Source organism: Mycolicibacterium madagascariense, from assembly GCF_010729665.1.
Taxonomy (GTDB): Bacteria; Actinomycetota; Actinomycetes; order Mycobacteriales; family Mycobacteriaceae; genus Mycobacterium; species Mycobacterium madagascariense.
This window is the reverse complement of record NZ_AP022610.1, coordinates 2,680,488-2,795,830: the sequence shown is the minus strand read 5'-3', so window position 1 is coordinate 2,795,830 and position 115,343 is coordinate 2,680,488. Positions and strand designations below refer to the sequence as shown.

Sequence of the window (115,343 nt, the reverse complement as noted above, 5' to 3'; positions counted from 1 at the left end):
CGCGGGCGCAACCACTACCCCGATGACATCGAGGCCACCGTCGGCGCGGTCTCGGGCGGTCGCGTCGCGGCCATCTCCGTCGAGGAGGACGCCGTCGAACAACTGGTGGCCATCATCGAGATGAAGGAGCGGGCGACCCCGGAGGAGACGCAGGAGAAGCTGTCGTCGGTCCGCCGCGACGTCATCGCCGCCATCTCGCAGGCCCACGGGATCAGCGCCGCGGATCTGGTGATGGTCTCGCGGGGTTCGATCCCGATCACCACGAGCGGCAAGATCCGCCGCCAAGCCTGCGTCGAGCAGTACCAGCGGGGCGGGTTCGTCCGGATGGACGCCTGACGGAACCACGTCGAGGTCCGCGACGAGCGGTCCCTCACGGTCACGTGGTCACCGGGGCGCTGATCTCCTCCCGTCGGGTTTAGCAAAGGGCACGGCGCGACGTCGGCCACGGCACCGCTCCGCCGTGCCACCCGCTGTGGTGCGCCGTCGGCAGCGCACTCTTCGACGAATCCCGGGAGTTTCGATCCTCGACGACCGCGACGGACGTCGCCGACGGGGCGGCTGACCCGCCCGGTCCGAGACCCAGACGAGCGCACGAACACCGTTCACGTGCGGACTGCGATCGCCGTCCTCCACGAGTTTGCGACACCGCGCTCCACGCCTTTGCCTTGACGCCAATATCGTTTCAAGATCAGCCGTCGGGAATGGCGTCTAGGTCGATATTCGTCGCGCGATCGTGCGTTCAGTGAATGGGATTTGTTTCTCCGGCAGCAACACGTCGTTGTTGCGAAGAATCGCGAATTCGGACGGGTTCAAATGCGTCCCGGCATTTGAGTTGCACCGCCGTTGAATCGTGCTATATCTCACACCTAGACGGAGCGTCGTCGGGTGCCTCGAATCGACCTGTAGCGCGCATCTGAGGGGTTTCACCTTCACCCGGGAGGAAGCACAATGACGCTCGCATTCATCACGCCGTTGCGACATCCCCACAACTCCGCGGACTACGGCCAGGTCGAGTCGCTGCTGAAGGACACCTTGGCATCGATCAGCCGGCAAACATCTGAGGACTTCGTCGCGATCGTCGTCGGCAATCGCGCACCGGCTTTTCCGCTACCGCGGCGAACCCATTTCGTCAACGTCGACTTCCCGCCTCCGTCGGCTCTTCATGGGCCGTGCACCGGCCGTTTGCCCTCCGTATGGGACAAGTGCACCAAATTGGGTATCGGTCTCATCGCCGCGCGGGACTTCGCCCCCGACTACGTGATGTTCGCCGACGCCGACGACTTCGTGCACCGCGATCTGGCGGCATTCACCCGCGCCCATCCGGGCCAGCCGGGATGGGTCATGAAACGCGGCCTGATCTATTCACGGCGGCGCAACGCCTACGGCGTCCGCAGGCACCTGCACCGCATCTGCGGCAGCTCGCACGTCGTTCCGTTCGACGCGTACGGCGTGCCGTCGGCGTTGACGGTCTCGGCGACGCAGCAGGAGGTCGCGCTCGCATTCCGCGACTACGCCGAGAGGGTGCTGGGCGGGCACCGGTATGCCTACGAGTGGTGGGCCGACCGGGGGCGTCGTCTGCAGCCCCTGCCGTTCGCCGGCGCGGTCTACCACGTCGACCACGGGGAGAACCACTCCGGAAGCCAGCTCCTCGGTCCGGGCCTGCCCTACCGCAGCCACCTCGAACGAGATTTCGGCATCCGTCCGTCGCGCGGCACGGCATCGACCCTCTGGTGCTCGGTGGGCCCGGCCGCGATGAAGCCGGACCTGCGCCCGCGCCGGCCGTTCTTCATGCGGGCGAAGGCCGACACGCTGGAGTCCTATTCGGCTGGGCTGCAATCGGTCTGACGCCGCTAGCGGTCGGTCAGGTACCGCTTGAAACCGTGCTTGCGCATCATGTACACCGCGGCTTCGAACTGCTTGCCCGCCCGGAACCGGCCGCGCACGTCGACGTGATGGTGAATGGTCTCGATGCTGGGGTCGAACTGGCGCTCGACGCCCTCGCCCTGCAGGCGGATGGCGAAGTCCTGCGCCTCGTGCTCCCGGATGTGCGGGTCGTAACCGCCAAGGGTGCGGAAGACGCGCGCCGACACGATCATGTTGCCCTCGTGCACCCAGTAGGTACGCACGGCGGCCGGCTCCTCCAGGATGTGCGGCCACGCCGTCATGGCCGACCGGCCCAGGCGGGCCACCCCGCGGGCCAGCCTGGGCTTGCGACGCAGCCGGTCGATCGCGGGTGGGAACCCTCCGGTGAGGTGGGTGGGTAGCGAGAACACCGGACCGTAGTTGTACGGCTCCTGGGTTCCGTCGGCGCGACGCACCAGGCCACCGATGACCCCGACGCCGCCCGGTGCGTACCGCGCGTAGAGGTCGGCGGCGACCGACGCCGTATTCGTCGTCAGCAGATCCATGTCGGCGTCGATGAAGTGGATCAGCGTCTCGTCGTCCACGTGGTCGAGGATCTGGTTGCGGTTGCGCCCGGCCCCCTGATTGCGCGGGCTGCGCACCAGGGTCACGGCGTCGCCGAATTCCCGGACCGCGTCGACCGTGTGATCGGTGGACGCGTCGTCGAGGACGAACACCCGCCGATACCCCTGCGCCAGGACTTGCGGCAGCAGGCGCGAAAGATAATCGGCCATGTTGTAATTCGGAATGGCGGCGACTACAGGCAAAACTTCTGGCATATTCCTCGGGTTCATCCCACGGGTGGCTCGTCAGGTCTTTAGCGCCGTAGCTTAGCCCACACTCGTTGAGGTCGCCGACGTCGCGAATACTCCCGGTAGCAAAGCGTTAAACGACGGCGAAGGAGGCCAATGAATACCTTTCGGCCGAACCGAACGGTGGCCGACCAGTTGTCTTCTCGGCAGGTAGAGTATCGATCCGTGATCGAGCTACGCGACGTCGGCAAGTCCTTCGGCGGGTCTGCACCGGCGCTGCGCGACGTGAGCTTCGACGTCCCCGCGGGCTCGATCTGCGCGCTCCTCGGCCACAACGGAGCGGGCAAGACGACCACCGTCGGCATCCTGTGCACGCTCCTGACCCCCACGACCGGCTACGCGAAGGTGGCCGGCTACGACGTGGTTCGACAGGCCGCGAAGGTGCGTTCCAGCATCGGCGTCACCGGGCAGGACGTGGCCGTCGACATCCTCCTCACGGGCCGGGAGAACCTGACGCTGTTCGGGCGCCTGCGCGGGTTGCGTCGCAAACAGGCACGCGAACGCGCCGACGAGCTGCTGCACGAGTTCGACGTCGTGGCCGCCGCCGACCGGCCGGTGTCGACGTACTCCGGTGGCATGCGCCGCCGCATCGACATCGCCGCCGCACTCGTCGTGCCGCCCAAGGTGCTGTTCCTCGACGAGCCCACGACGGGACTCGATCCGCGCAGTCGCCGCGCCGTGTGGGGGCTGGTGTCCGGGCTCTCCGAGCAGGGCGTCACGGTCCTGCTCACCACCCAGTACCTCGAGGAAGCCGACGTCCTGAGCGACTCGATCGTCATCCTCGACTCGGGGCAGGTGATCGCCCGCGGCACGGCGAGTGAGCTCAAGAAGCTCGTCGGACAGGGGTACTGCGAGGTCACCCTCGTCGATCCGGCCGACGTCGCGCGCGTCGCCGCACTGCTCGCCGACTTCGACGAGGTCGAGTGCGACCAGGAGGCGTGCACGGTCGCCGTCCCCGCCATCGACGGGGTGAGCACCCTGCGCGAATTGCTGCGCCGGTTGTCCGACAACGACATCGAGTTGATCGACATCTCGTTGCGCAAGCCGTCGCTGGACGAGGTGTTCCTGCACCTGACGCAGCCCGCCGTCACCGCATGACGGCGCTCTCGGCACTCACCGAACGGGTGCTCGTCAACACCTACCGCGATCTGGACCTCGTCTTCGCGATCGTCACGCCGTTGGCGACGTTCATCGGGTTCATGCTGGCTCTGGGGAAGGTGATCGACACCGGATCGCTGAGCTATCCGCAATACCTGTTGCCCATCACGGTCATTCAGGCGACGGTGTTCAGCTCCATGACGACCGCCGACCGTGCCGCCCGCGACCAGTCGCAGGGGTTCGGCGTGCGCATGCAGTCGCTCCCCATCGCCGCCGCGGTCCCCCTGGCCGCCCGGATGCTGTACTGCCTGCTGCGTGGAATCCTCGCTCTCATTACGGCTTTCGTCGTCGCGTACGTCTTCGGCTTCCGGCTCACCGGCGGAGTGGGGTACGCCGTCGCCTTCGTCGCGCTCTTCATGGCGTTCACCCTCGCCCTCTCGCTGGCCGCCGACGCCGTCGGCACCCGACTGAACCGGGTCGAGGCCGCCAGCCAGATCCTCTTCGTGCCCCAGATGCTCCTCGTGCTGTTGTCGACGGGGCTGGCCCCGGTGAGCGCGTTCCCAGAGTGGTTGCGCCCCTTCGTCGCTCAGCAGCCGGTATCCCAGATCACCGAGACGCTGCGCGGATTCACCGACGGCGTGGTTCATCCCAACAACCTCGCGACGAGCCTGGCGTGGTGTCTGGGCATGCTGGTGGTCTTCGGAGCGGTGGCCGTGCGGATGCAGAGGCGACCGGGATGACGTCTGCTCCTCGGCCTCCGTCACTGCTCAGGGAGAGCATCGTCTTCGCGGGCCGCCGCGTGGCGAGATGGCGGCGCTCGCCGATCGTCCCCGTGCAGGCGCTGCTGCTGCCGACTCTGCTGCTGATCACCTACCGTCTGCTCGTCGGCGACTCGATGAGACGGTTGACCGGTAGCGACAGCCTCTACCGACTGGTGCCGATGTGCGCGCTCGCCGGAGCGCTGTTCGGGGCGCTGGCGCTCGGCCTGGCCATCCCCAGTGAGCGGTACACCGGCATCCTCAGCCGGTTCTGGACCCTGCCGGTACACCGTGCGAGCGCGCTGCTCGGGACGCTGCTGGCGGAGGCGATCCGCTCGGTGGGCGGCGGGCTGCTCATCACGGCGGTCGGCGTCGTCATGGGGTTCCGCTTCGCCAGCGGGTGGACCATCGTCCCCTTCGTGCTGATCCCCATGGCCGTGGCCCTGGTCTTCGCCAGCCTCGTGATCGCCGTCGGCGCCCGCGCGGAGAACAACGTCGTCCTCACGTGGCTGGGGACGGGGTCGGTGGGCTTGGTCTTCTGCAGTTCCGGGATGGCCCCCACCGAGCTGTTTCCGTCGTGGGTCGCCCCCGTCATCCGCTACCAGCCGATGTCGGCGGCCATCGAGACCATGCGCGCCCTGGCGGTGGGCGACCCGGCCACCGGTTGGCTCCTGGTGACGGCGGGGTGGGTGCTCGGCATCGGCGCGATCGCGGTCCCGTTGGCGGTGCGCGGGTACCGCATCGCCGCCCAGCACGGCTGATCGGGTCAGCCGGCGAGCTGGAGCTGCGTGCGGACCTGTTCGTAGTCCGTCTGCAATCGCGAGCGCAGCGACTGCACCGCGGCCAGCTTGCGATCCCTGATCGCGGCCGCCTCGCCGAGCATGCCGGTGACGAGGTCGAGCACGGCGCCGGAGGTGACGGCGTCGGTGCGCAGCAGCCACTGTTCGTCGTCGATGGACGCGGCGAAGTCGCGGCACTTGGGTTGGTACTCGAGTGTCAGCACGGGCGATCCGCTCAGCGCGGCGAGGATGCCCGCGTGCAGCCGCGTGACGATGGCCAGCGAGCAGCGGCCCAACTCCACGGCGGCTTCCTCGGGAGTGGCCGGGGCGATGACGACCCCGTCGTCACCCAGCGCGGTTCTGGTCCACTTCCGATCGGCCTCGTTCATCAGGATGCCGACGACCTCGTGGCCGCGGCTGCGCAGGTCGTCGACCGCCACGGCCAACTGCGCAGCCAGCGCGCCGGGGTCGTGACCCCACAGGTCGTCGCCGAACCCGACGTTCACGCCGATGCGCCCCTCCTCGGGACGGACGTCGGGACGCGGCAGTAGCAGCGCCGGATCGCCCGACACGTCGGCGTCGAATCCCATGTCCGCCAACAGGGTAGCGCTGCGCGGACCGCGCACCGACACCTTGCGCAGCCTCGATAGCAGCGGACCCCACCGCGAGAGCTCGTCGCGTCCCGACCCGCTTCGGCGGCCCTGGAAGACCGCGTCCTCCACGCCCACGCCGATCGCGTAGCCACCGGCGTGCCGGGACTGCGACAGGCCGTAGCCGATCATGTAGCGCCAGTGCCGCCGGCCGAGGATCGTCCCGCCCCCGACGAGCAGCGGGGCGTCGCGCAGCGCCCGGCGCTTCCCGGACAGGGTGGCCGCCACCCAGTCCTGCGGCTGGCGCGGCAGGTCGAGCATCGTCACACCGGGCAGCTGCCCCGTGACGGCGTCGTAGATCGCGTCGTCGCCGAGATTGCGGTAACCGTGCCAGCCGAGATAAGAGACGACGGGAGTGGTCACGTGGCGATGCCGCCGGATCACCGCCCGGAACCCGGGAAGCCGCGGTCGACGTCCCACGCCGACCTGGTGCGGCTCGCCCCCTGAATCGCCGTCAGATAGGGGTCGTCCAGCTGATCCTCGGAGTCCTCCATGTCGTCGGACCCTACTACGGGGTAGGCGTCGGTGTTCTGTTCGAACTGCCGGGCGCGGGCCTGCGCGCGGCGCTCGGCGATGAGCTGACGCGGGGTCTTCGACGGCCACCAGTTCGCGTCGCCGACGAGCACGGCGACGGCGGGCACGGTCACCGTCCGCACGATGAACGTGTCCAGCAGCAGTCCCACGCCGATGATGAAGCCCAGCTGGATGACGGTGGCCAGGCTGCTGACGGTCAGGGCCAGCATCGACGCCGCGAAGATGAGCCCGGCGGAGGTGATGACGCCGCCGGTGGCGCCCACGGTCTTGATGACCGCCGAGCGCACGCCGTACTTCGCCTCGTCGCGTATTCGCGAGATCAACAGCAGGTTGTAGTCCGCGCCCACCGCGACCAGCACCAGGAACGCCATTCCCGAGACGCTCCAGTAGATGTCCTGGCCGAGGATGAACTGGAAGAAGATCACGCCGATGCCCGTCGCCGAGACATAGGACAGCACCACCGACAGGACGAGGTACAGCGGCGCGATCAGCGCGCGTAGCAGCGCGGCCAGGATGAGGAACACCACCACCAGCGTCATGATGATGATGTAGTTCAGGTCGGCGTTGTAGTGCGTGCGGATGTCGTTGTTGAAGGCCGAGAAGCCCACCATGCTGATGCTCGCGTTGGCGAGGCTGGTGTTGGGCCGCGCGCTCTCGGCGGCCCGGGTGATCGCCTTGACCTGATCCATGGCCTCGACCCCGAACGGGTTGTAGGCCGTCTGCACCAGGTAGCGGACCGTGTGACCGTCGTCGGAGACGAACAGCTGGGCCGCCTTCTTGAACTCCTTCTGCGTGAGGATCTGCGGAGGGATGTAGAAGCCCGACATCGCGGGGTCGGACGCTTCGCGCTTCATCGCCAGCAGGAAGCTCGACGCCTGGTCCAGTCCGCCGCCGATCTTGCGCGTCTGGTCGACGAGCAGCTGCACGCCGTCGGCGAGCTGCTTGGCCGAGTCGGCCAGCTTGTCCGCACCGCTCTTGACCTCGGCCAGCTTGCCGTCGAGCTGATCGGGGGTGTTGATGCCCAGGTTCTGGGCCGCGGTGATCGCGTTGTCGAGATCCGAACCGACCGTGCGGATCACGTCGTCGACGCGCTCGGTGCCCGTGATGCCCTTGAGTCCCCGGCTCAGCGCCTCCAGGTAGGCCACGTCACCCGGGTCGTAGGCGTTCACCCGGCGCTGCAGCTCGGCCCGCGACGACACGCACGACGGGTCGATGTTGCACGCGACGCTGCCGTTCAACACCGTCAGCATCGACTGTGACGAGTGGTAGGCGTCGGTGATCTGGTCGAGGCTGTTGCCGAGTGCGTCACCGGTCGAGGTCATGTTCGCGGCGAGCTTGGCGGTCTTGTCGATCTGGTCGAGCGTGGCGGCGTCGCCGAGGGTCGCCTTCATCTCGCCGAGGTTGCCGACCATCGACCGCACGTCGGCCAGGGAGCTGATCACCTGGTCGCGAACCTGGTTGAGCACGTCGGACATCTTGCGGGCGCCACCGCTGAGCAGCGACAGGTTCGAGTCGTTGGACGAGATCAGGCCCGAGGCGTCGCCGAGCTTCGAGCCGACCTCACCGGCCTGATAGGTGGACTTGGCCTCGTTGAGCATCTCGCCGTTCGGCCTGGTGATACCGCGCACGACGTCGATGCCGGGCACCTGCGCGATGCGCGATGCCATTTGCTCCAAGTCCGCCAGCGACTTCGGTGCGCGCAGGTCGACGTCCGGCGCGTGCACCATGATGAACTGCTGCATCGTGGTGCTGACCGGGAAGTGCTTCGTCAGCGCCTCGTAGCCGAGGTTGCTCTCGGCGTTGGCGGGGATGTTCTTCCTGTCGTCGTAGTTGTACTTGACCAACGTGGAGCACGCGGCCAGCGCCAGCAGCACCACGAGGCTGCCCACCAGGTGAATCCTGGGTCGCTTCACGATGCGCACCGCCGACCGCCGCCAGAACCGCCCGGTGATGTCCTTGCGCGGGTTGACCCAGCCCCTGCGCCCAGCGAGCACCATCAGCGCCGGCAGGAAGGTCAGCGCACCGAGCAGCGCGATGACGATCGTGACGGCCAGCGAAGGACCGACGGTCAGGAATACCGCCAGGGTGGCGAACGACAACCCGAGGAACGTCAGCGCGACGGTCGCCGCCGACCCGGTGATGACCTCGCCGACCGTGGCGAGCGCGTACACCACGGCATCGTCGGAGCCCATCCCCTTGCGTAGACACTCCTGATATCGACTGAACAGGAAGACCGCATAGTCGGTGCCCGCGCCCATCATCATGCCGGTCATCAGCACCAGGGTCTGTGGACCGATCGGCAAACCCAGCTCCGCCATGGCGGCGACGACCTGCTGGGCCACGCCCATCGTGACGCCGATGGTGAACAGCGGCATCAGCATCGCCACCAGATTGCGGTAGACGATCACCAGGATGGTGAAGATCGTGATGACCGTCGACAGCTCGATGATCGTCTGGTCGTGCTCGCCGATGCTGTTGAGGTCCTCGAACGTGGCCGCCGCGCCGACGACGTTGACGTTGAGCGACGACCCCGCGGTGGCCTTCTTGACGGTCTCCAGCGCGTGCTTGTAGGAGCGCTGCCCGGGCCCGGTGCCCATGTTCCCGGCGAGGCTGACCGGCAGCGTCCAGGCCTTCCCGTCCTTGCTCGTCATGGTCGGGCGGAGCTCGGGGATCGCGACGAAGTCCTGGGTGGACTTCACGTTCGCGGTGTCGGCACGCAGTGCGTCCACCAGTTTCCGGTAGACGTCCTCGTCGGCCTTGGAGAGCCCCTTGTCGTCGGAGAGCACGACGACCGCGATGTTGCCGCCGTCGGCTTCCTTGAAGGATTCCTTCATCAATGCGCTCGCCGCGAGGACCGGTGAGTCCTTGGGCAGCAAATCGGGCGGGTTCCGCTGGGCGACGACGATGAGCGGGCTAACGAGAACGAACCCGGTGACGAGGACCACCAGCCACACCCCGATGACGGCGAAGGGACGTCGAACGACGAACCGCCCCAAGCTCTCGAAGGCCCCATGCACAGACACGCCACGGAAGCGGGGGCGGCTGAACATGGTGAGAGGTTACACCGGCCAGCAACCTCTCGGTTCGAGATGAATCGCGATGTGGCCGACTGCAAACGACGGTCGACACGTCCGCGTGCTCTAATCGGGTGTGCTCAGATCTCGTCCTGACCAACGCACGCAAACACCCACGGTACCGATCCCCTGGCGGCCCGGCCGCCGATGAAGTTCGTCATCGCCGTCCATGGCACCAGGGGCGACGTCGAGCCCTGCGCCGCAGTCGCCCTGGAACTCTCGCGGCGCGGGCACGAGGTGCGCGTCGCGGTCCCGCCCAACCTCGTCGGGTTCGTCGCCTCGGCCGGTTTGCCCAACGCGGTCGCGTACGGCGTGGACTCGCAAAAACAGTTGGAAGCAGACATCTTTCGCGACTGGTGGAAGCTGCAGAACCCGGCGACGGTGCTCCGCAAGGCGCGGGACTACGTCACCGAGGGCTGGGCCGAGATGAGTGCGACGCTGACGTCGCTCGCGCAGGACGCCGACCTGATCCTCACCGGCACGACCTATCAGGAGGTCGCGGCCAACGTCGCCGAAGCGCGCGACATACCGCTGGCGGCCCTGCACTACTTCCCCTGCCGGATGAACGGCAAGGTGTTGCCGGTGCGCATTCCTGGGCCGGTGCTGCGCACCGGTTGGTCGGCCGTCGAGTGGGGCCACTGGCGGGTGATGAAGGCCGCCGAGGACGCTCAGCGACGCGCCTTGAATTTGCCCCAGGCAAAGGTCCGGGCCATCCGCCGCATCGTCGAGGGCGGGGCGCTGGAGATCCAGGCCTACGATGACGTGTTCTTTCCCGGCCTGGCCGAGGAATGGCAGGGCCTGCGCCCACTGGTCGGCTCCATCTCCCTGGAACTGCCCACCGCCGCCGACGACGAGCTCGCCCGGTGGATGGCCGACGGCACCCCACCCATCTACTTCGGCTTCGGCAGCATGCCCGTCGAATCGCCGCGCAGCGCCATCGAGATGATCTCGGCGGTGTGTGCCGACCTCGGCGAGCGCGCCGTCATCAGCACGGGGGTGTGGGACGTCGCCGACCTCCCCCACCAGGACCACGTCACGCTGGTCGGCGCGGTGAACCACTCGACGGTCTTCCCCGCCTGTCGGGCCGTGGTCCACCACGGCGGCGCGGGCACCGTCGCCGCGAGCGTCCGCGCCGGGGTGCCGACCGTCGTCCTGTGGGTCTCGGCCGACCAGCCCGTCTGGGCGGCTCAGATCAACCGCATGGGAGTTGGCGTGGCGCAACGCTTCTCACGCACGTCGGCGCGCTCGCTGAAGAAGGCGCTGAGCACCGCCCTCAGCCCGGAGTGCCGCGAGCGCGCCCGTCTCGCGGCCGCGCGGATGACTCCGCCGGCCACGAGCGCGTCGACGGTCGCCGATCTGCTGCAGGAGACGGCCAGGAAGGGCCGGGTGCCGGTCGCCGGCTAGACGATGGCGCCCTTGAGGCCGAAGTCGGCCAGAGTGCGAACAACCTTGTCCGCCAACCATTCTCGACTATTGCGGGCCCCGACCTCGTAACCGATCACGCCGATTGAGATGGTGCCCCCGACCCGTCCGGCGGCCACCACCAGCTGTCCCCCGGCGCGTTCGAGTGCCTTGCGGGTGACGCCCTGGTCGACGGGTCGGAAGAGCATGAAGTCGGCCTCGGTGCCGTCGGCCCGCGTCATGTCGACGGGAACGTCGCCCAGGTTGGAGCACGACACCGGGAGGTCACCGAAGATGAGGTCGGCCGCCCGGCGGACGGCCGCCTTCGGGACGAACGGCGTGATCGGCAGGAGTGCGTGCTTGTCGTCGGGCCCCGAACGCAGGGTGACCAGCACCTCCCGGACCGCCGTCCGGGCCGCGGTGAGGTCGATCGTGACCGGACCCGGATCCACGGTGGCCGAGGCGATCTTCATGGCGTTGGCGCGACGGTCGTCGTCGCCGCCGCGGTCGCTCATCGCGATCAGCAGGGTCACCGACCCGTCGCTGGGACGCGCCCGGCCGAGGCGCTCCCCCAGCAGCGCCGCGAATCCGGCCAGCAGCGAGTAGCCCGTGCCGCCCAACTCGGCGGCCCTGGTATCCCATTCGCCCACGTCGACGATCGCCGAGACGGCGGGAAGGATCACCGGGGCGTCGGTCGGCTGCACCGCCGCGGGCGGTCGCGACGCACCCGCCGAGGAGATCTGCTTCCTGCCCTGATAGGCGAACTTGGTGGCGGTCAGCAAGGTGCGGCCCAGTTCCGGCAGGTCCCGGACGACCTGCCGGACGTCGGAGGCCAACGCCGCGGACCGGTCCCGCGCACCGGGCGGCTCGTAGCCGAAGTCGCGGCGCTCGCCGTTGACCGCGTCGGTCACCGTCCGCACCGACGCCCCGTGATCCAGCAGGCAGTGCGACGCGACGAGCGTGACGGCCGTCGAGCCGTCGGTCATCGGCAGCACCCCGAGGTGCCAGCCCGGCCCGTGAACCGGATCGATGCGGCGCTGGGAGCGCTCCTCGATCCAGGCGCCGAGCGCGCTCGGCGCCCGTTCGTCGCCGACGTCGAGCTCGCCGGCCGGTCCGGTCGAGGCCACCCAGCGGTGCCGGCCGAACGGCAGCGCGGCCGGTTCGATCAACCGCCCCGCGAATCCGTAGCCGAGGTTCTCGTGGAACCGCCGCAGCCCGGCCATGTCGACCGGGCGGGGGTAGATCCACGCGTACTGGACGAGCTGCGCGCGGCCGGTCGCCCGCAGCGAGAGGAACGTCGCCTGGTCGATGAAGGCCAGCTGGTCCCCGGCTGCGCTCATACGACGACCGCGGTCAGACCGAGCTCGGCGAGTGAGGTGGCCACCCGCTCCCGCAGGCACTCCTTGGTGTTGATGGCCCCCGGCTGATACCCGACGATGGTCATGCTGACCTTGCCGTCCAGCCGTCCGCACACCAGCGTCAGCACGCCCTGGCGCTCCTCGAGCACCCGACGGGTGACGTGCTGGTCCGCTCCGCGCATGATCACCAGCTCGGCCGCGGTGCCGTCGAGCTTGGCCACGTCGACGGGAAGGTCCCCGACGTTCGAGCAGGACGTCGGCTGAGCGGCGAAGCCGAAGGCGAGGTCGGCGGTGCGACGGACGGCGACCTTCGGGATGAACGGCGTCAGGGGAAGCAATTCCATTGCCGGATCGGGCTTTTCGCGCATCACCCGCAGCGCCTCACGAATGGCGGCGCGGGTCTCGGTCTGGTCGGTGGTGACCGTGGTGGGGTCGACCCGGACGTAGGCCAGCTTCACGGCGTTGGCCCTGGCGTCCTCCAGGGTGCGGTCGTTGATGGGCACGATGAGGCTGACGGTGCCGTCCTCGGCCAGCTCGCGGCCCTGGTGCACGGCCAGCCGGGCCGACAGCGCGGCGAGCAGCGAGTGCATGTTGCCGCCGAGCTCGGCGGCGCGACGGTCCCACTCCTCGATCGGGATGATCACCGCGACCGACGGCGGCACCACGGCCTCGTCGAGGTCGGCCCCGGCCGGAAGCGCAGGCGGGGTGGCCTTGGGCGCGCCGGCCGCCGCCTTGCGCTGATCGCGCAGGAACCGACCCGCGGCGACCAGGGTGCGGCCCAGTTCGGGCAGGTCGCGCAATGTCTGACGGGTATCGGCGAGCAAGGCCTGGCGCCGGGTCCGGGACCGGGGCGGTGGGTAGCCGAGGTCGCGGCGCAGCCCCAGGACGCCCTCGTACACGGTCAGCAGCGCGCCACCGCCATCGGCCACGCAGTGCGAGCCCACCAGGCTCACCGCGGTCGATCCGTCGGTCATGTGCAGGACGCTCATGTGCCAGGATGGGCCGAACTCGGGATCGATCGGCTGCTGCGCGCTCTCGTCGATCCAGTCGCTGAGCTCCGAGCGGGGCCGCGGCTCCGGCGCGATGCGCAGAGCCGTCGCCGGCCCCGTGGACGTGACCCAGCGATGCCGTCCGAACGGGAGGATCGACGGCTCGATGAGCCGGCCCGCCATGCCGTAGCCCATGTCCTGGTGGAAGCGCCGTACGCCGTCCATGTCGATCGGATGGTCGTAGACCCACACGATCATCGTCACCGCCGCCTGCCCGGTGGCGCGCAGACCCAGGTAGAGCGCCTGGTCGACGTAGTCCAGTCGGTTGTCCGGTCGACGATCGGTCCGTGGTTCGGTGTCGGTCGACGTCACTGCAGTACAGCCACTCTCATCCCTTGGCCATCGGCAACATGGGCTCACGTTCGCGAATTGCGTTGCGGCGCACGGCCTCTCCGTGCCGCAGGTGACGTGCCGAGGCGCCGGTGCCGTCGGCGACGCTGGCGTAGACCGCCGTCATCGCCGTCAGGTAGCGGTCGATCGACTCGCGCGCGATCGGGTTGTTCGGGAACGCCACGGTGACGGTCGTCTCCCGCTCGCCGCGGTTCACCCAGATGCCGATCTGGTAGGCCGCGCGGGCATCGCTGTAGACCTTGCCGTTCATCCGTTCCCACTCGGCGATGATGCTGGCCGACAGGGGCGGCAGTCCGGCGTCGAGGAAGGACACCATCGGCACGCCGGGCTGCGGCGCACGCAGTCCCATGGACTCGTCGGCCAGTTCGAGAACCCGATCGAAGGGGATGGGCCCCAAGGACATCCGGCCGTCGAACGAGTCCTGGGCTGCCTTGGTGGTCGCGGCGAAGGACTCGGGGTCGACCGTGACCGAGACGGGCACGACGCCGGTGAACCAGCCCGTCGTCTGGAACTCCGCGGGGGTTTGGCGCGTCGTCGTCGGGGTGATGACGTGATAGTCCGTCGACCCCGTCAGAGCGTGCTGTGCCATTGCCGCACAGGCGAATACACCGCCGATGAACCGCGCGCCGGCCGCGTTGCACGCCGCCTCGAACCGGTCGGACTGCGCCTTGTCCATCAGGCGCACCGTGACGAGGTCGCCGGTGACCGACCAGGGCGGGTCGCCCAGCGGCAGGGGGAAGTGCGGCATCGTGCCGTCGTTGCACCGGGCGAAGCGGACCCACTCCTCGACCTCGGGGGTCTGCAGGGTCAGCGAGGACAGGAACTCGTGCTGGCGCAGGCAGTAGTCGTCGTAGCTGCCGGCCGGCGGCAGCGGAATGGGCGACCCACCGCTGGCGAGCGCCGCGTACATCATGTGGATCTCGACGAGGACCAGGCCCATGAACATCGCGTCGGTGTGGACGTGGTCGACGCTGATGTAGAACGTGAAGTGGTCCGAGCGCTGAATGATGCCGAACGAGAAGCAATCCCACTGCAGGGGGTCCGGGGTCGCCAGGATGTGCTCGCGCCACTGCGACGCCGTCATCTCGCCGTGCTTGGTGGGGACGAAGTTGATGTCGCGCGGGTTGGTGACGGTGTGCCGGACGACGGTGCCGTCGTCGGCCATCTCGAACCAGCTGTGGTACGTGTCGTGCCTGCGGAGGTAGGCGTTGATCACATGGCTCATCGCGCGCAGGTCGCACTGGCCGGGCATGTCCCACGCGGGGATGTTCAGCCGCGCCATCTCGGTGCCGCCTGCGACGTGACTGAGGTAGCCGCGCACGTGCTGGGCCTGCTGGTAGCTCGGCGGGACGTCGCTCACGGGAGCGGCGAGGACCTTCTTGGCGCTGGCGGGCGAGGGGTGCCACGACACCACGTCGCCCGACGTGCCGATCCAGTCGTTGATCGCCTTGATCGCAACCATTATTTCTCCCCGGCTCCAGGTACTTCGGTGAGCGACGTCATCGGCGCTGGTCGGACGGTCATGACGAGGCCGCCGGCGTCGTCGAGTCGAGGTCGAGATCGGCAGCGATCAGCTCACTGAGCCGCTCGGCGAGACCGCGCACCGTGGTGACGTCGGTCGAGCCGATCCGCACGCCCGTCTCCGCTTCGAGGCGGGTGCGCAGTTCCAGGGTCCCGAGCGAATCCAGGCCGTACTCCGACAACGGCCGGTCGGCGTCGACCGAACGTCGCAGGATCAGGGCCATCTCCTCGGAGATGAGCCTACGGACCCGGGCCGACCACTCCTCCCGCGGGAGCAGACGCAGCTCGTCGAGGAACTCGCTCGATCCCGGGCGGTCCTGACCCATCGAGGCGAATGCCTCGGCGAACGGGCTGGTCTGCGCGAACGCGGTCAGCCACGCGGCGCCCGCCACGGGCGCGTACCCGCTGTAGGTCCTGGTGTGGCGGACCAGCGTGTCGAAGGCGTAGGCGCCGTCCTCGGGGTCGATGGCCATGCCGTCGTTGTCGGCCATGGCCTGGCCCGCGCCGATCTGCGCCCAGGCACCCCACGCCACCGCCTGGGCGGGCAGGCCCTGGGCCCGCCGCCACCGGCTGAACGAATCCACCCAGCTGTTCGCGGCCGCGTACGCGCCCTGACCCGGTGAGCCGACCATCGCGGCCGCCGAGGAGAACGAGCAGAACCAGTCCAGCGGCGCGGCCGTCGTGGCCTCGTGCAAACGCCACGCGCCCATGGCCTTGGGAGCCCAGTCGCGCTCGACGAGATCGTCGGTGATGTTGCCGAGCGTGGCATCCTCCACCACGGCCGCGGCGTGCAGCACGCCACGCAGCGGCATCCCGGTGGCCGTGGCCGCGCTGACGAGCCGACCCGCCGTGGCCGCCTCGGCGACGTCGCCGAGTTCGACCTCGACCTCGGTGCCGGAGCGACGCAGCCGCTCCACCACGCGCAGCGCGTCCTGGCTCGGCGCGGACCGACCGTTGAGGATGATGCGTCCGCAGCCGGCGGCGGCCATCTTCTCGGCGAGGAAGAGCCCGAGCCCGCCCAGGCCGCCGGTGACGACGTACGCACCGTCGGACCGGAACGCGGGCGCCCGGTCGGCGGGGACGACCGCGGCGAACTGCCCGGTGCGCGGCACGTCGAGCACCAGCTTGCCGGTGTGCTCGGCCGCGCCCATCGCACGAATGGCGTTGGCGCCGTTGGCCAGTGGGTAGTGCGTGGTCTGCGGCTGCGGGAGCACCCCGTCGGCGATCGCCTGGAAGACGTCGTCGAGCACCGACCGCAGCGTGTCCGGCTGGACCAGTGCGAGCAGGGCGAGGTCGACGGCATGGAACGACAGGTTGCGCCGGAAGGTGAACAGCCCGAGCTTGGTGTCGCCGTAGATGTCGCGCTTGCCGATCTCGACGAACCGGCCGCCGAAGGTGAGCAGTTCCAGACCGGCCCGCTGCGCCGCGCCGGGCAGCGAGTTGAGCACGACGTCGACGCCGTAGCCGTCGGTGTCCGCGCGAATCTGGTCGGCGAACTCGACGCTGCGCGAGTCGTAGACGTGCGCGATGCCCATCTCGGTGAGCATCGCGCGCTTGGCGGGCGTGCCCGCGGTCGCGAAGATCTCGGCTCCGGCGGCCTTGGCGATGGCCACCGCGGCCAGACCCACACCGCCGGTGGCCGAGTGGATCAGGACCTTCTCCCCCGCCGCGATCCTGGCCAGGTTGTGCAGCGAGTACCACGCCGTGGCGTGCGCGCTGGGCACGGCCGCCGCGGTGGCGTCGGGCAGTTCCTCGGGGATGCGCACGGCCAGGTTGGCATCGCAGGTGACGAAGGTGCACCAGGCACCCGTCGCCGAGATGCCGGCGACCCGGTCCCCGATCGCGTGGTCGGTGACGCCGGGCCCGACCGCAGTGACGACGCCCGCGAAGTCGGCGCCCAGCTGGGGCAGTCGGCCCTCGAAGGAGGGGTAGCGACCGTAGGCGACGAGCACGTCGGCGAAGTTGAGGTTGGACGCGGACACGGCCACCTCGATCTGGCCCGGGCCGGGCGGGATGCGGTCGTAGGCGACGAGCTCGGCGGACTGCAGGTCACCGGGGGTGCGGATCTGCAGGCGCATGCCCTCGCGCTCGGGGTGCACCACGGTGGTGTGCCGCTCGTCGGCCTGCAGCGGGGTGACGTTGAGGCGCGCGGCGTAGTACTGGCCGTCACGCCATGCCGTCTCGTCCTCCTCGGAGGCCGACAGCAGCTCGGCGCCGACGAGCCTGACGTCGGTCGCGTCGTCCACGTCGATCTGCGTCGGATGCATGCGCGGATGCTCCATGCCGATCACCCGGACCAGGCCGCGCAGCCCACCCTGAGCGAGGTTGGGAACCTCACCGGGCAGTACCGCCTGTGCACCGCGGGTCAGCACGTACAGCCGCGGCGGTTCGCCGGGCACGTCCGGCAGGACCCGCGCGATGCGGACCAGGTGGCGCACGTGGTCGGCACCGTCGCCCACGACGTCGCGGCCGGAGCCGGCCGGATCCTGAATCACGACGACGCCGACGCTCTGCCGGGCCTCGAGCGCCTTGCGGAGTGCCTCGGCGTTCGCGTGGTGGTCGTCCCCGGCGCGCCACGCCAGCGTCGTGACGTCGGCCTCGCCGGCCTTCAGCACGTCGGCGAGTTCGTAGGCGAACATGTCCGACTCGTCGGAGGTGTTGATCAGCAGCCAGTTGCCCGAGCCCACCACGTCGGCGGCAGGCGTCTCGAGGTGGCGCCAGTCGATGGTCAGCAGCCGCTCGTTGAGACGCTTGTCGCGCTGGCCCTGCTCGGAGACGCCGGTGCCCAGGCGCAGGCCGCCGACGGTCAGCAGCGCGGCACCGTGTTCGTCGAGCACGTCGACGTTCACCTCGACCGCGTCCGGGCTGGCGCTCACCAGTTGCACGTAGCAGTAGTGCGCGTTGCGCGTCGACGCGTGCGCGCGCAGCGTCCGCACGCCGAGCGGCAGCATCAGCGTGCCGGTGTGGTCACCGTGGAGGTCGGGATGGGCGCCGACGGCCTGGAAGCAGACGTCCAGCAGCGCGGGGTGGATCCCGTAGGCGCCCTGCTGCGACCGGATCGAACCGGGCAGCGCAACGGTGGCGAACACCGAGCCGCCAGGCCCCTCGGTGGTGTGGGCGCTGGTGAGGCCCGCGAAAGCGGGCCCGTACTGGATGCCCCTGACGTCGTACCAGTCGCGCAGTTCGGCGCCCGGCAGCTCCACCGGATGTGCGGCGAGTAGCGCGTCGACGTCGTAGGACGGGGGTTCTACGACCTCGTCGACGGCGTGCAGCACGGCACCCGCGCGGCGGGTCTCCTGCCCTTCGTCCCTGGTCGTCACCTGGAAGTCGAGGAACCCGTCGGAGGTCAGCGACGCGACCGCGGAGATGGGCGTGTGCTCCTGCAGCAGCAGCAGGTCGTGGAACACGATGTCGCGGGCCTCGGACGCCTCGCCGAGGACGGTCCTGGCGGCGGCCAGCGCCATCTCGCAGTACGCCGTGCCGGGGAGCGCGGCGACGCCGTGCACCTGGTGGTCGGCGAGCCACGGCTGGGCATCGGTGCCGACGTCGGACTGCCAGACGTGGCGTTCGGGATCCTCCGGCAGCCGCACGTGCGCCCCGAGGAGCGGATGCACGGCCACGGTGGCGGCGCCCTGCTCCTGGGATTCGCGATCCAGGATCAGGTGGCGCCGGGTCCAGGTGGGCAGGGGGGCGTCGACCAGGGCCCCGCCGGGCCAGGTGGCGGCGTAGTCGATGGCCGCGCCCGCGCTGTGCAGCGCGGCGAGGAACCCGAGGAGTCCGTGGGGTAGCTCCTGGTCGCGCCGCATGCTGGCCAGCGCCACCATCGTGACGTCCATGCTGCGGGCGTTCTGGTCCACGGCGTAGGTGAGCAGCGGATGCGGCGAGAGCTCGCCGAACACGCGGAAGCCGTCCTCGAGCGCGGCCTGGACGGCGGCCGCGAAGCGCACGGCGTGCCGCAGGTTGTCCGCCCAGTAGTAGGCGTCGAAGTCGGCGGGGTCGCGCGGGTCGTACAGCGTCGCCGAGTAGTACGGCAGCGTCGGCTCCATCGGCGACAGGTCCTCGAGCGCCTCGGTCAGGTCGTCGAGAATGGGGTCGACCTGCGGGGAGTGCGACGCGACGTCGACCGCGACCTCGCGCGCCATCACGCCGCGCGCCTCCCATTCGGCGGCCAGCTGGCGGATGGACTCCTTGGCGCCGCCGACGACGGCGGACTGCGGCGAGGCGACCACCGACAGGACGACGTCGTTGACGCCGCGCGCGGCCAGCTCCGAGAGCACTTGCTGCGCAGGCAGTTCCACCGACGCCATCGCGCCGGAACCGGCGACGGTCGCCATCAGCGTCGAGCGGCGGCAGATGACCTTCACGCCGTCTTCGAGCGAGAGGGCCTCGGCGACCACGGCGGCCGCGACCTCACCCATCGAGTGGCCGATGACCGCACCGGGCACCACGCCGTGCGCCCGCATGGCCGCGGCGAGTGCCACCTGGACGGCGAACACCGTCGGCTGGACGCGGTCGATCCCGGTCACCACCTCCGGGGACGACAGCGCCTCGGTGACCGAGAAGCCGGACTCCGCGGCGATCAGCGGTTCCAGCGTGGCGATCGTCTCGGCGAACACCGGCTCGGAGGCGAGCAGGCCGGCGCCCATGCCCGCCCACTGCGAACCCTGGCCGGAGAACACCCACACCGGGCCGCGCTCACCCTTGTCGACGGCGGCGTCATACGGCAGGTCGCCGTCGGCGACCTCGCGCAGTGCGGTGACGAGCTCGTCGTGGTCGTGGGCCAGCACGACGGTGCGCACCGGGCGGTGGGCACGGCGGCGAGCCAGCGTGTAGGCCAGATCGGCGACGTCGGTCGCGGGGTCGGCGACCTCACCGCGGGCCTCGAGCCAGTCGGCGAGCCGACCCGCGGTGCGCCGCAGTTCGTCGGCCGAGGTGGCCGACAGCGGGAACAGGTGCGGACCGGACGCGGTGTGCCGGGGGGCGTCGGCCGGTTCGACCACTCGGGTGGCCGCACCTGCGGGCGCCTGCTCGAGGACGGCGTGCACGTTGGTGCCCGACAGCCCGTACGACGAGACGGCGGCGCGGCGCGGGTGGTCGCCCTGCACCGGCCACGGCGTCTCCTCCTGCGGCACGAAGAGGTTCGTGTCGATCCGGGTCATTTCCTCCGGCATGGCGCTGAAGTGCAGGTTCTTGGGCACCGAGCCGTGCTGCAACGCCAGGATGGCCTTCATCAGCCCGACCGCGCCGGACGCCGACTGGCCGTGGCCGAAGTTGGTCTTCGCCGAACCCAGTGCGACGGGCCCCGCGGTGCCGTAGACAGCTGCCAGGCTCGCGAACTCGATGGGATCGCCGACCGGCGTCCCGGTGCCGTGGGCCTCCACGAAGCCGACGGTCGCGGGATCGACGCCGCCCGCCGCGAGAGCGGACTGGTAGACGGTCACCTGCGCGTCGCGCGAGGGGGTGGCGATGTTGACGGTGTGGCCGTCCTGGTTGGCGGCCGTGCCGCGGATCACCGCGAGCACGCGGTCTCCGTCGGCGAGCGCGTCGTCGAGACGCTTGAGCAGCAGCACGGCCGACGCCTCACCCGACACGAAGCCGTCGGCGTCGACGTCGAAGGCGTGGCACCTGCCGGTCGGCGACAGCATGCCCTGTGCCGAGCCGGAGGACATCTTCCTGGGCTCGAGCATGATCGAGACGCCACCGGCCAGCGCGAGATCGCTCTCGCCGTCGTGCAGGCTGCGGCAGGCCATGTGGACGGCGAGCAGGCTCGAGGAGCAGGCGGAGTCGACGGTGTAGGCGGGTCCGTGCACGCCGAGGTGGTAGGCGATGCGTCCGGACGCCAGGCTGAAGTTGTTTCCGGTGAAGCCGTAGGGCCCTTCGACCGCGTTGGCGTCCACGGCCACCAGCTGGTAGTCGGCGTGGGTCATGCCCACGAAGACGCCCGTGACCGACGAGGCGATCGTCGCGGGGTCGATGCCCGCGTGTTCGACGGCCTCCCAGGCCGTCTCCAGGAGCAGCCGGTGCTGCGGGTCGATCGACGTCGCCTCGCGCTCGCTGATGTTGAAGAAGTCGGCGTCGAACCCGGCGACGTCGTCGAGGAAGGCGCCCCACTTCGACACCGAACGGCCAGGCACACCCGGCTCGGGGTCGTAGTACTCCTCGGCGTCCCAGCGGTCCAGGGGAACCGTGGTCACGGTGTCGTCACCGCGCAGCAGTGCGGCCCACAGGCCTTCCGGGGAATCGATTCCTCCGGGAAGTCGGCAACCCATGCCGATGACAGCTACTGCCGAGACCCGTGCCTCTGCCACTTGGCTTCATCCTCTCCCATGAACTGTCCAGGATCCGAGCACCTGGTGATGGCAAGATCGTGGACTGCGACGCTGCAGAAATTCCGGATTGCCTTCGTTGCTGCTAATCGGCAGGGGGTCTAGTTGTCCCGAACCCAGCTACCGCTACGAACTTTTAGTACGAAAATATTCGGCAAATCCCCTACCGCCCTTTCCACTTCAAGTTTCGTCGGTCGGGACACTACACCGACAGCTACCTATTCGTCCCATCAACGAGGTTTGCGTGCATACGCTGCAGAAACAGCGAATTCCCCCGCCCCCAGCAAACTGAAAAAGTCGACGTTGACCACCGAGAACCGTTCGCCACAGCTATTTTTAGCAATCGAATGAACATTCTCGCAACTAGCTGTTAGCCGGTCATTCACCAGAGTCTGACGAGCTCCCAGTCCAGCATCGCGGATCAAATCATAGCCATTTAGCCTGTCCGGCGATGATTCCCGCGATGTCAGACGCGTCACGTGGAGGTGGGTCGTCGAAGACGTCCGAACCAGACGGCGAGTTTCCTTACGAGACTGGCAATTGTCTGGCCGGTAACGCCAGAAGCATTTTGCGGTTCATCTGCAACGACCTCGGCACCCGCGGCCCCAGGCCGACGCCGAGCTGGCCGCTCGGACCGGCGCCGCGGCCAAACCCGCTGTGTCACAACGTCTTCGAACTGACAACACCCGTTGCCGGTGTGGATCGAACGTGCTGTTCAGGCGAAAGTCGCGCCCGACCCGTGCGGGTAACGGCGTCACACCGCCGTGGACAGTCCGGAGAACGGTGCGCCGAGGTTCGGGATCGCCGTGACACCCTCGCGACGGGCGTGCGCGGCCGCGCGCCGGATCAGTGCCGCCATCGCGACGAACCCGGCCTGATCGCTCAGCACGAACGGCGTCAGCAGCCGGTTGTGGACGAAGCTGAAGGCCAATCCGCTGGCTGGATCGGCCCAGCCCAGGGAACCGCCGAGCCCCACGTGGCCGAACCCCGGCAGCACACCGGGCAGGGGCAGGCCGTGATACCCGAGATGGAACGACAGCGGCATGATGAGACCGCCGTCGAGGTGCAGGCTCGGGCGCCCGGTCAGACCGTCCACCAGCTCCGAGGACAGGAACTGCCGACCGTCCATCCGGCCGCGGTTGGCGATCGCGCCGTAGACACGGGCCAGCGCACGTGCCGTCGCCACGCCGTTGGCGGCGGGCAGTTCGGTGTCCAGCAGCGAGATGTCGCCCTGGACGGTGGCCTTCATGCCGGGGAAGTACATCGACCCGAAGCCCCCGCTGAACGGCAGGGCGGCGATGCGAGGAGCGACGTGGTTGAACACCGGATTCTGCAGTCGGCTCTGCGGCCCGATGATGCGCGCCGGCTGGGTGGGGGCGTCGCGGGGCGGCCGGCCGAGATGCAGGCCGTCGGTGTCGAGCGGTCCGGCGAGTTCGGTGCGGAACAGCTCCCGCATTCCGCGGCCGGTGACGGCCCTGGCCAGCCCCGACATCAGCCAGCCGTAGGTCAGCGCGTGGTAGGACGGCCGGCCCTTCAGCCAGCCCATGGGCGCGGCGGCCAGACGCTCCTCCATGAGCAGGTGGTCCATCAGGTCCGTACCGGTGGCGCCGTTGAGCTGGGACAGCCCGGCGCGGTGGCGCATCAGCTCGCGCACCGTCACGGCCGCCTTGCCGTTGGCGCCGAACGCCGGCCAGTACTCCGCGACGGGGGCGTCGTAGTCGATCAGACCGCGGTCGGCGAGGCGGTGAATGACCGTGGACGCCATGCCCTTCGTCGCCGAGAACACCATCGCGCCGGTGTCGGCGGTCCACGGCCGCCGGCCCCGCCGGTCGGCCCACCCGGTCCAGACGTCGACGACCGGCTGACCGTCGAGGTACACCGCGAGCGCGCCACCACCGAGGCGACGGTGCGGGAACAGCCGGGAGAAGGCGTTGACGACGAGCGCGAAGTGGGGATCGGCCGCCCCGCGGACGTTGCGCGGTAGAGCCGAGTCCTCGGCATCCCCGGGAAGCGCCGCGCTGCGCTCCCGACGTATGGCCTGCGTCACGTCTGCCATTGTTCACCTGAGCTCTGGCAAACAGTGCGGGGTTACGGATTCGTTAGCAAAACGCGTAGCTGTGCGTCATTCAGGGCGCCCGGTCGACGGCGTCGAGGATCTCCTGGGCGGCCAGCGCGGCCGTCAGATCCCCGTCGCGGACCCGCTGTTCGACGTCGGCGCGCATGGCCCGCACCGCGGCGTTGGACGTCACCCGGTCGAGCATGGCGTCGCGCACCATCGACCACATCCACTCGACCTGCTGCGTGCGCCGCCGCGTGTCGAACTCCCCCGCCTCGGTGAGCACCTGCCGATGCCGCAGCACCGTCTCCCACAGCTCGGACAAGCCGGTGCCCGTCAGAGCGCTCATCGTCAATACCGGTGGGCGCCATAGTGTTTCACGCGGATAGAGCAGACGAATGGCGCCACCGAGCTCGCGCGCCGCCGCCTTCGCCTCGGTCGCGTGCTCGCCGTCGGCCTTGTTCACCACCACGACGTCGGCGAGTTCGAGCACGCCCTTCTTGATGCCCTGCAGTTGGTCGCCGGTGCGGGCGAGCGTCAGGAACACGAAGGTGTCGACCATGTTGGCGACCGTCACCTCGGATTGCCCGACGCCCACCGTCTCGACGAGCACGACGTCGTAGCCGGCCGCCTCCAGGAGCACGATCGTCTCCCTGGTGGCCTTCGCCACCCCGCCGAGCGTGCCCGACGTGGGAGACGGCCGGATGTAGGCCTCGGGGCTGACCGCGAGCCGGGCCATCCGGGTCTTGTCCCCGAGGATGGAACCGCCCGTCCGCGTCGAGGACGGGTCGACGGCGAGTACGGCCACCCGGTGGCCCTGCTCGATGAGGTACATGCCGAGCGCCTCGATGGTCGTCGACTTGCCCACCCCCGGCACGCCGGTGATGCCGACGTGCACCGCGCTGCCCGCCTCGGGCATCAGCTCCATCAGCAGCCGTTGCGCCCGCGCCCGGTGGTCGGTCCTCGTCGACTCGACGAGCGTGATCGCTCTGGCCAGCGCCGAACGGTCGCCGCCGCGAACGGCCTCTGCGAGCTGGGAGGGATCCATCTAGCTCAGGTCATGATCAAGCCGCTCGGCCAGCGTCTGCAGCAGACCGACCGCCGCGTCGGCGATGACCGTGCCCGGCGGGAAGATGGCGGTGGCGCCCGCGGCGTACAGCTCGTCGAAGTCACCGGGCGGGATCACGCCGCCGACGACGACCATGATGTCGGGTCGGCCCACCTCGGCCAGGGCGTCGCGCAGTGCGGGCACCAGCGTGAGATGTCCTGCGGCCAAGGAGGATACGCCGACGACGTGCACGTCGTTGTCCGCGGCCTGGCGGGCCACCTCGTCCGGCGTGGAGAACAGCGAACCGACGTCCACGTCGAACCCGATGTCGGCGAACGCCGTCGCGATGACCTTCTGGCCGCGGTCGTGCCCGTCCTGACCCATCTTCGCGACCAGGATACGCGGCCTGCGGCCGTCGGCTTCGGCGAACTTCTCGACGAGGTCGGTGGCCCTGCGGATGTGATCGACGTCGTGCCCCTTCCCCACTTCGTCCCGGTAGACGCCTGCGATGGTGCGGATCTCGGCCTGGTGGCGTCCGTAGACCTTCTCCATGGCGCCGGAGATCTCCCCGACGGTCGCCTTGGCCCGCGCCGCCGCGATCGCCAGCGCCATCAGGTTGTTCCCCAGGCCATCCTCCCCCGCGAGGCCGGAAGCGCCTGCGGCCCTTGTCAATTCGGCCAGGGCGGCTGCGGTGGCCGCCTCGTCGCGGTCGGCACGCAGCTGCTCGAGCTTGGCGATCTGCTCGGCCCGCACCCTGCTGTTCTCGACCTTGAGGACCTCGACCTCCTGGTCGGAGTCCACCTGGTACTTGTTGATGCCGATGACGGTCTGCGCGCCGGAGTCGATGCGGGCCTGCGTCCGCGCGGCGGCCTCCTCGATGCGCAGCTTCGGAATGCCCTCGTCGATGGCCTGGGCCATGCCACCGTGTTCGGCCACCTCGGCGATGTGGGCGCGGGCCTTCTCGGCCAGCTGGTGGGTCAGCCACTCCACGTAATACGAACCGCCCCAAGGGTCTATCGGCCGCGTCGTGCCGGACTCCTGCTGCAGCAGCAGCTGGGTGTTGCGGGCGATGCGGGCCGAGAAGTCGGTCGGCAGTGCCAGCGCCTCGTCGAGGGCGTTGGTGTGCAGCGACTGCGTGTGGCCCTGCGTGGCCGCCATGGCCTCGACGCACGTGCGCGCGACGTTGTTGAACGGATCCTGCGCGGTGAGCGACCACCCCGAGGTCTGCGAGTGGGTGCGCAGGGACTTCGACTTGTCGTTCTTCGGGTCGAACTGCGCGACGAGTTCGCTCCACAGCAGCCGGCCCGCGCGCAGCTTGGCGACCTCCATGAAGAAGTTCATCCCGATGCCCCAGAAGAACGACAGCCGCGGCGCGAACGTGTCGATCGACAGGCCGGCGTCCAGCCCGGCCTTGATGTACTCCACGCCGTCGGCGAGCGTGTAGGCCAGCTCGAGATCGGCTGTGGCACCGGCTTCTTGGATGTGGTAGCCGGAGATCGAGATGGAGTTGTACTTCGGCATCTTCGCGCTGGTGTAACCGAAGATGTCGGAGATGATGCGCATCGACGGCTTGGGCGGATAGATGTAGGTGTTGCGGACCATGAACTCCTTGAGGATGTCGTTCTGGATGGTCCCCGCCAGCTTCTCCGGCGGCACGCCCTGCTCCTCGGCGGCGGCGACGTAGAGCGCCAGGATCGGCAGCACGGCGCCGTTCATCGTCATGGACACCGACACCGTCGACAGGTCGATGCCGTCGAAGAGCTGGCGCATGTCGAGGATGGAATCGATGGCGACACCGGCCATTCCGACGTCGCCGGCCACCCGTGGGTGGTCGGAGTCGTAGCCGCGGTGGGTCGCCAGGTCGAAGGCGACCGACAGGCCCTTCTGTCCGGCCGCGAGGTTGCGTCGGTAGAACGCGTTGGACTCCGCGGCCGTGGAGAACCCGGCGTACTGGCGGATGGTCCACGGCTGGTTGACGTACATCGTGGGGTACGGCCCGCGGACGAACGGCGGCAGGCCGGGAAGGGTGTCCAGTGGGTAGCCGTCCGCGACGGCGGCGTCGCGGTCCGCGGCGATGAAGACGGGTTTGACGTCGATGCCCTCGGGGGTGGTCCAGACGAGCTGCTCGGCGGTGTGACCATGCGCGTCGGCGGTGGCGGTCATGGCCGCGGCGACCGCGGCCTCGGTCGCGGGCGCGCCCTGCTCGTCGCCGTGCAGGGGCACGTCGGCGAAGCTGGGGATGCCGGGATTCGTGGCTGGTGCCGCGTCGGCGGCCACGTCGGATGTGGTCATGTCAGGCCCCCAACCGGGTGAGCAGGGTCGAAAGTGCGGCGACCGCATCGATCTTGGCGGTCAGGTAGTCATCGGGGCGGTGCTCGGCGTCGGCGACCGCCTTCTCCGGCCCGGCGAGGTACACGTGGGCGATGCCCACCGCGTGGGCGGCCGCCACGATGTCGGACACCTCCTCGGCGTAGCGCGCGTCGGTGCCGCAGACGACGGCGACGGCGGGGTGGCCCGCCTCCGCGGCGGCCTGCGCGACGCCGGCCGGGCTCAGCGTGCCGGGGTTGACGCTCTGCACCCCGCCCGACGCCAGCAGGTTGGCGGCGAACGTCGTGCGGACGTTGTGCTCGGCCAGCGGACCCAGCGGCAGCAGCAGGGCCGTCGGGCGCGCTCCGTTGGCGGCGAGGTAGGCGTCGGAGCGGTCGCGCAGCGCGTCGAATGCCGCGGCGTAGGCGTGCACCGAGGGCGTCGGATGCGGCGGGGCGAGCGGCGCCTCGGCGAGGTTGGGATATTCGTTGACGCCCGTCAGCGCCCTGCGCCGGTGCGCGACGTCCTCGGCGCGCCGGTTCCGCACGGCGGCGATCTCCTCGGCGAGGTGCCCGCCCGCCGCCTCGAACCCTCCCCTGGATTCGAGATCCTGGAAGTGGTGCCACGCCTGCTCGGCGAGGCAGCGCGTCAGGTCCTCGACGAACCACGACCCGCCGCCGGGATCGAGGACGCGGCCCACGTGCGATTCCTCGAGCAGTAGCAGCTGGGTGTTGCGCGCCATCCGACGGGCGAAACTGCGTGCGACACCGGCCAATCCGCCCTCGATGGCGCTGTCGAACTCGAATACCTGGACGGTGTCCGCACCGCCGACGCCGGCACCGAACGCGGCGAGTGTGGTGCGCAGCATGTTCACCCACGGGTCGCGCCGGGTCATCATCGGCCGCGACGTGACGGCGTGAATCGTGGCAGCGCCGGCGTCGGGCTGCCCGAGGACCTCGGCCACCCTGGCCCAGAGCTGACGGGCCGCCCGCAGCTTGGCGATGGTCATGAACTGGTCGTCGTCGGCCGCGAAGCGAAAGGCAATCTGCCGCAAGGCATCCGGTACCGCCAGGCCCCCGTCGCAGAGCGCGCGCAGGTAGGCGACCCCCGCCGCGATCGCCCCGGCGAGCTCCCAGGAGGCACTGGCCCCGAGGTCGTGCAGGCCCGCCCCGTCCACCGTCACGGCGCGGATGCCGCCGCCGAACCCGAGAACCCTCGACGCGGTCGCGACGACGCCGCTCATCGGTGGGGCGTCACGGCCGGTCAGTGCCGCCGCCAGTGGGTCGGCGCCGAGGTCGATCGACAGGGTGGGCTTGGCGTCGTCGGCCATGCCGGACACCAGGGCCAGCAGGGCGTCGGCCGCGCCCACGTAGTCGGCGCCCGCCTCGACGATCACCGGCACCAGCTCGAGGAACACGCCTTCGAGTAGACGGTCCAGATGCGCGACGTCGACACCGTCGGCGCCCACGCGCAGGACCATGGCGCTGACGCCGTCGGACAGTGCGGCCAGCACGTCCCCGTTCCCGTCGGCGACCACGTTCTGCCCGACGGCGGGGAAGCCCTCGGCCACCCCCCATCCCGCGCGCACGTCCCGCAGCGCGTCGGCGCCGCGCACGTAGGGCCACTGTCCCGGCAACGGCGGTTCGGGCAATCCGTCGCGCCCGGTGTAGAGGGGGCTGATCGGAAAACCCTCGTAGGTCGGCGAGTCGAGCAACCGCTCGGGTGCCGCGCCGAGGTCGGCGGGATCCTTGCGGGAACTCTTGGCCAACACCCCGGCGACGGCGGCCCGCCAGGCCTGCAGGTCGGATTCCACGGCGCCGACGCTGGCACTGGACCCCTGTACGGACACCGGCATCTCCCTGTCGTCGCACCTGTGACGGACCACCCTTCCCATCAGGCTAAATGATCGCCATCACGTCACTGCGCCGCGGTCGGGCGTCCCATCGGCCTCGTCGGCGACGGATACGGGTGCACACCACGTACCCTTGAGCAACGTGAAGCCCGTCGTCAGCACGTTGCGCCGGGTCAGTGCGGCCATCGCCATCACGGCACGCCAGGTCCCCCGCCGCCGGCTGGTGACCATCGCGATCGCCGGTGTGATCCTCGTCGCACTGGTCCTGCTGGTGCCGTTGCCCAACGCGCTGCAGCTACGCGACTGGGCCCGCTCGGCGGGTCCGTGGTTTCCGCTGGCGTTCCTGGCCGCCCACGTGGTGGTGACCGTCCTGCCCTTCCCGCGCACCGCGTTCACCCTCGCCGCGGGCCTGCTGTTCGGACCGCTGCTGGGCGTCGGGATCGCGCTGGTCGCCAGCACGCTGAGCGCGGTGATCGCGCTCGCCCTGGTGCGCGCCGCCGGCTGGCAGCTCGACCAGATGGTGCGCCATCCGCGGATCGACGCGATGAACGAGAGCCTCCAGCACCGCGGCTGGCTCACGGTGTTGTCGATGCGGATGATTCCGGTGGTGCCGTTCTCGGTGCTGAACTACGCCGCAGGCGCGTCGGCGATTCGCGTGCTGCCCTACACGTTGGCCACCCTCGTCGGCTTGCTGCCGGGCACCGCCGCCATCGTGCTCTTCGGCGATGCGCTGACGGGGCACGTCAGCCCGCTGCTGCTCGTGATCTCCTCGAGCACCGCCGGGCTGGGCGTGGTGGGGCTGCTCTACGAGTCGCGCAGTCACCGCCGGCGTCAGGCCGCATCGGAGACCGTCGAGGAGACCGAGGCGCCCGCCGTCACGCCCTGACGGCGGCTTCGTGGAGCACGGGCTACTGGGAGCCGTGCCGGGGCGCCGACTGATCGGCCGACCGGCCGTAGTCCACCGCGGGCGGCTGAGCCTGCTGGGACAGCGGGGCGTACTGCGTCGGCCCGTCGATCGCGCCGGCCACGGGGGTGCGCGCCTCGGCAACGGCTTGGGCGACGGCCTGCGCGATCTCGGGATCGGTCTTCGTGTTGAACCACTCGGCGACCTCGGCGGAGTCGTCCTCGGGCTTGGGCAGGTCCCCGTCGACCGGTGAGGGCGTGTACCGGAACACGCCGTCCTCACCCGGGGCGCCGAGCATCTTGGTGAAGCCCTGCAGCGCCGATCCGAAGTCGCTCGGCACGACCCAGACCTTGTTGGCCTCGCCCTTGGCCATCAGCGGCAGCGTCTGCAGGTACTGGTAGGCCAGCAGTTCGGGGGTCGGGCGCCCCGCCTTGATGGCCGCGAAGGTCTTCTCGATGGCCTTCGCCTGACCCTGGGCCTGCAGGTAGGACGCGGCACGTTCGCCCTGCGCGCGCAGCATGCGCGACTGGCGGTCGGCCTCGGCGGCGAGGATCGCGGCCTGCTTGGCGCCCTCGGCGGAGAGGATCTGCGCCTGCTTCTGGCCTTCGGCCTGCTTGATCGACGCCTCCCGGTTGCCCTCGGCCGTCAGGATCATGGCGCGCTTCTCGCGGTCGGCGCGCATCTGCTTCTCCATCGAGTCCTGGATCGACGGTGGCGGATCGATCGAGCGCAGCTCGACCCGCGCGACGCGCAGCCCCCAGCGTCCGGTCGCCTCGTCGAGCACCCCGCGCAGCTGACCGTTGATCTGGTCGCGCGACGTCAGCGCCTGCTCGAGGGTCATGCCGCCGACGACGTTGCGCAGTGTCGTGGTGGTGAGCTGCTCGACGCCGACGATGTAGTTGCTGATCGCGTAGACGGCGGCCTTGGGCTCGGTGACCTGGAAATAGACGACGGTGTCGATGTTGACCGTCAGGTTGTCCTCGGTGATCACGGGTTGCGGGGGGAAGCTCACCACCCGCTCGCGCAGGTCCACCCTGGCCCGCACCTTGTCGACGAAGGGCAGCAGCAGCGTCAGCTGACCGGAGACGGTCTTGCTGTAGCGCCCCAGCCGTTCGATGACGGCAGCCTCGGCCTGGGGAATGACCTTGACGGACTTGACGACCACGATGATGGCGAAGATCACCAGCACGGCAGCCACGACGAGTCCGAAGACGGCACCTTCCATTGCGAATCCCTTCTAGCGTCAGTCGGTCTTGAAGACCACGGCGGTGGCTCCGTCGATGCGCACGACCGTGACGTGATCGCCGGGTTCGTACACGTCGTCCTCATTCATGGGGCGGGCGGTCCACACCTCGCCGTCGAGCTTCACCCGGCCCTCGTGCCGGGCGACCTGATCGAGCACGAGCGCACTCTTGCCCTCCAGTGCCCGCATCGGTTCCGGTAGTCCGGGACCCGCCGCGAATCGCCGGCGAAGCGTGGGGCGCACCACCAACAGCAGCAGGATCGAGACGACGGCGAACACCGCCCCGTCCACCCAGACCGGGCCCCCGAACACCGCCTCCGCGCCGGCGGCCGAAAGGGCGCCACCACTGAGCATGAGGAGGAACAGATCACCGGTCAGGGCCTCCGCACCGGCAAGGGCGAGCGCCGCGACCAGCCAGATCAGCGCTCCCATGGCTCCAGCCTACGCGGGTGATCCGCCCTCGCCGCCGTCTCCAACTACACTCCGTAAGTCATGTGGTGCCCCAGTGTCTCCCTGTCGGTGTGGGCCAACGCCTGGTTGGCGGGGGTCGCCGCTCCCGACGACGTGCTCGATGCGTTGTCCCTATGGGCGCCAAGGCATTCGGTGACGGCGTATGACTCCGTGGCGGCCGATCGGACCGGTCTGCCGTGGCCGGATCTGACCGACGCGGGTGCGGTGTCGATGCTGCAAACCCTGCGCACGGCCGCCGGCCCCCCGTCCGGTGAACCGGTCATCGCCCTGGCGCTGCCGATCCCCGGTGACGTACGGGGTCTGGTGGCCGGGACGCAGTTCACCGCCGACGCGCTCTCGGCGGGTGAGGCCATCACGGTGTCCTACCGCGGGACGAGTGCGGTGGGTCTGGTCCCCGAGTTCGCCTACGACGAGAGCGATGTCGACGACGCGTCCGGTGACGACGACTCCGGCGATCACTACCCCGAACCGGTGGCCCTGTCGTGGACGGTCTACTCGCTGCCGACGGTGCCCGTGGCCGAGCACCTCGACCTCGGCCACGCCGAGTACGAACTGCGGGCGGCCGTGCGCTCGGCGGCCGACGCGCTCGGCACGCTGCGGGCCGGCATGACGTCGCTGGACGTCGCCGATCCGCGCGGCCTCGTCGAACAGATCCTCGAGTCCGCCCGGCTGCACCACGCGCCCGACCACGCCCCCGAGCGGGCCCTGCGGGTGCTGGAGAACGCCGCGCACGTCGACGCCATCATCACGGTCAGCGCCGGGTTGATGCCCATCGGGCTGCAATCGTCGTCGGAGATGCGACTGGCCAACGACGCGCTGCGCCCGCTGTCCGGCGTGGTGCGTTCGGCGCGGATGGCTGCCGTCAGCGCGATCCTGTACTCGGCGTGGAGAAGATAGCGGTGCACCGCGGCGACGACGGACACGGCGTCCCGTTGACGTTGAAGCCGCAGCCCGCCACGGGGTCGGGGCCCGGGACGCGCGCCGCGGGGCCGCCGGTGCGCATCTCGTCGATGAGGTCGACGATCAGTCGCGCGTAGCGCGGGTCGGCATTGGGCGTGGTCGTGCGGGCCATCACGATGCCCGCCGCGTCGGCCTGCTCGCGGAGCTCGTTGTCGAGGTCCCACACCACCTCGATGTGGTCGGCGACGAACCCGATGGGACACACGATCACGGCCTTGGTGCCCGCCGCGGCCAGTGTCGAAAGATGTTCGCCCACATCGGGTTCCAGCCACGGCACCTGCGGTGGTCCCGAACGCGACTGCCATACCTGGTCGTAGTCGGGGCAACCCGCCGCCGCGGCGACGAGCCGGGTCGCATACGCCACCTGGCGGCTGTAGATGCGTGGTCCCTGGCGCTCGTCGGCGGCGACCGGAACCGAGTGCGCGGTGAAGATCACCCTGGCGTCATCGCACAACTCGTCCGGCAGCGACGCCCGCGCGGCCTCGAGGCCCTCGGCGAACATCTCCACGAACAGCGGGTGGTCGAAGTAGTGCCGCAGCTTGATCAGCTCCGGCGCGCCCTCCCCCACGGCGGCGCGGGCGCGGGCGACGTCTTCGTTGTACTGCGTGCACCCCGAATAGCCGCCCCAGGCCGACGTCACGAACACCGCGGCGCGACGGACGCCGTCGTCGCGCATCCTGGCCACGGTGTCCTCGACGTACGGCTCCCAGTTGCGGTTGCCGAAGTAGACGGGCAGCGTCTCGCCGCGGCCCTCGAGCTCGATCCTCAGCGTCTCGATCAGGGCGCGGTTGATGCCGTTGATCGGTGACACCCCGCCGAAGTGCAGGTAGTGCTCGGCCACGCCGTCGAGCCGTTCCGGCGGGATGTTCCTCCCCCGCGTCACGTTCTCCAGGAAAGGCCGCACCTGCTCCGGTCCTTCGGGCCCCCCGAAGGACAGCAGCAGGATGGCGTCGAAGTTCATGTCGGTCAAGGGGTCACAGCAGCTGAGTGTGGGCGCCGCCGTCGGCGTAGACGACCGTGCCGGTGGTGGCGGGCAGCCAGTCCGACAGCAGCGCACAGACCGTCTTGGCGACCGGGGTGGGGTCCTTCATGTTCCATCCGATGGGGGCACGCTGATCCCAGCCCTCCTCGAGCAGCTTCATCTGGTCACCGGCCTCCGCGCCGAGCGCGCCACCGACGATGGCGCTCATGGCGAGCGTCCGAATCGGGCCTGCCGCAACGAGATTGGACCGCACGCCGTAGGCGCCCGCCTCGCGCGCCACGAAGCGGTTCACCGACTCCAGCGCGCTCTTGGCGACCGTCATCCAGTTGTAGGCGGGCATCGCGCGGGTCGGGTCGAAGTCCATGCCCACGATGCCGCCGCCGGGGTTCATGATCGGCAGCACGGCCTTGGCCAGCGAGGCGTAGGAGTACGCCGAGATGTGGATGCCCTTCGCGACGTCCTCGTACGGGGCGTCGAAGAACGGGTTGACGCCCATGCCCGTCTGCGGCATGAAGCCGATCGAGTGCACGACGCCGTCGAGCCGGTTGCCCTCGCCGATGACCTCGCTGACCCGGGCGGCCAGCGTGTCGAGGTGCTCGGAGTTCTGCACGTCGAGTTCGAGCAGCGGCGCCGGGTTCGGCAGCCGGTCGGTGATCCGCTTGATCAGTCGCAGCCGGTCGAAGCCGGTGAGCACCAGTTCGGCACCCGCCTCCTGGGCGACCTTGGCGATGTGGAAGGCGATCGACGAGTCGGTGATGATCCCCGTGACGAGGATGCGCTTGCCCTCGAGAAACCCTGCCATGTAAAAGTCCTTACTGTCGAAGCGATGTCGAGAAGTGTCAGTGCCCCATGCCCATGCCGCCATCGACCGGGATGACCGCTCCCGCGATGTAGGAGGCGTCCTCGGACGCCAGGAAGCTGACCGCCCCCGCGACCTCCTCGGCGGTGCCGACCCGCTTGGCGGGGATGAAGTCCAGCGCCCCGGCCTGGATGCGCTCGTCGAGCGAGCGGGTCATCTCGGTGTCGATGTAGCCGGGTGCGACCACGTTGGCGGTGACGCCCGCCTTGGACAGCTCCCGGGAGATCGACCGGGCCATGCCGATCAGGCCCGCCTTGGCCGCCGCATAGTTGGCCTGGTTGCCGATACCCCACATGCCCGACACCGAGCCGATGAAGATGATGCGCCCGAACCGCTTGCGCTGCATGCTTCGCGAGGCCCGCTGTGCGACGCGGAACGCCCCGGTGAGGTTGGCGTCGATGACGTTGGTGAACCGCTCCTCGGTCATCCGCATGAGGAACGCGTCCTGCGAGATGCCCGCATTGGAGACCAGCACCTCCACCGGACCCTGGTGCTCCTCGACCTCGGTGAAGGCACGGTCGACGGCCTCGCCGTCGGTCACGTCGCAGACGACGCCGTAGAGGCCCTCGGGTGCGCCGGAGCCGCGATGGGTGACGGCGACGCGGTGCCCGTCGGCGGCCAACCGCTCGGCGATCGCCAGGCCTATTCCACGGTTGCCACCGGTGACCAGCACGGAGCGCGACACGAATTCTGGCATGCCCGCCAACCTATCGTGCGGCCGTCGCGACCCTGAAATCAGCCGGGCAGACGGCGATTGACGAGCAGGGCGACCAACGCCGCGAGCGCCAGCACCAACGAGCCGAGCCGCAGCCAGCCCACGCTGGCGTCGCCCTTGACCGTCTCGTAGCCGATCTGGTCCTGCAGCGTCGTGAACACCTGCTTCAGCTGCTCGAGACTCGATGCGCTGTAAGCACTTCCGCCGGACAGCTCGGCGATCTTGCGCAGGGTCTCGTCGTCGATCGGCACCGGTTGGCGCTGGTCGTTGATCTCGACGTAGCCGTACTTCGTGCCGAACGACACCGTGGAGATGGGCACGCCCTGATCGTTGGCCGTCCTGGCGGCCGTGTAGGCGCCCTTCGGGTTGTCCGGGTTGGACGGCACGGTCTCCTTGCCGTCCGACATCAGCACGATGCGCGCGGGGGGCGGTGCGTCACCGCCGCCGATGACCGCGCCGACGGTCGCGATGGCCTGCAGCGCGGTGAAGATGCCCTCGCCGGTCGCGGTGCGGTCGGCCAGCTGCAGCTTGTCGATCGCAGCTTTGCTGGCGTCGCGGTTGGTGGTCGGTGAGACGAGTACCGTCGCGGTGCCCGCGTAGGCGATGAGGCCGAGGTTGATGCCGGGGGTGAGCTGGTCGGCGAACTGCTTGGCCGCCTCCTGGGCCGCGGCCAGCCGGCTCGGCGCGACGTCGGTGGCGCGCATCGACTGCGACACGTCGATCACCAGCATCACCACGGCGCGGTTGCGGGGCGTCCGCACGTCGTTCGTCGGTCCCGCCATGGCGATCGTGAACGACACCAGCGACAGGACCAGCAGGATCGCCGACACGTGGCGCCAGCGCGACGGCCGTTTCGGCGCCACGCTCTCCAGCAGCTCCATGTTGGCGAACCGCAGCATGCGCTTCTGCCTGGCCACCTGGACGATGACGTACAGCGCGACCAAGGCGGCGACCACGAGCAGGAAGAGGAAGAACCACGGGCTCTTGAAGCCGGACAGGCTGATGGGTCCGAGGATTGGTAACGTCATGTCCCACTTGTCATTTCGTTGATCGGTGCGCGAACGCTCATCGGGACGCGAGCGCTCCCCGGCGGCGATTCGCCACGAACCTCACGACGTCGTTGATCCAGTCGCGGTCCGTGCGCAACGTCAGCAGCGGCGCGTTGCAGCGCCGCAGGGTGCGGGCGACGTCGGCGCGGTGGGACTCGGCCGCCCTGGCGAAGTCGTCCCGCAGCTGCGCGTCGATAGTGAACTCCCGGGTGACGCCGCTCTCGGTGTCCTGCAGGATCACGTCGCCCACGTCGGGCAGCTCGACGTCGCGCGGATCGATGACCTCGATGCCGAGCACCTCGTGGCGTCCGGCGATCGCGCGCAGGGGCCGCATCCAGTCGATGGGCCCGAGGAAGTCGCTGATGATGACGGCCATGCCGCGCCGGCGTTCGGGCCGCCGCAACGCGTCGATGGCGGCCGAGAGGTCACCCCGCACGCCGAGCGGCGCCCGCGGCATGGTGGCGATGGCCCGCAGCAGTTCGTGTTCGTGGATGCGGCCGCTGAGCGCGGGCACCCGCCGCGTCGAGTCCCCGTTGGTGATCACCGCACCGAGGCGGTTGCCGCCGCCACTGTTGAGGAACGCGATGGCCGCGGCGGCCGCGACCGCCAGGTCACGCTTCTCGCAACCCGCGGTGCCGAAGTCCAGGCTCGCGGAGACGTCGACCACGAGCCAGGTCTCCAGCTCGCGGTCGGCGATCATCTGCCGCACGTGCGGCGTCGTGGTGCGGGCGGTCACCGACCAGTCCATCCGGCGGACGTCGTCGCCCGGCTGGTAGACGCGGGAGTCCCCCGGTTCGGAGCCCGGCCCCGGCACCAGACCCTGGTGGTCGCCGTGCAGCACGCCGTCGAGCTTGCGGCGAACGGTCAGCTCGAGTTTGCGCAGCGCCGCCGACAGTTCCGGGTCCCTGATCTGACCGCGCTGCAGCGACGGCAGATCGACGCGGGACGACGGGCCGCCCGATGGGCGGGTCACCGACCGCCGGCCGCCGCCGGGGTGGGCATCGCGGGCGCCACCGAATGCCCTTGTTGCGGAATGGCATTCACCTGCGGAAGGGCGACGGTCTGCATGATCCGGTTGATCACGGTTTCCGCGGACACCTCGTCGGCCAGCGCGTCGTAGGTGAGCACCAGGCGGTGGCGCAGCACGTCGGGGATGACCTCGACGACGTCCTGCGGGATGACGTAGTCGCGCCCACGGACCAGGGCCAGCGCCCGCGATGCGGCGATGATGCCCAGCGAGGCGCGCGGCGAGGCGCCATAGGCGATCCACGCCTTGGCGTCGGGCATGCCGAACTTCTCCGGCTCGCGGGTGGCCGTGACGATGCGGACCACGTAGTCGACGAGCGCGTGGTGGACGAAGATGCCCGCCGCGATGTCCTGCAGTCGCAACAGGTCACCGGTGTTGAGGATCTGCTTCGGCTGCGGCGGCGTCACGCCCATCCGGTAGATGATCTCGCGCTCTTCCTCCGGCGACGGGTAGTCGACGTTGAGCTTGAACAGGAACCGGTCGCGCTGCGCCTCGGGCAGTGAGTACACGCCCTCCTGCTCGATCGGGTTCTGCGTGGCCATCACCAGGAACGGGCTCGGCAGCGGGAAGGTCTTGCCGCCCAGGGACACCTTGCGCTCGGCCATGACCTCCAGCAGCGCCGACTGCACCTTCGCCGGGGCCCGGTTGATCTCGTCGGCCAGCAGGAAGTTGACCATCACCGGACCGAGCTCGATGTCGAACTCCTCCTTGCCCGCCCGGTAGATCCGGGTGCCGACGATGTCGGTGGGGACCAGGTCGGGGGTGAACTGGATGCGCGCGAACGTGCCACCGACGACCTTTGCGAAGGTCTCGACCGCCAGGGTCTTGGCCACGCCGGGAACGCCTTCGAGCAGGACGTGCCCCTTGGCGAGCAACCCGACCAGCATGCGCTCGACCAGCTGGTCCTGTCCGACGATGATGCGCTTGACCTCGAAGATCGCCCGCTCCAGCGTGTGCACCTCCTGCTGCAGGCCGCCGTTGGCGGAAGGTCCCTGCTGAGGTCCACCGGGAGGAAAGCCTTGCGCCGGGGGTTGCCCTGGGAAACCTCCTGCGCCCTGCTGCGGCCCACTCGGTGACGTCATTCAGTTTCCTCCCACGTGTTTCTGGTCCGGGGTTGAGATCAGACCGCTGGTCGTACGTGCTGCCATGGCGCCAGGGCCACTCGGCGGACGCTCGCCGTCAACTATTCCAGGCGGTTCGAGATCCGTCGACGTGCCCTGCCGCGAGCGGTCCCGATCAGGACTCGATGAACCGGACCAGATGGGGTGACATGCCCGCGGTGCGCACGGGACTGACGGTGACGCGGCCCGCGCTGCCCGACGCCTCGAGCATCTTGCCGCCGCCGAGGAAGATCGTCACGTGCTGGCTGCCGCCGGGACCGTAGAAGATGAGGTCCCCGCGTTTGGCCTGCGACGGCGCGATCGGGCGTCCCGAGTCGTACTGGTCGCCCGAGTACTTCGGGATCGCGACGCCGACGCCGGCGAACGCGTAGCGGGTCAGCCCGGAGCAGTCGAAGCCGATCTTGCCCGCGTCGGAGTCGACGCCCGCGCTGGGACCGGTGAGCGAGCCCCCGCCCCAGGAGTACGGCACTCCCATCTGCGAGCCGGCACGCCTGATGACGTACTCGATCGCCTGGGGCCCGCGCACCCGGCCGCCGGTCGTCGCGGTCGGGTCCTTGGCGAGTCCGAGGTTGACCAGGAACTGATGGCCGAGGCTCTGGGTGGTCTCCAGCGCGATCTTGCTGGCCTGGAACGACGCGTTCGCCATGGCGACGGGGTCACCGGGCGCACCGGAACTGGGCACCTTGGGCAGCGTCGGGTCCCATTCCCCGTCGGTGGGATCGGCGCTGGCGGTCGGCGCCCCGACGAACGCAATCATGAAGGCGCACAACGTCATTGCCATGACGAGCAGGCGGCGGGTGAGGCTGCTGGGCACGACGGTCGCCATCAGTATTCGATGTATCGGACGACGTAGGGCGTCATGCCACTGGTGCGGACGTCGGAGATGTGGACGTCGGAACCCGTGTAGGGCGCCTCGAGCATCTTGCCTGCGCCGAGGTACAGGGTGACGTGCTGGGCGCCGCCCGGGCCGTAGAAGATCACGTCGCCGCGACGCATCTGCGACGCCGGGATCTTGCGGCCCATGTCGTACTGCGCGCCCGAGTAGTGCGGCAGCCTGATGCCGACGCCGGCGAAGGCGTACAGGATGAGGCCGGAGCAGTCGAAGCCGGTCGTCCCCGCCCCGGAGTCGATGCCCCGGCTGGGTCCGGCCGCGGTGCCGCCGCCCCACGAGTAGGGCACGCCGATCTGGGAGCCGGCCCGGCGGATGACGTACTCGGAGGCCTGGCGGCCGTAGACGCGCGGGATGGCGCCGTTGGTGAACCCGCTGTCGGTGGGCACGAGGCCCAGCTTCTGCAGGAAGCTGTGCCCCATCTGGCTGGTCAACTGCGAGGACGTCGAGGCGATCCCGAGCACGCCGTTGAGGATGGCGACGGGGTCACCGCTGACGAAGGCGCTCGGGATGGCGGGCAGCGTGGGGTCCCAGCCGGTGTCCCACCGCGAGTTGCCGGGCGCGGCCGCCGACGGGTCGCGGTCCCAGTTGGCCGCGGGGTTGCCCGGTGCCGCGGCGGCGGCCTGGGGGGCGGCCTGCGGTGCGACTCCCGTGGCGGGCGTCGACCAGTCGCGCGCGGCGGCCAGCTCGGCCTGGGCTGCCGAGCGTTCGGCGGTCAGTTGGTCGAGTTGGGCCTGCTGATCCTTGAACGTCTGCTGCGCCTGGGTGAGCGATGCGACCGCGGCATCCTGGCTGGACTGCGCGTCGAGGAGGGCCTGGTCGGCCTTCTGCTTGGCCGCCCGCGCCGCGGACTCCTCGTTGACGCGCTCGGTGCGGGCCCGCTGCAGATCGGTGATGGCCTGCTGGGTGCTGACGTTCAGTGTCTGGCCGACCGCCGCGGTGTCGAGGATGTCGGCTGGATCCTTCGCGGTGACGTAGGACGCCGAAGGACCGTTCACGTAGTTCGAGGCGGCGAACGCGTCGAAGTGCGTCTGCGCCGCGGCGATGGCGGCGTCGGCGTCGGCGAGCTTGGCCTGGCTCGTCTGGACCTGGGCTTGCGCGGCGGCGGCGTCGTCCCGCGCGGTCTGTACCGCGACGATCGCCTTGTTGACCCCCTCCTGCTCCGACTGGATGCGCGCCCCGAGGTCCTGCAACTTCTGATCGGCGTTGGCCACGGCGGCGACGAGCCCCGCGATTCCTTGCGGGCCCACCGGATCGGCGGTCGCGACGCCGACCCCGTACGTGAACACGGTCGTGACGAGGACACCACATGCGAGCGAACTCGCCACCGAGGCGCGAAGGGTGCGTCTCATTGGACTCCGGTCTCTCAGGCCAACGGGTAACGCAGCAGCACGTTCCCCGGGCGTCGAGCCACAGAAGTCACATCAATCACATCTGCAACACACGACGCCTTCTGCACCGTACGTCACGAGTTGCGCCAAGGAAACGCCGCGAAGGAATTACATCTTTGTAATTGGGGGGAAGTTATCGAAAGGTGACTATTACGATGCGAATCGAATGGGTATTCGAATGCATTTGCGATCTCGCAGCGTCAGATGCCCGCCGCCGCAGGCGTTTCCGCGTCGAAAGTCCGCTTCGCGCGAAACTGGAGAATCCGGGTTGCGACGGCCGCGATGGCGACGCCGAGGACGAGGACGATCGTGAATGGCGTCCATTGGAAATGGGGCGTCGTAATTTCGGTGAGGAAATTCTGGGACGCCGCCACCGGGGTCCCGCTGACCTTCGCGATGTCCTGCCCGGCCTCGAGCGTGACCCGGTCGAAGGACGCGCTGTAGGTGCCCGCGAACGAGGGGCTGAGCACCAGCACCGTCGACCCGGGGTAGGTCTCGCCCACTTCGGTGGCGATGTCGCGCAACGGGGTGTCGATGGGCGGATTCTGATCCAGGACGACCAGCTTGAGGTCGATGCCCTTCTGCTTGGCGGCGGTGACCACCTGCGCCAGTCCGGCGTTGGCCGCGACCTTGGGTGCGCTGACGCCGTCGTCGCGCAGGTCCGCCTTGACGAGATCCATGCAGACGTCGGGCGGCGTGGTGACGGCGTCCTTGCCGACGGCCTCGCAGACCTGCGACGGGATGAACAGTGGCAGCTGCAGAGTCGTCACCAGCCAGAGATTACCTTCCCCGGACGCTGCGCCGTGGTTCGCCGACACCGCCGACGGCGTCCAAACGGCTGGCAGCGCGCCACGATCAGGAGAAGACTGGGGCCCGCGCCGAGGTCGCTTACAGGACAAGCGTACTGTTGGAAATCGCAACCGCCGGGACACAGCCCGTCACGGCGAAGATCGAACCGGGAGTTGATGTGACCAGCGTTAATTCGTTCGGAGCCCACGACACGCTGAAGGTCGGGGACGAGTCCTACGAGATCTACCGCCTGGACGCGGTACCAGGAACCGAGAAGCTGCCCTACAGCCTGAAGGTCCTGGCCGAGAACCTGCTCCGCACCGAGGACGGTGCCAACATCACCAAGGAACACGTCGAGGCCATCGCCAACTGGGATCCCGAGGCCGACCCCAGCATCGAGATCCAGTTCACCCCGGCCCGCGTGATCATGCAGGACTTCACCGGCGTGCCGTGCATCGTCGACCTCGCCACGATGCGCGAGGCGGTCGGCGACCTCGGTGGCGACCCGAACAAGGTCAATCCGCTGGCGCCCGCCGAGATGGTCATCGACCACTCGGTCATCGTCGACGTGTTCGGCAACGCCGGGGCCTTCGAGCGCAACGTCGACATCGAGTACTCCCGCAACGGCGAGCGCTACCAGTTCCTGCGCTGGGGTCAGGGCGCGTTCGACGACTTCAAGGTGGTCCCGCCCGGCACCGGCATCGTGCACCAGGTCAACATCGAATACCTGGCCCGCACCGTGATGACGCGCGATGGCGTGGCCTACCCCGACACGTGCGTCGGCACCGACAGCCACACGACGATGGTCAACGGTCTCGGCGTGCTCGGCTGGGGCGTCGGCGGCATCGAGGCCGAGGCCGCCATGCTCGGCCAGCCCGTGTCGATGCTCATCCCCCGCGTCGTCGGCTTCAAGCTCTCCGGGGAGATCAAGCCCGGCGTCACCGCCACCGACGTGGTGCTGACCGTGACCGACATGCTGCGCAAGCACGGCGTGGTCGGCAAGTTCGTCGAGTTCTACGGCGAGGGCGTCGCCGAGGTTCCGCTGGCCAACCGCGCCACGCTGGGGAACATGAGCCCGGAGTTCGGCTCGACGGCGGCCATCTTCCCGATCGACGAGGTGACGGTCGACTACCTGAGGCTGACCGGACGCTCCGACGAGCAGCTCGCGCTCGTCGAGGCGTACGCCAAGGCGCAGGGCATGTGGCACGACCCCAAGAAGGAACCCGTCTACTCCGAATACCTCGAGCTCGACCTCGGCGACGTGGTGCCCTCCATCGCCGGACCGAAGCGCCCGCAGGACCGCATCCTGCTGTCGGAGTCGAAGATCGCCTTCCGCAAGGACATTCACAACTACGTCGAGGAGAACCACCCGGCGCCGGAGACCAAGCTCGACGAGGCCGTCGACGAGTCCTTCCCCGCCAGCGACTCCGTGGCGCTGTCCTTCGCCGACGACGGCGAGTCCGACGTGCGGCCCTCGGCGGCCAACGGCTCGCACGGCAGGCCGTCCAAGCCCGTGACGGTGACCTCCGACGAGCACGGCGAGTTCGTGCTCGACCATGGCGCGGTGGTGGTCGCGGCCATCACGTCGTGCACCAACACGTCCAACCCGTCGGTCATGCTCGGCGCGGCACTGCTGGCCCGCAACGCCGTCGAGAAGGGCCTGACCAGCAAGCCCTGGGTCAAGACGTCGATGGCGCCCGGCTCCCAGGTGGTCAGCGACTACTACGACAAGGCGGGCGTCTGGCCCTACCTGGAGAAGCTGGGCTTCTTCCTGGTCGGCTACGGCTGCACGACGTGCATCGGCAACACCGGGCCGCTCCCGGATGCCATCTCCAAGGCCATCAACGACAACGACCTCTCGGTCACGGCCGTGCTGTCGGGCAACCGCAACTTCGAGGGCCGCATCTCCCCCGACGTCAAGATGAACTACCTGGCCTCCCCGCCGCTGGTCATCGCCTACGCACTCGCCGGGACGATGGACTTCGACTTCGAGACCGAGCCACTCGGTCAGGACGGCGACGGCAACGACGTCTTCCTCAAGGACATCTGGCCGTCGTCGAAGGAGATCTCCGACGTCATCGCCTCGTCGATCGACCGGAAGATGTTCACCGACAGCTACGCCGACGTCTTCAAGGGCGACGAGCGCTGGCGCAACCTGCCCACCCCGGAGGGCAAGACCTTCGCGTGGGATCCGAACTCGACCTACGTCCGCAAGCCCCCGTACTTCGACGGCATGCCCGCCGACCCGGAGCCCGTCACCGACATCAAGGGCGCCAGAGTCCTTGCCCTGCTTGGTGATTCGGTGACCACCGACCACATCTCCCCGGCAGGCAACATCAAGGCCGGCACGCCGGCCGCGCAGTACCTCGAGGAGAACGGCGTCGAGAAGACGGACTACAACTCCTACGGTTCGCGGCGCGGAAACCACGAGGTGATGATCCGCGGGACGTTCGCGAACATTCGGCTCCGCAACCAACTGCTCGACGACGTGTCCGGCGGCTACACGCGTGACTTCACCCAGGACGGCGGCCCGCAGGCGTTCATCTACGACGCGGCGCAGAACTACGCGGCCGCGGGCATCCCGCTCGTCGTGCTGGGCGGCAAGGAGTACGGGTCGGGGTCGTCTCGCGACTGGGCGGCCAAGGGCACCAGCCTGCTGGGCGTCCGCGCGGTCATCACCGAGTCCTTCGAGCGCATCCACCGTTCCAACCTGATCGGCATGGGCGTCGTCCCGCTGCAGTTCCCCGCCGGCGAATCCGCGGCGTCGCTGAAGCTCGACGGCACCGAGACGTTCGACATCACGGGGATCGAAGCGCTCAACGAGGGCACGACGCCGAAGAGCATGCACGTGACGGCCACCAAGGAGGACGGCTCGAAGGTCGAGTTCGACGCGGTGGTGCGCATCGACACCCCGGGCGAGGCCGACTACTACCGCAACGGCGGCATCCTGCAGTACGTCCTGCGCAACATGCTGAAGTCGTGACCGGACGGTGAGCACGACGCTGCGGGCGAAGAGGTAGTCCGGTGCCACGGGTGACCGAGGATCACTTGGCGGCTCGGCGCCGCCAGATCCTGGACGGCGCTCGGCGGTGCTTCGCGCAGTACGGGTACGAGAGTGCGACCGTGCGACGGCTCGAACAGACGATCGGGCTGTCGCGCGGCGCCATCTTCCACCACTTCCGCGACAAGGACACGCTGTTCTTCGAACTGGCGCGTGAAGATGCCGAACGGATGGCGGAGGTTGCCTCACGCGAGGGCCTCATCCAAGTGATGCGCGACTTGCTGGCGGCACCAGACCAATTCGACTGGTTGACGACGCGGCTGGAGATTGCCCGCAAGCTGCGCAACGACCCGGCATTCCACAGCGGCTGGGCCGAGCGGTCAGCGGAGCTGTCGGATGCGACGACGGCGCGCCTGCGACGGCAGAAGCAGGCGGGTCGCCTGCGCGAAGACGTGCCTGCCGACGTCCTGCAGACCTACCTCGATCTGGTGCTCGACGGACTGGTCGCGCGGCTCGCGTCCGGTGACGAGCCCGAAAGGCTCAGCGCTGTGCTGGATCTCGTCGAGGCGTCGGTCCGGCAGCAGTAAGTCAGTGCCGCCGACGGTGATTGGGCCCGCCGCGACTACGCATGGTGGTGCCGGACTCCCGAAGCATGCTGTGGATCGACCCGTACGACTTGCCCGTACTTGCCACCAAAGCCCTTATGCTCGCTCCCTTTTCGTAGGCAGCACGCAATTCGTCGAGCAGGTCGTCCCTGGACTTGTCCAGTTCCCTCATGTGCATCTCCCCATTCGCAGATGCACTTTCGGTTACCCGACGGCAGGGGGCTTCAATCACGACCGTTCACTATTTAGGCCAACTCGATGAGTTCGCGGTACTCCTCGGACCAGTAATCCTCGGTGCCGTCGGGCAGCAGGACGACGCGCTGGGGGTCGAGCGCTTCGGCCGCACCCGGGTCGTGAGTCACCAGCACGACGGCACCCTGATAGCTGCGCAGGGCGTCGAGCACCTGCTCGCGCGAGGCGGGGTCGAGGTTGTTGGTCGGTTCGTCGAGCAGCAGCACGTTGGCCGTCGAGGCCACCAGCCCGGCCAGCGCCAGCCGCGTCTTCTCACCGCCGGAGAGGGTGCCTGCGGGCTGGTCGAGCTGCGGACCGCTGAACATGAACGCCCCGAGCAGGCTCCGCAGGTCCTGATCCCCGGTGTCGGGCGCCGCGTGGCGGATGTTCTCCCACACCGAGGCCGACCCGTCGATGGTGTCGTGTTCCTGCGCGAAGTAGCCCAGCTTGAGGCCGTGACCGGGCTCGATGGCCCCGGCGTCGGCCTTCTCCACCCCCGCCAGGATCCGCAGGAGCGTGGTCTTGCCCGCGCCGTTGAGTCCGAGGACGACGACGCGTGAACCCTTGTCGATCGCCAGGTCGACGCCGGTGAAGATCTCCAGGGAGCCGTAGGTCTTGGTGAGGCCCTTGCCCACCAGCGGCGTGCGTCCGCAGACGGCGGGCGTGGGAAACCTGATCTTGGCGACCTTGTCGGCCACGCGCTCCTCGTCGAGCTCGGCGATCATGCGCTCGGCGCGACGCAGCATGTTCTGTGCCGCAACGGCTTTGGTGGCCTTTGCGCCCATCTTCGCGGCCTGGGTGCGCAGCGCGGACGCCTTCTTCTCGGCGTTCGCGCGTTCGCGGCGCCTGCGCTGCTCGTCGGTGGCGCGGGCGTCGAGGTACTTCTGCCAGCCCATGTTGTAGACGTCGGCCTCACCGCGCACGGCGTCGAGGAACCACACCCGGTTGACGACGTCGGCCAGCAGGCCCACGTCGTGACTGATGACGACGAGACCGCCGGTGTGGTTCTGCAGGAACGTGCGCAACCAGCCGATCGAGTCCGCGTCGAGGTGGTTGGTGGGCTCGTCGAGCAGCAGCGTCGTGTCCGAGCCGGAGCCGGTGTCCGACGCCGCGAACAGGATGCGGGCGAGCTCCACCCGGCGCCGCTGACCACCGGACAGCGTGCGCAGCGCCTGGGTGAGGACGCGGTCGGGAAGGCCCAGGCTGGCGCAGATGCGCCCCGCTTCGCTCTCGGCGGCGTAGCCACCGAGGGCGGCGAAGCGCTCCTCGAGCTGGCCGTAGCGCTTGACGGCCCTGTCCCTGGCGGCGTCGTCCACGACCTCGGCCATGATCGTCTGCTGCTTCTCGAGGTCAGAGAGCAGGGTGTCCAGGCCGCGCGCGGACAGCACCCGGTCCCTGGCCAGCATGTCGAGGTCACCCTCCCTGGGATCCTGTGGGAGATAACCGATCTCACCGGTGCGGTCGATCCGTCCCGCGTAGGGCTCGCCCTCGCCGGCCAGGATCCGCATCGTGGTGGTCTTGCCCGCGCCGTTGCGCCCGACGAGTCCGATCCGGTCCCCCGGCTGGATGCGCAGCGCGGCGCCCTCGGTGGCCAGCAGCGTACGCGCGCCAGCGCGGACCTCGAGGTCCGTTGCGGTGATCACGCTGTACTCCTCATAGCTTGTCGTCGGTGAACGCGGCCGGGCGCTTCTCGGCGCGCGCAGCAACCGCTTCCTCGAAGTTGGCGGTAAGCAGGCGCACGTAGAGCTGGCCCAGGCCCTCGGCCTGCATGTGACCCTCTAGGCTACCGGCTTCCAGTCCACTCCAGAGCGTGCGCTTGGTCAACTCGACACCCGGCCGGGAGAACGACGCGATGCGTTCGCCCATCGAATAGCAGGTGTCGAGCAGCTCGTCGTCGGGCACCGCGTACGACACCAGACCGATGCGTTGAGCCTCCTCGGCGTCGACGTCGCGACCGGTCAGCATCAGCTCGAACGCCCGCGAGGTCCCAATTGCCTTGGGCAGCAAGTACGAAAGCCCGAGCTCGCTGGCCGTCAGCCCGTTGTTGATGCCGGCGGCGCGGAAGTAGGCGCCCGCCGCGGCGACCCTGACGTCACAGGCCAGCGCCAGGCACAGGCCACCGCCGATCGCCGCGCCGTTGACGGCCGCGATCACCGGCTGATGCATCCGCCGTATGGCGAGAATCACGTCGTCGAGGACCTCCATGGACCGCAACGCGTAGGTCGGCTTGGTCAAACCCTCGACGTGGGGCACCGATCCCGCGGACTTGTGATCGGCGCCCGAGGAGAAGCCCCGGCCGGCGCCCGTCAACACCACGACGCGGGTGTCGTTGTCGTGGTTGAGCTCCTCGAGCGCGGCGCGCAGCGGAACCATGACGTCGAAGGCCATGGAGTTCATTCGCTCCGGGCGGTTCAGCGTCACCACGGCCAGCTGCGGCCGGGGTCGGTCGACGAGGACGAGGGGCTGCGCCGTCGAATTCTGCTCGCTCACGACCAGCACGCTATCGCGTGCCGCCGCTAGACCTCTTCGGCTTTGGCCTGCTCCGCCAGCGCGGCTTCGACGTCGAGCTCCTTGATCTGTCCGATCACGTCCTCGAGGTCCTTCGCCGGCAGCATGCCGGAATGCCGAAAGACCATGTGGCCCTTCTTGAATGCCATCAGCGTCGGGATCGCCTGGATCTCTGCGGCGGCGGCGAGGCCCTGCTCGGCCTCGGTGTCGACCTTGGCGTGGACGACGTCGGGGTGCTTGTCCGACGACGCGGAGTAGGTCGGCGCGAACGCACGACACGGTCCGCACCACTCCGCCCAGAAGTCCACGAGGACGATCTCGTTGTCGGTGATGGTGTCGTTGAATTGCTCGGTGGTGATGTCCTGCGTGCTCACGTCTGTCCTAACGTCGGGTCCTACCTGCTTGTTCCCCTACGGGAGCGCTCGGGGGTCAGTGCAGCGAGCCGAGCGCAGACGCGGGTTCATACCCATTGAACCCGTCGAGCTCCCCGTCGCGCAGCCGGGCGACCCAGGCGGGGTCCGCCAGCAGGGCGCGGCCGAGTGCGATGACGTCGAATTCGCCTGCCTCGAACTGCGCGACGACGGCGTCGACGGGGGCGGGCGCGATCGACGTCCTGGGCCCCTCGTCGCGGAATGCGGTGTCCAGGCCGACCGACCCCACCGCGATCACGGGTGCACCGGTGACCTTCTTGGTCCAGCCCGCCAGGCTGAGCACCGGGTCCAGCTCGGGGAACGCCGGTGCGTAGTGCCGCCTCGTCGACGGGTGGAAGACGTCGACGCCGGCGTCGACCAGCGGGGCCAGCAGCTCCTGCAGTTCGGATGGATCGGCGGCGATGCGGGCGTCGTAGTCGGTGGCCTTCCACTGCGAGAACCTGAACACGATCGGGAAGTCGTCGCCGACGGCGGCGCGAATGGCGGCCACCACCTCGGCCGGGAAGCGGGTCCGCGCCGTGCGCGACCCGCCGTAGCCGTCGGTCCGCAGATTGGTCTGCTCCCAGAGGAATTCGTCGAGCAGGTAGCCGTGCGCGCCGTGCACTTCGACGGCGTCGAAGCCGGCGGCGCGCGCATTGCGGGCGGCCAGCGCGAATTGCCCTGCCACGTCGGGGAGTTCGTCGGTGCGCAGCGCACGGCTGGTGGTGGCGCCGGAGCCGTCGACGCCGGACGGGCTGACCGCCTGCACGCCGTCGTCGGCGGCGCGCGCGGCGCCCTGATGCCACAGCTGGGCGGCGATCACGGCACCGTGGGCGTGGACGGCGTCGGTGACCCTGCGCCATCCGGCGAGCACGTCGTCACCCGCCAGCGTGGGAATCGACGTCGGATATCCCGCTGCCGGGTCGGGCAGCCGCACGCCCTCGGTGATGATGAGGCCGACCCCGCCCGCTGCCCGCCGGGCGTAGTACGCGGCGACGTCGGGACCGGGCACGCCGCCCGGTGAGGCCTGACGTGTCATGGGCGCCATGGCGAACCGGTTGGGAATCGTCATCGACCGCACGGTCAGGGGCCGGAACAGTTCGGGCAGACCTTGGCTCATGGTGGCGTGCAACGCCTCCGGCGGCCCGCCGATTCCGCCCGGGTCACAGCTCGGCGCGGCCGCGTTCGAAGAAGTCGGCCACGTCGGTGGCGAGTGCGTCCACGTCGTGCGACGCGTCCAGCGCCATGAAGGCACCGAACGGAGCGTTCCAGAACGCACCGATGCGCGAGGACCACGGACCGACGTAGGCATACGGCAGCGGATGGAAGTCGTCGCCGGGAGACACCCCGTAGTTGACCTCGTCGTCGGTGACCCCGACGTCGAAGTGCTCGGGCCACAACACCGGATGTCCTTGCGGCAGAACGGTCTTCAGCGCGAAACCGCCCGCGTACAGGCTGCGGTGGACGAGTTCGGCGGCCTCCGCGTCGAGCGCGAGCACGGTGTCCTCGCTCAGCGGGTCGACGATCTCGTAGGCGCCGACGGGCGGGCCGACGTCCAGCCCGGAGGCCGCCGCGAGCGCCCCGACCGTGCCGGTGATCGGTGCGCCGTCCCCACCCCACACCAGATCGGTGCCGCGCACCGCGACGGGAATCGACACCCCGGTGAACCCGTCGGGCCGCACGGCCAGCCGAATGGTGCCCGCCGCGCGGTACTGCGGTCCGGCGATGAAGCTCTCGGCGATTCCACGAAGCTGGCGGCGCGTGTCGACGTATGCCTGGGTGTCCATCGCGCCCAGCCTAGGACAGGGGCGTTCCAATCGACCTCCCACCGTTCTCCTAGCGCATGCACAGGGGCGTCCAGCACCGTGAAGGCATGCTCACCTCAACCCTCGTCTCGCGCTGCGGCGCAGTCGCCTTCGCCGGTGCGGCGGTCGTCGCTCTGGCAGCGTGCGGATCGTCCAGCACCCCGTCGGCGTCGTCCTCCGCATCCAGTGCCAAGCCCTCCTCGTCCAGCGCCGCCGCGTCCCCGAGTTCGGCGCCGATGGCTCAGGCGAAGGACCGCATCGCCGGCATCGTGGGATCGGTTGCCGGAGGCAAGGTCACGCTGACCGGGCCGGACGGGCCCGGTCCCGTCGACGTCGGACCGACGACGCACGTCACGCAGCTCACCACCGCCCAGCTCACCGACATCGCCGTGGGACAGTGCCTGGTCGCCCGACCGACCAAGGAGACCCAGGGCACCCCCAACGTCACGGCCGCGGCGATCCTCTTCGGACCGGCTGACAACAACGGACAGTGCGCGCCCCCCGGCCGCAAGGGCGGCCGAGGCATCATCGGCACCGTCGCGTCGATCAACGGCAATGCGATCACCGTGACCGGGTCGGACAACACCACCAGCACCGTGACGGTCGCGTCCAACACGCGCTTCGCCAAGCGCAACGTCGTCGACCCATCGGCCATCGCAGCGGGCGAGTGCCTGATTGCGCAGGGCACCAAGGCCGGGGACGGCAGCCTGCAGGCCACGTCCATCGGACTCAAGCCCGCCGACAGCGGACCCTGCGGTAGGCGTCAGGGCAGCTAGACGGTGAAGCCGAGGGCGCGCAGCTGCTCGCGACCGTCCTCGGTGATCTTGTCCGGCCCCCACGGCGGATTCCACACCCAGTTGATCTTGATCTCGTTGACCAGTCCCGCGCCCACCAGCGCGGTGCGGGACTGGTCTTCGATGACGTCGGTCAGCGGGCACGCCGCCGACGTGAGCGTCATGTCGATCAGGGCCACCTTCGATCCGGTGTCCCCCTCCTCGACGTCCAGTCCGTAGACCAGGCCCAGGTCGACGACGTTGATCCCCAGTTCGGGATCGACCACGTCGCGCATCGCCTCCTCGAGATCGGCCAGCACTTCCTCAGAAGCGGTGTCGCTCATGGTCGTTCCTCCTCGTCGTCACCGACATGCGTCGGTGCTTCCTTCGATGGCCTGGCCTCCGCCAGTGCTTCCTTCGATGGCCTGGCCTCCGCCAGTGCGGCCTTGAAGGCCATCCAGCCCAGCAGCGCGCACTTCACCCTGGCCGGATACTTCGCGACGCCGGCGAACGCGATCCCGTCACCGATGACGTCCTCGTCTCCCTCGACGTTGCCGCGGGAGGAGATCATCTCGGCGAACGCCGCCACCGTCTTCATCGCCGCCCCTACGCTCTGGCCGATCACCTGATCGGTCAGCACCGACGTCGCCGCCTGGCTGATCGAACAGCCCTGCCCGTCATAGGAGACGTCGGTGACCGTCTCGCCGTCGTCGGACAGCGCGACCCGCAGGGTGACCTCGTCACCACACGTCGGATTGACGTGATGCACCTCGGCGGCGAAGGGATCGCGCAGACCGCGGTGATGCGGGTGCTTGTAGTGGTCCAGGATCACCTCCTGGTACATCTGCTCCATTCGCACGGTCAGCGCCTGCCCGATTCCCCGGTGCCCGCCGTACCGAAGAACTCGATGGCACGGCGAATGCCCGCGGCCAACCGGTCCACCTCGTCGAGGGTGTTGTACACGCCGAACGACGCGCGTGCCGTCGCGGCGACGCCGAACCGGCGGTGCAGGGGCCACGCGCAGTGGTGCCCGACACGGACCGCGACGCCCTCGTCGTCGAGCACCTGCCCGACGTCGTGCGCATGGACACCGTCGACCACGAAGCTGACCGGCGACCCGCGGTCGACCATCGAGGTCGGGCCGACGATGCGCACCGCGTCGATCTCCGCGAGCCGTTCCAGCGTGGCGGCGACCAGTTCGGCCTCGTGTGCCTCGACGGCGGCCATCCCGACGTCGCGCAGATACCGCGCGGCGGCTGCCAGCCCGACGACCTGTGACGTCATGGGTGTGCCCGCCTCGAATCGCTGCGGCGCGGGGGCGTACGTGGTGGCCTCCATCGTGACCGTCTCGATCATGGAGCCGCCGGTGAGGAACGGAGGCATGGCGTCGAGCAACTCACGGCGACCGTAGAGCACCCCGATCCCCGTGGGACCCAACATCTTGTGACCGGAGAACGCGGCGTAGTCGACGCCGAGCGCGTGCAGATCGACGGGCTGGTGCGGCACCGACTGGCAGGCGTCGAGAACCGTCAGCGCGCCGACGGCCCTGGCGCGCGACACCAACTCGCCCACTGGCGCGATGGCACCCGTGACGTTCGAATGATGGCTGAAGGCAACGACTTTGACCCGCTCGTCGAGCTCGAGGGAATCGAGGTCCAAGCGCCCGTCGTCGGTCACCGAATACCAGCGCAATGTGGCGCCGGTCCGCCGCGCCAACTCCTGCCACGGAATCAGATTGGCGTGGTGCTCGAGCTCGGTCGTCACGATGACGTCGCCGGGCCCGACGACACGGTCGAAACGTCCGTCGCCGAGGACGTAGGACACCAGGTTGAGGGATTCCGTCGCGTTCTTCGTGAAGACCAGTTCGTCGGCGTCGGCACCCACGAAGGCGGCGATGTCCTCGCGACCCTGCTCGTAGGCGTCCGTGGACTCCTCCATCAGCTGGTGCGCACCGCGGTGCACCGCACCGTTGGAGGTGGTCAGGAACTCGCGTTCGGCATCGAGCACCTGCAGCGGCTTCTGCGAGGTGGCTCCGGAGTCCAAGTACGCCAACGGATTTCCGCCGCGCATCACCCGGCCCAGGATGGGGAAGTCCGCCCGAATCGCGGTGACGTCGAGCGTCGTGGACGCCGCCGTCATGTCAGGCCTCGACCGCCTGGGTGAAGCGTTCGTACCCGTTCTCCTCCAGCTCGTCGGCGAGTTCGGGCCCACCGGACTGGATGATGCGGCCGTTGAAGAACACGTGGACGAACTGCGGCTGGATGTAGCGCAGGATGCGGGTGTAGTGCGTGATCAGCAGGACGCCACCGTTCTCGGCCTTGGCGTAGCGGTTGACGCCCTCGCTCACGACGCGCAGCGCGTCGACGTCGAGCCCGGAGTCGGTCTCGTCGAGGATGGCGATCTTCGGCTTCAGCAAGCCCAGCTGCAGAATCTCGTGCCGCTTCTTCTCCCCGCCCGAGAAGCCCTCGTTGACACTGCGTTCGGAGAATGCCGGGTCGATGTCGAGATCGCTCATCGCGCCCTTGACCTCCTTGACCCAGTGCCGCAGCTTGGGTGCCTCTCTACGGACGGCGGTCGCCGCGGTGCGCAGGAAGTTCGACATCGAGACGCCGGGCACCTCGATGGGGTACTGCATCGCCAGGAAGAGCCCCGCCCTGGCCCGCTCGTCGACGCTCATCGCCAGGACGTCCTGCCCGTCGAGCGTGATCGAGCCCGACGTCACGGTGTACTTGGGATGCCCCGCGATGGCATAGGACAGCGTGGACTTGCCGGAACCGTTGGGCCCCATCACGGCATGGGTCTCCCCCGACTTCACGGTGAGATCGACACCCTTGAGGATCTCGATGTCGGCACCGCCCTCGGCGGAGATGACGGAGACGTGCAGGTCCTTGACTTCAAGTGTGGTCATGTCAACTACTCTTCGATTCGGTGATGGCTAGTTCTCGTTCGATGGCGTCGGTGAGGCGTTCGCGCACTGCGGGGACGGCGATCTTGGCGATGATCTCGCCGAAGAAACCGCGCACCACGAGCCGGCGGGCCTGATCCTCCGGAATGCCGCGGGCACGGAGGTAGAACAACTGCTCGTCGTCGAAACGTCCCGTGGCGCTGGCGTGCCCGGCGCCGATGATCTCACCGGTCTCGATCTCCAGGTTGGGCACCGAGTCGGCGCGAGCGCCGTCGGTGAGCACGAGGTTGCGGTTGGCCTCGTAGGTGTCGGTGCCGGTGGCCTCGGCGCGGATCAGCACGTCACCCACCCACACGGTGTGGGCGTCCGGCTTCTTCGATTCCGGATCCCCTTGCAGCGCACCCTTGTACAGCACGTCGGACTTGCAGTTGGGCTGCGAGTGATCGACCAGCAGCCGGGACTCGAAGTGCTGACCGTCGTCGGCGAAGTACGTGCCGAGCAACTGCGCGTCGCCGCCGGGGCCGGTGAAGCGCACCGTCGTCGACGTCCGCACCACGTCGCCACCGAGGGTGACGGCGACGTGCCCGAGGACCGCGTCCTTGCCGAGTCGCGCGTGATGCGAGCTCACGTGCACCATGTCGTCGGCCCAGTCGGCGATCCAGATGACGCCGACGCCGGCCGCGTCACCGACGACGATCTCCACGTTGTCGGCATAGGTTCCGCTGCCGCGCAGGTCGACCACGACGATGGCCCGCGACAACTCCTCGACGCGGATCTGCAGGTGCCCGTAGGCGGTCTTGCCCTCACCCGGTCCGGTGACGGTGATCTCGATGGGCTCGGCGACCTCGGTGTCCCGCGCGACGGTGACGATCGTCGCCTGCTCGAATGACGAGAACGCCTGTGCCGCAACGCGATCGGACGGCACGCCGCCTTGGCCGAGGCGCTCGTCGCCGCGCGCGACCGTCTCGACGGTCACCCCGGGGCGGTCGCTGACCTCGATCGGCGCGCGGCCCGTCGGGGCGGCCGATCCGTCGTGCAGGCCGCGCAACCGCTTCAGCGGGGTGAACCGCCACAGCTCGTCGCGGCCGCCGGGGACCTCGAACGCGTCGACGTCGAACGAGCTGAACAGCTCACCCTTGTTCAGCGCGGCCAGTGTCGAGCCGCCGTTCCTGATGCCCTCGGCGGCTTCGGTCAGGTTGCTGCCTGCCTCCGTCATGCCTCGTCCCCCGTTGCTTCGCTCGCCCTCATCCGACGGCGCCTTCCATCTGTAGTTCGATCAGGCGGTTCAGCTCGAGCGCGTACTCCATCGGGAGTTCCTTCGCGATCGGCTCGACGAAGCCCCGCACGACCATGGCCATGGCCTCGTCCTCGGTCATGCCGCGGCTCATCAGGTAGAAGAGCTGATCGGCGCTGACCTTCGACACCGTGGCCTCGTGACCCATCGTGACGTCGTCCTCGCGGATGTCGACGTAGGGGTAGGTGTCACTGCGGCTGACCGAATCCACCAGCAGCGCATCGCATTTCACGCTGGAGCGAGAACCGTGCGCGCCCTTGTTGATCTGGACCAGTCCGCGGTAGGAGGCGCGGCCGCCGCCACGGGCAACCGATTTCGACACGATGTTGCTCGACGTGTTCGGCGCCAGGTGCAGCATCTTGGCGCCGGTGTCCTGGTGCTGGCCCTCGCCGGCGAACGCGACCGAGAGCACTTCGCCCTTGGCGTGCTCACCGGTCATCCAGACCGCGGGGTACTTCATCGTGACCTTGGAGCCGATGTTGCCGTCGACCCACTCCATGGTGGCGCCGGCTTCCGCCCGCGCCCGCTTGGTGACGAGGTTGTAGACGTTGTTCGACCAGTTCTGAATGGTGGTGTAGCGGCACCGGCCGCCCGGCTTGACGATGATCTCCACCACGGCCGAGTGCAGCGAGTCCGACTTGTAGATCGGGGCGGTACATCCCTCGACGTAGTGCACGTAGGCGTCCTCGTCGACGATGATCAGCGTCCGCTCGAACTGGCCCATGTTCTCGGTGTTGATGCGGAAGTAGGCCTGCAGCGGGATGTCCACGTGCACGCCCTTCGGCACGTAGATGAACGAGCCGCCCGACCACACCGCGGTGTTGAGCGCGGAGAACTTGTTGTCACCGGCCGGAATGACGGTGCCGAAGTACTCCCTGAACAGCTCGGGGTGCTCGCGCAGCCCCGAGTCGGTGTCCAGGAAGATGACGCCCTGGGCCTCGAGGTCCTCGCGGATCGAGTGGTAGACGACCTCGGACTCGTACTGCGCGGCGACGCCGGACACCAGGCGCTGCTTCTCCGCCTCGGGGATGCCGAGCTTGTCGTAGGTGTTCTTGATGTCGGCGGGCAGGTCGTCCCACGTGGCGGCCTGCTTCTCGCTGGAGCGCACGAAGTACTTGATGTTGTCGAAGAAGATGCCCTCGAGGTTGGACCCCCAGTTCGGCATGGGCTTCTTGTCGAACGTGCGCAGAGCCTTGAGCCGCATCTCGAGCATCCACTCGGGTTCGCTCTTCTTGGCCGAGATGTCGCGCACCACGGCCTCGGAGAGACCGCGCTGCGCGCTGGCGCCGGCGACGTCGGAGTCCGACCAGCCGTAGCCATAGGTGCCCAGCGAGGCGATGGTCTCCTCTTGGGTGAGGGCTTCCGGTGTGGTCGTCATGTCGACGCTCCTCTGTTCGTGTCGGAATTCTCGGGTTCGGCGCGGGCGGTGCGCCGGGCGGGTTCTGGGATGACGGGAACGTGTGTGGTGCAGGCACAGTCGCCGTTGACGATGGTCGCCAGCCTCTGCACGTGGGTACCCAGGATCTCGGCGAAGGCGTCCTGTTCGGCTTCGCACAGCTCCGGGAACTCGGCGGCCACGTGCGACACCGGGCAGTGATGCTGACAGATCTGCACGCCGTCGATGGGACCGGTCACGCGCGTCGTCGTCGTGGCGTAGCCCGCGCCGGTGAGCGCCACGGCGACGCGGTCGGCGGCGGTGGCCACGTCCGAGGCGACGTCCGCGCCGGGGGTCTGGGCGCCGGCGAGGATGGTGTCGATGCGCCGGCGCGCGAAGGTGCGGATCGCGTCGTCACCGCCGACCTCGCGCAGCTGGCGCATGGCGGCCACGGCGAGGTCGTCGTAGGCGTGATCGAGCTTGGCCCGCCCGGCCGCGGTCAGCCGGAACCGCCGGGCGGGGCGTCCCCGCCCGTGGTGCTGCCAGGTGGCCGCGGCATTGGACTCGGCGTCGCCCGCGTCGATCAGCGCGTCGAGGTGGCGACGCACGCCCGCGGCCGAGATGCCGAGGCGGTCGCCGATCTCCCCCGCGGTGATGGGACCCTCGAGGAGGAGCTGAACGATGGATCGCCGGGTGTGCCCGTCCGAGCTCGACGCGGCGCCGGCAGACAGGCCTGCGGCGCCCTCGGAGCCCGAACGTAATTTCACAACACCATTGTGTCGGAATTCGCCGAACAGGTCTAGGAAGGCCACCCTTAGGTAGCTCACTCATTACGCTGCTGGCATGGCCGCCCGCCCACCGTCGCTGAGCACCGCCGTCGCGCGCTGGCACGCCGACGAGACGACGGTCGGTTCACCGCTGATCGCGTCGGAGGTGGCACTGCTGCGCCGGACCCGGGTGTTCGGCGCCACGGGCACGGTGTTGATGGCGATCGGGGCGCTCGGCGCGGGCGCCCGGCCCGTCGTCCAGGACCCCACGTTCGGCGTGCGGTTGCTCAACCTCCCGTCGCGAATCCAGACCGTGTCCCTGACGATGACCACCACCGGCGCGGTGATGATGGCACTGGCGTGGCTCATGCTCGGACGCTTCGCCCTCGGCAGCAGGCGCATGTCCCGCAGTCAGCTCGACCGCACGCTGCTGCTCTGGGCTCTGCCGCTGCTCATCGCCCCGCCGATGTACAGCAAGGACGTCTACTCCTACCTGGCGCAGAGCCAGATCGCACGCATCGGGCTCGACCCCTATCGCGTGGGCCCTGCACCGGGCCTCGGACTCGACCACGTGTTCACGCTGTCGGTGCCCAGCCTGTGGCGGGACACCCCGGCGCCCTACGGTCCGCTGTTCCTGTGGATCGGCAGGGACATCTCCGACCTGACCGGGGACAACATCGTCGCCGCGGTGCTGTGCCATCGCCTCGTCGTGCTGTTCGGCGTCGGGTTGATCGTGTGGGCCACTCCCCGACTGGCCAGGCGCTGCGGGGTCGCCGAGGTCAGCGCGCTGTGGCTGGGGCCCTGCAACCCGTTGCTGTTCATGCACCTGGTGGCGGGCATCCACAACGAGGCGCTGATGCTCGGCCTCATGCTGACCGGCACCGAGTTCGCCCTGCGCGCGATCAGCAGGACGCGCGACAACCATCCCGCGGGACCGCTCCTGCCGCGCCCGCTGCACTGGCCGCACGGGCGCAGCGAATGGGCGGCCTGGTTGCCGCTGGCGATGCTGCTGGCGGGGACCGTGCTCATCACCATGTCCTCGCAGGTCAAGCTGCCCTCGCTGCTGGCCGTGGGGTTCGTGGCGATGGCGCTGGCCTGCAAGTGGGGTGGGTCGGTGCGGGCCTTCGTCGTTGCCGGCGGGCTGGTCACCGCGATCGTCGTGGTGGTGACGGTGGCCATCGGGTGGGCCAGTGGGCTGGGCTTCGGGTGGCTGTTCACCCTCGGCACGGCCAACGTCGTGCGATCGTGGATGTCGCCGCCGACCCTCATCGCGCTGGGTACCGGGCAGGTGGGCAACCTGCTCGGCCTCGGCGATCACACCACCGCGGTCCTCGCGCTCACCCGCGCCATCGGTGTGATCATCATCTCGATCCTGGTGTCGTACCTGTTGTTCGCGGTGTTGCGCGGGCGGCTGCACCCCGTCGGCGGCCTCGGCGTGGCCCTCGGCGCGACGGTGCTGCTGTTTCCCGTGGTGCAGCCGTGGTACCTGCTGTGGGCGATCATTCCGCTGGCGACCTGGGCCACCCGCCCCGGATTTCGCGGCACGACCATCGTGATCACCCTGATCGTGGGCATATTCGGGCCGACGGCGAACGGCGACCGGTTCGCTCTGTTCCAGATCCTCGACGCCACCGTGGCGAGCACGATCATCGTGCTGGCCCTCATCGCGATCACCTATTCGCGGCTGCCGTGGCGCCCCTTGGCGGTGGTGACCGGGGCGGACGAGCCGGAATCCGTGCCACCGGCACCACCCGCCCCCAGGGCCGACGCCTACGCTGAGACACCGTGACCTCCCGTTCCGACGTCCCCGTGCGGCTATGCGGAGTCACCAAGCGGTACGGGTCGACCGTGGCGGTCGACGGCCTCGATCTCGAGGTTCGGGCCGCCGAGGTGCTCGCGTTGCTAGGCCCCAATGGTGCGGGCAAGACCACGACGATCGAGATGTGCGAGGGCTTCCTCGCGCCCGACGCGGGCAGCATCGACATCCTCGGACTCGACCCCGTGGCCGACAACGCGAAGCTGCGCGAACGCATCGGGGTGATGCTGCAGGGCGGAGGCGGCTATCCCGCGGCCCGGGCGGGCGAGATGCTCCGCCTCGTCGCGGCGTACTCGGCCCGCCCGCTCGATCCCGCCTGGCTGATGGACACCCTCGGCCTGACCGACGCCGCGAAGACCACCTACCGGCGACTGTCGGGTGGTCAGCAGCAGCGGCTCGCCCTGGCGTGCGCGATCGTCGGGCGACCGGAGCTGGTGTTCCTCGACGAGCCGACGGCAGGCATGGACGCCCATGCGCGCATCGTGGTGTGGGACCTCATCGACGGGCTGCGCCGCGACGGCGTCACCGTCGTCCTGACGACCCATCAGCTCACGGAGGCCGAGCAACTCGCGGACCGGCTGGTGATCATCGACCACGGGGTCGCGGTCGCCAAGGGCACGCCCGCCGAGCTGATGGGCCGCGGCGCGGAGAACCAGCTGCGCTTCTCGGCCCCGCCCAAACTCGATCTGTCCCTGCTGATCTCGGCGCTGCCCGAGAGCTACCAGGCCACCGAGGTGTCGCCGGGTGAGTACCTCGTCGAGGGCTTGATCGACCCGCAGGTGCTCGCCACCGTCACCGCGTGGTGCGCCCGGCTGAACGTCCTCGCCACCGACATGCGCGTCGAGCAGCGCAGCCTCGAGGACGTCTTCCTCGACATCACCGGACGGGAGCTGAGGTCATGACGAGCGCGAATCGATTCGAGGTCGGCACGTTCACGCCCGACCCGCGGCCCGCGACGGTCCCGGCGATGCTGGCCGCCCAGTACCGGCTCGAGCTGAAGCTGTTGCTGCGCAACGGCGAACAGCTACTGCTGACGATGTTCATCCCGATCACGCTGCTCGTCGGTCTGACCCTGCTGCCCCTCGGCTCGTTCGGACCCAACCGGGCGGCGACGTTCGTCCCGCCGATCATGGCCCTCGCGATCATCTCGACGGCGTTCACCGGCCAGGCCATCGCGGTGGCCTTCGACCGGCGCTACGGCGCGTTGAAACGGCTGGGCGCGACGGCACTGCCCGTCTGGGGCGTCATCGCGGGCAAGTCGCTGGCCGTCGTCACCGTCGTCATCCTGCAGTCGATCCTGCTCGGCGCCATCGGCGTGGCGCTGGGGTGGCGGCCCGCGTTCGTCGGGCTCGCGCTCGGCGCCGTCATCATCGCACTCGGCACCGCGGCCTTCACCGCGCTCGGTCTGCTGCTCGGCGGGACCCTGCGGGCGGAGATCGTGCTGGCGATCGCCAACCTGCTGTGGTTCGTGTTCGCCGGCGTGGGAGCGCTGGTGCTCGAGGGCGGCCTGCTCTCCCCCGGCGCCCGCTTCGTTGCGCGGCTCACCCCGTCCGGCGCACTGACCGAGGCACTCTCCCAGGCGATGACGGTGTCGGTGGACTGGCTGGGCATCGCCGTGCTGGCCGTGTGGGGTGCGCTGGCCGCGCTGTGCGCGCTGCGGTGGTTCCGCTTCACCTGACTCCCCCTACTACGGCCTGTAGTTAGCGCTGCTCTACGATCGGGCGATGGCCGTAGGACACGTGCACGAGGTGCGCCGGCAGCGCAGTCGCGGCCCCATGCGTCTCGTCGACGCGCTGCCGCTGCCCAGCCTGCGCATGCAGCGGATCGTCGCCGCGGCCGTCGTCCTGACCCAGGGCGGCATCGCCGTGACCGGCGCGATCGTCCGGGTCACGTCGTCGGGACTGGGCTGCCCGACCTGGCCGCAATGCTTCCCCGGCAGCTTCGTGCCGGTCCCGGTCGCGGAGGTGCCGATCGTGCACCAGGCCGTCGAGTTCGGCAACCGCATGATCACGTTCCTCGTCGTGCTGACGGCGATCGCCGCGGTCCTTGCGGTCCTGCGCGCCCGGCGACGCCGCGAGGTGCTGATCTACGCCTGGCTGATGCCCGCCTCGACGGTGCTGCAGGCCGTGCTCGGCGGCATCACCGTGCTCACGGGACTGCTGTGGTGGACCGTGGCGATCCACCTCTTGGTCTCCATGCTGATGGTGTGGCTGGCGGTGCAGCTGTTCGTCAAGATCGGTCAGCCGGACGACGGCGTCCCCACCCTGCTGGTGCCGAATGCCCTGCGGCAGTTGACCGCACTCAGCGCCATTGCCCTGTCGGTCGTGCTGGTGACCGGCACGATGGTGACGGGAGCGGGACCCCACGCCGGCGACAAGAGCGCCACGGCGCCCGTGCCGAGGCTGGGACTCGACATCGTCACGCTGGTCTACCGGCACTCGTCGCTGGTGGCCGCCTACCTGTGCCTGCTGATCGGCCTGGCCTTCGGCCTGCTCGCCGTGCGGGCCCCCCGCCTGGTCACGATGCGCGTCGTCGTGCTGCTCGTCGCGGTCGCCCTGCAGGGCATGGTCGGCACCGTGCAGTTCTTCACCGGCGTGCCCGCCGCCCTGGTCGCGGTGCACGTCGCGGGTGCGGCCATCTGCACCGCCGCGACGGCGGCGCTATGGGCGTCGATGCGACAGCGGACCGAGGCCGAGGGGACCGAGGCCGAGCCGCTGCAGGGCTGACTCCACCCCGATGGCGAAGGCGCGCTGCTGGAGGTCGCGTCGCGCCTCGTCGAGCTGACGCCAGCCCAACGACGGCTCCACCAATTCGAGTTCGAGCAACCGCGGATCGGCCGCGTCGCCGATGACGTCCACCCGGGCGTACAGCAATTCCTCGACACCGACGTCCAGCCGGGCCGCCGCGGCCGCCAGCGCCGCGTGCCCGACCTCCCACAGCTCGTCGTCGGGATCGGCCGGGCGCAGGGTCTCGGTGGCGTAGGTGCCGGAGTCGTCGAGTGCCGCGGTGGCGCCGGGCGGCGGCAACATCGGGCCCTTGGTGAACGCGTGCGACTGTTCGCCGCCGAGGAACACCATCGCGGTCTCGCCGTCGGCGATCCGTCGGTCATAGGGCTGCACCAGCGCGGTGCGGCCGTCGGCGTGCAGGGCCGCGGCGTGGCGGCGGGCCGACTCGGCATCGGTGAAGCGTTGCGCGCCAACCGATCCCGCGCCGATCGCCGGCTTCACGACGATCTCACTGGGCGGGATGTGGACCTCCTCCCCCGGCGCGAAGAACGCGCTCGCCACCGTGGGAACGCCCGCGGCCGCGAGATCGGCCAGGTACCGCTTGTCGGTGTTCCAGGCCACCACGGCCGGTGCGTTGACCAGGTTGCGGACTTGCCGCGTCCAGGTCAGGAACTCGTCGAGGCGATCGGTGTAGTCCCACGTCGCCCGCAGCACGACCAGGTCGGCATCCAGGGTCGCCGGGTCGTCCCACGCGAGCCACCGCGCGTGCAGACCCCTGGCGCGCAGGGCCGGGACGAGGCCCGCGTCGTCCCCGTCGCCCTCGACCAGGGCGCGACACCCCGCCAGCACGAGGGTGGGATGGCGGACGTCGGGTCGGGCGAGTTTCACGGTGGAATGATAGGGGCCATGCATGCGATCGAGGTGTCCGAGACCGGCGGCCCGGAAGTCCTGACCTACGTCGAGAAGCCCGAGCCCACCCCGGGACCCGGCCAGGTCCTCATCAAGGCCGACGCGATCGGCGTCAACTTCATCGACACGTACTTCCGCTCGGGGCTCTATCCCAGACCGACGCCGTTCGTGGTCGGCACCGAGGTGTGCGGCACCGTGGCCGCCGTCGGCGAGGACGTCGCCGCGCTCAACGTCGGCGATCGGGTCGTCACCGCCCAGGCCGATGGCGCGTACGCCGAATACAGCCTGGCGCCAGCCGATTTCGTGGCCTACGTCCCCGACGCCGTCCCCGCCGAGGTGGCGGCGTCGGCACTGCTGAAGGGCATGACGGCGCACTATCTGCTCAAGTCCGTCCATCCCGTGCAGCAGGGCGACACCGTCCTCGTGCACGCCGGGGCGGGCGGCGTCGGGCTGCTCCTCACGCAGTGGGCCACCAGCATGGCGGTCAAGGTCATCTCCACCGTCTCGACGGAGGCGAAGGCCGAACTGTCCCGGCAGGCCGGCGCCGTGGAGGTGCTCGACTATCCCGAGGACCCCGCGGAGTTCGGCGCCAAGATCCGCGAGCTGACCGGTGGGCGCGGGGTCGCCGCCGTGTATGACGGCGTCGGCAAGTCGACGTTCGAGGCCAGCCTGGCCAGCCTCGCGATCCGCGGCACGCTAGCCCTGTTCGGGGCGTCCAGCGGACCCGTGCCCGCATTCGACCCGCAGCGGCTCAACAGCGCCGGCTCGCTGTTCCTCACCCGGCCGACGCTGGCCCACTACACCCGCACCCAGGACGAATTCTCTTGGCGCGCAGGCGAACTCCTCGACGCCATCGCGACCGGCACGCTCTCGGTGACCGTCAGCGAACGGTATCCGCTGGCCGAGGCCGCCACGGCACACACCGATCTGCAGGGTCGCAAGACCGTCGGTTCGGTCGTCCTCGTTCCCTGATCGCTTCGGTGGCCGCGGGGGCCTAATCTGGGCGACGTGGCCGACGACCTGGTGGTGACGCCCACCTTCGTCGTGCCGGGGTCCGAGCTGACGGAGCGGTTCTCCCGGTCCTCGGGCCCCGGCGGCCAGGGTGTGAACACCGCCGACAGTCGCGTCGCGCTGTCCTTCGACGTGGCCCGCTCGGCGGCCGTCCCACCGTGGCTGCGCTACCGGATCCTGTGCAATCTGCGGGGCCGCCTCGCCCGCGGGGTACTCACTATCACGGCCAGTGAGCATCGCAGCCAGCTGCAGAACCGTACTGCCGCCCGCGAGCGCATGGGCCGCATCCTGCGCGACGCCGCGGCGGCCCCTCCCCCGACCCGCAGGCCGACGACGCCGTCGCGCGGGGCGAGGGAACGCCGAATCGCCGACAAGAAGCGTCGCGGCCAGACCAAGCAGCGTCGCCGCGGCGGGGACTGGGACTAACGCCCGAACAGCGTGGGCAACGCCAGCGCCGAGTCGACGGCGAGCGCGCAGAACAGCACGGCCAGGTAGTTGTTCGACTGCAGGAACAACCGCAGCGGCTTCACGGGCTCGCCCCGCTTGACCCCGGCGTACAGCTGGTGGGCCATCGTCAGGAACCAGGCGCCCGCCAGCAGTGCGACCGCGGCGTACAGCCACCCGGTGGCCAGCGCGAGCGCCAGCGTCGTCAGCACGGTAAGCCACGTGTAGATCAGGATCTGCTTGGTGACCTGCCGCTCGGTGGCCACGACCGGCAGCATCGGCACGCCGGCGGCCTCGTAGTCCTCCTTGTAGCGCATCGCCAGTGCCCAGGTGTGCGGCGGCGTCCAGAAGAAGATGATTCCGAACATCACCAGCGCGGGCCACTGGATGGTGCCCGTCACGGCCGACCAGCCGATCATCACGGGCATGCAGCCCGCGGCTCCACCCCAGACGACGTTCTGCGACGTGCGGCGCTTGAGCAGCAGCGTGTAGACGAAGACGTAGAACAGGATCGTCGCGATCGCCAGCACGCCGGAGAGCAGGTTGGTCGTCCACCACAGCCAGGCGAAGGAGCCCGCACTCAGCAGCAGGCCGAACACCAGTGCGTGGCGGGTGGGCACGGACGCCCTGGCCAGCGGCCGCAGCGCCGTCCGCTTCATGACCTTGTCGATGTCGGCGTCGGCCACGCAGTTGAGCGTGTTGGCGCCCGCGGCGGCGAGCATGCCGCCGAACAGCGTGTTGACGATCAGCAGCGGGTTCACCGTGCCGCGATGGGCCAGGAGCATGGCGGGGATGGTGGTGACCAGCAACAGCTCGATCACGCGCGGCTTGGTCAGGGCCAGATACGCCAGCAACGTGGCGCGTGTGCGCCCCGGCGCCTCGCGGGAATTACGGCGCTCGCGAATGCTCACGCAGTTGTTCTCCTCGTAATTCGCGGCAGCACGCGGCTTCTACTACAGGCGATGGTAGACCGTGGAACCGAGCATCCGACAACGCAGGGTCACCCGACGTGAACGAAGGACGAACGAGAACGACGCGGCCTGCAGCGTTGAACCGGTTCGCACTAGGGTATTCGTCAGACAGGTTGCCCACCCGAGGAGCTCGCTCGTGACCACTGTTGAAGAAATCTCCGAACTGACCCGCCCCCACCATCCGGAGGATTGGGCCGACGTCGATTCGGAGTCCGTCGACACCGTTCGGGTGCTCGCAGCCGACGCCGTGCAGAAGGTCGGCAATGGTCATCCCGGCACCGCGATGAGCCTGGCGCCGTTGGCCTACACGCTGTTCCAGCGCCAGATGGTCCACGATCCGTCCGACGTGCACTGGCTGGGCCGCGACCGCTTCGTCCTGTCGTGCGGGCACAGCAGCCTGACGCTCTACATCCAGCTCTACCTCGGTGGGTTCGGTCTGGAGCTCAGCGACATCGAGTCACTGCGCACGTTCAAGTCCAAGACGCCCGGGCACCCGGAGTTCCGGCATACCGACGGCGTCGAGATCACCACGGGACCGCTGGGCCAGGGTCTGGCGTCGGCGGTCGGCATGGCGATGGCGTCGCGCTACGAGCGCGGTCTCTTCGATCCCGACGCGGCACCGGGCGACAGCCCCTTCGATCACTTCATCTACGTGATCGCCTCCGACGGCGACATGGAGGAGGGGATCACCTCCGAGGCCAGCTCGCTCGCGGGCACCCAGCAGCTCGGCAATCTCATCGTCTTCTACGACCACAACCAGATCTCCATCGAGCACGACACGAACATCGCCCTGTCGGAGAACGTCGCCGACCGCTATCGCGCCTACGGCTGGCACGTCCAGGAGGTCGAGGGCGGCGAGAACGTCGTCGGCATCGAGGAGGCGATCAAGGCCGCCAAGGCGGTCACCGACAAGCCATCGTTCATCTCGCTGCGCACCATCATCGGCTATCCCGCCCCGACCAAGATGAACACCGGCGGCGTCCACGGATCGGCGCTCGGCGACGAGGAAGTGGCCGCGACGAAGAAGGTCCTTGGCTTCGACCCGGACAAGACGTTCGAGGTGCGCCCCGAGGTCATCGAGCACACCCGCAAGCTCGTCGAGCGCGGTCGCGAGGCCCACGAGAAGTGGCAGCCCGGCTTCGACGCGTGGGCCGAGCGCGAGCCCGAGCGCAAGAAACTGCTCGACCGACTGCTGGCCCAGGAACTGCCCGACGGCTGGGACGCCGACGTCACCTACTGGGAACCGGGATCGAAGCCGCTGGCCACCCGGGCGGCGTTCGGCAAGGTGCTCAACGACGTGGCGACCAAGCTGCCCGAGCTGTGGGGCGGCTCGGCCGACCTCGCCGGGAGCAACAACACCACCATCGAGGGCGTGAAGTCCTTTGGGCCGCCGTCGATCTCGACCGAGGACTTCAAGGCGGACTGGTACGGCCGCGTGCTGCACTTCGGCATCCGCGAGCACGCGATGGGCGCGATCCTGTCCGGCATCGTGCTGCACGGCCCGACCCGCGCGTTCGGCGGCACGTTCCTGCAGTTCTCCGACTACATGCGCGCCTCGGTGCGACTGGCGTCGCTGATGGACATCGACACGATCTACATCTGGACGCACGACTCGATCGGGCTGGGCGAGGACGGCCCGACCCATCAGCCGATCGAGCACCTCGCCGCGCTGCGGGCGATCCCCAACCTCTCCGTGGTGCGCCCCGGTGACCCCAACGAGACGGCGTACGCGTGGCGCAACATCGTCGCCAGGGGCAACGGGAGCGGGCCGGTCGGTTTCATCCTCACCCGGCAGGGCATTCCCGTCCTCGAGGGGACCGATTACGAGGGCGTGGGCAAGGGTGGCTACGTCCTCGGAGGGGGCAATCCCGCTGACGACGCCGACGTGATCATCATCGGCACCGGCTCGGAACTGCAATTGGCCGTGGAGGCGAAGAAGTTGTTGGCCGAGAAGGACATCAACGCCTACGTCGTGTCCATGCCCTGCGTGGAGTGGTTCGAGTCGCAGCCGAAGGAATATCGCGACAGCGTGCTCCCCCCCTCGGTGTCGGCTCGGGTCGCCGTCGAGGCGGCCGTCGCGATGAGTTGGCACAAGCTGGTCGGCGACACCGGCGAAATCGTCTCGATCGAGCACTACGGCGAATCTGCCGACGAGAAGACGCTGTTCCGCGAGTTCGGCTTCACTCCCGAGGCCGTCGCCGCCGCCGCGGAACGCACGCTCGACAACTGATCCACTCACCTAGGAGTACCGATGACCCAGAATCCGAACCTCGCGGCGCTGAGCGCCGAGGGCGTCTCCGTATGGCTCGACGACCTGTCGCGTGAGCGCCTGCAGACCGGCAATCTGCAGAACCTCATCGACACGCACAGCGTCGTCGGCGTGACGACCAACCCGTCGATCTTCCAGGCCGCCCTCTCGAAGGGAACCGCCTACGACGACCAGGTCAAGGAACTGGCCGAGCGCGGCGCCGACGTCGACGCGACCATCCGCACCGTCACCACCGACGACGTCCGCAACGCCTGCGACGTCCTCGCGAAGGTCTACGAGACCTCCGGCGGCGTCGACGGCCGGGTGTCCATCGAGGTCGACCCGCGGGTCGCGCACGACACCGACAAGACGATCCTGCAGGCCGTCGAGCTGTGGAAGATCGTCGACCGGCCCAACGTGCTGATCAAGATTCCCGCGACGAAGGCGGGTCTGCCCGCCATCACGGCCGTGATCGCCGAGGGCATCTCGGTCAACGTCACCCTGATCTTCTCCGTCGAGCGCCACCGCGAGGTGATGGACGCCTACCTCGCCGGTCTGGAGAAGGCGAAGGACACCGGCCACGACCTGTCCAAGATCCACTCAGTGGCCTCGTTCTTCGTCTCCCGCGTGGACACCGAGATCGACAAGCGCCTCGAGGACATCGGTTCCGAGGAGGCACTGGAGCTGCGCGGCAAGGCCGGCGTCGCCAACGCTCGGCTGGCCTACGCCGCCTACCAGCAGGTGTTCGTCGGCGGGGAACGCTTCGAGGCGCTGGCCGCCGACGGCGCGCGGGTGCAGCGGCCGCTGTGGGCGTCGACCGGGGTCAAGAACCCCGACTACTCCGACACGCTCTACGTGACCGAGTTGGTCGCGAAGAACACCGTCAACACCATGCCGGAGAAGACCCTGGAGGCCGTCGCCGACCACGGCGAGGTCAAGGGCGACACGATCAGCGGCACGGCCGGCGCCTCGCAGATGGTGTTCGATCAGCTGGCGTCGATCGGCATCGACCTCACCGACGTGTTCCTGGTGCTGGAGAACGAGGGCGTCGACAAGTTCGAGAAGTCGTGGGGCGAGCTGCTCGAGGCCACCCAGGGCCAGCTGGACGAAAAGAAGTCTTGAGCCCTCCGGTGAGTGGTGCTGGCGCTGCCACCGGTTGGCAGAACCCGCTGCGGGACAAGCTCGACAAGCGCTTGCCCCGCATCGCGGGTCCGTGTGCGGTCGTCATCTTCGGCGTGACCGGCGATCTGGCGACCAAGAAGTTGATGCCCGCCATCTACGACCTCGCCAACCGGGGCCTGCTGCCCCCGACCTTCTCGCTGGTCGGTTTCGCCCGCCGGGACTGGACCGATGCGGACTTCGGCGACATCGTGCTGAAGGCGGTCCAGGCGCATGCGCGCACGCCGTTCCGGCAGGAGGTCTGGGACCGGCTCAACGAAGGCATCCGGTTCGTCAAGGGCGCCTTCGACGAGGACGCGGCGTTCGCGCGGCTGGCCGAGACCCTCGCCAAACTCGATGCCGAGCGTGGCACCGGTGGCAATCACGCCTTCTACCTGTCGATTCCGCCGAAGGCCTTCCCGACGGTCTGCGAACAGCTGTCGACGTCGGGCCTGACGCGGCCCGACGGTGACCGGTGGAGCCGCGTGGTGATCGAGAAGCCGTTCGGGCACGACCTGGAGAGCGCGAAGTCACTCAACCAGGTCGTCAACAGCGTGTTCCCCGAGTCGTCGGTGTTCCGCATCGACCACTACCTCGGCAAGGAGACGGTCCAGAACATCCTGGCCCTGCGATTCGCGAACCAGCTGTTCGACCCGATCTGGAACGCCCACTACGTCGATCACGTCCAGATCACCATGGCCGAGGACATCGGTCTCGGCGGGCGCGCCGGCTACTACGACGGCGTGGGCGCCGCGCGCGACGTGATCCAGAACCACCTCATCCAGCTGCTGGCGCTGACCGCGATGGAGGAGCCCGTCAACTTCAGTCCCGCCGAGTTGCAGGCCGAGAAGATCAAGGTGCTCTCCGCCACCCGACTGGCAGAACCGTTGCAGGAGAACACCTCTCGCGGTCAGTACACCGCGGGCTGGCAGGGCGGTCAGAAGGTGGTCGGCCTGCTCGAGGAGGACGGCTTCTCCTCGACGTCGACCACCGAGACGTTCGCCGCGATCACCCTCGAGGTGGACACCAGGCGGTGGGCCGGCGTGCCGTTCTATCTGCGCACCGGCAAGCGGCTCGGCCGTCGGGTCACCGAGATCGCCCTGGTGTTCAAGCGGGCGCCGCATCTGCCGTTCGACGCCACGATGACCGATGAACTCGGCAAGAACGCGCTCGTCATCCGGGTGCAACCCGACGAGGGCATCACGCTGCGCTTCGGCTCCAAGGTCCCGGGTCATGCGATGGAGGTCCGCGACGTCAACATGGACTTCTCCTACGGGTCGGCCTTCGCCGAGGAGTCCCCCGAGGCGTACGAGAGATTGATCCTCGACGTGCTGCTCGGTGAGCCCTCGTTGTTCCCCGTGAACCAGGAGGTCGAATTGTCTTGGCAGATATTGGATCCCGCGCTGGAGCACTGGGCGTCGCACGGTAAGCCGGATCCCTATGAGGCCGGCGGGTGGGGCCCGCAGTCGGCGTTCGAGATGTTGCAGCGCACCGGCCGGGAATGGCGCCGGCCGTGACGCGCGCCTACGCGAGGAGCCGTCAATCGTGATCGTCGACATCGAGGACACCACGACGACCGCGGTCAACAAGAAGCTCGACGGTCTGCGCGAAGAGGGCGGCGCGTTCACGATGGCGCGGGTGCTGACCCTGGTCATCGCCCCCGACAGCGAGGACATGCTGGAGGAGTCCATCGAGGCGGCCAACGCGGCCAGCCGCGAGCACCCGTGCCGCGTGATCGTCGTGCTCCCGGTCGATCGCGACGCCGCCGACCCCAAGCTGGACGCCCAGATCCGGGTCGGGCACGACGCCGGGGCCGGCGAGGTGGTGGTGCTCAAGCTGACCGGTCCGCTGGCCGCGCACGCCGACAGCGTCGTCACGCCGTTCCTGCTGCCCGACACCCCGGTGGTGGCCTGGTGGCCTGACGTCGCGCCGCGCGTCCCGGCACGAGATCCATTGGGCCAGTTGGCGATTCGCCGCATCACCGATGCGACCTTCGGCACCGACCCGCTGGCGTGCATCAAGAGTCGGCTGGAGGGCTACACTCCCGGCGACACCGATCTGGCCTGGAGCCGGATCACGTACTGGCGGGCGATGCTGACCTCCGCGATCGACCAAGGCCCCCACGAGGACATCACCTCCGCGCTGGTGTCCGGCCGCGCCGAGGAGCCGGCCCTCGACGTCCTCGCCGGCTGGCTCGCGAGCCGCATCAACGGCCCGGTGCAACGGGCCCGCGGCGAGCTCAAGGTCGAGCTGGTGCGGCCCAGCGAGACCATCACGCTGAGCCGACCGCAGGACGGCGTCACCGCCAGCCTGACCAGGACGGCCCAGCCCGAGGCCAAACTTCCGTTGGGCCGCAGGGAGACTCGCGACTGCCTCGCCGAGGACCTGCGACGGCTCGACGCCGATGACATCTATCTCGAGGCGCTGAAGGGGATCGACAAGGTGGAGTACCTGTGAGCGAGACGGTGATCGAGAAGTACGCGGACTCCGATGCCCTGGTGGCGGCGGCCGGACAGCGGCTGGCGGGCGCCATCACCGCGGCGATCGGCGCCCGCGGCGCGGCCTACGTCTCGCTGACCGGCGGCGGCACCGGGATCAAGATGCTCAAGCACCTGGGCGACAACGACGACGCGGTCGATTGGTCCAAGGTGCACGTGTTCTGGGGCGACGACCGCTACGTCCCCGCCGACGACGACGAGCGCAACGACAAGCAGGCCCGCGAGGCGCTGCTGGATCACGTCGACATCCCGGCCGCCAACGTGCACGCCATGCCGGCCAGCGACGGTGAGTTCGGCGCCGACATCGACGCCGCCGCGCTCGCCTACGAGCAGGTCCTGGCCGCCAATGCCCCCGGCGGTGGGCCCACCCCGGAATTCGACGTGCACCTGCTCGGCATGGGCCCGGAAGGGCACGTCAACTCGCTGTTCCCCCACACCAAGGCCACCGCAGAGACCCAGCGGTTCGTCGTCGGCGTCACCGACTCCCCCAAGCCCCCGCCGCAGCGCCTAACGCTGACGTTGCCCGCGGTCGTCAGGTCGCGGGAGGTGTGGCTGGTGGTCTCGGGCAGCGAGAAGGCCGAGGCGGTCGCGGCCGCCGTCAACGGCGCGAGCGCCGAGGACTTCCCCGCGGCGGGCGCGGTCGGCCGCGACGCGACGGTGTGGCTCCTCGACAAAGCCGCCGCGGCGGACCTCTAGCAACCCCCATACTGTCTGCCATGGCAGACAAGGGAGTCGGCCGCTCGACCAGCGGGCGCCAGCGGATCAGGACCTTGACGCAGGCGGCGCTCAACGCCGACGTCACGGTGGAGCAGGTGGACACCCTGCTCACCGAACTCGGCGACACGCTGAGCGACCTCGACAAGTCGACCAGCGGGCTGGACGCCACGCTGGAGCGGTTCAACCAGACCATCACCCGCATCGACGAATTGGCGCCGCGGCTGATCGGCGTCGTCGAACGCCTCGAGGTTATCGTGGACCGGGTCGAGCGCATCGTAGGGCTCGGCGAGTCGGTGATCGCGCCGTGGTCGGCCACCGAGCATGCGGTTCGCGGTGCGCTCAACGCCGTGCGCAGGACCACCGGCATCTGAGTGCCCGGCCCCCTCGACGTCCTGCCCGTCGCCGACGGGATCGGCCTGCCCTGGGACGTCCCCGTCGACGATGCGGTGGGGGCCATCGCCGCGGCCCGCGCCACGCACGGCGACGCCTTCGTGGTGCGCAGCGCCGGCGACGACTACCTGTTCACGTTCTCCGCCACCGGCGTCGAGTCGTTCTACGCGCTGCCGGAGGACGCGGCCAGCAAGGGGCTCGCCGACTACCTGATGCTGCGGCGCAAACTGCCCGACGAGGTGTTCACCGGCCGGCGGCTGCTGCCTGCCGCGCTGTTCCGTCGCGACGACGTGTCGTCCTATCTGGTCAACCTCGCCGAGGCCCTCGACGCGACCGAGCGCGAACTGGGCGCGCGCGGCGAGGTCGACCTGTTCGCACTCGTGCGGCGGCTCGGTCATCGCATGGGGTTGGCGTCGTGGGCCGGTCCGGGCAGCGCCGACGGGGCGGCCTTCGAGCGGTTGGTGGCGGCGTTCGACGTGCTCGACGGGTCCGAGGCGTTCGTCCACCCCGACGCGATGGCGGCCGTCGCGGCGTCGGGGAAGCGCGCCGAGCGGGCCGCCCTCGACGACGTCGCCGCGGTCGTCGACGCGGCCGTGCGTCGGCAGGAGGCGGGTGACGCACCGGGCGCGGGGTTGTTCGGCCGCATCGTCGACGCGTGGGCGGGCGAACCCGCGGAAGAGCGCTCCCGCGGCATCGCGATGGACGTGGCGCTCATTCACGTCGCCTCGATGTCGAACCTGATGGCGGCGCTGGGCTGGGCGATCGTCGACCTGGTGGCCGACCCCGATCGGCTGCGGCTGGTCGCGTCGGGTGATCGGGAGCTGGCTCAGCGCTGCGCCCTGGAGAGCACGCGGCTGGCGCAGCGCTCCATCATGGCCCGCGCCGTGGTGCAGCCGGTCGCGTTCGACACCGGCGTCGGCGTCGTCGACGTGCCACCCGGATGGACCATCGCGACCCTGCTGCCGCTGCTCAACGCCTCGGCCGCGCCGGGGCTGCACGAGTGGGATCCCGACCGATGGCATCGCCACCGCCTGGCCGACACGACTGCGCTGGCGTCGCCGATGCTGGTGACGGCCTTCGGGCACGGCAGACATTCCTGTCCGGCGCAATCGTTTTCGCTGTCGGCCATGACGATGGCCATGATCCGTCTGTGCGGCCGCTATGACGTGACGCCGGCCTGGGCCGAGTATCCGCGATCGGTGCCCGCGCAGATCGGCGGCGTCGCGCGCTCGGCCGACCCCTGCGTCATCCGGTACGCCCGCCGCTGACACCCCCCGGCGAGCAGACGCCAAAGTGCGCGACACGCCGCGGAAAGGCGCATGTTTGCGGCTGCTCGCGGGATGACAGTGAGGCGCTACCCGCTGTTGCGCAGCGCCGTGGCGAGCCCGCTCATCGTCAGCAGGATGCCGCGCTGCACCAACTCGTCCTCGTCGCCGGAACGGTAGCGCCGCAACAGCTCCACCTGCAGGTGGTTCAGCGGCTCGAGGTAGGGGAAGCGGTTGAACACCGAGCGCGCGAGGGCGGGGTTGTCGGCCAGCAGATCGTCCTGGCCGGTGATGAGGCGCAGCATCGCCAGCGTCCTGTCGTGCTCGGCCACGATCCGGTCGAATACCCGGTGCCGCAGCGCCTCGTCGGCGACGAGCTCGGAGTACCTGGCCGCCAGTCCCATGTCGGCCTTCGCGAGCACCTGGGCCATGTTCGACAGCACCGAGCGGAAGAACGGCCACTTCTCGTAGAGGTCCTGCAGCACGGCGAGCCTGTCCTGGCTGGATTCCGGTCCGGCGTCGATCCAGTCCTGGAAGGCGGTCCCCGTCCCGTACCAGCCCGGCAGCATCACGCGGGACTGGCTCCACGCCAGCACCCACGGTATGGCGCGCAGGTCGGAGATCGCCGTGGTGGGCTTGCGGGAGGCGGGCCGGCTGCCGATGTTGAGGGCGCCGATCTCGCTGACCGGTGTCGACTGCTTGAAGTAGTCCACGAAACCCGGTGTCTCGTGCACCAATTCGGAGTACGCGCGCTGGGCGCGGGCGGCCAGATCGTCGAGCACCCGGTAGGCGGGCTCGGCCGCGTCGCCGAGACCCTCGACGTCCAGCAGCGTGGATTCCAGCGTGGCGGCCAGCAGGGTCTCCAGGTTGCGGTGCGCGATGGTCGGTTCGGCGTACTTGGCGGCGATGACCTCGCCCTGCTCGGTGAGGCGCAGCGAGCCCTTCACGGCGCCCGGCGGCTGCGCCAGGATCGCGTCGTAGCTCGGCCCGCCGCCGCGGCCGACGGTCCCGCCGCGACCATGGAAGAGCCGCAACCGGATTCCCGTCTTGCGGGCGGTGTCGACGAGGTCGAGCTCGGCACGGTAGAGCGCCCAGTTGGCCGCCAGGTACCCGCCGTCCTTGTTGGAGTCGGAGTACCCCAGCATGACCTCCTGCTGTTCGCCGCGGGCGTGCACGAGGTCGCGGTACAGCGGAATGTCCAGTACCGCTTCGAGAATGGTCGATCCGCGCTGCAGGTCGTCGATGGTCTCGAACAGCGGCACGACCCCGACGGGGCTGTAGGGCTGCTCGCTGGACGCGTCGAGCAGGCCTGCCTCCTTGAGGAACACCGCGGCCTCGAGCATGTCCGACACCGACTCGCACATCGAGATGATGTAGTTGGGCACGGCTTCCGGACCGAACACCCGCACTGCGCGGGCGGCGGCCGCGGTGATGTCGAGCTCCTTGCGGGCCAGTTCGGACAGCTCCGCACCGGGGCCGATCAGCGGTCGGCGCGTGGCCAGCTCGGCGGTCAACAGCTCGACGCGGTCGGACTCGGCCAGCGAGCGGTAGTCGGGATGCACGCCCGCCCACGCGAGCACCTCGGCCATCACCTCCTCGTGGACGTCGGAGTTCTGCCGCAGATCCAGTCCGGAGAGGTGAAACCCGAAGACGTGCACGGCTTCTCGCAACCGGGCCAGCCGGTCGTCGGCCAGCACCGTGCTGCCGTTGGCGCGCAGGGACGCGTCGATGAGGTCCAGGTCGGCGAGGAACTCGGCGGGCGTCGAGTAGCTCGGCAGCCCCAGGTCGAGCAGGTGTTCCGGTTGGCGGTCGAGGATCTCGCCGGCCGTCCCCGTCAGGCGAGCGTGGATGACGCGCAGCGCGCGACGGTAGGGCTCGTCGGCCCGCTCCGGCTCGCCGTGCGCGTCGGTGAAGGCCTGCAGCTCCTCGCTGACGTGCACCAGCCGCACCGACATCGACAGCTCCTGCTCGAGCGCGCTGAGCTCGGCGAGGTAATGGGCCAACGCGGTGTAGGCGGCGCTGCCCGTGGCCAGCCTGACCACCTCGGCGTTGACGTTCGGGTTGCCGTCGCGGTCACCACCGATCCAGGAGCCCGGACGCAGGATGGGCTGTTCGAGCACGTGCGCCTCGGGCCAGCGGGCCTGCAGCGCCGTGCGCACCTCGGCGTTGACCTTGGGGATCACGTCGAAGAACGCCGCCTGGTAGTAGCGCAGACCCGTCTCGATCTCGTCTTGAATCCGCAACCGCGACAACCGAATCAGTGCCGTCTGCCAGAGCACCAGGATGTGGCGGCGCAGCTCGAGCTCGATGCTGCGGCCGTCGTCGGTGTGCTCGTGGCCGCGCAGCCGCAGCCGCATCAGCTCGGTGATCCGGTGCTGGGTGTCGAACACCGTGCGGCGCCGCGTCTCGGTGGGGTGCGCGGTGATGACCGGTGACACCAGCGCCCCGGCCAACGACTCGGCGACCGTCTTGGAGTCGAGGTCGGCGGACTCCAGCTTGAGATAGGTCGCCGCCAGGCTGCTGCGCTGCGGCGGTTCGCCCGCCGCGACGTGGATGGCGCGACGGCGTTCGCGGTGGATGTCCTCGGCGACGTTGGCCAGCAGCGCGAAGTGGGTGAACGCGCGGATGACCGGGATCGCCTTCTTGGCGTCGATGCCGTCGAACAGGCTGGCCAGCTCGGCCCGGTCGATCTCGGAGCGCCGCACCTGGAACGAGCCCACCCGGGCGCGCTCCACCAGGTCGAAGATCTCGTCGCCGTTCTGTTCCCGGACCGTGTCGCCGAGGATCGCGCCGAGCAGTCGGATGTCCTCGCGCATGGGTTCGGTGGCCTCGCGGCCTACCTGGGTGCGGCGCACCGAGCCGATGGGTGCGAGGGCGGTGTCGGGAGCGTCTGCCATGGCGTCAAGTATCGGCGTACCGGGATCGGGCCGCAGGGCGAGGCCGACGGTGCCTAGCCCCCCGGAGCCACGATCACGGTCGAGGGGGCCGCGGTCGCCACCGCCCCGACCGGGACGATCGGCGTGGGCGAGGCCGACGTGCTGGTGGACGAGCTGCTGGACGTGCCGCCCGACGCGCTGCTCGTGTCGGCCGGGTGGGCGGGCCGAGTCGGTGCCGTCTGGCCGTCGGGCAGCACGATCGGCGTGGACTTGTCACCGCTGCTCGACGAGTCGCTGGAATCCTGCGACGGCGGCCAGTCCACCGACGTGGGCGGCCACGATTCACCCGAGCCGCCCCCCGACGTGTCACCCGGGGGCGGGCACCCCGAGCCGGCACCGAAGTCACCGGCGCTGGTGCAGTCGGCGCGGGCGGGCCCCGCGACGACGACGGCGACCGGAGCGAGGACCAGCACGCCCGCGCTCAGCGCGGCGGCGGCAAATCTGAGATGTCTCACAGCGAGAGGATGTCCCCGTAGGCGTTGACGCTGTCGTCGGACTTGTCGGTGTCGATCATCACCGACGTGAAGAAGCGGATGGAGACCGCCCCGCCGCAGGCGTCGACCTTGACGTGCGCGTCGTGCACGACGATCTCGCCGGTGCGGCCCTTGAGCGCCTTCTTGCCGAGCCCGACGTTGGTGATGGTGCCCGGCAGGAGGTTGATGGACACGTTGCCGCCGAGATCGGCGTAGGGGCCGACGTCGTTGAAGAGGTTGGTGCCGTTGAACCCGGGACTGACCCCGAGGTCGGCGTCCCCGCCGATGCTGCCGCCCTCGCTGAGGTCGATCTGGCAGCCCAGCTGCAGCCCGACCACCAGCGTGCCCGAATTGACCGCCGACGTGCCGCTGCCGTCGATCGCAGCGGCGGCCTTGCCCGTGACGAAGCCCTCCCTGGTGAAGGCCGTCGCGGCCATGTTGGGCACCGAGTTGATCGTCATGCGCGTCAGCGACGCGCTGAGGTGCCACCCGTCGTCGGTATCCGCCGACTGCGTCACGTCTTCGACCGGGAGCGGATCGGCCCGGGCCATCCCCCCACCCACGCAGAGAAGAACCGCCGCGAAGGCGCCTGCGCGGAGAAGTCTGAGCACGCGCTGATCGTAAGGTCTACTGCTGAGTGATTCCTGGCATGTCCGCAGCCGCGTCTTGACAGAATGGTGACGTGGCGGCAAACACGACCGATCCGCTGACCGAGTTCTTGTCGCTGGCCTGCCTGGGCTACGCCCACGACGATGGTCCCGACCGCTGGGCGGCCGCCACGGCCGTCCTGGACGCTCACCCCGATCTGCCCGAGCGCAGCATCCACGCGGCGGCCGTCGTCGGCGATCCCGCCGCGGTGCGTAGGCATCTCGAGCAGCGGCCGCAGGACGTCGACGCACCCGGCGGTGCGCGCGGATGGACGGCGTTGTTCCACGTGGCCGCGTCGCGGGTGCCGCAGCGGGACCCGCTGGCAACGGCCCAGCTCCTGCTCGACGCGGGGGCCGACCCCAATGCGGGCTACGCGTCACCGGACCAACCGACCCCGTTCACCGTGCTGACCCTGTGCTTCGGCGAGGGCGAGCACGGTCCCGGCCGACAGCCGCGACATCCGGCAGGCGACGCACTGGCCGGCCTGCTGCTCGACCGGGGCGCCGATCCGAACGACGCCCAGACGCTGTACGACCGGATGTTCGGCCGTGACGACGGCCATCTGCGAATCCTGTTGCGCGCCGGGCTCGGTCGCGGTGACGGCGGCCCATGGCAGCGACGCCTCGGCGCCGCGCTGGAGACGCCGGACGAGATGGTGCGGCGTCAGGTCGACTGGGCACGCGACCACGGATTCACCGACCGGCTGGCCCTGCTGGCCGCGCACGGCTTCACCGAGGGATGCCCGGCGAACGCACCCTCGCCCTGGCGGCCACGCGGACCCCTGCCACCCATCGCCGGTGCGGGCACTCCCGCTGGCGTGCGGGAACTGGCTGCCGCCGGCGGTGACCTCGACGCTGCGTTCGACGGTCACACCCTGCTGCACCACGCCGCCTGGATCGGTGACGTCGAACTGGTTCGGGCGCTACTCGACTGTGGCGCGGACACCGGGGTCGTCGACACCACGTACGGTGCCACTCCCCTGGGCTGGGCGGAGCACGGTCACGCCGACGCCACGGCCGCGCTGCTGCGGGCTACTTCGAGCCGTACTTGATCTGCAGCGCGACGGCCACGATCGAGACGAGCCAGATCCCGGTGACGAACAGCGTCAGTCGGTCCAGGTTCTTCTCGACGACCGTGGAGCCCGACAGGCTCGACTGAACGCCGCCGCCGAACAGCGTCGACAGGCCGCCGCCCTTGGCCCGATGCAGCAGCACCAACAGGATCACCAGGACACTGGTGACGGCAAGGGTGATCTGCAGAGCCAAAATCATGGCCGCCAGAATACCGGGCGCCGCCGGTGATCAGGGCTGCGGGGTCAGGGAAGCGGTCCGCCCGCGGCGATCGCGGACAGGATGGCGAACTGCTCGCCGTCCAGCGACGCGCCACCGACCAGTGCACCGTCGACGTCGGCCTGGCCGACGATCTCGCCGACGTTCTTGGCGTTCACCGACCCGCCGTAGAGCACGCGCACGGTGTCGGCGATCGCGGGGGACGCCAACTCGCCGAGTTCGGCGCGGATCGCCGCGCACACCTCCTGGGCGTCGGCCGCGCTGGCCACCCGGCCGGTGCCGATCGCCCAGACGGGCTCGTAGGCGATCACGCTCGCGCCGATCTGCTCGGCTGACAGACCCGCCAGCGAACCCCTCAGCTGCGTGACGTTGTAGGCGACGTGGTCGCCGGCCTCGCGGATCTCGAGGCCCTCGCCGATGCAGACGATCGGGGTCAACCCGTGCTTCAACGCCGCCGCGGCCTTGGCGGCGACCAGCGCGTCGTCCTCGTGGTGATAGGTGCGCCGCTCGGAGTGCCCGACGACGGCGAACGAGCACCCCAGCTTGGCGAGGAACGACCCGCTGACCTCGCCGGTGTAGGCACCGGAGTCGTGCTTCGACACGTCCTGGGCGCCGTAGGTGAGCCGGAGCTTGTCGCCGTCGACGAGGGTCTGCACGCTGCGCAGGTCCGTGAACGGCGGGATGACGGTCACGTCGACCTTGTCGAAGTACTTGTCCGGCAACGAGAATGCGATCTTCTGCACCAGCGCGATGGCCTCGAAGTGGTTGAGGTTCATCTTCCAGTTGCCGGCGATGAGCGGCTTGCGGGCCATGTCGTCAGGACTCCAGTATCTGAATGCCGGGCAGTTCCTTGCCCTCGAGGTATTCCAGCGACGCACCGCCACCGGTCGAGATGTGGGAGAAGCCGTCGTCGGGCAGGCCGAGCTGGCGCACCGCCGCTGCCGAGTCACCGCCACCCACCACGCTGAACGCGCCCTTGGCCGTCGCGGCGACCACGGCCTCCGCGACACCCCTGGTCCCCGCCGCGAACGCCGGGAACTCGAAGACGCCCATCGGACCGTTCCAGAACACGGTCCTGGCGTTGGACAGCAGGGCCGTGAAGCGCTTGACGGATTCCGGGCCGATGTCCAGGCCCATCCGATCGTCGGGGATCGCGTCCGCCGCGACGGTCTCCGGCGACGCGTCGGCGGAGAACTGCTCGGCCACCACGACGTCCACCGGCAGGTGGATGACGTCGCCGTAGTCCTCGAGCAGTTTCTTGCAGGTGTCGATCATCTCCGGCTGCAACAGCGACGTACCCACCAAAACACCTTGCGCCGCAAGGAAGGTGAAGCACATGCCGCCGCCGATGACGATGCTGTCGGCCTTCGTCGCGAGGTTCTCGATGACCGCCAACTTGTCGGACACCTTCGAGCCGCCGAGGACCACCGCATAGGGCCGATCGGACGACGACGTCAGTTGCTCGAGCACCTTGACCTCGGTGGCCACCAGCGTGCCCGCGTAGTGCGGCAGCAGGGTGGCCACGTCGTACACCGAGGCCTGCTTGCGGTGCACCACGCCGAACCCGTCGGAGACGAACGCGCCACCGGAGCCGTCGGCGCCCCCGACCAGTTCGGCCAGCGCCTTCGCCAACGCGAGCCGTTCGGCGTCGTCCTTGCTGGTCTCCCGCGGGTCGAAGCGGACGTTCTCCAGCATCAGGACGTCACCGTCGGTCAGTCCCTCCGCACGCGCGAGCGCGTCGGAGCCGACCACGTCACCGGCGAGCTGGACGTGCCTGCCCAGTTGGGCGCCCAGTGCCGCAGCGACCGGGGCGAGGGAGAACTTCGGGTCGGGTCCGCCCTTGGGCCTGCCGAGGTGCGCCGCGACGACGACCTTGGCACCGGCGTCCGAAAGCGCCTTGAGCGTGGGCACCGACGCCAGGATCCGGCCCGGATCGGTGATGTTGCCCTCGTCGTCGAGTGGCACGTTCAGGTCCGAGCGCACCAGGACGCCGCGGCCCTCGACGCCGTCAGCCAGCAGGTCCTCGAGTGATCTGATCGCCATCGTCGACGGTCAGAGCGACTTGCCGACCAAGGCGACCAGGTCGACGAGGCGGTTGGAGTAACCCCACTCGTTGTCGTACCACGACACGACCTTGGCCTGGTTGTCGATGACCTTGGTCAAGCCGGAGTCGAACAGCGAGCTGTGCGGATCGGTGACGATGTCGCTGGACACGATCGGCGCGTCGTAGTACTTGAGGATGCCCTTGAGCGGTCCGTCGGCGGCGGCCTTGAACGCGGCGTTGATCTCGTCGGCGCTGGCCGACTTCGACAGCTCGGCGGTCAGGTCGGTGACCGAACCCGTGGGGATCGGCACCCGCAGCGCGTAACCGTCGAGCTTGCCCTTCAGCTCGGGCAGCACCAGGCCGATGGCCTTGGCCGCGCCGGTGGAGGTCGGCACGATGTTGATCGCGGCGGCGCGGGCGCGGCGCAGATCCTTGTGCGGCCCGTCCTGCAGGTTCTGGTCCTGGGTGTAGGCGTGGATGGTCGTCATGAGGCCCTTGACGATGCCGAACTCGTCGTTGAGCACCTTGGCCAGCGGGCCCAGGCAGTTCGTGGTGCACGACGCGTTGGAGATGATGTTCTGGCTGCCGTCGTACTTGTCGTCGTTGACGCCCAGCACGATCGTGATGTCCTCGTCGGTCGCGGGCGCGGAGATGATGACCTTCTTCGCACCGGCGTCGAGGTGTCCCTTGGCCTTCGCGGCGTTGGTGAAGATGCCGGTGGACTCGACCACCACGTCGACGCCGAGGTCACCCCACGGCAGCGCGGCCGGCCCCTCCTTGACCTCGAGGGCCTTGATCTTCGTGTCGCCGACGACGATGGTGTCGTCGCCTTCGAGGCTGACCTCGTACGGCAACCGGCCGAGGATGGAGTCGAACTTCAGCAGGTGCGCCAGCGTCGCGTTGTCCGTCAGGTCGTTGACCGCGATGATCTCGATGTCGGCGTTCTTGCCGGACGCCTTCTGCGCGTCGAGGGCCCTGAAGAAGTTACGGCCGATGCGTCCGAACCCGTTTACGCCTACTCGAACCGTCACTGTCTGTACTCCTTAGGTCTCGATCCCTGGCGGATGTCTGAAGTCGAATTTCTCGGTCGTCAGCCTAGTGGTGCGCCGATCACGGCGCGAAGGCTGGTCAGTGGGCGGCCGGACCGCCGCCGCGGCTCGGTGTGCCGGGCCCGGGTCACGCGTCGTCGAGCAGGTCCGGGGTCACCGCGGACTCGGTGTCGGGGATGCCGTCCTGCTTGGCCTTGCGATCGGCCATCGACAGCAGTCGTCGGATGCGGCCGGCGACCGCGTCCTTCGTCATCGGCGGATCGGCCAGCCTGCCGAGCTCCTCGAGCGACGCCTGCCGGTGCTCGACGCGCAGCTTGCCCGCCGCCGAGAGATGGTCGGGCACCGAGTCGCCGAGGATGTTGAGTGCCCGCTCGACCCGGGCCGCGGCTGCCACTGCGGCGCGCGCGGAGCGGCGCAGGTTCGCATCGTCGAAGTTGGCCAGGCGGTTGGCCGTGGCCCGCACCTCACGGCGCAGCCGGCGCTCCTCCCACGTCAGCCGGGTGTCCTGGGCGCCCATCCGGGTCAGCAGCGCGCCGATGGCCTCGCCGTCGCGCACGACGACGCGGTCGCTGCCCCGCACCTCGCGTGCCTTCGCGCTCACGCCGAGGCGCCGGGCCGCACCCACCAGGGCGAGGGCCGCCTCGGGGCCGGGGCAACTGATCTCCAGTGACGACGAACGCCCGGGTTCCGTCAGCGAGCCGTGCGCCAAAAACGCTCCGCGCCAAGCGGCTTCGGCATCACCGACGCTACCGCCGACGACCTGCGCCGGCAGCCCGCGCACCGGCCGGCCGCGCAGGTCGAGCAGCCCGGTCTGCCTGGCGAGCGCCTCGCCGTCCTGGGCGACCCTGACGACGTAGCGGGTGCCCTTGCGGATGCCGCTGGCCGTCAGCACGTGGACGACGGCGTTGTAGCCGTAGAGATCGTGGATGTCCTTGCGGAGCCGGCGCGCGATCACCCCGAGGTCCACCTCGGCCTCGACGACCACCCGGCCCGACACGATGTGCAGGCCCCCGGCGAAGCGCAGCAGGGAGGCGACCTCGGCCCGACGCGCGCTGACCGAGTTGATCACGAGTCGGCTGAGCTCGTCCTTGACCTCGGCTGTCATCGCCACGAATCCGTCACCTCTCGTCGACCGACCGAGCGGCGGCAGTTGGCACCGTCGGCGTGACGGGTGCCCTGCCGCGCAGTCGCACCCGCTCCAGCGCAGCAGCCAACCTCGCCGGGTCATGTAATGGTGTACCAGGTCTGGATACGTCAGCAAACTCGACCTGAGCGTCGAGGCTGGCCGCCGTGCGCCGCAGTTGATCACGTTCGCGCTCTCCGGGCACGCGGGCTGCGTCGACCACGATCTCGTGCACGGTGAAACCCGGTGCGTGCTGGGCCAATACGTGAATGTGCCGCTCGGCGGAGAATCCCGCGGTCTCACCCGGCTCGGCCACCAGGTTGAGCACCAGCGCGCGGCGCGCCTCGGTCGCCTGCAGTGCCGCCACCAGCTGGGGCACCAGCACGTGCGGGATGACGCTGGTGAACCACGAGCCGGGGCCGAGCACCACCAGGTCGGCCGCCATGATCGCGTCGACCGCCTGCCGCGTCGCGGGCGGGTTGCCGGGCAGCAGCCGCACCCGGCGGACCTTGCCGACCGTGGTGGCCACCGCGACCTGCCCCCTGATCACGCGGCTCATCCGCGGATCGGACTCCAGACCGGCCACGTCGGCCTCGATCTGCAGGGCGATCGGGCACATCGGCAGCACCCGGCCCTTGAGGTCGAGGATGCGGCCGAGCTCGTCGAGCGCGGCGACCGGATCGGCGAGCACCTCGTTCAAGCCGGCGAGCAGCAGGTTGCCGATCGGGTGACCGGCCAGCGCGCCGCTGCCGCCGAACCGGTGCTGCATGATCGTGGCCCACAGGTGACCGTGCGGAGTGTCGGAAGCCAACGCCGCCAACGCCATTCGTAGATCGCCCGGGGGCACGATGTCCAGCTCGCTGCGCAGCCGACCCGACGAACCGCCGTCGTCGGCGACCGTGACCACCGCCGTCACGTGCGGGGTCAGCCGACGCAGCGCCGACAGCGTCGCATACAGGCCGTGGCCCCCGCCGAGCGCGACGATGCGGGCGCTCATTCGCGGCCCAGATCCCGGTGCAGCACCCGCACCGTCAATTCGCCCTCGGCGCCGAGGCGCCCGGCGAGCGCCTCGGCGATGGCCACGCTGCGGTGCTTGCCGCCCGTGCAACCGATGGCGACGGTCATGTAGCGCTTGCCCTCCCTGCGGTATCCGTCGATGACGACGTCCAGCAGACGATGGTAGGTGTCGATGAAGTCCGCCGCCCCTGATTGACCGAGGACGTAGTCCCGCACCGCGGGATGCTGACCGGTGTGCGGGCGCAGTTCGTCGACCCAGTGCGGGTTGGGCAGGAACCGCACGTCCATCACGGTGTCGGCGTCCATCGGCAGCCCGTACTTGTAGCCGAAGGACTCCACGGTGACGTTGGTGTGGGCCACGGTCTCCGCGGCGAAGGCCCGCTCGATCGTCTCGCGCAGCGCGGGCACCGGCAGCGACGACGTGTCGATCACCAGGTCGGCCGCCGCGCGGATCGGCGCCAGCATCGTGCGCTCGGCGGTAATGCCCTCCGCCAGAGTCTGATTGCCCTGCAGGGGGTGGCTGCGCCGGTTCTGTTCGTACCGGCGCACCAGGATGTCGTCGGACGCCTCGAGGAACAGCACGCGCGGTGTGATGTCACGCGTCGCGAGGTCGTTGCGGACCCACTCCAGATCGCCGGTGAACCCGCGGGAGCGCACGTCCATGACGACGGCGAGCTGGGTGATGCGCGAGCCCGCCGCCAACCCCAGCTCGACCATCCGTGCGATGAGCTCGGGCGGCAGGTTGTCGGCGACGTACCAGCCGAGGTCCTCGAGCACCTTGGCCGCCGTGCCGCGGCCCGCGCCCGAGAGCCCCGTGACGAGGACGACGTCGATGCCCGCCGTCGGCTCCTCGGTGCTGGGACCGTCGTGCACGGCCTCGTTCACGCGTGGTCCTGCCCGGGCTGCTCGCTGATCGTCATGTCCTGGCCCGTCATCGCTGAATCCTCGTCCCTGATCGTAGGCACCCCGAGCGCCTCCAGGACGGCGTTCGCCGTGGCCACCCCGATTCCCGGCACCGAGGTGATCTCCTCGACGCTGGCGTCCTTCAACCGGGCCACCGACCCGAAGTGCGTCACCAACGCCTTGCGCCGGTGCTCCCCCAGCCCCCGCACGGAGTCTAGTGCCGAGGCGGTCATCCGCTTGGACCGCTTGCTGCGGTGGTAGCTGATGGCGAAGCGGTGGGCCTCGTCGCGCACGCGCTGCAGCAGATACAGCCCGTCGCTGTTGCGCGGCATGATCACCGGATCGGCCTCGGCGGGCACCCACACCTCCTCGAGCCGCTTGGCCAGCCCGATCACCGCGACGTCGGTGACGCCGAGCTCGTCGAGCACGGCGGCGGCCGCGTTCACCTGCGGCGCGCCACCGTCGACGACGAACAGGTTGGGCGGGTAGGCGAAGCGTCGGGCCTTCCCGTCCTCGACGACGGGCGCCTGAGCGTCGGCTACGTGCCGGGCGAAGCGCCGCCGGGTCACCTCGGCGATGGAGGCGACGTCGTCGGAGCGCCCGTCACCGGCGGCCTCCCGGATGGCGTAGTGCCGGTAGTCCGACTTGCGGGGCAGTCCGTCCTCGAACACCACCAGCGAGGCCACCACGTCGGTGCCCTGCACGTGGCTGATGTCGATGCACTCGATGCGCAGCGGGGCGTCGGCCAGACCCAGGAATTCCTGGATGTTCTGCAGCGCTTCGGATCTGGCGTTGAAGTCCCCCGCCCGCTTGAGCTTGTGCTGCTGCAGCGCCTCCTTCGCGTTGCGGTGCACCGTCTCGGCGAGCGCGCGCTTGTCACCGCGCACCGGCACCCGGATCTGCACCTTGGAGCCGCGCAGCTCGCACAGCCACGTCTCGAGTTCCTCGGCGTTGTCCGGCAGCACCGGAACCAGCACCTGCCTCGGGACGAGGTTGGTGGCGTCGTCCGCGGCGCCACCCAGCTCGGCCTGGTCGCCGTAGAACTGCGTGAGGAACTGTTCCACCAGGTGCTCCTGACCGGATTTGCCTGGCTCACCGGATTTCTCGACCACCCAGCCGCGCTGGCCGCGGACCCGGCCGCCGCGGACGTGGAACACCTGCACGGCGGCCTCGAGCTCGTCGTCGGCGAAGGCGACCACGTCGGCGTCGGTGCCGTCGCCGAACACCACCGTCTGCTTCTCCAGCGCCCGCTTGAGCGCGCCGATGTCGTCGCGCAGCCGGGCGGCGCGCTCGAAGTCGAGCTCCGCGGCGGCGGCGTTCATCTGCTGTTCCATGTCGCGGGCCAACCGGTCGGTCTTGCCCGCCAGGAAGTCGCAGAAGTCCAGCACGATCCTGCGGTGCTCCTCGGCCGAGACCCGACCGACGCACGGCGCCGAGCACTTGTCGATGTAGCCGAGCAGGCAGGGTCGGCCAATCTGATTGTGCCGCTTGAAGACTCCGTTGGAACACGTGCGGGCCGGGAAGACCCTGGTGAGCAGGTCGAGCGTCTCGCGGATCGCCCAGGCATGGGAGTAGGGGCCGAAGTACCGCACGCCCTTGCGACGCGGGCCGCGGTAGACGAACAGCCGCGGGTACTCCTCGTTGAGCGTCACCGCCAGCACCGGGTAGGACTTGTCGTCGCGGTAGCGGATGTTGAACCGCGGGTCGAATTCCTTGATCCAGTTGTATTCCAGTTGCAGCGCTTCGACTTCGGTGCCGACGACCGTCCACTCGACGCTGCCCGCCGTCATCACCATCTGCCGGGTGCGCGGCGCCAGCCCGGACAGATCGGCGAAGTAGGAGTTGAGCCGGCTGCGCAGGCTCTTCGCCTTGCCGACGTAGATCACCCTGCCGTGCGGATCGCGGAATCGGTATACGCCGGGCTCGACGGGTATCGAGCCCGGCGCAGGCCGGTAGGTCGCGGGATCGGGCACGATTACAGGTTAGTTGGGGCCGCCGACGCCGGTCACGAGGTCGTCCACGTAGGCGCAGAACGCGGCGCCCTTGGCGGCGTAGTTGGCGAACAGGTCGTAGCTGGCCGCCCCCGGCGACAGCAGCACGACGTCGACGTCGGGCAGCGCCGCGGCGGTGCGCACGGCCTCCCGGAGTCCGGAGACCACGTGGGTCCGCGACGGATGGTCCGCGGCGAACCCCCGGCCGATCGCGACGCCATTCGTCGGCGCCTGGATGAGCGACACCCGGCGGGCCCCGCTGCGCAGGTAGGCGTCGAGCTGGTCGTAGTTCAGCGCCCGGTCCAGCCCGCCGACGATCAGCGCGACGTGCTCGGCCGGATCCATCGCCCGCAGGGCGGCGGTCACGCTCTCCCCCGTCGTCGCCAGGGTGTCGTCGATCCACCGGATGCGTCCCGTGGTGCGCACCGTCTGTAGGCGGTGCGGCAGACCCCCGTAGCCGAGCACGGCGGCGTCGAACTCCGACGGTGAAACCGGCCTGCCGAGGACCTCCTCGGCGGCGGCCGCGGCCAGCGCACCGTTGATGCGGTTGTGCTCGTAGGTCATCACCGATCGGCCGTCGCCCGCGGGCGTGGCGCGCACCGAGGCGGGGTCGACGAGCCGCAGCCGGTCCTGCGGGGGTGCGACGCCGAGACGGTCGAGCGCGCCGACCACCTCGGGGGTCGTGACCAGCGTGCGGGCGCCGCGGCGAAACACGTTGGCCTTGGCCAGGTAGTACTCGTCGCGGTCGCCGTGCCAGTCCAGGTGGTCCTGGTAGAGATTCGTGATCACCGCGACCGCCGGCGAGGTGGTCAGCAGCGCCGCCTGCTGACTGGACAGCTCCGCCACGACCACGGCGTCCGGGGCGGGCGCCAGGTCTGACAGCGGCGTGCCGATGTTGCCCGCCACGACGGTGTCGACCCCCATCCCGGTCAGCAGGTGCCCGAGGAACGACGCGGTCGTGCTCTTGCCCTTGGTGCCGGTGACGCCGATCGTCGCCGCGCCGTGGCGGGCCATGAACCAGTCCGCCGCGCTGGTGACCCGGATGCCCGATCCGCGCAACGCCTCGAAGACAGGCTGGCGCCACGGCACCCCGGGGCTGACGAAGACGACGTCGCACTCGCCGAGCCGGTCGAGGTGCTCGGGGCCGCGGTACACCACGAGACCGTCGATGCCCTCGGGCTCCTCGAAGGGAAGGCGGCCGGCGTCGTCGACGGCTTCGATGCGCGCGGCACCCGCCGCGGCGGCGGTCCTGGCGACGGAGACGCCCTCGCGCCCGAAACCCCAGATGCCGACCGTCAGCCCCGCGAGGTCGGACGGTGGCGGTGTCACGTCGCGGCCAGCGCGCCGCGGTACCGGTCGGGCACGTAGTCGACCGCGCTGCCGCCGTCGTCGGCGCCGGCGGCGACCTTCTCGAGTTCGTCACGGCGCGAACGGAATTCCTCGACCAGCGGCACGCCGGACCACGCATCGTCGTCGAGCACGTCGAGGAGTGACTGCGCGGCCTCGTAGTACTCGCCGACGCATTCGAAGGGCTTGTGCACCCCGAGGCCGACGATGTCCTCGAAACCGGGCCGATTGTCCGTCTCGGCGTAGAGGTCGTGGCCGAAGATCGCCGACACCTCGGCGCGGCCGAGTCGCGGCGCCATCAGGCCGTAGACGAACAGGCACTTCGGGCAGTGGCCGCACCAGGTCGCCCCGCGGCGGCCCGCGTCGATCGCGAAGGGCCGGTTGCAGCTGATGAAGTCGCGGAAGTACTGCGGGCTGCTGCGGAAGCGGTCGGCGATCTCGGATTCCGACAGCGGACGCAACAGCGAGAAGTAGCGATCCGGATCGAACCCGTAGGCCGCCAACGTGTCTCGCAGCAAGGTCTCGTAGGAGATGCTCTTCGACCACTGGTGGTTGACGTCGCGCCCCTCCCACGTCACGTTGCCCACGTTGGAGGACCGCTCGTTGGACAGGACGACGGGCCCGAGGCCGTTCGCATCGGCGACGACGAGACCGATGACGCTGTTGATCGCCGTGACCGGCACGTGCCCGTTGTGGGCGCCCCGCGCGTTGGCCTCGATCAGCCTGCGGTCGATCCGGCGCCGCACCCGCACGCTGTCGAGCCCGCTGATCGCGATGCAGCGGTCGATGGGGTCGAACTCGTTGACGCTGAACAGCATCGGGTGGAACCCGTGCCGCTTGAGCGCCTCGATGGTCACGACGGAGTCCTTGCCTCCGCCGACGGGCACCAGCGGTGCGGCCTCGGGGTCCCAGCCGTCGGCGGGACCGACCGCCACGTCGGCCTCGGCACCGCTGATCACCGGCGTAAGCGCGGCCGGCAGCCCGTTGCGATAGGCGAACTCCCCCAGCCCCCCGGCGATCAGCTCGCTGAGGTAGTGCCGCTCGAATCCGGTGGTGGGAAAGGCGATCTCGATGGCGGGCGGGGCGGCCGCCTTGTAGTAGCTCGGCGAACAGGTCAGCGCCAGCAACCGCAGCAGCCGGTCATCCGGGGTGCGCCCGCCGAGCGCCGGGCCGAACTCGACGACCTCGGTGAACGACTCGTCACGGTCACCGCGCAGGGTGAAGTGGGCGCTGAACGTGCCGTCGGAGCTCACTTCCCAGCCGTCGATCGTCATGGCGCGGAAGGACGTTGGATCGAACGGGTTCACGACCACCTCGCGAACGACGGGACCGTGTCGGCGTCGACCGGGAACGCCGCACCGGCGACCTCGGCCACCGGGTGGGTCTCGAAGCGTGGCGACACCCACCAGACCCGCTCGGCGTCGGGGGGACACGCAGCGACCCGCTCGACCCCGGCCAGGGCACCGCAGCGGGTCAACTGGTCGAGGATCGACGTCGGCTCGGGGTTGTCGACGCCGACCGCGCCGTCGGGGGTCTGGCACACCAGCGCGCCGAGTAGAGGTACGCCGCCGCACAACCCGTCGGCGTAGCCGCGCTCGTTCAGCAAGCGCTCGCGCTGATCCAGCTCGCCCCTGCTGGTGGTCCGGGCGGCCATCCTCCGCCACCAGGGATCGGTGGCCAGATGCGCGTGCGGCACCGACGCGTCACCCGCGACGAACACGGGCACCGGTTGCCACGGCGTCACCGGCGCGCGGGACACCAGGATGGCGGTGTCGGTCAGCGTCACGGTGATGGCGGTCGCCGCCGCGGTGGACGCACCCGCCAGCGCGGTCGCGAGATCCGACCGGTCCGGCATCGCGACACCGAAGAACTCCGCGGGTTCGGCGAGATACCGCCACGCCTCGTCGACGTCGGGTGGACGGCCGCCGACGACGGGGAACACGAGCGTCGGCAGGGTCCCGGGACGGACGATGAGCTGCGTCGCGCACAACTGGGAGGAGTCGGTTTCCGGAGCGGTCACCGACGTGCGAAAATGGGTCACTATCTGCGAATTCTACCGTACTGCGTGAAGGAGTCATGCGACGCCGCATGAGTGCCCCAACGGTTACCCGACTCGCCGAATCGGACTGGCGCGTGTTCGCCACGCTCCGACTTCGCGCGCTGGACGACACCCTGGGCACCCATGATCAGCAGTACCGCCAGGAGGTCGTGTTCACCGCCGCGCAGTGGCGCCGACGGCTGCGCGCCCACGCCCAGTTCGCGGTGCGCCTGGACGACCACCTCGTCGGGCTCATCGGCGCCCAGCGTCAGAGCGTGGACTCGGTCTACCTGTACTCGCTGTGGCTGGAACCCGGGATGCGCGGCCGCGGGCTGGGACATCAGCTGGTGACCGCCGCCATCGATTGGGCGCGCACCCAGCGCGTGCGGTTCGTCACGCTGCGCGTCGACGCCGCCAACGCCGCAGCCCGCGGGGTCTACGAGGAGCTGGGCTTCGGGGTCGTCGACGCGTCGGCCCCGTCCCAGGAGCTCACGATGTCGCTGAACGTCGGGTGACGTCGGGCCGGTACTTCACGACCAGCGCGCGCACCGCGTCCATCGCGTCGACGGCGCGCAGCTTGTCCACCGATTGAATGGCCATCAGCGGGACGTACTCGTCGTCGGGCAGGTCGACGCGCGCCCACCGCGCCCCGGTCGGGAACCTCACGTCGACGACGATCGACCACGGAATCAGCTTGTCGCCGAACAGGTTTCGCACCAGCAGTCCCGCCGACCCGACCCTGAGTCGCGGGCGAGCGAACAGCAGGACCAGACCCCCGATGATGACGCCCAGCAGGCCCATTGCGATCTGATCGGCGGTCTGGAAGTACACCCCCGACGACCGGATCTTGAGCAGGAAGCCGACGGCGACGTGCGCGATGACGATCAGGGCGGCGGCGCCGTAGGCGAAGTACGGGGTCAGGTGCGGCCTGACCTCGAGATCCCAGCCGGCGTCGTCGGTCACGAGTGCGCGCGCAGGTCGCGCAGCGTCAGTGCCGTCGAGAGCGCGGCGGCCGCGGCCTGGGCGCCCTTGTCCTCCGCCGACCCGGGCAGGCCGGCGCGGTCGAGCGCCTGCTGCTCGTCGTTGGTCGTCAGGACGCCGTTGGCGACGGGCGTGCCCTCGTCGAGCGACACCCGCGTCAGCCCCTGGGTCACGGCGTCGCAGACGTAGTCGAAGTGCGGCGTCTGCCCGCGGATGACCACCCCGAGGGCGACGACCGCATCGTGCGACTTGGCCAATTGCTGTGCCACGACCGGGATTTCGATGGCTCCGAGCACGCGGACCACGTCGGGGTCGGCGACGCCCGATTCGGCCGCCGTCCTTCGGGCGCCGTCGAGGAGGGCCTCGCAGATCGTGTCGTGCCAGGTGCTGGCGACGATCGCCAGCCGTAGCCCCGACGCGTCGACCGCCGGCATGTCGGGAACGCCTGCGCCTCCGCTCACGGCGTCGCACCGCCCCGCTCGGTCGCGGTCGGCGGCAACCGGTCGCCGAGGAGGTACACGCCCTCGTCGTAGCCGTTCATCGACACCGACTCGTCGTAGTCGTCCAGACCCGTCAGGTCGTGGCCCATCCGGTCGCGCTTGGTCATCAGGTAGCGGATGTTCTCCGCATTGGCCCGCACCGGCAGCGGCACCCGCTCGATGATGTGCAGACCGTAACCGTCCAGGCCCACGCGCTTGGCCGGGTTGTTCGTCAGCAGGCGCATGGACCGGATGCCCAGGTCGACGAGGATCTGCGCCCCGATGCCGTAGTCGCGGGCGTCGGCAGGCAGACCAAGCTTGAGGTTCGCGTCGACGGTGTCCTCGCCGGCGTCCTGCAGCTGATAGGCCTGCAGCTTGTGCAGCAACCCGATGCCGCGGCCCTCGTGCCCGCGCATGTACAGCACGACGCCGCGGCCCTCGCGGGCGATCATCGCCATCGCCGCGTCCAGCTGCGGCCCGCAGTCGCAGCGGCGCGACCCGAACACGTCGCCGGTCAGGCACTCGGAGTGCACGCGCACCAGCACGTCGTGGCCGTCGCTGTCGGGCCCGGAGACGTCGCCACGCACCAGGGCGACGTGTTCGACGTCGTCGTAGATGCTGGTGTAGCCCACGGCCCGGAACTCGCCGTGACGGGTCGGGATGCGCGCCTCGGCGATGCGCTCGATGTGCTTCTCGTGCTTGCGGCGCCACTCGATGAGGTCGGCGATCGAGATCAGGGCCAGGTCGTGGTCGTCGGCGAAGACCCGTAGCTCGTCGGTCTGGGCCATCTCGCCCTCGTCCTTCTGGCTGACGATCTCGCAGATCGCGCCCGCGGGCTGCAACCCGGCGAGCCGGGCCAGGTCGACGGCCGCCTCGGTGTGGCCGGGCCTACGCAGCACGCCACCCTCCTTGGCGCGCAGCGGAACGACGTGCCCCGGCCGGGTGAAGTCGTCGGCGACCGCCGCCGGATCGGCGAGCAGGCGCATCGTCGTCGCGCGGTCCGAGGCCGAGATGCCGGTGCCCACGCCCTTCTTGGCATCGACGGTGACCGTGTAGGCCGTGCCGTGCTTGTCCTGGTTGACCGCATACATCGGTAGCAGGCCGAGCCGGTCGCACACGTCACCGGCCAGCGGGACGCACAGGTAGCCGGAGGTGTAGCGGACCATGAACGCGACGAGCTCCGGGGTGGCCTTCTCCGCCGCGAAGATCAGGTCGCCCTCGTTCTCGCGGTCCTCGTCGTCGATGACGACGACGGCCTTGCCCGCGGCGATGTCGGCGATCGCCCGTTCGACGGAATCCAGCCTCGTCATCCCTGCCACCCTTGCCGTCCCGGTCGGGACCTTCGAGCCCTGCGACGTCCACAGATATGTCCAACAGTATGAACCAAACGCGGCGTCCGGTTATTGCCCGCTCCGGACGCACCCGCGCCCCGCCGTCGATTCCGGCGACTCAGCCCCGGTGCGCGAGGAGACGTTCGACGTACTTGGCGATGACGTCGACCTCGAGGTTGACCGGGGTGCCCACCGCGGCCCGCCCCAACGTGGTCAGCTGCAGCGTCGTCGGAATCAGCGAGACCTCGAACCAGTCCTCGCCCAACCCCGACACCGTCAGGGAGATGCCGTCGACGGTGATCGAGCCCTTCTCCACCACGTAGCGGGACACGGCCTCGGGCAGCGCGACGCGCACCACCTCCCAGTGCTCCGACGGGGTCCTGGCGATCACGGTTCCGGTGCCGTCGACGTGACCCTGCACGATGTGACCCCCGAGCCTGCCGTTCAGCGCGGCGGCCCGCTCGAGGTTGACCTGGCTGCCCACGCCGACGCCGGCGAGGCTGGACCGGTTGAGCGTCTCGGCCATGACGTCGGCGGTGAAGGCGCCGTCGCCGAGCACGTCGACGACCGTCAGACACACGCCGTTGACCGCGATGGAGTCGCCATGGCCGGCATCCGCGGTCACGATCGGACCGCGGATCACGAACCGGGCGGCGTCGGCCAGGTCCTCCTTGCCGACGATCTCGCCCAACTCCTCGACGATGCCGGTGAACATGCCGACCAGGCTAGTCGGTGCGGCGAGCGAACCATCGCGACCAGCCCGGCCGCCCTGGCGAACGCCGTCGTCTCGACCCGAAAGACCAGCTCAGACCACCCCGGCGCAGCGCGTGCGCATGCCCGGGCCCGCGAACGCGTCATCCCTACCCTCTACGATGCAACCATGCAGACGCGCCATCGCATTGCCGTCCTCTTCTCCCTCCTCGCCGCAGTCCTCGTCATCGCAGGTTGCAGCTCGTCGTCCCCGAAGTCCGACGCTCCGCTACCCGACGCGACCACGTTGCTCAAGGAGAGTCAGCAGACCACCGCGGCCCAGAAGAGCGTCCACCTCCAACTCAACGTGACCGGCACCATCAAGCAGTTGCCGATCGAGACGCTGACCGGTGACCTGACCAACGTCCCCGCGGTCGCCGCCCAGGGCAAGGCCAGCATCATCGCCTTCGGCCAGACCTTCAAGGACGTCGACTTCGTCGTCGCCGACGGAAACCTCTACGGCGCACTCACTCCGGGCAGCTTCACCAACTTCGGTCCCGCAGCCGACATCTACGACGTGTCGAAGATCCTCAACCCCGACGTCGGGCTCGCCAACATCCTCGCCACGTTCACCGGCGCCAAGGCCGAGGGCCGCGAGACGGTGAACGACGTGGGCACCGTGAAGATCACCGGGACCGTCCCCGCGAACGCCGTCAACGGCCTGGCCAACCTCGGCGCCACCGGCGACGTGCCGGCCACCGCGTGGATCAGGGAGGACGGCGACCACGATCTGGTGCAGGCCAAGCTCGATCCGTCTCAGGGCAACAGCGTGCAGATGACGCTGAGCGACTGGGGCAAGACCGTCACCGTCACCAAGCCCGCCGCGTAATGGCAGCCGCCCACAGCGCCGCCGAGCCCAAGGCCTCCAACCGGCGGATCGCGATCACCGCGGCCGGGCTCGCCGTGCTGCTCGGCGCGCTCGACACGTATGTCGTCATCTCGATCATCAACGACATCATGAAGGACATCGGGATCTCGCTGAATCAGATTCAGCGGGTCACCCCGATCATCACGATGTACCTGCTGGGCTACATCGCCGCGATGCCCCTGCTGGGCCGCGCCTCCGACCGCTTCGGCCGCAAGCTGGTGCTGCAGTCGAGCCTGGCCGCGTTCGCCGTCGGTTCGGTCGTGACGGCGCTGTCCGACGACGTGTTCACGATGGTGATCGGCCGGACCATCCAGGGCGCGGCCAGCGGTGCGCTGCTGCCGGTGACGCTGGCCCTCGCCGCGGACCTGTGGGCCGAGCGCAACCGGGCCGCCGTGCTGGGCGGCATCGGCGCGGCGCAGGAGCTCGGCAGCGTGCTGGGCCCGCTCTACGGCGTCGCGGTGGTGGCGGCGCTGAGCACCTGGCGCGACGTGTTCTGGATCAACGTGCCGCTGGCGATCATCGCGATGGTGATGATCCAGTTCAGCCTGCCGTCGCGCGACGACGACGGACCGCGCGAGAAGGTCGACGTCATCGGCGGGGTGCTGCTGGCGCTGACGCTCGGGCTCGTCGTGTTCGGCATGTACAACCCGTCGCCGGACGGCAAGCAGGTCTTCCCCAGTTGGGGCTTGCCCGTCCTGGGCGCGGCGCTCGTCGCGGCCATCGCCTTCTTCGTCTGGGAGAAGTTCGCCAAGACCAAGCTGATCGACCCGGTCGGGGTGAAGTTCCTGCCGTTCCTCGCCGCCCTCGGCGCGTCGCTGTGCACGGGCGCCGCGCTGATGGTCACGCTGGTCAACGTCGAGCTCTTCGGCCAGGGCGTGCTGAGCAAGCCGCAGAACGAAACCCTCTTCCTGCTGCTGTGGTTTCTCGGGGCCCTTCCCGTCGGCGCGGTGATCGGCGGGTGGCTCGCCACCCGGATCGGCGATCGCATCATGGCGTTCGTCGGACTCCTGATCGCCGCGTTCGGCTACTGGCTGGTGTCGCACTGGACCGTCAACGTCCTGTCCGCCCACCACGACCTCGGGTTCGTTCAGTTGCCGACGTTCGACACCGACCTGGTGCTCGCCGGCGTCGGCCTCGGGCTCGTCATCGGACCGCTGACGTCGGCGACGCTGCGGGCCGTGCCGTCCGCCCAGCACGGCATCGCGTCGGCCTCGGTCGTGGTCGCCCGCATGGTCGGCATGCTGATCGGCTTGGCCTCCCTCAGCGCCTGGGGTCTCTACAAGTTCAACCAGTACCTGGCGGAGATGCCAAAACCCAAGGGCACCAACCTGTTGGAGATCGGCGCGCAACTCGCGGCGAACGTGCGCGCGGCCTACACGATGCAGTACAGCCAGATCTTCTTCATCACGACGGTCGTCTGCGTGGTGGGAGCGGTCCTCGGACTGCTGATCACGGCCAAGCACCAGCACGCCGAGGACGTCGACAGCGCGACGGAGCCGGTCGCGGCTCGGGGTTGAAGGCTCAGCAGCGCTCGACGCCCGGGCTGATCAGCTTGAGTTCGGCGCACTCCTCGGCGTCCGAGGTGTTCAATACCGCGCGCAACGGGCGGCAGACCATCTGCACGATGGCGTTCTGATCGACGGGGCCGAAGCTGAGCCAGTCCTGCAATGCAGTCATTCGCTCGTCTTCTTTCTCGCGGTGGGGCCCGCCGAATGGCTGGGCTCTGACCCGATTTTACGGGTTAGGTTGACCTAAGTCAGGCCCATCGTCGGGCGTTGCTGGTCTCGAACCCGTAACGACTCGACGAACGAATCCGTTCCGATCGTGACACCAGTCACATTGGCGCCCAAGAGAATCCGACGTCACCCCGGGACGAGACTCACCCGCAGATCGGCGCCGACGCGCTCCACGCCGTCGTAGCGCCACCGCTGGGCGGCGACGATGTTCGCCACGCCCACGTCGTCGACCGCGGTCACCGGGCCGCCCAGCAGAATCGGCGCGAGGTAGGCCAGGATGCGGTCGACCACGCCGGCGCGCAGGAACGCGCCCGCCAGGGTGGGACCACCCTCGAGCAGGACGTCGGTGCGGTCGGCCAGCGCGCGGACGACCTCGTGGGGGTCGCGGGTGCGGATGACCATGGTCCGCGAGTCGTCGTTGAGGACCCTGGCCTCCGATGAGATCTCCCGCTCTCCGACGACGACGCGCAGCGGCTGCCGCTCCGCCAGCGAGCCGTCGGGCAGCCGCGCCGTAAGCGTCGGGTCGTCGGCGAAGACGGTGCCGGTCCCGACGACGATGGCGTCCGCGGCCGCACGGAGGCGGTGTACGTCGGCGCGCGCGGCCTCCCCGGTGATCCACTGGCTGCTGCCGTCCGCCGCGGCGCTCCGTCCGTCGATGCTCGCCGCGAACTTCCACGTGACGTGGGGCCTGCCGGTGCGCTGACGGTGCAGCCATTCCCGCAGCGCGCCCCCGGCGACCTCGTCGGCCAGCACGCCCGCCTCGACTTCGACCCCCGCCTCGGCCAGCCGCTCGGCCCCGCCCGACGCCACGGGGTTGGGATCGGCGACGGAATAGACGACCCGCGAAACCCCCTGCTGCAGAAGGGCATCGACGCAGGGCGGGGTCCGTCCGTGATGGTTGCACGGCTCCAGCGTGACGACGGCAGCGCCCCCGCGCGCCCGCTCCCCGGCCCGGCGCAGCGCGATGACCTCGGCATGCGGCCCGCCCGCCGGTTGCGTCGCGCCCACTCCGGCGATGGCGCCGTCACGGTCCAGGATCACCGCGCCGACCGGCGGGTTGGGGTAGGTGCTGCCCTTGACGGCGTCGGCCTGCGCGGCCGCCGACCGCATGGCGGCCTCGACGTTCACGGGGTGGCGGGGGCGGCCGCCGCAGCCTGGCGACGCAACATCGCCACCGCCCTGGCGGGGTCGGCCGCACCGAACACCGCGGAGCCCGCCACGAAGCAATCCACGCCGGCCTCGGCGGCCGCCTCGATCGTGTCGGCGTTGATGCCACCGTCGATCTCCACGACGATCGACAACTCCCCGGCGTCGACCAGCCGGCGAACCGCGGCCACCTTCGTCAGGACGTCGGGGATGAACTTCTGCCCGCCGAAGCCCGGCTCCACCGACATCACCAGCAGAGTGTCGAAGTGCGGGAGGATCTCGAGGTACGGCTCGATCGGGGTGCCCGGCTTGACGCTGAGGCCCGCCTTGGCGCCTGCCGCCCGGATGTCGCGGGCGACGGCGACGGGATCGTCGGTCGCCTCCGCGTGGAACGTCACGTTGTAGGCCCCCGCCTCGGCGTACGGCGGTGCCCACCGGGCCGGATCCTCGATCATGAGGTGGCAGTCGAGCGGTATGTCGGTCGCCGCGAGCAGGCTCTCCACGACGGGCAGGCCGAGCGTCAGGTTCGGCACGAAGTGGTTGTCCATCACGTCGACGTGCAGCCAGTCCGAGCCGGCGACCGCGGCGGCCTCCTCGGCCAGCCGCGCGAAGTCCGCGGCCAGGATCGACGGCGCAATCATGGGTTCAGCCATGGCGGCCAGCTTAAGTTCGGCGCTCACCGGCGCACCCGGAGGGCCGCGGCGAACATCGCGTCGGTCCCGTGCCGGTGCGGCCACAGCTGCACGTGCGGGCCGGCGCCCAGACCCGTCATGGGGGTGGGTCCCGCGTCGAACAGCGGTCGGGTGTCGAGCGCCTCCACCGGCTGGCGCCGCAGCGCGTCGGCCACGACGCCGACCGTCTCCGCCAGATGCGGCGAGCACGTGGCGTAGAGGACGACACCACCGTCGCGCGTCAACGCGATCGCCGCGGCCAGCAACTCCTTCTGCAACTTCGCCAGCGGCGGGACGTCGCCGGGCTGACGGCGCCAGCGCGCCTCGGGCCGACGGCGCAGCGCCCCCAGACCCGTGCACGGCGCGTCGACGAGCACCCTGTCGAACGACGCCGGCGGCAGCCCCGTCGCCCGTCCGTCGACGCGCAGCACGTCGACGGGCAGCCCGCGGACGGCCTGTTCGACGAGTTCGGCGCGGTGCGGGGTCGGTTCCACGGCCGTCACGTGGGCGTCGGTGCCCGCCGCGAGGGCGGCGAGCAGCGACGCCTTGCCCCCGGGGCCCGCGCACAGGTCGAGCCAGCGCGCGTCGGTGCCCTCCAGGGGCGCCAGCGTCAGCGCCCTGGCCACCAGCTGGCTGCCCTCGTCCTGCACCTGGGCGGCGCCGTCGCGCATCGCGTCGAGACGGCCGGGGTCACCGCCGGACAGGTAGACCGCGTACGGCGAATAGCGGCCGACCTCGCCGTCGACCGCTTCTGCCAGGGCGTCGGCGGTCAGCACGCCGGGCCGCGCGGCCAGATGCACCAGTGGGCGTTCGTCGTCGCTGGCGAGCAGCGCGCCGAGTTCGGCGGCATCGGCACCGAGCGCATCGGCGAACGCCTGTCCGATCCACCGCGGGTGCGCGTGCGTGAACGCGATGTGGCCGACCGGGTCGCTGTTCGCCTGCGGCGCGAGGTCCGCCACCCACGACTGCTCGTCGCGGGAGGCGATGGTGCGCAGCGTCCCATTGACGAAACCCGCACGCGCCGTGTCGAATTCGATGGCCGCCTGTTCGACGGCGGTGTCGACGGCCGCGTGCGCGTCTACCCGGGTGCGCAACAGTTGGTACGTGCCCAGCCGCAGCAGGTCCAGCAGCACGGGATCGATGCGGTCCACGGGGCGATTGGCGGCGTGCACGATCACGGCGTCGAGCAGCCCGAGTGCCCGGCAGGCGCCGTAGGCGAGTTCGGTCGCGAAGGCGGCGTCGCGTCCGGTGATCCCGCGTTCCTTGAGCAGGGCGGGCAGCACGAGATTGGCGTAGGCGTCGCGCTCGGAGACGGCGCGCAGCACGTCGAAGGCCGCGCGGCGGGCGGGATCCAGCGGCCTGCGCGGCGGGCGCCGCTTGCCGGGCGGGCGGGTCATCGGGCCGTCACGTCCGCGTCGAGCCGGGCCCCGCGGGCCCAGTCGGCGGCCCTCATCGGCTTCTTGCCGGGCGGTTGGATCTCGCCGAGGAGCACAGGCGTGGACGCCGTACCCACCCGCACGCCCTCACGGTCGACGTGAATCACGCCGGGCGGCAACGGATCTGCCTCCACCGTGGTGACGGGTCCGACCTTGACCCGCAGATCCCCGATCATCGTCCACGCGCCCGGGTTCGGGGTGACCGCACGAATCCTCCTGTCCACCACCTGGGCCGGCAGATCCCACCGGACCCTGGCCTCCTCGACGGTGATCTTCGGCGCGATCGTCACGCCCTCGACGGGCTGGGGCACCGCGGTCAGCGACCCGTCGGCGATGCCGTCGAGCGTCCTCTCCAGCAGCACCGCGCCCGAGACCGACAGCCGCTCCAGCAGGTCCCCCGCCGTGTCGGTCGGGCGCACGGCCTCGGTGACCACGCCGTACACGGGGCCGGAGTCCAAGCTGGGCTCGATGCGGAACGTCGTCGCCCCCGTCACCTCGTCGCCCGCCGCGATGGCGGCCTGCACGGGCGCGGCCCCCCGCCAGGCGGGCAGCAGCGAGAAGTGCAGGTTGATCCAGCCCGCCGGCGGCACCGAGAGCAGGCCGTCGCGCAGCAGCGCACCGTAGGCCACGACGGCACAGCAGTCCGGGGCGAGCTCGCGCAGCTCGGCGACGAAGTCCGCGTCGTTCGGGCGCGTCGGCCGCAGCACGGGGATCCCGGCGTCGGCGGCGGCGCGCGCCACCGGCGACGGAGCGGGTTTGCCCCGCCGGCCCGCGGCCGCGTCGGGCCGGGTGAGCACCGCGACCACGTCGTGCTGCGGCGACGCGACCAGTCGGTGCAGCGAGGGAAGTGCGGGTTCGGGTGTGCCCGCGAAGATGATGCGCACGTGTCAGCCAGTCGGTCGGTCGTCGGTTCGGTGACACTCGCCGTCGGACGCGAGGAACGCCCACGGGATCGACCGTCCCACAGCCTGCTTCACGTCACCTCCCCGGTCCAGCGTCCGCATCACCCTATGTGCAAGGGGTCGATCTGCACGCGAACGGGCGGCTGATCGTGGCGGGCGCTGAACACGCCGGTGGCCCGCCGCAGCGACGACGCCAGCTCAAGCCCGGTGTCGCGGGGCACGCGGACGAGCATCCGGCTGACCTCGCTCTCGCGTTCCAGACCGGGAGGCCGCCTGGCCCCCGGCGGGAGCTCGACGGGCCCGAGCACGTCGGCGCCAGCGGGCAGGTGGGCGGTCTCGAGGAGGGCCGTCACCGCGGCGCGGGGCCCGTCGACGGCGGCCATGTGGACCGCCGGGGGCAGACCCACCTCGGCCCGCTCGGCGAGTTCGGTCTCGGCGTGCGCGACCGGGTCCCACCGGATCAGCGCCTGCACCGTCGGCGTCGCCGACTCGGCGACCACGACGACGACCCCGCCATCGCCGCGGTGGCGGACCAGCGCCGCGGCCGCCATCCAGCGGCGAAGGGCGTCCTCGGACGCGCGCAGGTCCTGCCTGCCCAGCAGCGCCCAGCCGTCGAGCAGCAGTGCGGCGCCGTATCCGCCCGCGACCGCCGGTTCGGCGCCGGGGGTGGCGACGACCAGCGCGGGCGCGGCGGGCACGTCGGCCAGCACGGCGTCCCCGCCCGAGGTGATCACCGTGGTGCCGGGAAACGCCCGGCCCAGCTCCTCGGCGGTGCGCCGCGCGCCGACGACGACGGCGCGCACGGCGTCCGACCCGCACCGCACGCAGTGCAGGGTCGCCTCGGTCCGGCCGCACCACCGGCACACCGCCCCGGCCCCCCGATCGGGCAGCGACATGGGACCGGTGCACGTCCGACACCTCGCGATGGTCCGGCACCGCCCGCAGGCCAGCGCCGGGACGTACCCCCGGCGCGGCACCTGGACCAGCACCGGTCGCTCGGCACGCAGCGCCGCGCGGGCGGCATCGAGGGCGATCGAGGGCAGTCGCGCCGTGTGGGAGGCGGCGTCGCGTTCCTGGGCGATCGCGCTGTCCTCCAGGGCGACGACCCGGGGCGTCCGCGACCGCACGACCGGCCGGGTGGCCACCAGGTCGTGGGCCCACCGGCTCGTCACCAGCGCCTGGGCCTCGGCCGTCCGCGCATACCCGGCGATGAGACCCGCGCACCGCAGTTGATGCGCGCGCAGCATCGCGACCTCGCGGGCGTGGGGGTAGGGGGCCCGGGGTTCGGCGAGGGTGTCGTCGCCGTCGTCCCACACCATGACCAGCCCGAGATCGGCGACCGGGGCGAACACCGCACTGCGGGTGCCGATGACGAACCTCGCCTGCCCCCGCAGCACCGAGAGCCACCGCCGGTAGCGCTGGGCGGGGCCCAGCCCGGCCGACAGCGCGACGACGGCGTCCTCGTCGACGTGTCGGACCGCGGCCGCGTGCAGCGCGTCGACGTCGCGCTGGTCGGGCACGATCGCCAACGCCGACCGGCCGGACCGGACGACGATCGCGGCGGCCTCCGCCAGCCGGTCGGTCCACTGCTCCCCCGGCAGCGCCTGCCACACCGCGCGGGCGGCGCGGCCCTCGGCGAGCGCGTCGAGGAAGTGGGCGCCCCGCCCGTAGGCGTCCCAGGGGGCCGGATCCACCGGCTGCGTGATCGCCGCGGTGAGCTCCGGCATCGGCTGCTTCTCCACGTTCGCGTGGCGCGGCGGAATCGCCAGCCGCAGGACGTCGGCCCGAGTGCCGGCGTACCTCGCGGACACCGCGTCGACCAGCCGACGGACGTCCTGGGTCAACACGCGTTCGCTGGAGACGACCCGGTCCAGCCAGCCCAGTCGGCCCTCGTGGTCGGTCTCCGAGCGCCGCTCCAGGATGAACGCGTCGACCAGTCGGCCGTGGAAGCGCACCCGGGCCCTGACCCCCGGCTGCGCGTCGTCGGACTGCTCGGCGGTCACCAGGTAGTCGAACTCGCGGTCGAGGTGCGGCACGGACAGCATGGGCAGCACCCGGGCGATCGGCTCGTGCTCGGCCGCCTGCCTGATGTCGCTCACGCAGGTGGTGTAGCAGAGCGTCGCGACATCCTCCACGCGCGAGCACGGGTTGCGTACGGTGGGGCGGTGCCCACCGCTGCGGACAAGCCCGCTCTCGACGCCATCCTGGAGAAGGTACTGCACGCGGTGCCGTTCCAGTTGACGACCGACGGCGGTCCCGAGGCGGCCAGGCAACGCTTTCGCGACCTGCCCCGGCGACCCGTCCACCAGGAGCTTCGCGTCGAGGACAGGACGGTCCCCGGCCCGGGGGGCGCCGTCCCGATCCGCCTGTACTGGCCGCCCGACGCGGGGTCCGCGACGGTGCCCGTGGTGATGTTCTTCCACGGCGGCGGCTGGGTGGTCGGCGATCTCGACAGCTACGACAACGACGCCCGCCGCCACGCCGTCGGATCCGGGGCGCTGGTGGTGTCCGTCGACTACCGATTGGCCCCCGAGCATCCCTACCCGGCTGCCGTCGACGACGTGTGGGCGGCCACGCAGTGGGTGGCCGAGCACGCCGCCGAGTTGGGCGCGGACCCGAATCGGCTTGCGGTGGCCGGTGATTCGGCCGGCGGCAACCTGGCCGCGGTGGTCGCGCAGCTCGCGCGCGACGAGGGCGGCCCCGCCGTCGCGTTCCAGCTGCTGTGGTACCCGGCCACCACCTGGGACACCTCGCTGCCGTCGTTCGCCGAGAACGCGGACGCCCCGATCCTCGCGCTCGACGCCGTCGCCGAGTTCTCCCGGTGGTACGCCCACGGCCAGGACCTGAGGGACCCGCCGGTGCGGTTGGTGCCCGGCCGGGCGGCCGACTTCTCCGGGCTGGCGCCGGCGTACGTCGCGGTCGCGGGGTACGACCCGTTGCGCGACGACGGCGTCCGGTACGGCGAATTGCTCGCAGGCGCAGGCGTTCCCGTGGAGGTGCACAACGCCGAGACACTGGTGCACGGCTATCTCGGCTATGCCGACGTGGTGCCCGCGGCCACCGAGGCCGTCCAACGCGGGCTCTCGGCCCTGCGCCGCGCGCTAGCCTCGGACTCGTGACCCGACCCGGCATCGACCCCCAACTCAAGGCGCTCCTCGACGCGGTGCCCCTGGAGTTCACCCTCTCCGACGGCGTGGAGGTGGCCCGCGAGAAGCTCCGCGCGGTCAAACCCCCGGCCGAACTGCTGCCGGACATGCGCAACGAGGAGCGCACGGTCGGCGGTGAAGGCGCCGAAGGCGTTCCGGTGCGGATCTATTGGCCGCCGATCGCCGCGCACGCCGACCTGCCCGTGGTGGTCTTCTACCACGGTGGCGGCTGGTCGGTCGGCGACCTCGACACCCACGATCACGTCGCGCGGGCGCACGCGATCGGCGCCGAGGCGATCGTGGTGTCGGTCGACTACCGCCTGGCGCCGGAGCATCCCTACCCCGCCGGCGTCGAGGACGCCTGGGCGGCACTGCAGTGGGTCGGCGCGCACGCCGCGGAACTCGGCGGCGACCCGAGCCGGCTCGCCGTCGCAGGCGACTCGGCGGGCGGCAATCTCGCGGCCGTGATGGCGCTGCGGGCGCGCGATGCGGGCGGCCCGGCACTGGCGTTCCAGCTGCTGTGGTACCCGGTCGCGGTCGGTGACCTGGCGGCGCCGTCGTTCACCGAGAACGCGGACGCGCCGCTGCTGAACCGCGACGTCATCGGGGCATTCCTGACCTGGTACGTGCCCGGCCTCGACATGTCCGACCACGCGTCGCTGCCGACGGACCTCGCACCCGCCAACGCCTCGTCGCTGGCCGGTCTGGCACCGGCGTTCATCGGCACCGCCGAGCACGACCCGCTGCGCGACGACGGCGGCAAGTACGCCGAAATGCTCGGCGCCGCAGGCGTTCCCGTTCAACGAAGCAACGAGCCGACGATGGTGCACGGCTACGTCAGCCTGGCCATGGTGTCCCCCGCCGCCACCGAGGCCACCAACCGCGGACTGGCCGCGCTCAAGGCCGCGCTGCATCCGGCGGGATAGACGAGATGACACCGGACGTGCACGTCGTGATCGTCGGCGCCGGGTTCTCCGGCATCGGCGCGGCGATCCAGCTCGAACGGGCCGGCTTCGGCGACTACCGGATCATCGAAGCGGGCGCGGAGCCCGGTGGCACCTGGTACTGGAACACCTATCCCGGCATCGCCGTCGACATCCCGTCGTTCTCGTACCAGTTCTCCTTCGAGCAGAGCGCGGACTGGTCGCGCACCTACGCCCCCGGCCACGAGCTCAAGGGGTACGCCGAGCGATGCGTCGACAAGTACGGCTTGCGGGAGAAGATCACGTTCGGCACGACGGTCACCTCGGCGACCTTCGACGACGAAACGCACTGCTGGCGAATCGATCTGGACACCGGCGAGTCGGTGAACGCGCGGTTCCTGATCAACGCGAGCGGCGTGTTGACGGTGCCCAACCTTCCCGACATCGACGGCGTCGAAGGCTTCGGTGGCATCACGATGCACACCGCGCGATGGGATCACTCGCAGGATCTGACCGGCAAGCGCGTCGCGGTCATCGGGACGGGCGCGTCGGCGGTACAGGTGATCCCCGAGATCGCTCCTCTCGCAGAGCATGTGACGGTGTTTCAGCGCACGCCGATCTGGTGCCTCCCAAACTGGACGTGCCGCTGCCCGCCGTCGCCCGCTGGGCGATGAAGGTCCCTGGCGGCACGGTGATTCAGCGAGCGCTCAGTCAGGCCTACGTGGAGTTGACCTTCACGATCTCGGCGCAGTACTACACGGTGTTCCCCCTGGCCCGACGCGCCGAGAGAATGGGACGGGCGTACCTGAAGCGCCAGGTGGCCGATCCGGTGGTGCGCGACAAGCTCACCCCGCGCTACGCCGTGGGGTGCAAGCGCCCCGGGTTCCACAACACCTACCTGTCGACCTACAACCGGGACGACGTCGAGCTCGTCACCGAACCGATCGCCTCGGTCACCGGTTCCGGCGTCGCCACGGTCGACGGGACGCACCGCGAGGTCGACGTCCTCATCCTGGCGACCGGTTTCAAGGTGATGGACGTCGACAGCCTGCCGACGTTTCCCGTCACGGGCGCCGGTGGCCAGACGCTCGCGGAGTTCTGGTCACGCCACCGACTGCAGGCGTACGAGGGCGTCAGCATTCCGGGCTTTCCCAACTTCTTCACCGTGATGGGGCCCTACGGCTACGTGGGATCGTCCTACTTCGCGCTGATCGAGACGCAGACCCATCACATCACCAGGTGTCTGACCGAGGCCCGCAGGGCCGCGGCCACCCGGGTCGAGGTATCGCACGCGGCCAACGACCGCTACTTCGCCGAGATGATGCGCAAGCGGCACCGGCAGATCTTCTGGCAGGACAGCTGCGCGCTCGCCAACAGCTACTACTTCGACCAGAACGGCGACGTGCCGTTGCGCCCAACCACCACCGCCGAGGCCATGGTGCGCAGTCGTCGCTTCCCGCTGTCGGACTACCAGTTCACCGGGTAGCGGCTCAGAACTGCACGCCGCGCGTCAGCGCCCCGTCGACCAGCAGGTTGGTGCCGGTGATGAAGCTGGCCGCCGAACTGCTCAGGAAGACCACGGCATTGGCCACTTCGCGTGCCGTCGCCATGCGGCCCGTCGGATTGAGGTCCAGTGACGCCTTGAACAGCTCGGGGTCGTCCCGCTCGATGGCAGGCCACACGCCGCCGGGAAAGTACGTGTTGCCCGGGCTGACGGTGTTGGCGCGCACGCCCTGACCCGCCAGCTGGTGGGCCAGCCCCTGCGTGTAGTGGATGACCGCAGCCTTGATCGAGCCGTACGACCCGGCGAACACGTCGATCTCGCGACCGGACACGCTGGAGATGGTGACGATCGAGCCGGCTTCCGAGGCCAGCAGGTGCGGCAGGGCGGCGTCGACCAGACCGACCGTGCCCATCAGGTCGACCTCGATGCTGCTGAGCCAATCGTCGGACAGCGCACTGACATTGGCGACCACGCCGTCGATGCCGCCGAGCGACGCGGCGCCGTGCGCCACCCAGTCGGTGAGCGCCGCCTGGTCGCGCACGTCGACGGCGGTGCCGAATGCGATGCTGCCGTCGGCGGTCAGCTCCGCCTGCGCGTCGGTGACCGCGTCGGCCGACCGTGCGCAGAACGCCACGTCGGCACCCTCGGCCAGCAGCCCCTCCACGACGGCGCGACCGATCCCGCGGGTGCCGCCCGTGACGAGGAATCGCTTGCCGGTCAGTCCGAGTTCCATGTATCGCCCCTCAGTAGGAGATCGAGCCGAGTGATGCCGCGGCGCTGCGTAATTCGTGGTGCAGTCCCCCGTAGGCGGGCGCGGCGGGCAGCAGTCGCTTGTCGACCTTGGTGACCGCGCTGTAGTTGGTGTCGACGACGTTGGCGATCGGGACCTCCGAGATCTGGCTCAGCAGCTGATAGGCGTCGAGGCGGTCCAACCCGTAGAGCTCGCCCAGCCAGTCGATCATCTCGACCTGCCCGGCCCGCCAGGCCTCTTCGAGCGGGCGCCCGGAGCCGATGCACATCAGGTGGGTGTCGGTCTCGATCCGCGGCCACGCCGGGCCGCCGCCCTTGACGAGGTCGACGATCGCGGTGACGTGCATGGCGCCCTCGACCGCGGTCCCGCACGACTCGCCCTCGCCCTGCCGGTAGTGCCCGTCGCCGAGTGAGAACAGCGCGCCCTCGACGTTGACTCGCAGGTAACACGTTGCGCCGGCGGCCATTTCGGGGCTGTCCATGTTGCCCCCGAAGTAGTCCGGCACGAGGGACGTGCGCACCTCGCGCCGGGCCGGGGCCACGCCGACCGTGCCGAGCATGGGGTTGGCGGGCAGCCGGAGCTGGAAGTCGCTGCCGATGGCCGAGAAGCCGAGCGTCTCCGTGCCCGCGTCGTAGTCGTAGAGGTAGGTGCGCTCGGGCAGCGGGTCCTGCAGCGTGGGGCTGGCCGGAATGCTGGTGAGCCCGCCAAAGAACGGGATCAGCGTCGATGCGCCCCAGGTGCGCGCCGGCGTCAGATCGACCAGGTGTACCGCCAGGGTGTCCCCCGGCTGGGCGCCCTCGACCCAGAACGGTCCGGTCTGCGGGTTGAGGTCCTCGGTGTCCAGTGCCGTGCTCGCGACGTCCGCCGCACTGGTGATGCGCCCCCCGTAGGCGTCCTCGGTCCACAACGTCAGCGCGGTGCCCGGTGCGATGCGCATGACGGGCGCGGCTCCGCCGAAGGTGTAGGCCAGTTGATCGGCGGTCGGGATGAACGTCACGTGATCCATGACGACCATCCTGCTGGACCGCGGTCACCCATGTCGCACGAGCAGACGCAAACGGCCCTGAATCGCGTGGATTCAGGGCCGTTTGCGTCTGCTCGGCGGAAAAGCTAGACCGAGGCCTTCAGCTCGTCGACCTTGTTCGTCTGCTCCCACGGGAGCTCGATGTCGGTACGACCGAAGTGGCCGTACGCGGCGGTCGGCGCGTAGATCGGACGCAGCAGATCCAGGTCGCGGACGATCGCGCCGGGGCGCAGGTCGAACACCGACGTGATGGCCTTCTCGATGCGGGCCGGGTCGACGGTCTCCGAGCCAAAGGTCTCGACGAACAGGCCCACCGGGGCGGCCTTGCCGATGGCGTAGGCCACCTGGACCTCGACACGCTCCGCCAGCCCGGCTGCGACGACGTTCTTGGCCACCCAGCGCATCGCGTACGCCGCGGAACGGTCCACCTTCGACGGATCCTTGCCGGAGAAGGCGCCGCCGCCGTGGCGGGCCCAGCCGCCGTAGGTGTCGACGATGATCTTGCGGCCGGTCAGCCCGGCGTCGCCCATCGGGCCGCCGAGCACGAACTTGCCGGTGGGGTTGACCAGCAGGCGGAAGTCGGAGGTGTCCATCGACTCGTGGCCGAGATCGGCCAGCACGGTGTTGACGACCTTCTCGCGGATGCCCGGGGTCAGGGTGCCGTCGAGGTCGATGCCGTCGGCGTGCTGCGTCGACAGCACGACGGTGTCCAGCCGCACCGGCGTCGTGCCGTCGTACTGCACCGTCACCTGGGTCTTGCCGTCGGGACGCAGGTAGTCCAGGACGCCGTTCTTGCGGACCTCGGTCAGCCGACGCGCCAACCGGTGCGCGAGGGCGATCGGCAGCGGCATCAGTTCGGGCGTGTCCTTGATGGCGTAGCCGAACATCAGGCCTTGGTCGCCCGCGCCCTGGGCGTCCAGGGGATCCCCGGCGCCCTCGACGCGCGTCTCGTGGGCGGTGTCGACGCCCTGGGCGATGTCGGGTGACTGCCGTCCGATGCCGATGTTGACGCCGCAGGTCTCGCCGTCGAAGCCCTTCTCCGACGAGTCGTAGCCGATCTCCAGGATGCGGTCCCGGACGGTGGTCGGGATGTCGGCGAACGCCTCCTTCGCCGACGTCGTGACCTCACCGACGACGTGCACCTGCCCGGTCGTCACCAGGGTTTCGACGGCGACGCGGGACTTCGGGTCCTGGGCGAGCAGCGCGTCGAGCACCGAGTCGCTGATGGCGTCGCAGATCTTGTCGGGGTGTCCCTCCGTTACCGACTCACTGGTAAACAGCCGACCTTTGCTCACGGTGTCATCCCTTTCGAAAGCTTAGTTGTGCGAATCTTATCGGTGCCCTGCGCCGGACACGCGCACCCCCGGCCTGGGGGCAACGCTCATGCGCAATGTGTTGCCAGCGACCCCGTCACCGGTCGTGTCCGAGGAAGTCCACGATCGCGTCCACGATACGGCTCGCCATCAGCGTCTTCGAACCATGCTCCAGCGCGACCTCGGTGCCGTCGGCCGCCAGCAGCCAGCCGTCGTTGCTGTCGACCTCGAACGCGCGGCCGTCGCCGACAGCGTTCACGACTAGCAGATCGCAGCCCTTGCGCTGCAGTTTCGACCTCGCGTGGAAGAGCACGTCCCCGTTGGCGTCACCGGTTTCGGCCGCAAATCCGACGATGGCCCGCATGTTGGGGAGCTGACCGTCGGCCCGGGCCCGCACGGTCCCCGCGAGCACGTCCTCGGTGCGGGTGAGTTCGATCGCGGGGGCCGACGCGGCACCCGGTTCGTGGGACTTCTTGATCTTGCTGGTGGCCACGTGGGTGGGCCGGAAGTCGGCGACAGCGGCGGCCATCACGAGGACGTGCGCCTCGGGCGCGTGCTTGGACACCGCGTCCTGCAGCTGGCTCGCCGAGCCGATGTGCACGACGTCGACCCCGGCGGGATCGGCGAGACCGGCGGTGTTGCCGGCGATCAGCGTCACGTCGGCGCCGCGCTGGGCGGCCACCCGGGCCATCGCGTACCCCTGCTTGCCGGAGCTGCGGTTGCCGATGAAGCGGACAGGGTCGAGGGGCTCGCGGGTCCCGCCGGCGGTGACGAGGACCTTGACGCCGGTCAGATCGTGCGGCAGACCGTCGGCGCGGTCAAGGAGCAACCGCGCCAGCGTGGTGATCTCCTCTGGCTCGGGCAGTCGGCCCGCGCCGCTGTCGGCGCCGGTGAGCCGACCGGAGGCCGGTTCGAGGACGACGTTGCCGCGGCGCCGCAGAACGTCGACGTTGTGGGCCGTGGCGGCGTGCAACCACATCTCGGTGTGCATCGCGGGTGCGAAGAGCACCGGACATCGCGCCGTCAGCAGGGTCGCGGTCAGCAGGTCGTCGGCGCGACCGGCCGCCGCGCGGGCCAGCAGGTCGGCGGTTGCCGGTGCCACCACCACCAGGTCGGCCTCTTGGCCGATGCGGACGTGCGGGACCTCGTCGACGTCTTCGAAGACGCCGGTGCGCACCGGTTGTCCGGACAGTGCCTCGAACGTCGCGGCCCCGACGAAGCGCAGGGCGGACTCGGTCGGAACGACGCGAACGCTGTGACCGGCTTCGGCGAGTTGGCGCACGACCGTGCAGGCCTTGTAGGCGGCGATGCCGCCCGCGACGCCTACGACGATCCGCTTGCGCTCGGTCATGTCGACGCCGTGGGCTTAGCCCTCGCCCTCGGTGTGCTCGAGCAGGTCACCGTGGATCTCGCGCATCGCGATCGACAGCGGCTTCTCCTGCAGGCCCGGCTCGACGAGCGGACCGACGTACTCGAGGATGCCGTCGCCGAGCTGGTTGTAGTAGTCGTTGATCTGACGTGCGCGCTTGGCGGCGTAGATCACCAGCGCGTACTTGCTCGACGCCCGGGACAGCAGCTCGTCGATCGGCGGGTTGGTGATGCCGAGCGGGGTGTCGTAGGCGTTGGCGGCGTCGGAGTCGGTGCTCTCGACAGGGGTGGTCACGAAGGTGTCTCCTGAAGCTTGTCTTGAGGGCTAGTCAGCTGATCGATCGGTTCACGCCGGATCCGGCGTGCGGCCCATCAGCAAGGATACCAATTCTGAGCAGGCATATTCCAATTGTCCGTTCACCACGACGACGTCGAAGTCGTCCTGGGCGGCCAATTCCTCCCTGGCGGTCGCGAGCCTGCGCGCTCTCACCTCGGGGCTCTCGGTGCCGCGTCCGACCAGCCGCGACTCCAGCGCCTCCCAGCTCGGGGGGGCCAGGAACACGGTGACGGCCTCCGGCAGGGCGGCCTTCACGGCCCGCGCACCGGCGAGGTCCACCTCGATCAGGACGGGACACCCGTTGCGGGCGGCAGTGCGGACGGGCTCGGCGGGCGTTCCGGAGCGGTGCAGGCCGCCGTGGATCTCAGCCCATTCGAGCAGGGCGCCGTCGTCGATCAACTGCTGAAACCGCTCGGCGTCGACGAACGAGTAGTCGACGCCGTCGACTTCGCCCGGCCGCGGGGCCCGGGTGGTCGCCGACACGCTGAAGTGCAGGTTCGGCACCCGTTCGCGCAGACACCGAACCACGGTCGACTTGCCGACGGCAGAGGGACCGGACAGTACGACGATGCGACTCATCGTGACCGCGGCCCGGTCCCCCGCCGGCACTAATCTGCCGTGAAGTCGAACTTTTCCAGCAGGGCCTTGCGCTGACGATCACCGAGACCGCGCAGACGGCGGGTCGGGGCGATCTCGAGCTCGGTCATGATCTCCTGCGCCTTGACCTTGCCCACCTTCGGCAACGCCTCCAGCAGCGCGGAGACCTTCATCTTGCCCAAGACCTCGTCGCTCTCAGCGTCCTTGAGAACCTGCTTGAGGTTGGTGCCGCCACGCTTGAGTCGATCCTTCAATTCAGCTCGCGCTCGACGTGCGGCGGCAGCCTTCTCCAACGCTGCCGCGCGCTGCTCGTCGGTCAACTGGGGAAGGGCCACGGGTTCCTCCGTCTCTCGCCATCTCGTACTGGCCATCGTCTTCTTGTGTCTTGACTGGTTAGAGAACCAGCCAGCGACGACGACCGTACCCACGGCTGCCGACGAAAGCTAACCCCACCCCCCGCCTCGACGGGTCAAAAGCGCAGCGTGTAGGGCAATCGACAGGAAATCGCCCGGCTGCACGCCCTCCCCGCCGCCGGGGCCCCGAGCGCTGCGTCGTGCCTGCGTATGGGCGGTTTTGCGGCGGTTGGGGCGACGACGGGGTCGGGGCGGGCTGCCAGCGTATGGCCAGGGTGCTGCACCGGCACACCCAAATGATGAGAATTTCCCAGGTCATGGCGTGTCGGGCGTGTCGGAACGGTCGAGCTGGACCGCGGGTGGGGGCCCGATCGCGACCGTCTCGTCGGTCTCCCCGGGTGGCCTGCCGCGGTCACCGGTGCCGGCGCGTCCAGCCCGTGCTCCTGGGCGAGGCACGGCCCGATTCCGATCGCTTCTTTGCTAGTTTTCGTCGTCGCGGTCGGCGTCGCCCAATCGTCCTGACATACAACGGTGTTGAATCCGTTATCCAACCCACAGCCCGTGCCTACGGTTGCCAAAGAGCCCACCCATGCCCACTGCTTAACGTCGTCGTCACGAGGCGAACTCGCGCCTCGCACGTGATGACTGGAGACACCGATGACCATCAAGCGCGCCGTGTACGCGTCGACGCTCGCCGCAGGGGTCGCCATGGCCGGGTTGTTCGGCGCTGGCCTCGGAACGGCGTCCGCCGACCCCGGTCCGGGATGCAACCAACCGAACCGGCCGCCCTGCGGCCAGGACCAGCACGACAACGGCCCCGGCAACAACAACTGGGGCGGCAACGACCACAACGGCCCGGGCAATGCGCCCGTCGACTGGCAGCACCGCAACGTCGACCAGGCCCGACAGGACCACCAGCCGTTCAACTGGAACGGCCAGCAGGTCTACCCCGTTCCCGCCGGCAACGGTCAGGGCTGGGGCTTCTGGTTCGGCCCCGTGTGGATTCCGCTGTAGACCCGCACGGTTGCTCGGCGGCGGGTCATCGATTCTGGTGGCCCGCCGTCGTCGTTTCCGGGCTCTCGTTCTTGGCGGCGACGTTCCCGGGCGGCGTCGGCTCTCGCGGGCGCCTTCGGTGAGGATGCCCGACGGGGCGCTCACGTCGCGTCGCACGCCACGGCAGCTCCGGGACGACGATGCCGCCCGAACCACGACCCTGACGTGCGAGCCGGAGTTAGCGCGTCAGGAGTGACGTTCCTCCGGGAGCGCCGCCACGACCGTCGGGGGGCACCGTCAGGGGGCGAGGTAGGCCACGGCTTCGCGGATGCGGTCCGCCGCGGCCCGCACCGCTGCCGGGTCGGGACCGGCGCGCAGCACCTCGCGCGACACCGCGGGCAGCAACGTTCCGGGTGCGGCCCCGCCGAGTCCGCGCAGACCATCCACGCGTCCGCCCTGGGCGCCGATGCCGGGGAGCAGCACCGGACCACCCAGCTCGCCGAGGTCCGGGACGTCGGTCAGCGTGGCGCCGACCACGACGCCCACCGAGCCGGCCGCCGCACCCCGGTTCTCGGCACCGACCTGGTCGACGATCGATTGCGCGACCGACCGGCCGTCGACCGTCGCGCACTGCACGCTGGCGCCCTCCGGGTTGGACGTCGCCGCCAATACGAACACCCCGCGGCCGTGCGCGACCGCCGTGTCGAGCAGGGACCGCAGCGAGCCGTAGCCCAGATAGGGCGACGCGGTCACGGCATCACACGCCAGGGGTGAGTCGCCCACCCACGCCGTCGCGTAGGCCGCCATCGTCGTGCCGATGTCGCCGCGCTTGGCGTCGGCGAGCACCAGGACGCCGGCATCGCGGAGTTCGGCCATCGCCGTCTCCAGCACGGAAAACCCTGCCGCGCCGTAACTTTCGAAGAAGGCGACCTGCGGCTTGACCACGGCGAAACCGGCGAACGCCTCGACGCAGACGTCGCAGAACGCCGCCAGCCCGTCGACGCTCACCGGGAGTCCCCACGCCGTCAGCAACTCCGGGTGCGGGTCGATGCCGAGGCACAGGGGTCCGCGGTCGGCGACGGCGACGGCCAGTCGCGACCCGAAGGTCGTCACGTCGCAGCGTCCTCGCCAAGCCGACTGTGCAACTCCTGCAGCGACATCACGCCGATGTCGCCGCGGATGCCCGCCTCGATGCCCTGCACGGCCGCCGACGCACCCTGCACCGTCGTCACGCACGGAATGTTCATCGCCACGGCCGCCGAACGGATCTCGTAGCCGTCGATGCGAGGGCCGGAATTGCCGTACGGCGTGTTGATCACCATGTTCACGTCTCCCGCGCGGATGGCCTCGACGGCCGATCGCTCGGGACGGCCGCCGCCCGGCTCCTCGAAGTGCTTGCGGACGGTGTCACACGGAATCCCGTTGCGGCGCAACATCTCCGCGGTGCCTTCCGTGGCCAGTACGCGGAACCCGAGGTCGGCCAGCCGCTTGACGGGGAACACCAGCGATCTCTTGTCCCGGTTGGCGACCGAGACGAAGACCGTGCCCGCGGCGGGCAGCGACCCGTACGCCGCGGTCTGGCTCTTCGCGAACGCCGTGCCGAAGTCGCGGTCGATGCCCATGACCTCGCCGGTCGACTTCATCTCGGGTCCGAGCAGGGAGTCCACCTGCGAACCGTCGGCCTTGCGGAACCGGTTGAACGGCAGCACTGCCTCCTTGACCGCGATGGGCGCGTTCGGCGAGACGGTGGCGCCGTCACCGGTCGCGGCGAGCAGACCCTCGCCGCGCAGCTCGGCGATGGTGGCGCCCAACATGATTCGGGCACAGGCCTTCGCCAGCGGCACCGCGGTGGCCTTGGAGACGAACGGCACGGTGCGGCTGGCGCGCGGATTGGCCTCCAGTACGTAGAGCACGTCGTCCTTGAGCGCGTACTGCACGTTCAGCAGTCCGACCACGCCGATCCCGTGCGCGATCGCCTCGGTGGCGTGGCGGACCGCCGCGATGTCCTGGCGACCCAGCGTCACCGGGGGCAGCGCGCACGCCGAGTCCCCGGAGTGGATGCCGGCCTCCTCGATGTGCTCCATGACGCCGCCGATGTACACCTCGGAGCCGTCACAGAGGGCGTCGACGTCGATCTCGATGGCGTCCTCGAGGAACCGGTCGACGAGCACGGGATGTTCCGGCGACAGTTGCGTCGCGCGGGTGATATAGCCGCGCAGGGTGTCGTCGTCATAGACGATCTCCATGCCGCGGCCGCCGAGCACGTAGGACGGCCGGACCAGCACCGGGTAGCCGATGTCGGCGGCGACGCGGCGGGCCTGCTCGAAGCTGGTCGCCATGCCGAACCGGGGCGCCGGCAGCCCGGCGTTCTTGAGCACCTCGCCGAACTCACCGCGGTCCTCGGCGAGGTCGATCGCCTTGGGGCTGGTGCCGACGATCGGCACGCCGGCGTCGGCGAGGCGCTGCGCGAGGCCGAGCGGCGTCTGGCCGCCCAACTGCACGATGACGCCGACGACGCCGGGACCGCCTGCCCCCGAGACGGATTCGGCGTAGTACACCTCGAGCACGTCCTCGAACGTCAGCGGTTCGAAGTACAGCCGGTCGGCGGTGTCGTAGTCGGTCGACACCGTTTCGGGGTTGCAGTTGACCATGACGGTCTCGAAGCCGACCTCGCTGAGCGTCGTCGCGGCATGCACGCAGCTGTAGTCGAACTCGATGCCCTGACCGATGCGGTTGGGACCCGAGCCGAGGATCAGCACCTTGGGCTTGTCGG

At 69.8% G+C, this 115,343-nt stretch carries 101 protein-coding genes and 1 pseudogene (2 of these 102 cut by a window edge); 32 read left to right on the top strand and 70 right to left on the bottom strand.

What is annotated here, in order from left to right; genetic code table 11:
• A protein-coding gene (locus tag G6N60_RS13150) for an AMP-binding protein (RefSeq protein ID WP_163737659.1) crosses the window boundary here: on the top strand, positions 1–336 show its 3' portion. 1,395 nt of this gene lie to the left of the window's left edge; the window shows 336 of its 1,731 coding nt (coding positions 1,396–1,731); its start codon lies beyond the left edge, outside the window; its stop codon occupies positions 334–336.
• Between the two features lie 612 nt (positions 337–948).
• A complete protein-coding gene (locus tag G6N60_RS13145) occupies positions 949–1,845 on the top strand; it encodes a glycosyltransferase family 2 protein (protein WP_246240627.1) in 897 nt (298 codons plus the stop codon).
• Between the two features lie 5 nt (positions 1,846–1,850).
• On the opposite strand, the gene G6N60_RS13140 is transcribed toward G6N60_RS13145, so the two are convergent.
• Entirely contained in the window at positions 1,851–2,681 is an 831-nt protein-coding gene (locus G6N60_RS13140; RefSeq protein ID WP_163737655.1) for a glycosyltransferase family 2 protein, read from the bottom strand.
• Between the two features lie 198 nt (positions 2,682–2,879).
• Here G6N60_RS13140 and G6N60_RS13135 point away from each other — a divergent pair, with 198 nt between their 5' ends.
• Genes G6N60_RS13135 through G6N60_RS13125 form a run of 3 tightly spaced genes read left to right on the top strand, consistent with a single transcriptional unit; the run spans position 2,880 to position 5,331 of the window.
• Positions 2,880–3,812 (top strand): efflux ABC transporter ATPase subunit, DrrA-related, encoded by a 933-nt coding sequence (locus G6N60_RS13135; protein WP_163737652.1) that lies wholly within the window; start codon positions 2,880–2,882, stop codon positions 3,810–3,812.
• Positions 3,809–4,552 (top strand): ABC transporter permease, encoded by a 744-nt coding sequence (locus G6N60_RS13130; protein ID WP_163737648.1) that lies wholly within the window; start codon positions 3,809–3,811, stop codon positions 4,550–4,552. The genes G6N60_RS13135 and G6N60_RS13130 overlap by 4 nt, the downstream gene beginning before the upstream one ends.
• The gene (locus tag G6N60_RS13125; protein ID WP_163737643.1) at positions 4,549–5,331 is read left to right on the top strand and encodes an ABC transporter permease; all 783 of its coding nucleotides are present in this window, start codon (positions 4,549–4,551) and stop codon (positions 5,329–5,331) included. Before G6N60_RS13130 ends, G6N60_RS13125 begins: the two co-directional genes overlap by 4 nt.
• Before the next feature lie 5 nt (positions 5,332–5,336).
• On the opposite strand, the gene G6N60_RS13120 is transcribed toward G6N60_RS13125, so the two are convergent.
• Both G6N60_RS13120 and G6N60_RS13115 read right to left on the bottom strand, forming a co-directional pair.
• Complete coding sequence (locus G6N60_RS13120; RefSeq protein WP_163737640.1) at positions 5,337–6,362, bottom strand: polysaccharide pyruvyl transferase family protein; 1,026 nt, start codon at positions 6,360–6,362, stop codon at positions 5,337–5,339.
• Positions 6,363–6,379: 17 nt separating this feature from the next.
• Positions 6,380–9,583, bottom strand: coding sequence for an MMPL/RND family transporter (locus G6N60_RS13115; protein WP_163737637.1), 3,204 nt, complete (start codon positions 9,581–9,583; stop codon positions 6,380–6,382).
• Positions 9,584–9,754: 171 nt separating this feature from the next.
• Here G6N60_RS13115 and G6N60_RS13110 point away from each other — a divergent pair, with 171 nt between their 5' ends.
• Positions 9,755–11,011 (top strand): glycosyltransferase, encoded by a 1,257-nt coding sequence (locus G6N60_RS13110; RefSeq protein WP_163737634.1) that lies wholly within the window; start codon positions 9,755–9,757, stop codon positions 11,009–11,011.
• Here the strand turns inward: G6N60_RS13110 and G6N60_RS13105 are convergent.
• From G6N60_RS13105 to mutA, 8 genes are all read right to left on the bottom strand, one after another.
• Positions 11,008–12,348, bottom strand: a complete 1,341-nt coding sequence (locus G6N60_RS13105; protein WP_163737630.1) for a hypothetical protein — start codon at positions 12,346–12,348, stop codon at positions 11,008–11,010. The two genes, G6N60_RS13110 and G6N60_RS13105, sit on opposite strands and share 4 nt — an antisense overlap.
• Positions 12,345–13,727 (bottom strand): WS/DGAT/MGAT family O-acyltransferase, encoded by a 1,383-nt coding sequence (locus tag G6N60_RS13100; protein WP_163737627.1) that lies wholly within the window; start codon positions 13,725–13,727, stop codon positions 12,345–12,347. Before G6N60_RS13100 ends, G6N60_RS13105 begins: the two co-directional genes overlap by 4 nt.
• 16 nt (positions 13,728–13,743) lie before the next feature.
• On the bottom strand, positions 13,744–15,228 hold the full coding sequence (locus G6N60_RS13095) for a condensation domain-containing protein (protein ID WP_163737624.1): 1,485 nt from the start codon (positions 15,226–15,228) through the stop codon (positions 13,744–13,746).
• A gap of 58 nt (positions 15,229–15,286) precedes the next feature.
• The gene (gene pks2 / locus G6N60_RS13090) at positions 15,287–21,595 is read right to left on the bottom strand and encodes a sulfolipid-1 biosynthesis phthioceranic/hydroxyphthioceranic acid synthase (RefSeq protein ID WP_163737621.1); all 6,309 of its coding nucleotides are present in this window, start codon (positions 21,593–21,595) and stop codon (positions 15,287–15,289) included.
• Positions 21,596–22,367: 772 nt separating this feature from the next.
• A complete protein-coding gene (lipL, locus tag G6N60_RS13085; RefSeq protein WP_372510999.1) occupies positions 22,368–23,660 on the bottom strand; it encodes an esterase/beta-lactamase LipL in 1,293 nt (430 codons plus the stop codon).
• Between the two features lie 79 nt (positions 23,661–23,739).
• Positions 23,740–24,717 (bottom strand): methylmalonyl Co-A mutase-associated GTPase MeaB, encoded by a 978-nt coding sequence (meaB, locus tag G6N60_RS13080; RefSeq protein ID WP_163737614.1) that lies wholly within the window; start codon positions 24,715–24,717, stop codon positions 23,740–23,742.
• Positions 24,718–27,009: a methylmalonyl-CoA mutase gene (gene scpA / locus G6N60_RS13075; RefSeq protein ID WP_163737611.1), complete on the bottom strand. Its 2,292-nt coding sequence runs from the start codon at positions 27,007–27,009 to the stop codon at positions 24,718–24,720. It abuts the gene before it with no gap.
• A 1-nt stretch (position 27,010) separates the two neighbouring features.
• The gene (mutA, locus tag G6N60_RS13070) at positions 27,011–28,879 is read right to left on the bottom strand and encodes a methylmalonyl-CoA mutase small subunit (RefSeq protein WP_163737608.1); all 1,869 of its coding nucleotides are present in this window, start codon (positions 28,877–28,879) and stop codon (positions 27,011–27,013) included.
• 139 nt (positions 28,880–29,018) lie between these two features.
• Here mutA and G6N60_RS13065 point away from each other — a divergent pair, with 139 nt between their 5' ends.
• The gene (locus G6N60_RS13065; RefSeq protein ID WP_163737605.1) at positions 29,019–29,762 is read left to right on the top strand and encodes a TVP38/TMEM64 family protein; all 744 of its coding nucleotides are present in this window, start codon (positions 29,019–29,021) and stop codon (positions 29,760–29,762) included.
• A 22-nt stretch (positions 29,763–29,784) separates the two neighbouring features.
• On the opposite strand, the gene G6N60_RS13060 is transcribed toward G6N60_RS13065, so the two are convergent.
• Together G6N60_RS13060 and G6N60_RS13055 are read right to left on the bottom strand one after the other, a co-directional pair.
• On the bottom strand, positions 29,785–31,005 hold the full coding sequence (locus tag G6N60_RS13060; RefSeq protein ID WP_163737602.1) for an SPFH domain-containing protein: 1,221 nt from the start codon (positions 31,003–31,005) through the stop codon (positions 29,785–29,787).
• 18 nt (positions 31,006–31,023) lie between these two features.
• On the bottom strand, positions 31,024–31,455 hold the full coding sequence (locus tag G6N60_RS13055; protein WP_163737599.1) for an NfeD family protein: 432 nt from the start codon (positions 31,453–31,455) through the stop codon (positions 31,024–31,026).
• A gap of 60 nt (positions 31,456–31,515) precedes the next feature.
• Here G6N60_RS13055 and G6N60_RS13050 point away from each other — a divergent pair, with 60 nt between their 5' ends.
• A complete protein-coding gene (locus G6N60_RS13050; RefSeq protein WP_163737596.1) occupies positions 31,516–32,391 on the top strand; it encodes an Rv1486c family protein in 876 nt (291 codons plus the stop codon).
• On the opposite strand, the gene G6N60_RS13045 is transcribed toward G6N60_RS13050, so the two are convergent.
• From G6N60_RS13045 to G6N60_RS13005, 9 genes are all read right to left on the bottom strand, one after another.
• On the bottom strand, positions 32,357–33,415 hold the full coding sequence (locus tag G6N60_RS13045; protein WP_163743892.1) for a ferrochelatase: 1,059 nt from the start codon (positions 33,413–33,415) through the stop codon (positions 32,357–32,359). The two genes, G6N60_RS13050 and G6N60_RS13045, sit on opposite strands and share 35 nt — an antisense overlap.
• Positions 33,416–33,428: 13 nt before the next feature.
• Positions 33,429–34,238, bottom strand: a complete 810-nt coding sequence (inhA, locus tag G6N60_RS13040) for an NADH-dependent enoyl-ACP reductase InhA (RefSeq protein WP_163737593.1) — start codon at positions 34,236–34,238, stop codon at positions 33,429–33,431.
• 37 nt (positions 34,239–34,275) lie between these two features.
• Positions 34,276–34,992, bottom strand: a complete 717-nt coding sequence (gene fabG1 / locus G6N60_RS13035; protein WP_163737590.1) for a 3-oxoacyl-ACP reductase FabG1 — start codon at positions 34,990–34,992, stop codon at positions 34,276–34,278.
• Positions 34,993–35,030: 38 nt separating this feature from the next.
• The gene (locus G6N60_RS13030; RefSeq protein WP_163737587.1) at positions 35,031–36,038 is read right to left on the bottom strand and encodes a VWA domain-containing protein; all 1,008 of its coding nucleotides are present in this window, start codon (positions 36,036–36,038) and stop codon (positions 35,031–35,033) included.
• A gap of 37 nt (positions 36,039–36,075) precedes the next feature.
• On the bottom strand, positions 36,076–37,032 hold the full coding sequence (locus G6N60_RS13025) for a DUF58 domain-containing protein (RefSeq protein ID WP_163737582.1): 957 nt from the start codon (positions 37,030–37,032) through the stop codon (positions 36,076–36,078).
• On the bottom strand, positions 37,029–38,168 hold the full coding sequence (gene moxR1, locus G6N60_RS13020) for a chaperone MoxR1 (RefSeq protein WP_163737579.1): 1,140 nt from the start codon (positions 38,166–38,168) through the stop codon (positions 37,029–37,031). Before moxR1 ends, G6N60_RS13025 begins: the two co-directional genes overlap by 4 nt.
• Before the next feature lie 154 nt (positions 38,169–38,322).
• The gene (ripB, locus tag G6N60_RS13015) at positions 38,323–39,033 is read right to left on the bottom strand and encodes an NlpC/P60 family peptidoglycan endopeptidase RipB (RefSeq protein ID WP_163737576.1); all 711 of its coding nucleotides are present in this window, start codon (positions 39,031–39,033) and stop codon (positions 38,323–38,325) included.
• The gene (gene ripA / locus G6N60_RS13010) at positions 39,033–40,448 is read right to left on the bottom strand and encodes an NlpC/P60 family peptidoglycan endopeptidase RipA (protein WP_163737573.1); all 1,416 of its coding nucleotides are present in this window, start codon (positions 40,446–40,448) and stop codon (positions 39,033–39,035) included. The genes ripB and ripA overlap by 1 nt, the downstream gene beginning before the upstream one ends.
• A 239-nt stretch (positions 40,449–40,687) precedes the next feature.
• Positions 40,688–41,257 carry an Rv1476 family membrane protein gene (locus G6N60_RS13005; protein ID WP_163737570.1) on the bottom strand — a complete coding sequence of 190 codons (570 nt, stop codon included), beginning with the start codon at positions 41,255–41,257 and terminating at the stop codon, positions 40,688–40,690.
• A gap of 197 nt (positions 41,258–41,454) precedes the next feature.
• Here G6N60_RS13005 and acnA point away from each other — a divergent pair, with 197 nt between their 5' ends.
• Both acnA and G6N60_RS12995 read left to right on the top strand, forming a co-directional pair.
• The gene (gene acnA / locus G6N60_RS13000) at positions 41,455–44,259 is read left to right on the top strand and encodes an aconitate hydratase AcnA (protein WP_281355698.1); all 2,805 of its coding nucleotides are present in this window, start codon (positions 41,455–41,457) and stop codon (positions 44,257–44,259) included.
• Between the two features lie 41 nt (positions 44,260–44,300).
• Positions 44,301–44,864, top strand: a complete 564-nt coding sequence (locus G6N60_RS12995; RefSeq protein WP_163737567.1) for a TetR/AcrR family transcriptional regulator — start codon at positions 44,301–44,303, stop codon at positions 44,862–44,864.
• 1 nt (position 44,865) lies between these two features.
• Here the strand turns inward: G6N60_RS12995 and G6N60_RS28410 are convergent, their stop codons facing one another.
• From G6N60_RS28410 to G6N60_RS12965, 6 genes are all read right to left on the bottom strand, one after another.
• A complete protein-coding gene (locus G6N60_RS28410; protein WP_163737565.1) occupies positions 44,866–45,054 on the bottom strand; it encodes a helix-turn-helix domain-containing protein in 189 nt (62 codons plus the stop codon).
• A gap of 73 nt (positions 45,055–45,127) precedes the next feature.
• Positions 45,128–46,756, bottom strand: coding sequence for an ABC-F family ATP-binding cassette domain-containing protein (locus tag G6N60_RS12985; RefSeq protein WP_163737561.1), 1,629 nt, complete (start codon positions 46,754–46,756; stop codon positions 45,128–45,130).
• Positions 46,757–46,766: 10 nt separating this feature from the next.
• A complete protein-coding gene (locus G6N60_RS12980) occupies positions 46,767–47,612 on the bottom strand; it encodes an enoyl-CoA hydratase (RefSeq protein ID WP_163737559.1) in 846 nt (281 codons plus the stop codon).
• 17 nt (positions 47,613–47,629) lie between these two features.
• Positions 47,630–47,995: a thioredoxin gene (trxA, locus tag G6N60_RS12975; RefSeq protein ID WP_163737556.1), complete on the bottom strand. Its 366-nt coding sequence runs from the start codon at positions 47,993–47,995 to the stop codon at positions 47,630–47,632.
• Between the two features lie 55 nt (positions 47,996–48,050).
• Entirely contained in the window at positions 48,051–49,151 is a 1,101-nt protein-coding gene (locus G6N60_RS12970) for an oxidoreductase (protein ID WP_163737553.1), read from the bottom strand.
• Positions 49,152–49,194: 43 nt separating this feature from the next.
• Positions 49,195–49,818 carry a hypothetical protein gene (locus tag G6N60_RS12965; RefSeq protein WP_163737550.1) on the bottom strand — a complete coding sequence of 208 codons (624 nt, stop codon included), beginning with the start codon at positions 49,816–49,818 and terminating at the stop codon, positions 49,195–49,197.
• An 86-nt stretch (positions 49,819–49,904) separates the two neighbouring features.
• Here G6N60_RS12965 and G6N60_RS12960 point away from each other — a divergent pair, with 86 nt between their 5' ends.
• Complete coding sequence (locus tag G6N60_RS12960) at positions 49,905–50,612, top strand: DUF5666 domain-containing protein (protein WP_163737547.1); 708 nt, start codon at positions 49,905–49,907, stop codon at positions 50,610–50,612.
• On the opposite strand, the gene G6N60_RS12955 is transcribed toward G6N60_RS12960, so the two are convergent.
• The 7 genes from G6N60_RS12955 to G6N60_RS12925 are packed head-to-tail and all read right to left on the bottom strand — an operon-like array spanning position 50,609 to position 56,950.
• Positions 50,609–50,953, bottom strand: coding sequence for a metal-sulfur cluster assembly factor (locus tag G6N60_RS12955; protein ID WP_163737543.1), 345 nt, complete (start codon positions 50,951–50,953; stop codon positions 50,609–50,611). The two genes, G6N60_RS12960 and G6N60_RS12955, sit on opposite strands and share 4 nt — an antisense overlap.
• Complete coding sequence (sufU, locus tag G6N60_RS12950) at positions 50,950–51,468, bottom strand: Fe-S cluster assembly sulfur transfer protein SufU (RefSeq protein ID WP_246240620.1); 519 nt, start codon at positions 51,466–51,468, stop codon at positions 50,950–50,952. The genes G6N60_RS12955 and sufU overlap by 4 nt, the downstream gene beginning before the upstream one ends.
• A 2-nt stretch (positions 51,469–51,470) precedes the next feature.
• Positions 51,471–52,748, bottom strand: a complete 1,278-nt coding sequence (locus tag G6N60_RS12945) for a cysteine desulfurase (protein WP_163737539.1) — start codon at positions 52,746–52,748, stop codon at positions 51,471–51,473.
• Position 52,749: 1 nt separating this feature from the next.
• A complete protein-coding gene (gene sufC, locus G6N60_RS12940; RefSeq protein WP_163737537.1) occupies positions 52,750–53,517 on the bottom strand; it encodes a Fe-S cluster assembly ATPase SufC in 768 nt (255 codons plus the stop codon).
• A gap of 1 nt (position 53,518) precedes the next feature.
• The gene (gene sufD, locus G6N60_RS12935; protein WP_163737534.1) at positions 53,519–54,730 is read right to left on the bottom strand and encodes a Fe-S cluster assembly protein SufD; all 1,212 of its coding nucleotides are present in this window, start codon (positions 54,728–54,730) and stop codon (positions 53,519–53,521) included.
• A 28-nt stretch (positions 54,731–54,758) separates the two neighbouring features.
• A complete protein-coding gene (sufB, locus tag G6N60_RS12930) occupies positions 54,759–56,186 on the bottom strand; it encodes a Fe-S cluster assembly protein SufB (protein ID WP_163737530.1) in 1,428 nt (475 codons plus the stop codon).
• Positions 56,183–56,950: a helix-turn-helix transcriptional regulator gene (locus G6N60_RS12925; protein WP_163737527.1), complete on the bottom strand. Its 768-nt coding sequence runs from the start codon at positions 56,948–56,950 to the stop codon at positions 56,183–56,185. Before G6N60_RS12925 ends, sufB begins: the two co-directional genes overlap by 4 nt.
• A 76-nt stretch (positions 56,951–57,026) precedes the next feature.
• Between G6N60_RS12925 and mptB the strand changes: the two genes are divergently transcribed.
• The 4 genes from mptB to G6N60_RS12905 are packed head-to-tail and all read left to right on the top strand — an operon-like array spanning position 57,027 to position 61,492.
• Positions 57,027–58,739: a polyprenol phosphomannose-dependent alpha 1,6 mannosyltransferase MptB gene (mptB, locus tag G6N60_RS12920; protein WP_163737524.1), complete on the top strand. Its 1,713-nt coding sequence runs from the start codon at positions 57,027–57,029 to the stop codon at positions 58,737–58,739.
• Positions 58,736–59,668: an ABC transporter ATP-binding protein gene (locus G6N60_RS12915; RefSeq protein ID WP_163737522.1), complete on the top strand. Its 933-nt coding sequence runs from the start codon at positions 58,736–58,738 to the stop codon at positions 59,666–59,668. The genes mptB and G6N60_RS12915 overlap by 4 nt, the downstream gene beginning before the upstream one ends.
• The gene (locus G6N60_RS12910; RefSeq protein ID WP_163737519.1) at positions 59,665–60,444 is read left to right on the top strand and encodes an ABC transporter permease; all 780 of its coding nucleotides are present in this window, start codon (positions 59,665–59,667) and stop codon (positions 60,442–60,444) included. Before G6N60_RS12915 ends, G6N60_RS12910 begins: the two co-directional genes overlap by 4 nt.
• 46 nt (positions 60,445–60,490) lie before the next feature.
• Positions 60,491–61,492 carry a COX15/CtaA family protein gene (locus tag G6N60_RS12905; RefSeq protein WP_246240618.1) on the top strand — a complete coding sequence of 334 codons (1,002 nt, stop codon included), beginning with the start codon at positions 60,491–60,493 and terminating at the stop codon, positions 61,490–61,492.
• On the opposite strand, the gene G6N60_RS12900 is transcribed toward G6N60_RS12905, so the two are convergent.
• The gene (locus G6N60_RS12900; RefSeq protein ID WP_163737516.1) at positions 61,427–62,380 is read right to left on the bottom strand and encodes an ATP-grasp domain-containing protein; all 954 of its coding nucleotides are present in this window, start codon (positions 62,378–62,380) and stop codon (positions 61,427–61,429) included. The two genes, G6N60_RS12905 and G6N60_RS12900, sit on opposite strands and share 66 nt — an antisense overlap.
• Positions 62,381–62,398: 18 nt before the next feature.
• Between G6N60_RS12900 and G6N60_RS12895 the strand changes: the two genes are divergently transcribed.
• Both G6N60_RS12895 and arfB read left to right on the top strand, forming a co-directional pair.
• The gene (locus G6N60_RS12895; protein WP_163737513.1) at positions 62,399–63,373 is read left to right on the top strand and encodes a quinone oxidoreductase family protein; all 975 of its coding nucleotides are present in this window, start codon (positions 62,399–62,401) and stop codon (positions 63,371–63,373) included.
• A 36-nt stretch (positions 63,374–63,409) separates the two neighbouring features.
• Positions 63,410–63,838: an alternative ribosome rescue aminoacyl-tRNA hydrolase ArfB gene (gene arfB / locus G6N60_RS12890; protein ID WP_179969685.1), complete on the top strand. Its 429-nt coding sequence runs from the start codon at positions 63,410–63,412 to the stop codon at positions 63,836–63,838.
• Here the strand turns inward: arfB and G6N60_RS12885 are convergent.
• A complete protein-coding gene (locus G6N60_RS12885) occupies positions 63,835–64,767 on the bottom strand; it encodes a heme o synthase (protein WP_163737510.1) in 933 nt (310 codons plus the stop codon). The genes arfB and G6N60_RS12885 overlap by 4 nt on opposite strands.
• 196 nt (positions 64,768–64,963) lie before the next feature.
• On the opposite strand from G6N60_RS12885, the gene tkt reads away from it, so the two are divergent.
• Genes tkt through G6N60_RS12850 form a run of 7 tightly spaced genes read left to right on the top strand, consistent with a single transcriptional unit; the run spans position 64,964 to position 73,106 of the window.
• Entirely contained in the window at positions 64,964–67,057 is a 2,094-nt protein-coding gene (gene tkt / locus G6N60_RS12880; RefSeq protein ID WP_163737505.1) for a transketolase, read from the top strand.
• A gap of 21 nt (positions 67,058–67,078) precedes the next feature.
• Positions 67,079–68,197, top strand: a complete 1,119-nt coding sequence (gene tal / locus G6N60_RS12875; protein WP_163737502.1) for a transaldolase — start codon at positions 67,079–67,081, stop codon at positions 68,195–68,197.
• A gap of 8 nt (positions 68,198–68,205) precedes the next feature.
• Positions 68,206–69,750 (top strand): glucose-6-phosphate dehydrogenase, encoded by a 1,545-nt coding sequence (gene zwf / locus G6N60_RS12870; RefSeq protein ID WP_179969684.1) that lies wholly within the window; start codon positions 68,206–68,208, stop codon positions 69,748–69,750.
• A 28-nt stretch (positions 69,751–69,778) separates the two neighbouring features.
• A complete protein-coding gene (gene opcA / locus G6N60_RS12865; protein ID WP_163737496.1) occupies positions 69,779–70,690 on the top strand; it encodes a glucose-6-phosphate dehydrogenase assembly protein OpcA in 912 nt (303 codons plus the stop codon).
• Positions 70,687–71,427, top strand: coding sequence for a 6-phosphogluconolactonase (gene pgl, locus G6N60_RS12860; protein WP_163737493.1), 741 nt, complete (start codon positions 70,687–70,689; stop codon positions 71,425–71,427). The genes opcA and pgl overlap by 4 nt, the downstream gene beginning before the upstream one ends.
• 20 nt (positions 71,428–71,447) lie before the next feature.
• Entirely contained in the window at positions 71,448–71,819 is a 372-nt protein-coding gene (locus tag G6N60_RS12855) for an ATPase (RefSeq protein WP_163737491.1), read from the top strand.
• Entirely contained in the window at positions 71,820–73,106 is a 1,287-nt protein-coding gene (locus tag G6N60_RS12850) for a cytochrome (RefSeq protein WP_163737488.1), read from the top strand.
• 86 nt (positions 73,107–73,192) lie between these two features.
• Here the strand turns inward: G6N60_RS12850 and ppc are convergent, their stop codons facing one another.
• Genes ppc through G6N60_RS12835 form a run of 3 tightly spaced genes read right to left on the bottom strand, consistent with a single transcriptional unit; the run spans position 73,193 to position 77,063 of the window.
• Positions 73,193–76,000, bottom strand: coding sequence for a phosphoenolpyruvate carboxylase (gene ppc / locus G6N60_RS12845; protein ID WP_163737485.1), 2,808 nt, complete (start codon positions 75,998–76,000; stop codon positions 73,193–73,195).
• A gap of 53 nt (positions 76,001–76,053) precedes the next feature.
• On the bottom strand, positions 76,054–76,494 hold the full coding sequence (locus G6N60_RS12840; protein WP_163737482.1) for a hypothetical protein: 441 nt from the start codon (positions 76,492–76,494) through the stop codon (positions 76,054–76,056).
• Positions 76,491–77,063, bottom strand: coding sequence for an MspA family porin (locus G6N60_RS12835; protein WP_276028094.1), 573 nt, complete (start codon positions 77,061–77,063; stop codon positions 76,491–76,493). The genes G6N60_RS12840 and G6N60_RS12835 overlap by 4 nt, the downstream gene beginning before the upstream one ends.
• 131 nt (positions 77,064–77,194) lie before the next feature.
• Here G6N60_RS12835 and G6N60_RS12830 point away from each other — a divergent pair, with 131 nt between their 5' ends.
• Complete coding sequence (locus tag G6N60_RS12830; RefSeq protein ID WP_163737478.1) at positions 77,195–78,211, top strand: ankyrin repeat domain-containing protein; 1,017 nt, start codon at positions 77,195–77,197, stop codon at positions 78,209–78,211.
• On the opposite strand, the gene secG is transcribed toward G6N60_RS12830, so the two are convergent.
• From secG to G6N60_RS12775, 11 genes are all read right to left on the bottom strand, one after another.
• Positions 78,192–78,431, bottom strand: a complete 240-nt coding sequence (gene secG / locus G6N60_RS12825; RefSeq protein ID WP_163737475.1) for a preprotein translocase subunit SecG — start codon at positions 78,429–78,431, stop codon at positions 78,192–78,194. The two genes, G6N60_RS12830 and secG, sit on opposite strands and share 20 nt — an antisense overlap.
• Before the next feature lie 44 nt (positions 78,432–78,475).
• The gene (tpiA, locus tag G6N60_RS12820; protein ID WP_163737472.1) at positions 78,476–79,261 is read right to left on the bottom strand and encodes a triose-phosphate isomerase; all 786 of its coding nucleotides are present in this window, start codon (positions 79,259–79,261) and stop codon (positions 78,476–78,478) included.
• Between the two features lie 4 nt (positions 79,262–79,265).
• On the bottom strand, positions 79,266–80,492 hold the full coding sequence (locus G6N60_RS12815; RefSeq protein ID WP_163737469.1) for a phosphoglycerate kinase: 1,227 nt from the start codon (positions 80,490–80,492) through the stop codon (positions 79,266–79,268).
• Between the two features lie 9 nt (positions 80,493–80,501).
• Positions 80,502–81,524 carry a type I glyceraldehyde-3-phosphate dehydrogenase gene (gap, locus tag G6N60_RS12810; RefSeq protein WP_163737465.1) on the bottom strand — a complete coding sequence of 341 codons (1,023 nt, stop codon included), beginning with the start codon at positions 81,522–81,524 and terminating at the stop codon, positions 80,502–80,504.
• Between the two features lie 145 nt (positions 81,525–81,669).
• Positions 81,670–82,647: a DNA-binding protein WhiA gene (whiA, locus tag G6N60_RS12805; protein WP_163743877.1), complete on the bottom strand. Its 978-nt coding sequence runs from the start codon at positions 82,645–82,647 to the stop codon at positions 81,670–81,672.
• Between the two features lie 13 nt (positions 82,648–82,660).
• On the bottom strand, positions 82,661–83,662 hold the full coding sequence (locus G6N60_RS12800; protein WP_163737462.1) for a gluconeogenesis factor YvcK family protein: 1,002 nt from the start codon (positions 83,660–83,662) through the stop codon (positions 82,661–82,663).
• Positions 83,659–84,567 (bottom strand): RNase adapter RapZ, encoded by a 909-nt coding sequence (gene rapZ / locus G6N60_RS12795; protein WP_246240616.1) that lies wholly within the window; start codon positions 84,565–84,567, stop codon positions 83,659–83,661. The genes G6N60_RS12800 and rapZ overlap by 4 nt, the downstream gene beginning before the upstream one ends.
• Positions 84,564–86,558, bottom strand: coding sequence for an excinuclease ABC subunit UvrC (gene uvrC / locus G6N60_RS12790; RefSeq protein WP_163737459.1), 1,995 nt, complete (start codon positions 86,556–86,558; stop codon positions 84,564–84,566). The genes rapZ and uvrC overlap by 4 nt, the downstream gene beginning before the upstream one ends.
• 9 nt (positions 86,559–86,567) lie before the next feature.
• Positions 86,568–87,905: a UDP-N-acetylmuramoyl-L-alanine--D-glutamate ligase gene (gene murD / locus G6N60_RS12785; protein WP_163737455.1), complete on the bottom strand. Its 1,338-nt coding sequence runs from the start codon at positions 87,903–87,905 to the stop codon at positions 86,568–86,570.
• The gene (locus G6N60_RS12780; protein WP_246240613.1) at positions 87,902–89,230 is read right to left on the bottom strand and encodes a MurL-like N-terminal domain-containing; all 1,329 of its coding nucleotides are present in this window, start codon (positions 89,228–89,230) and stop codon (positions 87,902–87,904) included. Before G6N60_RS12780 ends, murD begins: the two co-directional genes overlap by 4 nt.
• A complete protein-coding gene (locus G6N60_RS12775) occupies positions 89,227–89,943 on the bottom strand; it encodes a hypothetical protein (protein ID WP_163737452.1) in 717 nt (238 codons plus the stop codon). Before G6N60_RS12775 ends, G6N60_RS12780 begins: the two co-directional genes overlap by 4 nt.
• Before the next feature lie 68 nt (positions 89,944–90,011).
• Here G6N60_RS12775 and G6N60_RS12770 point away from each other — a divergent pair, with 68 nt between their 5' ends.
• Positions 90,012–90,476 carry a GNAT family N-acetyltransferase gene (locus G6N60_RS12770; protein ID WP_163737449.1) on the top strand — a complete coding sequence of 155 codons (465 nt, stop codon included), beginning with the start codon at positions 90,012–90,014 and terminating at the stop codon, positions 90,474–90,476.
• Here G6N60_RS12770 and G6N60_RS12765 read toward each other — a convergent pair.
• From G6N60_RS12765 to G6N60_RS12750, 4 genes are all read right to left on the bottom strand, one after another.
• The gene (locus G6N60_RS12765; RefSeq protein WP_163737447.1) at positions 90,451–90,924 is read right to left on the bottom strand and encodes a PH domain-containing protein; all 474 of its coding nucleotides are present in this window, start codon (positions 90,922–90,924) and stop codon (positions 90,451–90,453) included. The two genes, G6N60_RS12770 and G6N60_RS12765, sit on opposite strands and share 26 nt — an antisense overlap.
• Positions 90,921–91,403 carry a 6,7-dimethyl-8-ribityllumazine synthase gene (gene ribH, locus G6N60_RS12760; protein WP_163737444.1) on the bottom strand — a complete coding sequence of 161 codons (483 nt, stop codon included), beginning with the start codon at positions 91,401–91,403 and terminating at the stop codon, positions 90,921–90,923. The genes G6N60_RS12765 and ribH overlap by 4 nt, the downstream gene beginning before the upstream one ends.
• Complete coding sequence (locus G6N60_RS12755) at positions 91,400–92,731, bottom strand: bifunctional 3,4-dihydroxy-2-butanone-4-phosphate synthase/GTP cyclohydrolase II (RefSeq protein ID WP_163737441.1); 1,332 nt, start codon at positions 92,729–92,731, stop codon at positions 91,400–91,402. The genes ribH and G6N60_RS12755 overlap by 4 nt, the downstream gene beginning before the upstream one ends.
• Positions 92,732–92,870: 139 nt before the next feature.
• Positions 92,871–93,467 (bottom strand): riboflavin synthase, encoded by a 597-nt coding sequence (locus tag G6N60_RS12750; RefSeq protein WP_163737438.1) that lies wholly within the window; start codon positions 93,465–93,467, stop codon positions 92,871–92,873.
• 165 nt (positions 93,468–93,632) lie between these two features.
• Here G6N60_RS12750 and G6N60_RS12745 point away from each other — a divergent pair, with 165 nt between their 5' ends.
• Together G6N60_RS12745 and G6N60_RS12740 are read left to right on the top strand one after the other, a co-directional pair.
• Positions 93,633–94,331: an LppX_LprAFG lipoprotein gene (locus G6N60_RS12745; protein ID WP_163737434.1), complete on the top strand. Its 699-nt coding sequence runs from the start codon at positions 93,633–93,635 to the stop codon at positions 94,329–94,331.
• On the top strand, positions 94,331–95,887 hold the full coding sequence (locus G6N60_RS12740) for an MFS transporter (protein WP_163737431.1): 1,557 nt from the start codon (positions 94,331–94,333) through the stop codon (positions 95,885–95,887). Before G6N60_RS12745 ends, G6N60_RS12740 begins: the two co-directional genes overlap by 1 nt.
• A 4-nt stretch (positions 95,888–95,891) precedes the next feature.
• Here the strand turns inward: G6N60_RS12740 and G6N60_RS12735 are convergent, their stop codons facing one another.
• The 6 genes from G6N60_RS12735 to G6N60_RS12710 all read right to left on the bottom strand — a co-directional run bounded on the left by G6N60_RS12735 (position 95,892) and on the right by G6N60_RS12710 (position 102,306).
• Positions 95,892–96,047 carry a hypothetical protein gene (locus G6N60_RS12735; RefSeq protein WP_163737428.1) on the bottom strand — a complete coding sequence of 52 codons (156 nt, stop codon included), beginning with the start codon at positions 96,045–96,047 and terminating at the stop codon, positions 95,892–95,894.
• A gap of 185 nt (positions 96,048–96,232) precedes the next feature.
• A complete protein-coding gene (ribD, locus tag G6N60_RS12730) occupies positions 96,233–97,234 on the bottom strand; it encodes a bifunctional diaminohydroxyphosphoribosylaminopyrimidine deaminase/5-amino-6-(5-phosphoribosylamino)uracil reductase RibD (protein WP_163737425.1) in 1,002 nt (333 codons plus the stop codon).
• Positions 97,231–97,905 carry a ribulose-phosphate 3-epimerase gene (rpe, locus tag G6N60_RS12725; protein ID WP_163737422.1) on the bottom strand — a complete coding sequence of 225 codons (675 nt, stop codon included), beginning with the start codon at positions 97,903–97,905 and terminating at the stop codon, positions 97,231–97,233. Before rpe ends, ribD begins: the two co-directional genes overlap by 4 nt.
• Before the next feature lie 23 nt (positions 97,906–97,928).
• Positions 97,929–99,320: an RsmB/NOP family class I SAM-dependent RNA methyltransferase gene (locus tag G6N60_RS12720; protein ID WP_163737418.1), complete on the bottom strand. Its 1,392-nt coding sequence runs from the start codon at positions 99,318–99,320 to the stop codon at positions 97,929–97,931.
• Complete coding sequence (fmt, locus tag G6N60_RS12715) at positions 99,317–100,243, bottom strand: methionyl-tRNA formyltransferase (RefSeq protein ID WP_163737414.1); 927 nt, start codon at positions 100,241–100,243, stop codon at positions 99,317–99,319. Before fmt ends, G6N60_RS12720 begins: the two co-directional genes overlap by 4 nt.
• A gap of 119 nt (positions 100,244–100,362) precedes the next feature.
• Positions 100,363–102,306 carry a primosomal protein N' gene (locus G6N60_RS12710; RefSeq protein ID WP_163743873.1) on the bottom strand — a complete coding sequence of 648 codons (1,944 nt, stop codon included), beginning with the start codon at positions 102,304–102,306 and terminating at the stop codon, positions 100,363–100,365.
• Between the two features lie 120 nt (positions 102,307–102,426).
• Between G6N60_RS12710 and G6N60_RS12705 the strand changes: the two genes are divergently transcribed.
• The 3 genes and pseudogenes from G6N60_RS12705 to G6N60_RS12695 all read left to right on the top strand — a co-directional run bounded on the left by G6N60_RS12705 (position 102,427) and on the right by G6N60_RS12695 (position 105,816).
• Positions 102,427–103,380, top strand: coding sequence for an alpha/beta hydrolase (locus tag G6N60_RS12705; protein ID WP_163737411.1), 954 nt, complete (start codon positions 102,427–102,429; stop codon positions 103,378–103,380).
• Complete coding sequence (locus G6N60_RS12700) at positions 103,377–104,333, top strand: alpha/beta hydrolase (RefSeq protein WP_179969682.1); 957 nt, start codon at positions 103,377–103,379, stop codon at positions 104,331–104,333. The genes G6N60_RS12705 and G6N60_RS12700 overlap by 4 nt, the downstream gene beginning before the upstream one ends.
• A 5-nt stretch (positions 104,334–104,338) precedes the next feature.
• Positions 104,339–105,816: pseudogene (locus G6N60_RS12695) on the top strand (flavin-containing monooxygenase).
• A 4-nt stretch (positions 105,817–105,820) separates the two neighbouring features.
• On the opposite strand, the gene G6N60_RS12690 reads toward G6N60_RS12695, so the two are convergent.
• The 7 genes from G6N60_RS12690 to mihF all read right to left on the bottom strand — a co-directional run bounded on the left by G6N60_RS12690 (position 105,821) and on the right by mihF (position 111,559).
• Positions 105,821–106,567, bottom strand: coding sequence for an SDR family NAD(P)-dependent oxidoreductase (locus G6N60_RS12690; RefSeq protein WP_163737408.1), 747 nt, complete (start codon positions 106,565–106,567; stop codon positions 105,821–105,823).
• A 10-nt stretch (positions 106,568–106,577) separates the two neighbouring features.
• Complete coding sequence (locus tag G6N60_RS12685; protein WP_163737405.1) at positions 106,578–107,591, bottom strand: acetamidase/formamidase family protein; 1,014 nt, start codon at positions 107,589–107,591, stop codon at positions 106,578–106,580.
• A gap of 104 nt (positions 107,592–107,695) precedes the next feature.
• Positions 107,696–108,904: a methionine adenosyltransferase gene (metK, locus tag G6N60_RS12680; RefSeq protein WP_163737402.1), complete on the bottom strand. Its 1,209-nt coding sequence runs from the start codon at positions 108,902–108,904 to the stop codon at positions 107,696–107,698.
• A 115-nt stretch (positions 108,905–109,019) separates the two neighbouring features.
• Complete coding sequence (gene coaBC, locus G6N60_RS12675) at positions 109,020–110,273, bottom strand: bifunctional phosphopantothenoylcysteine decarboxylase/phosphopantothenate--cysteine ligase CoaBC (RefSeq protein ID WP_163737399.1); 1,254 nt, start codon at positions 110,271–110,273, stop codon at positions 109,020–109,022.
• 15 nt (positions 110,274–110,288) lie between these two features.
• Complete coding sequence (rpoZ, locus tag G6N60_RS12670) at positions 110,289–110,585, bottom strand: DNA-directed RNA polymerase subunit omega (protein WP_140696413.1); 297 nt, start codon at positions 110,583–110,585, stop codon at positions 110,289–110,291.
• Positions 110,586–110,636: 51 nt separating this feature from the next.
• Positions 110,637–111,206 (bottom strand): guanylate kinase, encoded by a 570-nt coding sequence (gene gmk / locus G6N60_RS12665; protein ID WP_163737395.1) that lies wholly within the window; start codon positions 111,204–111,206, stop codon positions 110,637–110,639.
• A 29-nt stretch (positions 111,207–111,235) separates the two neighbouring features.
• Positions 111,236–111,559 (bottom strand): integration host factor, actinobacterial type, encoded by a 324-nt coding sequence (gene mihF, locus G6N60_RS12660; protein WP_057165041.1) that lies wholly within the window; start codon positions 111,557–111,559, stop codon positions 111,236–111,238.
• A 675-nt stretch (positions 111,560–112,234) separates the two neighbouring features.
• Between mihF and G6N60_RS12655 the strand changes: the two genes are divergently transcribed.
• Positions 112,235–112,591 carry a hypothetical protein gene (locus G6N60_RS12655; RefSeq protein WP_163737392.1) on the top strand — a complete coding sequence of 119 codons (357 nt, stop codon included), beginning with the start codon at positions 112,235–112,237 and terminating at the stop codon, positions 112,589–112,591.
• A gap of 276 nt (positions 112,592–112,867) precedes the next feature.
• Here the strand turns inward: G6N60_RS12655 and pyrF are convergent, their stop codons facing one another.
• Together pyrF and carB are read right to left on the bottom strand one after the other, a co-directional pair.
• The gene (pyrF, locus tag G6N60_RS12650; protein ID WP_163737389.1) at positions 112,868–113,683 is read right to left on the bottom strand and encodes an orotidine-5'-phosphate decarboxylase; all 816 of its coding nucleotides are present in this window, start codon (positions 113,681–113,683) and stop codon (positions 112,868–112,870) included.
• On the bottom strand, positions 113,680–115,343 hold the 3' end of the coding sequence (carB, locus tag G6N60_RS12645) for a carbamoyl-phosphate synthase large subunit (RefSeq protein ID WP_163737386.1). It continues 1,690 nt past the right edge of the window; the window shows 1,664 of its 3,354 coding nt (coding positions 1,691–3,354); the start codon falls outside the window, past its right edge — the gene reads right to left on this strand; its stop codon occupies positions 113,680–113,682. The genes pyrF and carB overlap by 4 nt, the downstream gene beginning before the upstream one ends.

What these genes read in the sequence shown, in the direction of transcription:
- G6N60_RS12895 (WP_163737513.1), top strand. Translation starts at nt 62,399, where the DNA reads ATGCATGCGATCGAGGTGTCCGAGACCGGCGGCCCGGAAGTCCTGACC.
- G6N60_RS12755 (WP_163737441.1), bottom strand. Translation starts at nt 92,731, where the DNA reads ATGACGAGGCTGGATTCCGTCGAACGGGCGATCGCCGACATCGCCGCG.
- G6N60_RS13105 (WP_163737630.1), bottom strand. Translation starts at nt 12,348, where the DNA reads ATGAGCGCAGCCGGGGACCAGCTGGCCTTCATCGACCAGGCGACGTTC.
- G6N60_RS13055 (WP_163737599.1), bottom strand. Translation starts at nt 31,455, where the DNA reads ATGGGAGCGCTGATCTGGCTGGTCGCGGCGCTCGCCCTTGCCGGTGCG.
- inhA (WP_163737593.1), bottom strand. Translation starts at nt 34,238, where the DNA reads ATGGCAGGGTTTCTCGAGGGCAAGCGCATCCTCGTCACGGGGATCATC.
- G6N60_RS12910 (WP_163737519.1), top strand. Translation starts at nt 59,665, where the DNA reads ATGACGAGCGCGAATCGATTCGAGGTCGGCACGTTCACGCCCGACCCG.
- G6N60_RS12905 (WP_246240618.1), top strand. Translation starts at nt 60,491, where the DNA reads ATGGCCGTAGGACACGTGCACGAGGTGCGCCGGCAGCGCAGTCGCGGC.
- moxR1 (WP_163737579.1), bottom strand. Translation starts at nt 38,168, where the DNA reads ATGACGTCACCGAGTGGGCCGCAGCAGGGCGCAGGAGGTTTCCCAGGG.
- sufD (WP_163737534.1), bottom strand. Translation starts at nt 54,730, where the DNA reads ATGACGGAGGCAGGCAGCAACCTGACCGAAGCCGCCGAGGGCATCAGG.
- G6N60_RS13060 (WP_163737602.1), bottom strand. Translation starts at nt 31,005, where the DNA reads ATGGAAGGTGCCGTCTTCGGACTCGTCGTGGCTGCCGTGCTGGTGATC.
- G6N60_RS13145 (WP_246240627.1), top strand. Translation starts at nt 949, where the DNA reads ATGACGCTCGCATTCATCACGCCGTTGCGACATCCCCACAACTCCGCG.
- G6N60_RS13030 (WP_163737587.1), bottom strand. Translation starts at nt 36,038, where the DNA reads ATGACGTTACCAATCCTCGGACCCATCAGCCTGTCCGGCTTCAAGAGC.
- ppc (WP_163737485.1), bottom strand. Translation starts at nt 76,000, where the DNA reads ATGGCAGACGCTCCCGACACCGCCCTCGCACCCATCGGCTCGGTGCGC.
- G6N60_RS13140 (WP_163737655.1), bottom strand. Translation starts at nt 2,681, where the DNA reads ATGCCAGAAGTTTTGCCTGTAGTCGCCGCCATTCCGAATTACAACATG.
- tal (WP_163737502.1), top strand. Translation starts at nt 67,079, where the DNA reads ATGACCCAGAATCCGAACCTCGCGGCGCTGAGCGCCGAGGGCGTCTCC.
- whiA (WP_163743877.1), bottom strand. Translation starts at nt 82,647, where the DNA reads ATGACAGCCGAGGTCAAGGACGAGCTCAGCCGACTCGTGATCAACTCG.
- sufC (WP_163737537.1), bottom strand. Translation starts at nt 53,517, where the DNA reads ATGACCACACTTGAAGTCAAGGACCTGCACGTCTCCGTCATCTCCGCC.
- G6N60_RS13095 (WP_163737624.1), bottom strand. Translation starts at nt 15,228, where the DNA reads ATGGTTGCGATCAAGGCGATCAACGACTGGATCGGCACGTCGGGCGAC.
- G6N60_RS12735 (WP_163737428.1), bottom strand. Translation starts at nt 96,047, where the DNA reads ATGACTGCATTGCAGGACTGGCTCAGCTTCGGCCCCGTCGATCAGAAC.
- G6N60_RS12750 (WP_163737438.1), bottom strand. Translation starts at nt 93,467, where the DNA reads ATGTTCACCGGCATCGTCGAGGAGTTGGGCGAGATCGTCGGCAAGGAG.
- secG (WP_163737475.1), bottom strand. Translation starts at nt 78,431, where the DNA reads ATGATTTTGGCTCTGCAGATCACCCTTGCCGTCACCAGTGTCCTGGTG.
- G6N60_RS12655 (WP_163737392.1), top strand. Translation starts at nt 112,235, where the DNA reads ATGACCATCAAGCGCGCCGTGTACGCGTCGACGCTCGCCGCAGGGGTC.
- ripA (WP_163737573.1), bottom strand. Translation starts at nt 40,448, where the DNA reads ATGAGACGCACCCTTCGCGCCTCGGTGGCGAGTTCGCTCGCATGTGGT.
- mutA (WP_163737608.1), bottom strand. Translation starts at nt 28,879, where the DNA reads ATGCCGGTGTCCGTACAGGGGTCCAGTGCCAGCGTCGGCGCCGTGGAA.
- G6N60_RS12800 (WP_163737462.1), bottom strand. Translation starts at nt 83,662, where the DNA reads ATGAGCGCCCGCATCGTCGCGCTCGGCGGGGGCCACGGCCTGTATGCG.
- coaBC (WP_163737399.1), bottom strand. Translation starts at nt 110,273, where the DNA reads ATGACCGAGCGCAAGCGGATCGTCGTAGGCGTCGCGGGCGGCATCGCC.
- G6N60_RS12710 (WP_163743873.1), bottom strand. Translation starts at nt 102,306, where the DNA reads ATGCTGTCCGTGCCGCACCTCGACCGCGAGTTCGACTACCTGGTGACC.
- tpiA (WP_163737472.1), bottom strand. Translation starts at nt 79,261, where the DNA reads ATGGCCCGCAAGCCGCTCATCGCCGGCAACTGGAAGATGAACCTCAAC.
- mptB (WP_163737524.1), top strand. Translation starts at nt 57,027, where the DNA reads ATGGCCGCCCGCCCACCGTCGCTGAGCACCGCCGTCGCGCGCTGGCAC.
- G6N60_RS13045 (WP_163743892.1), bottom strand. Translation starts at nt 33,415, where the DNA reads ATGAACTTCGACGCCATCCTGCTGCTGTCCTTCGGGGGGCCCGAAGGA.
- G6N60_RS12685 (WP_163737405.1), bottom strand. Translation starts at nt 107,591, where the DNA reads ATGGATCACGTGACGTTCATCCCGACCGCCGATCAACTGGCCTACACC.
- G6N60_RS12855 (WP_163737491.1), top strand. Translation starts at nt 71,448, where the DNA reads ATGGCAGACAAGGGAGTCGGCCGCTCGACCAGCGGGCGCCAGCGGATC.
- G6N60_RS12945 (WP_163737539.1), bottom strand. Translation starts at nt 52,748, where the DNA reads ATGACGGCGGCGTCCACGACGCTCGACGTCACCGCGATTCGGGCGGAC.
- scpA (WP_163737611.1), bottom strand. Translation starts at nt 27,009, where the DNA reads ATGACCACATCCGACGTGGCCGCCGACGCGGCACCAGCCACGAATCCC.
- fabG1 (WP_163737590.1), bottom strand. Translation starts at nt 34,992, where the DNA reads ATGCCAGAATTCGTGTCGCGCTCCGTGCTGGTCACCGGTGGCAACCGT.
- sufB (WP_163737530.1), bottom strand. Translation starts at nt 56,186, where the DNA reads ATGACGACCACACCGGAAGCCCTCACCCAAGAGGAGACCATCGCCTCG.
- G6N60_RS13050 (WP_163737596.1), top strand. Translation starts at nt 31,516, where the DNA reads ATGTGGTGCCCCAGTGTCTCCCTGTCGGTGTGGGCCAACGCCTGGTTG.
- gmk (WP_163737395.1), bottom strand. Translation starts at nt 111,206, where the DNA reads ATGAGTCGCATCGTCGTACTGTCCGGTCCCTCTGCCGTCGGCAAGTCG.
- G6N60_RS12965 (WP_163737550.1), bottom strand. Translation starts at nt 49,818, where the DNA reads ATGGACACCCAGGCATACGTCGACACGCGCCGCCAGCTTCGTGGAATC.
- G6N60_RS12770 (WP_163737449.1), top strand. Translation starts at nt 90,012, where the DNA reads ATGAGTGCCCCAACGGTTACCCGACTCGCCGAATCGGACTGGCGCGTG.
- G6N60_RS12720 (WP_163737418.1), bottom strand. Translation starts at nt 99,320, where the DNA reads ATGACCCGCCCGCCCGGCAAGCGGCGCCCGCCGCGCAGGCCGCTGGAT.
- G6N60_RS13110 (WP_163737634.1), top strand. Translation starts at nt 9,755, where the DNA reads ATGAAGTTCGTCATCGCCGTCCATGGCACCAGGGGCGACGTCGAGCCC.
- G6N60_RS12960 (WP_163737547.1), top strand. Translation starts at nt 49,905, where the DNA reads ATGCTCACCTCAACCCTCGTCTCGCGCTGCGGCGCAGTCGCCTTCGCC.
- G6N60_RS12835 (WP_276028094.1), bottom strand. Translation starts at nt 77,063, where the DNA reads ATGGCCCGGGCCGATCCGCTCCCGGTCGAAGACGTGACGCAGTCGGCG.
- G6N60_RS12690 (WP_163737408.1), bottom strand. Translation starts at nt 106,567, where the DNA reads ATGGAACTCGGACTGACCGGCAAGCGATTCCTCGTCACGGGCGGCACC.
- G6N60_RS12740 (WP_163737431.1), top strand. Translation starts at nt 94,331, where the DNA reads ATGGCAGCCGCCCACAGCGCCGCCGAGCCCAAGGCCTCCAACCGGCGG.
- G6N60_RS12970 (WP_163737553.1), bottom strand. Translation starts at nt 49,151, where the DNA reads ATGAGCCAAGGTCTGCCCGAACTGTTCCGGCCCCTGACCGTGCGGTCG.
- ripB (WP_163737576.1), bottom strand. Translation starts at nt 39,033, where the DNA reads ATGGCGACCGTCGTGCCCAGCAGCCTCACCCGCCGCCTGCTCGTCATG.
- G6N60_RS13115 (WP_163737637.1), bottom strand. Translation starts at nt 9,583, where the DNA reads ATGTTCAGCCGCCCCCGCTTCCGTGGCGTGTCTGTGCATGGGGCCTTC.
- meaB (WP_163737614.1), bottom strand. Translation starts at nt 24,717, where the DNA reads ATGGATCCCTCCCAGCTCGCAGAGGCCGTTCGCGGCGGCGACCGTTCG.
- G6N60_RS12955 (WP_163737543.1), bottom strand. Translation starts at nt 50,953, where the DNA reads ATGAGCGACACCGCTTCTGAGGAAGTGCTGGCCGATCTCGAGGAGGCG.
- G6N60_RS13125 (WP_163737643.1), top strand. Translation starts at nt 4,549, where the DNA reads ATGACGTCTGCTCCTCGGCCTCCGTCACTGCTCAGGGAGAGCATCGTC.
- G6N60_RS13130 (WP_163737648.1), top strand. Translation starts at nt 3,809, where the DNA reads ATGACGGCGCTCTCGGCACTCACCGAACGGGTGCTCGTCAACACCTAC.
- rpe (WP_163737422.1), bottom strand. Translation starts at nt 97,905, where the DNA reads ATGGCTGAACCCATGATTGCGCCGTCGATCCTGGCCGCGGACTTCGCG.
- G6N60_RS12745 (WP_163737434.1), top strand. Translation starts at nt 93,633, where the DNA reads ATGCAGACGCGCCATCGCATTGCCGTCCTCTTCTCCCTCCTCGCCGCA.
- G6N60_RS28410 (WP_163737565.1), bottom strand. Translation starts at nt 45,054, where the DNA reads ATGAGGGAACTGGACAAGTCCAGGGACGACCTGCTCGACGAATTGCGT.
- G6N60_RS12815 (WP_163737469.1), bottom strand. Translation starts at nt 80,492, where the DNA reads ATGGCGATCAGATCACTCGAGGACCTGCTGGCTGACGGCGTCGAGGGC.